Below are 115,343 nucleotides of genomic sequence, written 5' to 3' on the forward strand. Positions count from 1 at the left end.
GTCCGGGTACTTACGAGGGGCGGGCACAGAGAACCTCCTGGTCAGGGCCTATAAGACCACGATCGAAAGTCTCCGAGTAACCGGGGGAACCTCACCTGTGGGCCTCGGCTCTGTTGTGTCGCGGCGGCGCATAGGTGTTGGGGCGGTCATGGTGGCCTTTCTCGGGGAGTCGGACGCGATCGGCCTGCGGTCCGTCTGCGTCTGCGTCCACCGTTCCAGCGGGGGTGGCGCGGGGCTATCGGGACCTACCCTGGCCGGCCCCTGATCGGCCCCTGATCCGGCTCGCTTCGGCCTCCGGGAGGCGGATGCGACGGGCGGGGTCCCGTAGCACGGTCAGGCAGGTGAACACGTCAAACCCGCGCTGGTGGTGGGGGGCCGGCGCTGCGGCCGGTCCAGTTCGACGACCAGCTCACCGGCATCTGCCAGGTGCCGGGCCAGGCCAGCGCCGTCGGCAGTCAGCGACCAGGGATCCTCGCGCTTTGGTGGGATTCGAGGCCCGACCTCGAATCCCACACCCTCAACCCCGCTTGAGATCAAGGCGTCGGCCCTGGGGTCAGAAACTTCGCGAGCAGGCCCGCATCCACGGAAATGCTGATCCCAGTGACGTACCGGGACTCCTCCGACGCCAACCAGAGCACCGCGTTGCTCACGTCCTCGGGCTCCACCCACGCCACCGGCAGCAGGGCCAGGCCGCCGAAGACCCGGGCCACGTCGTCGAGGGTCGGGTTCTCCACGCCGGGGATGTACGCCTTCAGCAGGCGTTCGTTCATCGCCATCTCGGTGTTGACCATCCCCGGGTTGACGGTGTTCACCCGGATGTTGTGCTTCCCCAGCTCGTTCGCGAGGGTGCCCATGAGTCCCTGGAGCCCGTGCTTCGACGCCGTGTAGTGGGCCTGGTTGAGAGCGCCGATGAGGCCGGCCGTGGAGCTGATGATGACGACAGATCCGCCGCGGCCGCGCTCGATCATTCCGGGCACGACGGCCTTGACCGTGTGTCAGGCACCAACGAGGTTGACCCCGAGGATGTCCTGCCACTGCTTGTCGGTCAGCTCCAGGGCGGGGCTCTGGTTCGCGATGCCGGCGTTCGAGACCAGGATGTCGATCCCGCTGAACTTCTCGGTCGCCTCGGCGACCACGGCATCAAGAGCATCCTGGTCCCGGCGCGCCGGACGCGGACCGTTCGTGGCGGCAGCGCGCCGAGCGCGAGACCGGTCACCGCGACAGCGCCGGCCGCGACGAGCAGGACGGCGAAGCGCCGGTGCGCCGCCGCCCACCCAGCCGGATCATCGACGGATGCCAGGAGGGCCAGCCGCTGCGGCAGCAGCGCCAGCGCGGCGGCGGCGACGAGCAGGGCGGGCGCGGCGACGGTCCCGCAGACGCCGCGTGGCGCCCGCGCCCAGCCGAGCACGGCGAACGCCAGGGCCAGCACCACCGCGGCGGCGGCCTCGAGCGTCAGATCGCGCACCGGCAGGGCCTCGCCGGTGCCCTCCTGGGCACCGGCGAGCGTGAGGGCGACCGCCATCGTCCATTCCGCTGCGGCGGCGACCAGCCCGGTGGTGGCACGGACGGCACCAGCGGCCCAGGCCGGTACGGCTGTCGTGGCGGTGCTGGGCTTCGCCGGATCGTCGAGGACGAATGCGACCCCGACGGCGAAGCAGAGCGCCGCGAGCCGAAGCAGGGTGACGAGGTTGTCGGGCCTGAGTACGGTGTCCAGCGCCGCCGGTACCGCCACGATCGCCAGGCCGACGCTCCCCGCGCCGAGCAGCGGCCCGCGCCGCATTGCCCGTAGGACTGGCCGCACGAGCGCGCCGAGCAGGTTCAGCCGCATGTGTGGCGCTCCTCAGCTGGCAGCGGCGGCGGGACCGGCACGCCGAACAGCTCGCCGACCCGTTCCACCGGCGTCTGCGGCGCGACCAGCTCGGACCAGTGCTCGGCCACCGTCCGGGCGACCTCGTCGCGGGGGCGCTCCAGCAGCGCGAGGCCGGGGGCGGCGTCGCGGTCGGGCACGCCGATACCGGCGTTGAACCCGACGAGGTCGAACGGCAACGCGCCCGAGCTGAAACGGTCCAGCTCGCGGAGCCCGTCGCCGGAGCGTGCCGTGGCCTGCCCAGCGAGCCAGACCAGGATCGCGCCCCGCGCGCCGCAGATCGACCACTCGTCGCGGGCCGCATGCCCGGCCAGCAGACGGTAGGCCACCGCCCCTGCGAGCACCGCCTCGTCCCGCGCCGATCCCCAGGTGGTATCCGTTGTCACCGCCTCTGGCGTGCCCGCTGCGGCGTCGGCCTCAGCCCACCGGGTCGCCCGCGCCGTGTCGGCGGCGGAACTGGACAACGCGCCGGCGACCGGGTAGCCGTACGCCCACACTCGCTGCCGCACCGCCAGCGGCGGCCCGGTGCGGGCCGTCGCCGGCACCAGCTCGAGCACGCCCTGCACGACCTCGTCCCAGCCCGCGATCCACGGCGTGAAGTCGTTGAACGCGCAGTACGTGACGCCATTGCGCACCTGGCAGGTCTGCATCGGCGCCGGGTCGGCCGTGGCCGCGATCCGTGCCTGGCGTGCCGCGTCGTCGGGGACGAGCTGCGCCACGCCGCCGGCAACCGCCACCGCGGCGGCGGTCACCAGGGCGACCACGATCCGCCGTCCCCGGGCCCCGGACCGGGTCAGCGCGGCGACCGCGAGCACGGCGACGATTCCGGCCAGGTATGTCAGATGCCGCCAGGACGGCCGGGTGGATAGCTCGGCCGGCACTGCGAAGGGCAGGTCGGGGAACATGACCGGCAGCAAACGCCACCTTGCCTCGGTCAGCACCGCGACCATCGCGGCGGCGAGCGAGGCCACGGCCATGGCGAGGACGGCGAGCGGGGCGGCCACGGCCGAGCGGACCAGCCGTGCGAGCAGGACACCGAATGCGCCGAGCAGGACCGCCAGCACCGGGGTGGTGAGCAGCTCGGCCGGGTCGGGTAGCCCGGCGGCACCTGGCTGCAGGGCGGCCCCGCCGACCACGATGCCGACGAGGACGCCGACCGCCGCCCCGTACGGCAGCAGCGCCAGCAGGAACCCGCCGGTGCGCCACGGGGCGGGCAGCACCAGCACGTCGTACAGCCGGTCGGTGCGGTGACGGTACGCGCGCAGCACGCCGAGGTTGGCCACCACCATCGCCGCGCCGCCGAACAGCAGCAGGCCGAAGATCTGCACTGAGATCGCCGCGTCCGCCGGCACGGGATAGCGGTTGGCGCCGCCGGACAGCTGGCCATAGATCCAGGGACCGAGGAACAGCACAGCGGCGGCGATCGACACCGGGTGGCGCAGCATCCGGATCGACTCGACGCGGGCCAGGGCCAGCATCGCGCGCCACGGCGTGCCGGTCACCGGTGCCGCCACCTGCGGGTCGGCGAGGAGGGCGGTCACCGGTCGCCGCCCTGCGGCCGGGCGTCGTGCCCACCGGCGAGGTCGACCAGCGTCAGGTAACCGTCCTCGATCGTCGGTGCCAGCAGCTCGGCACCGGGTGGCGGATCACCGACGTGCCGGTACAGGCCGGTGCCGGTCCGCCACGACGCGAGCGCGGCCGGCTCCCGACGGGCGCTGGTCCAGACTCGGCCGTCGGCGAGCGCGGTGAGGTCGGCCGGGCTGCCGGTGAAGCGCACCGCGCCGTGATCGACGACGACCACCTCCCGGCACAGCGACATCACGTCCTCGGTCTGGTGCGTCGACAACAACACCGTCCGGCCATCGCCCAGCTCGGCGAACAGTTCCCGGAATCGCATGCGCTGCTCCGGGTCGAGCCCGACGGTCGGCTCGTCGAGGATGAGCAGGGCCGGGTCGCCCACCAGCGCGGCGGCCAGCGCGACCCGTTGCCGCATCCCGCCGGACAGGGCCCGGATCCGGGTATGCCGCTGCCCGTCCAGGCCAACCGCGGCGACGACCCGCCGCACCTCCGTGTGCCGCTCCCGCCGCCGGTCGAGCTCCTTGAGAATCGCGACGTAGTCGACGAACTCGAAGACGGTGAAGCCGGAGTGGAAGCCCGGGTCCTGGGGCAGGTAGCCGAGGCGGCGGCGGACGGCCAGCCGGCCCGGGCCGGTGCGCAGGTCGTGCCCGAACACGGTCAGCTGCCCCGCGTCGGGGCTGAGCGCGGTGGCGAGGATCCGCAGCAGCGTCGTCTTGCCCGCGCCGTTGGGGCCGAGCAGACCGGTGACGCCCGTACCGAACGTGAGCGAGACGCCGTCGAGGGCGGTCGTCCGGCCGTACCGCAGGGTCAGACCAGTCGCGCGGACGGCGACGCCGGTGTCGGGGGTGACCGCGTCGACGGTCATCGGAACCTCCTGATGGTGATGGTGCCGGACAGCGGACGGGTAATGTCGAACGCGGACGTCCGCCGGGCGAGCACGGCCGCGGAAAGGACCACGGCACCGGCGAGCGCGGCCTGGCCCCCGGCGGTGAACAGGGCACCGGCGGCCCCGGCGAACAGCGCCGCCCAGCCAGCCCCGACCGCAGACACCGCCGCGACCGAGCCGAGCCGGGGCGACAGCAACAGCGCAACCACCGTGAGGACCAGCGACGGCAGGAACCAGCCCGCCGCCCGCGCGCCCACATCGGGCAGCGCCAGGCTGGCCCCGGCGCACAGCACCGTGTTGGCCGACAGGACCACCACGCACCGCAGCATGAGCAACCGGAACGCGTGAAACGGCGCCACGACCGTGATCTCGTGGGTCGGGTCGATCCCGGGCCCGAACGACGCGGCCACGCCGGCCAGCGGCAGCAGCGGCGCGACGGCCAGGAACACCAGCGGCCCGGCGAGGTTGGCGGTCACCGCCGTCATGGCGAGCGTCAGCGCCACCGCGCCGAGCCAGGACAGGCGCAGGGCCGGGGTAGCGGCGAGCAACCGGGCAGTGTGGTCCGGCACGCGAGCGCCGAGAAGGAGCCGCTCGAACGGGCCCGGCACCGGCGCGTCGAGCTCGGCATCGACTCGCGCCCAGCCCTCCTCGACGAGGGCCGGTCCGGCCAGCGCGGTGAGGCGGGTGCGGCAGCCGGCACACGCGTTCAGGTGCGCCTCGACCGACCACGAGGCAGGCGCGGCGAGCGTCCGTGCGGCATAACGCGCGAGGTCCTCACCCGGGACATGCCAGGCGCGGGCGGTGGGCTCGGGTGTAGTCATGCCAACTCCTGCCGCAGTTGCCGACGGGCACGCATCGCCCGCGTCTTGACGGTGCCAGGCGGGATGCCGAGCAGGACGGCGGCCTCGGCGGTGGTGAGCCCATCGAGGACGGTCGCCTGCATGACCGCCCGCAGCTCAGGGGAGAGCCGGCCGAGCGCACCGGCGAGGTTGCCGTGCTCGACGCCGTACAGCACCTGGTCCTCGGCCGAGGGCTCGTCGCGGCCGCGAAGCCGGGCGAGCACGCGGCCGAGGCGGTCTCGGGAACTGTGCCGCCGCAGCGCATCCACCAGCCGCCGGGACCCGATCCGCCACAGCCACCCGGCGACGTCGCCGCGCTCGCGGTATCGAGCGGCGCCGCCGCGCCACAGGTCGAGGAACGTCTCCTGTACGACGTCATCGACCAGGGCCTCGTCGGCGCACCGGTAGCGCAGCCGCAGCACCAGCCACGCGGCGTGACGGCGGTAGAACGCCTCGAACGCCGTCCGGTCGCCAGCGGCGGTCAGCGCCAGCAGGTCGGCGTCGCTACGGGTATCGCTCACGCCTCATCATCGGACGGGACCGCCCCGACGGTTCACGGCGCTGCCCAACCCGGGCTGTTACCCGCGCGCTGTCGGCCCACGATCTTTCGACGAACCCGGTCATGATGTCGTAGCCCGCTTCTGGAGACCTACTGCACCTGCTATGGCTGCTGCCAGGGCGAGGCCGACGCAGGCCATAACAATCGCGATCAGTGGGAGCCATGGAGTGGTCATCGGGACATCTACTCCAGTGTCGGCGAGGTCGGCGGTAACTGTTCGGCGGACGAGCCAGCCGAGGAATGCGGTGGTGAGCCCGCCGAGGACCAGACCGGCGCCGGTGATGAGTGCGGCTTGCCAGAGCGCGGTACGACGCAACTGGTCGCGTGTGGCGCCGAGTAGGCCGAGTGCTTGGTGCTGTCTGCGTCGTTGGGTGGCGCCGATGAGGGTGGCGTTGACCACGGCGATGGCGGCGTAGAAGCCGGCGGGGCCGAGCAGGATGGTGAGTCCGAAGTTGTTGCTGCGCCGGACTTGGTCGGTGACGTCGGTGATCCATTCCTCTGCTGTTAGTAGTTGGCTGTCGGTGCCGGCCAGGGCTCGGCTGACAGCTGTCATCGCCGCGCCAGTTTCGGTACCTGGTTCGGGGACGACGAACAGTTCGTCGGCCGGTGCGTTGTCGAGGTCCTCGGCGACGAGGTCGGCGGGTAGGAGGATGTCGCCGTAAAGGTCGGGAGCGGCAGGCACGACGGCGACGACCGTCAGGTCGACCATGTGGCCGTTGACGCGGGCCTTGAGGTGGCCGCCGAGCCCGGTGCCGCTGTCGATCACCTGGGTTTCGGAGACCGCGGCGGCGGTCCCGTGAAGGTCGCCGAGGCTGCCCTTCGTGGCGTGCAGCCCCCGAGCCACAGTCGCGGTGGTGACATCGATGGCGTCGACCTCCAGACGTTCGTGGCCGTCGTCGCCGAACAGCACGGTGAAGCGGCGGCGGGCGTCGACCAGCTTCACGGAGGGGTCTGCTGTCAACTTGGCGGCGGCCTCATGCTCGTGCCCGGCGCCGGGGCGGACGACCAGGGGTGCGTGGAGTTGGGCGCGGTCCTGGGCGGATGTCCAGTCGGCGGTGAAGCTCAGGGCGAGCAACATCGAGCCGGCTATGGCCGAGATCGCGATGACGGGCGCGGCGACCGATGTGGTGGTGCGTACGGCGGCGCGCAGTTCGTCGCGGGCCAACCGGGCGGCGACGTCGTGGCTGGAGAAGGGGAGGGCCAGGAGCGCTGCGAGTCGTGGGACGAGCAGGGTGCCGAAGCACATGAGTGCGATGACGATGACTTCGGGCAGCAGGACGGAAGCCACTAGCGCGAAGAGCGGCTCCGCGTGCTGGGTCAGGACGGTTGCGGTGAGCACGGTGGCGAGGCAGAGGGTGCCGACGAGCAGTTGCGGGATGCTGGGGCGGCTGCGTTCGATGGCTGCCTCGCGCAGCGCCGCGGACGGTGGGATTTTGGCGGCCCGACGGGAGGAGCGCCAGGCTCCCAGTAGCGCTACGACTATTCCGCTGGGGGCGGCGATCGCCCAGGCCAGCCACGCCGCAGGGGCGACCAGATGGAGGTCGGTGAGGCCGATGCGGCGGATCAGGTCGAGAACGGGCGCTGCCAGGGGTGTTGCTATGAGGCATCCGATGATGACGGCCCCGGCGGCAACGACGACCGACTCGCCGAGGACGAGGCGGCGCACCTGAGGCCCGGTGGCGCCGATGAGTCTCAGGAGTCCTAGTTCGCGGCGGCGGGTGGCGACGACGAATCCGAAGGTGCTGCCGACGACGAAGATTGCCATGAACAGTGAGATCGCCGACATGATGCCGAACATCGAGGTCAGATCGTCGAGTTGGTGGTGCTGCTCCTGGGTCGCCCTGCTGCCGAGGTCGGTGAGGGTGGCGTCGACCGAGCCGATCAGATTGACAGTGGTCGCGATCAGGACGACGCCGCTTGCGAGGGCGACGAAGGCGCCGAGATAGGCGGGCCAAGAAGTGCGGACGGTCTGGCGGGAGAGCCGGCTCATCGCAGGGTTCATCGCTGCTCCAGATCGTTCATGTGCCGGGCGATGGCGGCGGCGTCGGCGCGGTGGAGTCTGCCGACGGTCTGTCCGTCGGCGAGGAAGAGCGTTTCGTCGGCGTAGGAGGCGGCGAGGGGGTCGTGGGTCACCATCACGACGGTCTGTCCGCCGTCGGCCAGGGCACGGAGCAGCGCAAGGACTTCGCGGCCGGTGTTGCGGTCGAGTGCACCGGTGGGTTCGTCGGCGAAGATGACGTCGGGAGTGCCGTGGAGAGCGCGAGCAATCGCGACCCGTTGCTGCTGGCCGCCGGAGAGCTCGGGGGGCCGCCGCTTCGCCAGATCCCGCAGCCCGACCCGATCCAGCGCGTCGGTCACCGCCGCCCTGTCGACCGGCAGTCCCGCGAGCCTGGCCGGCAGGGCGACGTTGTCGAAGGCCGTCAGGGCATCGAGCAGGTTGTAGGACTGGAAGATGAACGCCATCGAGGTCCGCCGGAATTTCGTCAAGGCGGTCTCGCTGAGGCTGTCCAGAGCCGTGCCGCCGATGGTCACCCGTCCGTGGTTGGGCCTGTCGAGTCCGGCTGCGAGTTGAAGCAGGGTGGACTTCCCGGAGCCGGAGGGACCCATGATCGCGGTGTAGCTACCGCGAGCGAAGGCGTGGGTGAAGCCGTGCAGTGCGTGAACGCTGCCCGCGCGGGAGCGGTACGTGCGGGTCACGCTTTCGAGCGCGACAGCCGGTGCCGTCAATGTCTGGGTCATGCGTCCAGTCCAGCGAGTCCGCGAGTCTCGCACACTGGCTCACGCGCGACATCCGGGGTAGCGGTGGCGCTACCGTGACACCTTCTACGCTGGTGAAGTGAGCCTCCACGCCGACGCCTGGTCCGCTGTACGCGGTAGGCCATGGCGTTTCCTGATCTCGGCCTGGCCGTGGAGGTCTCTGATCTACCTCGTCTCGACGGTGCCGCTCGGGATCGGCGTGCTCCTGGTGCTCGCGGCGGTCATCGGCCTTGGGGTCCTGACCGCCGTGATCGTGGTCGGACTCCTGTTGCTGGCCAGCGTGCCCCTGGTGACAACCGTCATCGCGGAGATCGAGCGGGCTCGGCTCCGGCTGGTGCTTCCGCAGCCGTCTGGCGGCGAGCATCCGACGCTACGGGAACGGCTGCGCACCTGGCGCACCGTCCCGGTCTCGTGGTCCGAGATCGGCTATGCCGTCCTCCTCGCGACGGTCGGGTGGCTCGTCGACGCCGTCGTGCTGACGCTGGCGATCACGACCCCGATCGTCCTGATCCTCGCGCCTGTCCTATTTCGTTACGAAGCGGTGGAGATATATGGCTGGCGGATCGACACTGCCGCTGAGGCCTGGCCCGCCGTGGCGGTCGGCGTCCTGGCCCTCGCCGTCGCCGCTTATCTGGTGACCCTACTTGCCAGCGGCCAGGCCGCGCTCACCCGGCTCCTTCTCGATCCACCTGAGGCGCGGCTGGTCACCGCGGTCACCGAACTGCGCCGCTCCCGCGCCGGACTCGTCGACGCCTTCGAGGAGGAGCGCCGCCGCATCGAGCGTGACCTGCACGACGGCGCACAGCAACGCCTCGTCGCTCTCACCATGACGCTCGGGCGGGCCGAGCTCGAACTGGACGACGGCCCTGCGCTCGACCTGATCACCAGGGCCCACACCCTCGCCGAGGATGCTTTGGAGGACCTGCGGGCCACCGTGCGTGGCATCCATCCCCAGGTGCTCACCGACCACGGACTCGCCGCCGCGATTCACGAGCTGGCCGACCGCTCCCCGGTCCCGGTCGACACCGACCTCCACCTGGCGGGGCGACTTCCCGCACGAGTAGAGACCGCGGCATATTTCCTCGTCAGCGAGGCATTGACCAACGTCGCCCGCCACTCCGGCGCCCGTAACGCCCAGGTGCACGCCTGGGTGGTCGGCAACACGCTGACCGTGACCGTTGTCGATGACGGCCAGGGTGGTGTCGACCCCGCCCGAGGGTCCGGGCTTGCCGGACTCGCCGCCCGCATCGACGCCATTGACGGCACCCTCGACATCACCAGCCCGCCCGGAGGCCCGACCCACGTGAGAATGACATGCCCGATCAGCCTGACGTGAAAAAGCCTCTGAGAATCGTGATCGCGGAGGATGCGGCACTCCTGCGGGAAGGGCTCGTCGGAATACTGGAGAAGGCCGGCCACCAGGTCATCGCCGCGGTCGCGGACGCCGACGCACTGCTCGTCTACACCGCCAACCAACAGCCCGACGTCGTCATCACCGACATCCGCATGCCGCCGACCCACACCGACGAAGGACTCCGCGCCGCCGTCACCATCCGCGCCCAGTACCCCGACATCGCGGTCGTCCTCCTGTCCGCGTACATCGCCGAGGCTTACGTCACCGATCTGCTCGAGTCCACCACGGGCGGCGGGCTTGGCTACCTCCTCAAGGACCGAGTCAGCCACGTCCGCGACTTCCTCGACAATCTCGATCGCGTGACCGCAGGCGGCACGGTCATCGACCCCGACGTCGTTCGCCACCTCGTCACCCGACGACGCAACGACGGTCCGCTGGCCACGCTCACCCCACGCGAGCGCGAGGTTCTCGCATTGATGGCTGAGGGTTACACCAACCCCACCATCGCCGAGTACCTCGTCGTCAGCGAGGCGGCCGTCCGCAAACACGTCGGCAACATCTTCGCCAAGCTCGATCTCGACCCCGACTCCGACCGCCGCGTCTCGGCCGTGCTCACCTACCTGCGAGGCGCGTCGTGATCGTCCGAAATTACGCGATGGCGGTGGCGGCACGGCGGGAGTTCGGCACGGCGGTGGGCCTCGGCGAGGGCGAGCGGTCAGCCATCCGTGCGGCCACCTTGCTGTTGCAACCGCCGACGACGCCCGAAAAATGTCGGCAACTCCCGCACCATCACTCGAGAGCCGGCACCTGGGCGGGAGACCTGTCGAGCCCGGGCACGGGCCGGCCGGCAAAATCCTGAAGGAAGTGGTCCATGAGCCGGAAGGCTTCGGTACGCGCTACGGCCTCTCTGGTCGAGGTCTCCGCGATCAGGGCATCCGGATCGACGCCGATCTGCCGCGCGTGCGCCGCGCCGCCGACGGCCATCCACTCGGCGAGCAGGTCGGCGGTGGCTTCGGGGTGGAATTGCAGGCCGAGGCTACGTCCGATGCTGAACGCCTGCGGACCGACTTCCGTGCGGGCGATCTCCCGGGCGTCAGGCGGCAGGATGCACCGGTCGGAATGCGACTCCAGCCACGGGCCAGGTGGGATCAATTCCGGCTCGTCACTGTCGATCACCGTCCAGCCGAGTTCGGTTCGCGGTGCCCGCTCGACCCCCCCGCCCAGTGCCGCGGCGAGCGCCTGTGCGCCGAAACAGATTCCCAGTACGGGTACCTCGGACGCGTGCGCCGCGCGTAGGAACGTCAACTCCGACGTGATCCACGGGTCGATCCGGTCGGTGTCGTAGACCGACCAGGGTGCGCCGAAGCAGATCACCGCATCCCATTCCGTCGGGTCGGGAAAGGTCACAGAAACCGACGGTGAGTCGAACCGTTCCTCGGGAACCACCATGAACCGGGTGGCCTCATGGCCGCAGGCGCGGAGGTACTCGCCCACGAAACCGGGCCGCGACGTGTGGTCGTGGCCGACCAGGAGGGTGCGCATAATTCGCAGGATAGGCGTCGGGCGCCAAGGCCGTCGGCCGTGCGCTTCGCAACGGTCACCGTGCGTTGCCCGCTACGGCCGGTCGGGCGCTACCGCGCTCCCGACCACAAACGTTACCCTTGGTCCAAGCCATTGACCGTCCACGGAGGATCACGCATCGATCCTCGGCCGGGGGTGCGACCATGACGAGCAGGCGTACCTCTGAACTCAGTCTCGGTGCACTTGTCATCGGGCTGCTGATCGGCTTCGGAACGAATCTGCTGACGGCCGACCCGGAACACTGGCCCAGGTTTCTCCGGCCCATCAGCGACTACGCCGCCGTCTGGACCATCGCGCTGGTCGCTGGCATTGTGGCCGCGAGATTCTTCGACGTGTGGCGGTCCCGCCGTAATCACCCCTGGACCAGCCAGGCCAATCCATATCCGGGGCTCGAGGCATATGGGCCCGAACGTGCCGCCGTGTTCTTCGGCCGGGACGAGGACGTGGCCGCGTTGGTCGAGCGGGTGTCACACCGGTCCAAGGAGACAGCACACCGCTTCGTACCGGTCGTCGGGCCTTCTGGCAGCGGCAAGTCATCTCTCGTGCAGGCGGGGGTGGTCCCCGCCCTGATCCGCCACCCTGGTTGGGTCACGATCGGACCGGTCCTGCCTGGCTCGGACCCGGTGACCGGTCTGGCCGCTGCCTTCGGCGGCGACGTACGCGGGCTGGCCGACGAGCTTCGCCAAGAGTCCAGGCAGGCGCTGGAAGCGGCCCTACACGCCACGACTCGTTACCGGCCCCAGGCCCTGTGCGCAGCGGCTCGTTCCTTGGCCAGGGGCAACGCTCGACTGCTCCTCGTCGTCGATCAGTTGGAGGAATGCGTCTCGCTGTGCGACGCCGAACAGCGGAATGCCTTCCTCGCGCTGCTCGACGCGTGGCTGGGGGCCGACCCCCGTGGCATCGTGATCGCCACCCTGCGGGTCGAGTTCCTCGGAACGTTTCAGCAGGGGCCGGCGGCCCGGCTGTTCGCCCTGCCGTTCGGCCTCGGCCTGCTGGACGCCAGCGGCCTACGGAAGGTGATCACCGGCCCAGCCGAGGCGAGCGGAGTGCGCTTGGAAAGCGGGCTGGTGGACCGCATGGTCAGCGACGCGTCGGGCAGCGACGCGCTGCCCTTGCTCGGCTACGTGCTGGAGGAACTCTACGACCGGCACCGTGCCAGCGGTCGGATCACCGTCGCGGACTACCTCGACGCCGGTGACGTGGCCGGGGCGATCACCCGGCACGCCGACCGGGTTTTGGACTCACTCAATCCCCGGTACGGACGCGCACCCGTCCTTGAGACCCTCCTCCGGTTCGTGACCTGGCAGGGCGCGGAGCCGACCCGCCGCCGGGTGGCTCGGGATGAGCTTGACGAGGCGGCTCTGGACGTGGTGGAGCAGTTCCGGGACGCCCGGCTGATGGTCGACACCGGGGACAGTTTCGACCTCGCCCACGAGGCTCTGCTTCGGCAGTGGGAACCGCTGGCCCATGTGGTGCGTGCTCGCGAGGCGGAGCTGCGCCGTCGTACCGAACTCCTGCCACTCGCCGTGATCTGGGACCGGAACCACCGGCGGGACGGCTACCTGTTGTTCGGCGACTACCTGCGCCACGCCCGCGAGGTGATGGCGAACGAGAGCATCTCGCCCCTGGTACGCGCCTTCGTCCAGGCGTCGCTGCGTGCCGAGACCTTCCGGCAGCGACGTCTCGCCGACCAGTTGGCCGAGCGGTCCCTGCGGGTACGTGACGAGGACCCGCGACTCGCGCTGGCGCTGGCGTACGCGGCAGTCACCGAGTGTGCGCCGACGCCCTCCGCCGGCCATGCCTTACGTCTTGCGCTGCGTCATCGGATGAAGGTGACGCTGCGGGGGCACCAGGACTGGGTCCGGTCGGTGGCCTGGTCGGCCGACGGCAGGCTCGCCTCAGCCTGTGACGACGCCACCATACGGATCTGGCTCGTCGAGGACGGCGAGACCCAGTTGCTCCTGCGCCCACCGTGGCTGGGTGCGCTCGTTGGCCTGGGCGCCGGACGGTCGACTGGCCAGCGGGGGCGAGGACGGCACGATCCGCATCTGGACCGGCACCGGGACTCCTGTCACGGTGCTGACCCACCACGACGGCCCGGTCCGCACCGTTGCCTGGGCGCCGGATGGTCGTCTCGCCAGCGGGGGCGAGGACGGCACGATCCGCATCTGGACCGGCACCGGGACTCCTGTCACGGTACTGACCCACCACGACGGCCCGGTCCGCACCGTTGCCTGGGCGCCAGACGGTCGACTCGCCAGCGGCGGCCACGACGGCATGGTGTACGAGTGGCCCGGGGATCCGGACCTGCCGGTGCTCACCGGCCGCCACAACGGGCGGGTGCGTTCGGTGGCGTGGTCCGCCGAGGGACGACTCGCATCCGCCGGCGACGACGGCCTGATCCGGCTGTGGCAGGCCGACCGTGACGCCCTTGAGTTGCGGGGCCACGTCGGCGCGGTGCGCAGTGTCGCCTGGTCTTCCACCGGAAGGCTGGCCTCCGGCGGCGAGGACTCCACCGTACGGCGGTGGGATCCGGATGAATGGACTGCGCAGGTGTTCACCGGACACCGCGACTGGGTTCGGTCGGTGGCGTGCTCACCCGGGACGGAGTTGGCCTCCGCGGGCAGTGACGGCACGATCCGGGTGTGGCAGACCGGCGCCGACGACGAGTCGGGTGAGTCGGTGTACCAGGGCCACGGCGGCTGGGTCCGATCGGTGTCGTGGTCACCGACCGGCGAACTCGCCACGACAGGCACGGACGGTGTCATCCGGATCCGCACTGCCGGGCGTCCGGACCTGGTCCGAACGCTCGTCGGACATGACGGACCGGCTCGGTCGTTGGCCTGGTCCGCCACCGGCACGCTGGCATCCTGCGGGGACGACGGCACGGTCAGGGTGTGGGGGACGGATGACACGCCGGAAGCTGTGCTCACCGGTCACCGCGGTACGGTCCGCGCGGTCGCCTGGTCGGTCGACGGGATGCTCGCTTCCGGCGGGGACGACCAGACCGTACGGGTCTGGGACGTCGCGCGTCGAACGGCGCGTGTCCTGCGTATCCCCGGCGCGGGAGTGCGCTCGGTGGCATGGGCGCCGTCCGGGAAACTGGCGTCCGCGAATGCCGACGGCGTGGTGCGAGTCTGGGACCTGAGTCGGCCAGACGAGCCCCTGCTGCTGACCGGCAACGAGGGACTCGTGTGGTGGGTGGCCTGGTCCCCGGACGGGCGATTGGCTTCGGCGGGGGCGGACGGGATGATTCGGATCTGGGCTCCGGCCCTGGATGCGACGCCGACGGTGCTGGTTGGCCATCGGGGTGCGGTGGGTTCGGTGGCCTGGCACGGTGACGATCTGCTCGCTTCCGCAGGCGACGACAGCTGCGTACGCGTGTGGGAGCCCGCGACAGCCAGCGAGCCTCTCATGCTGTCTGGGCACCGTGGGCCGGTCGGCACGGTCGCCTTTTCGCGATGCGGACAGCTCGCGTCTGGTGGCGTCGACGGAACTGCCCGCGTGTGGGATCTCACCCAGCCCGTCGCCGACCTGCTCGCCGAGGCCGAGCGGCGCCACGTGCGACCGTTGACCAGGGAGGAACGCGATCGCTTCCTGGTCGGCTCCTCGCACCGCGATGTCGCGTCGCCTGTCGGTGACCCGGTGATCCCTGCCGTGGTGAGCGAAGAAAGTCAGTCGACGGGCGGCCGGTAGGCGGCTCGTACGGCGGTAAAGAGCTGGAGCGGGCACCACACCCGTCGCATGCGGGGAGGCATCGAGGGCCGCAGCGCCCGTTTCGGCGAGGGCTGCGATGGCGGGGCAGGCGCGCCGATCACCAGGCGCAGGGCGTGTAGTCCTTGAGGAAGCAGCCGTACAGGTCTTCGCCCTGTTCGCCGCGGACGATCGGGTCGTAGACCCGGGCCGCGCCGTCGACCAGGTCCAGTGGGGCGTGAAAGCCGGCGTCCGCGAGCCGCATCTTCGTCGGGTGGGGCCGCTCGTCGGTGATCCAGCCGGTGTCGACGCTGGTCATGAAGATGCCATCAGTCAGCATTTCCTGGGCGCTGGTGCGGGTCAGCATGTTCAGGGCGGCCTTGGCCATGTTGGTGTGCGGGTGCCCTGGCCCCTTGTAGCCGCGGGCGAACTGGCCTTCCATCGCCGACACGTTCACCACGTACTTGCGGCGGGCGGTCGCTGCGGCCATCGCGGGTCGTAGCCGGCTGACCAGCACGAATGGCGCGGTGACGTTGCACAGCTGCACTTCGAGCAGCTCGACCGGGTCCACCTCGTGCACCCGCTGCACCCAGCTGTTGACCGGGTCGAGGTCCGGCACGAGACCGCCGGCGTCGATGGCGGTGGCTGCCGCGATCCGTTCTGGGGAGGCGGAGCCGCTGGTCAGCGCGAGCGCGGTGAGCTCGTGCGGGGGGATCGCGGGCGACGTCGGTGGGGCGATCAGTCTACCCGCCAGGTCGCCCCCGCTGGCTGGTTTGGCGAACGTGATCATCTCCGGCAGGGGGCCGTCCGGCAGGGCCGCCGTCTCCGCGGCGACGAGCTGCGCGTACGCCCCGGGCGTGCGGCGGACGGTCTGCGCCGCGTTGTTGATCAGGATGTCGAGTGGGCCCTGGCCGCTGACCGAGTCAGCGAGGGCGATCACCTGGGCGGGGTCGCGCAGGTCGATCCCGACGATCCGCAGGCGGTGCAGCCAGTCCCCGCTGTCGGGCATCGCGGCGAATCGGCGGACCGCGTCGTGCGGGAACCGCGTGGTCACCGTGGTGTGCGCGCCGTCGCGCAGCAGCCGCAGCGCGATGTACATGCCGATCTTCGCCCGGCCGCCGGTGAGCAGCGCCCGCCGGCCGGTCAGGTCGGTACGGGCGTCCCGGCGCTCCCGGTTGAGCGCGGCGCAGGGCGGGCAGAGCTGATGGTAGAAGGCGTCCACCTCGCGGTAGCGCTGCTTACAGATGTAGCAGCCGCGCGGATTGTGCAGGAAACCGGCCGTCGCGCCCACGGTGGGGGAGGCCAGCGGGATGCCCTGGGTCTCGTCGTCGATCCGGCCCGGGGCGCCGGTCGCGGTGGCCGCCGTCACCGCGCGGTCGGCCGCCAAGATGGCATCCCGCCGTTCCTCGCGCCGCCGCTGCTTGATCATCTTGTAGAGCTTCGCGGTGGCCCGTTGCACCCGCACGACGTCGGGGTGATCGGGAGGGAAATCCTCCAACGCCTCGAAGACGCTGAGACAGGTCTCCAGATGGCTGGGGTCAATGCCGTGTTGACCGGTTTTGGTAGTGTTGTCCGCCGTCATGCCGCCGCTGTCTCGTCCCGTTCCCTGCGCCGGATCCACCCGGCCCGCCCCACGTCCGACCCGGAACTGTACGCACCAGAGGGCCTCCGACGCATCCCGCGCCTGTTCGTCAGCCCGAAGACGATCGAGGTCAGCCCGGCACAACGCGTCGGAGCCGGGCCAGCGCGTCGGCGACTTCCCGGGTCTCCTCGTGCTGTGCCGTTGCTGATTCCATAGTCGGATGTCAGCAATCCCGGCCTAATGAGTTCTGGGAGTGAGCCATCCGGCAAACTCCTGGCGGATAGGTAGCCGCCGGCAGGTGAGCACTTGCTCGGCCTGGACGTCGAGTCCTGACGAAAGATCGTGCCCCGGCTGGTCGGTGTGGAGAGTTGATCGCTGATGGGATGTCGTGCCCGCCCGGTTGCGGCGTGAGCACTGCTTCATTAGGTTGCTGATAGTTCTCCTCCTGGCTACCGAAGGTGATCGACTCGATAGGCGGGAGACGCGTTGCTGTTCGTGGGAGATGACTGGGCCGAGGACCACCACGACGTTGAGGTCATGGACTCCTCCGGTCGCCGGCTGGCCAAGGCCCGGCTGCCCGAGGGCGTCGCCGGCGTCACGCGGCTGCACGCGATGATCGGCCAATGGCTCGGCGACGACGTCGACGGCGCCGAGGACGTCGCCGGACGGGTGAAGATCGGTATCGAGACCGACCGGGGCCCGTGGGTGCAGGCGCTGGTCGCCGCCGGGTACACGGTGTACGCGGTGAACCCGTTGCAGGCATCCCGCTACCGGGAGCGCTTGGCGCTGTCGGGGGCCAAGAGCGACGCCGCGGACGCGCACATGCTGGCCGACATGGTGCGCACCGACTCGCACCAGCTGCGCCCGATCGCCGGCGACTCGGCCGACGCCGAGGCGGTCAAGGTCGTCACCCGGATGCACAAGACGCTGATCTGGGAACGCACCCGCGCCGGGCAGCGGATGTCGACGCCACCGCCGACGCCGGCTTGTAGACCTGGTCGCCGGTGTCGTCACGGACGTCGTAGCACTGTCCGCTGGAGGTCTTCTGGGTCGAGTGCAACGCCCAGTACCATCCGTAGCTCTTGACGGCCTCGGCACCGGCCTCCAGCGAAGCCTTCGGCCAGCTCGTGATCCACTCGTTCGGGAGGACGTTCTTGACGTACGTCTTGAAGTCGATCCGGTCGACTCGCCCGAGACTGACCCGGTAGACGAGGATGGTGCTCGGCAGCTTGCTGTTGGTGCCGTCAGTGCTGCAGCCGGTCGCCCCGCTCAACAGCTCGTGCGAGGCGTTGTAGTTCTTCAACGTGGCGTTGAGGTTGCCCTTCGCCCCGGCCGCGAAGTCCTGGTACGCGCCGGCGAAGTCGCTGTTGTAGTAGACGCGCACGGTTTTGCTGGTGCGGTTCCACACCGACGCGGCGTTGTTCTTCACGCAGATGCCCTTGCCGTTGCCCGCGCCCTTGAATTCGTAGCAGGTCGGCTGGGTCGTGCCGTAGTCGCCGAGCGACGCGGTGAAGTCCGAGACGGAGCCGGCGTTGTCGCTGTTGTAGTAGTAGCAGAACTCGCCGCTGTCGCAGACCCCGTCCCGCGAAGCCGCCGACGCCGGCGAGGCGACGCTCAGCATGAAAGCGGTCATCGCGAGGGCGGCGCCGGCGACGGCAAGGTTCTTACGGACGTTCATGGTGTCCTCTCCTGAACGTTGAGTGATGGTGGGTGACCGGGTCGGGTGCGGGTCACTGCCCGCGCTGGTACTGCTCCCAGGTTTTGACCGGAATCCGGGGACCGTCGTCCGGGCCCCGGTTGGCCAGGCCGTTCAAGCCGAGGTAGTAGTCGCCGACCTGGTGTTGTGCCTGGCTGGACAGGTCCGTGTCGTTGATCGCCACGGCGTGGATGTGCCACGGCCAGTCACCCTGACTCGGGTCACGCACCCAGGCGGCGAAGCCGACCCGACGCAGCGCCCGGACGACATCGGTGCGCTTGGCCGCAGCCATGCCGGTGACCGCGATGTCCACCACACCGCCGCCGTCGTGCGTACCGGCCGAGGTCGGGTCGCCCCCAGGGTTGTAGGAGCCCTGCTCGAGCAACAGGGTGAAACCGAGCAGACGCTGGGCCTCGGCCAACATCGCCTGCGTACGGGTGTTGACGACGCACCCGTCACGCGGGACCTTCGCCCCCGGGCTGATCGGGTTGCCGACCGTGTACCGGTTCTGGCCGAGCATGGTCAGCGACGTCGTGCCGGGCAGCCCACTGGCATCCAGGTGTAGCCGAGCGAACGCTGGTAGGCCGCGTACGCCGAGACGGTGGTGGTGCCGAAGTAGCCGTCGACCCACTGCGCGTTCAGCAAATTCCGGGCTTGGAGCGCCTGCTCCACGGCGAGCACGGAACTCTTCGCGCCCGGGGTCAGGGTGTTGTCGGCACGGCGGGGGTCGATCTGGGCGGCCAGGACGACGGCCTCCATGTCCACGACAGGCAGCGCGGCCGTGGCGATGGTCGGCTGTGCGGTGGCGCCGGGTGTCGCGGCCCCGGCAGGGGCCGGGACGCCGACCGCCACGCAGAGCGCGATCCTCGGCGGGTATCGATGTGGCGGATAGCAACACCGGGCGCGGCAGCGCTGCGGGAACAGCGTCTCAGCGTGGCGTCGGCGGCTGTGATCGGACGATCCGCCTTGGCTGTGGTTTCTGATGTCAGATCATGGTCGTTCCGGTCTGCCGGATCGGTGCCAGCCGTAGAGTGCCGGCCATTGTGGAGTGCTCCGGTTGGTGGGCCGACGTTGGCCGGCGTTGGCGATGTCGGGGTGTGGCTCGCGGGGAATCGCAGGGCCGAGGCAGGAAGGTTTTCGGGTTGGCGAATGGTCCGGGCTCAGGGGCCAACAGCGGGCGGGGCGCGGTGCCGGAGTCTCTGGTTCACGGTAGGTCGGCTGGCACGGTTGCCCAGTGGGTGGAGGTGCACCGGCTGGCGGTGGCAGGCCGGGAGCCGGTGATCGCCCGGCACGTCGGGGATCAGGTGGCGAGGGTGTGGTTGCCCAGGTCTCGGTTCGCGGATGTCGCGGCCCTCGCGAACGCGACCCTGGCCCTCGGTCCGGACGCCGGCGCCTTCTATGACCTGGGTTGGGCCCAGTTCTCCACCGGGCAACCCCGGCATGCCCTGGCCAGCTTCGAGCAGGCCCTGCGTCTGTACCGCGAGGCCGGCGACCACGGCAACGAAGCCGCCACCCTTAGCAACATCGGCGCCGTGTACAACAGGCTCGGGGACCGGCAGCGGGCCCTGACCTACTACCAGGAGGCTTTGCCCATTCGGCGGGAGGTCGGCGACCGCGCCGGCGAAGCTGCCACCCTCAGCAACATCGGCGGCGTGTACGACGGGCTCGGGGACCGGCAGCGGGCCCTGGCCTACTACCAGGAGGCTTTGCCCATCACGCGGGAGGTCGGCGACCGCGCCGGCGAAGCTGCCACCCTCAACAACATCGGCGGCGTGTACAACGGGCTCGGGGACCGGCAGCGGGCCCTGACCTACTACCAGGAGGCTCTGCCCATCACGCGGGAGGTCGGCGACCGCGCCGGCGAAGCCGCCACCCTCAACAACATCGGTGTTTTCCGGTTTCGGCAGGGCGATTTTGCGCGGGCTAAGGACACGTTTGGTGAAGTTCTTGAGGTGTCCCGCGTCATCGGGGATCGCGGATTGGAAACCGTGGCGGGGTTCAATATGGCCGTTCTGCTTCTGCGAATGGCGCGAGTGGACGATGCCATCAAGGTCCAGCGCCGAGCGGTGGCTCTGGCCGAGCAGACAAGCCATCCGGCGCTGGATCGGATGCGAGCATTCCTCATCCAGCTTCAGCAAACGAGAAAGGAATAGACGGTGGGAACTGCCGCACTTGAGGTCTCGGGACCGGACGCCGCGCGTTGGGCCGCGGAACTGCACGCCGCCCTTGCCGCGAACGCCGGGCCTGGCGAGGGTGTGTCACCTGTTGAGGTGCAGCGTTCCGCCGAGGTGGTGATCGCTGTCATCGGGCTCGTGTTCGCTGGGGTCGGCGCGGCCAAGACGATCTGGGACTGGTGGCATTCCCGTCGTACCGAAGGCGTTACCGTCACGATCCTGCTCAGCGACGGTACGCGGCTCGACGTGTCCAACGTCAGCACAGGGGAGCTGGAGATCGCTTTCCAGCAGGTCGAATCGCGGCAACGCTGAGGGCGGAGACCACCGTGAGTGAGATGAGCACGTACGAGTTGGAGATCTTCGAGCAGACCTCCGACTACTCCGAGTTGCGCCTGTCGACCGGTGGGGGACCGCCGAAGACCCGTGGCGTGGACAAGGCCGCGATCGATCAGCTGATCCGGATGGTGGAACGCGATTACAGTCAGCATGCGGTCGCGCAGAAGGTGTTCGCTGCGCCGCAGCTACGTGACCTGGGCATGAAACTGGCCGCTTTCCTCGACGGCGAGGATCGGTGGCTGACCCCGGTTCTGGACCGCCCTGCCGGCGCCACACTGCGCATCACCACCGCGGGACGACTCCGGCACCTGCCCTGGGAACTGCTCGCCGTGGACGGCTCGCATCTGACCGTCTCCACCAATGCGCCGCTGCTGCCGGTGCGGGCCGTCGGCACCAACTCGGCCCTCACGGCCCCGGTCAAACCCGCGAACCGGCCCTTGCGGGTGCTGTTCATGGCGACGTCTCCCGAGGGTGTCGAGCCGGTGCTCAGCTACGAGGCAGAGGAAGCGGCCATCCTGGCTGCCACCTCCCGAACCGGCACCGATCTGGTCGTGGAGGAGAGCGGCACCCTGGACGGGCTTCGCTTTCTCAGCCGCGACTACGGTGCCGGATACTTCGACGTCCTGCATCTGAGTGGCCACGCCACCATCAACGGGAACGGTCAGGCCGTCTTCCTGGTCGAGAACGAGTTCGGTGGGCGCGCCTACGCCACCGCTGACCAGATCGCCCAGGCCATGCCCGGGCACTGGCCCCGCCTGGTCTTCGTCTCCGGCTGCCTCACCGGCAACGCCCCCAACGCCGGCGCGTTCCCCTCGATGAGCGAGAGCCTGGTCCGCGCCGGTGCCCCCGCCGTGCTGGGGTGGGCGCTGCCGGTCGGTGACGTCTCCGCGACCGAGTTCGCCGCCGAACTCTACCGGTCACTGGCTGACGGGCAGCCCCTCGACCGGGCCATCGTCGAGGCCCGTCAGCACCTGTACACGCACAAGCGCGGCAACTGGCACCTGGCGCGCGTCTACGCCGACAGATCCCCTCTCGCCCCCATGGTCACGCCCCTGCACACGAAGGGACGCGCGCGGATCCAGATCCGGCCCGCCGACCGGGAATTCCTGGATCCGCAGACCCAACTGTCCCGGGTCGCCGCCCGCGCCGCCTTCGTCGGACGACGACGCGTCATCCAGCGCTGCCTGCGTACCCTCAAACAACCGTGCGGTAGCGAAGGCGCGGCCGAGGCCCTTGTCCTGCACGGCATGGGCGGCCTCGGCAAGAGCAGCCTCGCCTCCCGGCTGCTGGAACGCATGCCCACCCACCAGCGTGCCGTCTGGTACGGCCGCGTCGACCTGACCAAGTTCCGGGAGCTCACCACCAAGGTCGACTTCCCCACCATGGAGCAGCAGATCGAAGCAGCCAAGCTACTCGACAACGACCAGGCCCCGCTCCTCGTCCGCCTGCGCCATCTGCTGCACGTCGACGGGCCCCTCGGACAGACCCCCTGCCTGTTCGTGTTCGACGACTTCGAAGACGGCAACCTCGACGAACGCGACGGCAGCCACGTGCTCGCCGCCGAGATGGCCGACATCCTGCCCGCCCTCCTCGAGGCCATCCGCGACACCGGCAGCCCCAGCCGGGTCATCATCACCAGCCGCTACCGCTTCCCCGCCCCCACCGCAACCACCATCGTCGTCGAGTCACTCGAAACCCTCACCGACACCGAACAGGCCAAGAAACTCGCGAACCTGCCCAACCTACGCCCCGGCTCCTCCATCGACCCCAAGATCCGCCAACGCGCCATCAACGCCGCAGCCGGCAACCCCCGCCTGCTCGACTGGCTCGACCTGATCGTCGCCGACCCCCGCCTCGACATCGATGGCCTCATCACCGCCATCGAGAACGAAGCCGACCGATTCCGCCGGGAAACCATCCTCGCGAAGAACCTCCTCAGCTCCCAGACCCCCGAGCTGCAGAAGATGCTCGCCAAGGTCAACGTCATCGAACTCCCCGTCCCCGCCGACACCGTCCGCGCCGTCCACGACCACCCCGACGTCACCATCCACATCGAACGCGCCGTCCAGCTCGGCCTGATCGAAGAAGGCACCGACCCCGAAACCCGCCAACCCCGCTACTACGTCTCCAACGTCCTGCGTCCCCTCATCCGCCCCCTGCTCACCGACGACGAATACACCCAAGCCTGCGCCGCCGCCGCACGATCCCTCTACGAACTCTGGATCACCGACCCTGCCACGTCCGGGCCCGCGTCATGACCACCCTCGCCCAGTGGGTGGAGGTGCACCGGCTGGCGGTGGCGGGCCGGGAGCCGGTCATCGCCCGGCACGTCGGGGATCAGGTGGCGAGGGTGTGGCTGCGCAGGTCCCGGTTCGCGGATGCCGCGGCCCTCGCGAACGCGACCCTGACCCTCGGCCCGGACGCCGGCGCCTTCTATGACCTGGGTTCGGCCCAATCCTCCACTGGGCAACCCTGGCAAGCCCTGGCCAGCTACGAGCAGGCCCTGCACCTGTACCGCGAGGCCGGCGACCACGGCAACGAAGCCATCACCCTTAGCAACATCGGCGGCGTGTACAACCGGCTTGGGGACTGGCAGCGGGCCCTGGCCTACTTCCAGCGGGCCCTGCCTATCCAGCAGGAGGTCGGCGACCGTGCCGGCGAAGCAACCACCCTCCACAACGTCGGACTCGTGTACGCCGGGCTCGGGGACTGGCAGCGGGCCCTGGCCTACTACCAGCGGGCCCTGCCCATCCGGCGGGAGGTCGGCGACCGCGCCGGCGAAGCAACCACCCTCAACAACATCGGCGGCGTGTACAGCGGGCTCGGGGATCGGCAGCGGGCCCTGGCCTACTACCTGGAGGCCTTGCCCATCGCGCGGGAGGTTGGCCACCGCGCCGGGGAAGCAATCACCCTCAACAGCATCGGCGGCGTGTACGACGGGCTCGGAGACCGGTGGCAGGCCCTGACCTACTACCAGCAGGCCCTGCCCATCGCGCGGGAGGTCGGCGACCGCGCCAGCGAAGCAACCACCCTCCACAACATCGGCGGCGTGTACAACGGGCTCGGGGATCGGCAGCAGGCCCTGACCTACTACCAGCAGGCCCTGCCCATCGCGCGGGAGGTCGGCCACCGCGTCGGCGAAGCAATCACCCGGTACAACATCGCGATGATCCACCGAGCCGAGGGGAATCTCGACAGGGCGATCAGCGAGCTCGAACTCGTCGTCGACCTCGACCGTCAAGTGGGCCACCCGGACCTCGCATCCGACACGGCCACGCTAGAAAAGGTACGCCAAGAACGAGCAAAGACTCGGAACGCAACCTGATCACCTCATCCACTCGGCTGGCTGAACACCCCGCCAGGTGCGGCTGGCCAAAGTAGTGCACCACCATCGCAGCCGAGACCGCGCACCAGCGCCGGCGGCGACCGTGCGACAGGCGTAGGAGCCGATGGTGGCCTTCTTCCACAGGTGTCCGATGACCTGCCGCACGTCGGTCCGTAGGTTCGGTTCGACCATTGCGGCGACTGGCCTGTGTCTATGCCGACGGGGGACCCCGAGCCGCTGGTCGACGGGTGGTGTGGGGAGGAGGAGCACGCAGATGCGAAGAGGGAAGCTTGCCTGGCGCGGCTCGGTGCTGGCCTTGGCGGTCGTGGCTACCGGCCTGCCGGCGACCGGCGCCCTGGCCAGGCCGGGGGCCGACGAACGCTCGGCCAGCGCGCAGTCGTCGTACCCAAAAGACTGCACGCAGTGGTCGTACCCGGGAGACCCTGGCTTTGTCGCCAGGAGCCCAGAGGAACTAGCTGCCGCTAAAGCCAGTTGGGAGACGCCGGAATACGGTTACTATACCGGCCATAATCCTTCCACCTCTGGTACGGCGGTCAATGCACCGTGGCAGCTCGCCGCGGTAAACGCGTCCACCGCCTACGCCCTGGGGTACTGCGGGCAGGGCGTCACGCTGGGCATGATGGATTCGGGCTACCGGCCTACGCACGAAGCATTTCAGACCGAGCTGATCGAGCCGGTGACAGGGGAGGGTGTCTACGGCACGTCCGGCTACGGGTATCGTGGCGCGACCCCGACGAACCCGTTTACTGCGGGCGAGTGGTTCACCGTTGCTGGCGATCAGGCGAAAGCAAGTGACTACTCGCACGGGACCGGCATGCTTGGGGTTACCTCCGGCAAGCGCGATGGTAAAGACCAGCACGGCATCGCCTTTGGGTCGAAGATGTACGTTGCCAAGACCGGCGGTTCCGATAGCCAGTCCCACGGTCCCTTCCACGATTACGTGTACTGGTACACAGCCAATAAGGCCCTGGTCGACGCGGGCGCCAAGGTCATCAACAGCAGTTGGGGCTCTTATGTCCAGACTCTTGACAGAGCCCGCTATGACGGCTTGGGCAAGGACCTTGGGGTCAACGGCAACCGCGCCAACGCTTACCAGCTGAATGGCAAAGACAGCGCCAGCGCCACGGCAATGGCGACCATTGTCCCCAACGAGTACTTGAAGGATCTGGAATACCAGTATTTCTTCTTCAAGAAAAGCTACTCGGAAGGCGGCATCCAGTACAATCCGAAATACCCCGGTCGTTCCTTCATGGACGCCATCTGGGACGCCATCAAGGACAGCGGTGCCGTCAACGCAAGGTCGGCCGGCAACAACGACTGGAGCAACCCGTATTTTCGCCCGGCGTATCCCCTCTTCAATCCCTTGGCGGAGAAGCAGTGGGTAGCCGTCGGCGGGGTGCAACCGCCCACTGCGACCAACCCCGAATACACAAAGCAGTTCGGGTATAACGAGGCGGGGCTCGCCAAATGGTGGAACGTTTCTACGCCTTCAAACAACGTTCGCACCACGAGCAGCGGTGGTGACACCAGCTATTCAAACTCAAGCGGCACGTCACCGGCAACGCCCGTTGCGACAGCGGTGATGGGGGTTCTTCTCTCCCGCTATCCGAACATGGACGCCAAGCAGGTGCGTGAGCTGATGTTCACCACGGCGAACAACAAGATGTCCGACGGCGTGAGATTCCTCGGCACCGGGCAAACCTCCCCCTCCGGGGAATCCATCGCCTGGACCGCTCCCGACGGTCTTCCGGACGACCGCTGGGGCTGGGGGATTCCCGATCTGGCCAAGGGCATGTACGGCCCCGGCCAACTCCTGAGCCCCATGACCTACAACATGGACAAGGCGCTCCTGGACGTCTGGTCGAACGACATCAGCCAGATCGCGATCAAGGAAAGGGAAAGGGAAGATCTGGAGTGGCTGGCGGGCTACAAGAAGCAAGGCATTGCCTACGCCGGTGAATTCAGCCCCAACGTGCTGCACCCGGACGGCACGCTTGACAAGCAGGCCTTCATGCTCCAGGGCATTTTGGGTGATCCCTACATCCAGGCCATCACTAACGGCCACCCCGAGATGTACGACAAGATCACCTATGAGGACGCCGTCAAGTGGCGCAAGGAATGGATGGACCAGCGCGCGGCCTACATTCAGAACAACATCGACAACAACCTCTACACGGCGTCCCTGACCAAGCAAGGCCCCGGGACGCTGATCATGACGGGCGACGCAACCTACCAGGGCGGCACGACGGTTGAAGGCGGCAAGCTTTCGATCACCGGCTCGCACGCAAGCTCGATCGACGTCAAGGGCGGCACGCTCGGCGGCAGTGGCAGCGTGGGTGACAACGTGACCGTCACCCGCGGCGTGCTGCGGCCAGGGCTCGCGTCCGACGAGGCCGCGCAGCTCACCGGCACCTCCGCGGGCAACGTCCTGAACGTCGGCGGAAGCGTGACCGTCGGCAGGCAGGGTCGCGTCGCCGTCACGATCTCCGGCGACCGGGACTACACGAGCGTCCGGGCGGCGGGCCAGCTGGTGCTGGACGGCGAGCTGGACCTGGACGTGCGGGGCAAGCTGACCAACGGCGCCGTTTTCACGATCATGAGCGGTAGCTCGATCAAGGGTGAATTCCACGCGCTGCCCCAGAACCGGGCCCTGAACGTGGGCGGCTACCTGTTCAAGGTGTCCTACAAGAACAACAGCCTGACGCTGACCGTCATGCACCCAGTGCCGAACAACGGAAAATAGGCCGTGATCTGCGGCTTGACCATGGTCGAGCCGCGGTGAGGGAATCGTGAGGAAAGGTGGGCCGCGACGCCGAGATCGGCGTCGCGGTCCACTCCGGTCGCCGCGCCCTGAGCTGCCTACAGGTACTCGGCGGCGAACTGCTCCGCCTCGTCCACGAACTCGTCAAGCTCGGCCGGCGTCAACTTTGCCTCAAGGAGTAGCTGTCCGAGGACGAAGACCTCGGCCGCGATCACGGTCTCGGCGGGGATTGTCGACCAATTCTTCTTCGCCGAGGGCGGCGCGGATGAGTCCTTCCATCTCAAACGCCGACAAGGGGTCTACGTCCTTGTGCCGGGCGCGAACCGCGGCGACCCAGGTGGCAACGTCGGTCGGGGTGCTTTCCGGGGCGAAGCGGCGGTGGACCGCGAGGGCGAAGGCCGCCCCGATGACTCGTAGCCCGTTGGCCAGACCGTGCTTGCCGATCTCCACCACCAGTGCGTCGACGGCATCCCAGTCTGCCCGTGCCAGAGCCCGGATCAAATCGCTCGGGCCGTTGCTACTGCGGGTCAACGTTGGATGAGTCCGATGGTGGTGGCGAGGCGGGTGACGTCGGCGGTGACCAGGGCCTGGCCGGCGGCGCGGTGGTCGCCGAGGTCGAGGTATGCGCGGCTGATGTCGATGAGGTAGGCGGCCCGGTGTTCGGCGGGCAGTGTGCGCCAGGCGTCGCCGCTGGTGGCGTGTTGGTGGAGGTTGATGGCGTGTTGGCTGTCGCCGAGTTCGGCGGCGGTGAGGGCGCGGGTGAGGTCGACCATGACGGGTGCGAAGTCGAGGTCACCGCCGCTGCCGTGGTGGGGGTGGTCGCCGAGTTCGGTGGCGAGGTGGGCGGCGTGGCGGGTGTGGTGGCGTACGGCGGTGGGGTTGTCGCAGGTGGCGGCGGCGAGGGCGGCTTGGATGTGGAGGATGCCGGCCAGGGTGAAATCGTCGTGCCGGGATGGGGTGGGGGTGAGTGGTTGCAGGGCGGTGGTGGCGGCGGTTATGGCCAGCTGTCCCCGGTGCAGGGCGCGGAGGGCCTGGGTCAGGGGTATGACGGCCATGGCGGCGCGGCGCGGGTCGTCGGCGGCGGCGGTCATGGCCCGGTCGGCGACGAGCCAGGCCAGTTCCGGCTCGTCGAGTTTGATCAGCACTTGGGCGGCGAGTCGGTAGGCGCGTACGAGCAGGTCGGCGGTGTCGGCCGGGCTGTTGGCGGTGAGGTGGCGGGCGTCGGTGAGCAGGTCGGGCAGCATGCGTAGCACCTGGGGGTGGTGGGCGTGCCGGTACGCCTCCCAGGCGTGGTTGACCCGGCGGGTCAGCTCGTCGGCTGATGGCGCGGGTCGGCCGGTGGCGGTGGTGTCGTAGCAGGCCAGTGTGGCGCGTACGCGCTCCAGGGCGTCGGCGGCGGGGCCGGTGGGTTCGGGCCAGCGGGCGGCTTTGGAGAGCAGGATTTCCGGGGTGACGCCGAGGACCTCGGCGACCGCTTCGATGGTGGAGAACCGGTCGAGGTTACGCAGACCCCGCTCGACCTTGTCGACCCAGCTCTTCGACTTGCCGATTCGGTTGGCGAAGATCTGCTGGGTCATCCCGCGTCGCGCCCGCAACTGGGCGACGCGTCGTCCGGGTGGCAGGTCACCGGCGAGGTACCGGCCTGGTCTGTTGTTCATCGGTCCTCCGTCCGGTGCATGGCCTCGGTGGACTCGCCGCAGCGCGGACACCACCGCGACTTGACGCGGAACGCGTACAAACCGGCCAGGAACCCCAGCAGCACACCGCCGAGCACCGTCATCACCACCTCGGCACCCACCAGCGCTGACCTTCCACCGAGGCCAAGGGCTGAGCCAGTGCCAGCAGCTGCGGACACATCGGATGGAGGAAACCTGTCGCATGAGCCGCAGCCGCGTCGGTTCGGCGTCGTGTAGAGGGAGTAGCGCGCATCTCAGATCCCTTCGGGAGTCGGGCTCCCACACCGCAACCTCTTGATCGGATGGCGGTGTGGGGCTATCCCTACAGGACTAAGAGTGGCGGATTGTCGGCAGACAATCAAGCATTCCGGAGACAATCTTCCCTGGCGCTACCCCTCGGCCGAGAAGGCATACACCAACTCGTACGCCTCAGCGTCGAGCACCATCAACGACACCTCGACGCAGCGGTCGGCCGCGTAGGCGTACCTGGTGATCTCGAAGACCAGGCTTCCTTCTCGACGCAGGCCCAACCCGTCTCGGCCACCCACCCCGTCGATCTCCTCTGGGGTGGGTGCGCGGCTGATGACCCGTTCCACGAACCTCGTGGGCCCGAACCCCAGCTCGGCGAGTCGGGCAAATGTCCCGCCCGGTCCGGTGTCCGTGTGCTCGATGCGAGTCCCACGGGTCAAATCTGTTGGAAGGTAGGCGGTGGCGAGCTGGACGGAACGCCGGTCCCGTACGAACCGGCGATACCTCGACAGCACCATCTCACCGGGCTGTACCCCGAGCGCCTCGGCAACATGCGGCGGCGGTACGACATCGCCCACCTCGACATCCACCGCCTTCGGCGGGTTCGCTGCGTCATGCGCCTGGATCGACAGCCCCCGCCCCCACTGCTTCACTGACAGTCGGCCGGGGGAGGTGCGAGGGATTCGGCCTGCCCGGACGTAGCTGCCGGAACCCCGGCGCGACTCGATCAACCCTTCGGCGCGTAGCCGATCGATAGCTTTCTCCGCAACGCCGCGCGCTACACCATCCTCCGTGGCAGCGAGCTCGCGCAGCGTAGGAAGTTTGGCGCCGGCTTCGTAGCCCTTCACGCCCTCTCGAATCCTGCGCCTGAGTTCGGCGGCGAAGGTTTCGGCGCTATGTCTCTTCGTCGGGTCGCTCGCGTTGTCCACCGGATCTCCAACTGTCGTCTGACAGAAGGCTACTTGCGGCCTAGTTGCCACACGGAGCAGGCCCACGGATTCCGCAACCTCTGTAGATTGACAGCAGACGCTCCCACTGTCACCAGACGAGCATTGGGAGTCTAGCGCCGTTCGGCGACCCTCGTGGTCGCCGAAAGTAGCCAATTGACTGCTTCTGGTTAGCGCTCCGTAGGCTGATCAGCGATTAATGGCTCTCCCCACCACTCAAAGATTGACCTGTAGGGGTTGAAATTGCTCAGGTGCCGCAGTGCGCAGTCCTAAGTGCTTCCAGGCTCCGTATCGGCGTGCCCCCACCGGCCCCCTGGACCAGTCCGTCCGAGGAGCAGGTCGAAGTTGTGCGGCCGGTACCAGCCCCGCGCCTGCGGGAGTTCTGCCTTAACACGACGTTCACGTCGCCTTCCTGCAGGCGCACGTCCCATCGACGCTGATTTCTGAGACAGTTGATCTGTCGCTGCCACGCTGTCAGCCGGGGCCCCACCCGGCCGTGGCCGGCGACAGGCAGGAGTCCCCAGTGGCCCGTGTTCGCCAGGCCGCCCTCGCCGCAGTGGCCGCCACCGTCCTGACCGTCGTTGTGGCCCCGGCACCAGCCCACGCCACGCCCCCGAGCATCCCCTCGTACAGCAACGCGGTGAGCCGGCTCAATTCGCTCACCGTCGCGGCCGAGTCCCACCAGTCCAGCTACAGCCGTGATCTGTTCCCGCACTGGATCACGATCTCTGGAAAGTGCAACGCCCGTGAGGAGGTCCTCAAGCGCGACGGCACCAACGTCGTCGTCGACGCCAATTGCTATCCGACCTCCGGGTCCTGGTACAGCCCGTACGACGGGGTGACCCGCACGAGCCCCTCGACCATCGACATCGACCACATGGTTCCGCTCGCCGAGGCCTGGCGGTCCGGGGCGTGGGCCTGGACCACCGCGCAGCGCCAAACCTACGCCAACGACCTGGGCGGCCCGGAGCTGTGGGCGGTCACCGACACCGTCAACCGGTCCAAGGGCGACAAGGATCCGAAGGATTGGAAGCCCCCGCTGAGCGGGTTCCACTGCACCTACGCCAAGGCCTGGATCCAGGTCAAGTGGTACTACAACCTCTCCGTCGACAGCGCCGAGAAGACGGCGCTCAACACGATGCTCAGCACCTGCTGATCCCGTGTCGCACTGACACAACAGGCGGTAGGTCGTGAGGATGTAGGCATGAGTTCATCGCAGCCCCTCGCCGACCCCGGATCCGAGCCGAACACGACCGCAGGCGAGCCGGCGAATAGTGCAGGCGCGGGGTCCGGCCCGCCATCGCCGGACATCCCTGGGTCTGCCCCAGATCACCGCTACCTGCTCGACAACGCCCGGGTGGAGGCGGGCGAGCGGTTCGCCTGGCTGGCCGAGCTGTTCGACGGTGTCACACGGGGGCACTTCGACCGGCTTGGAGTGCAGGCGGGCTGGCGTTGCTGGGAAGTCGGTGCCGGAGGCCGCAGCATTCCCGAGGCCCTCGCCACGGCTGTCGGACCAACTGGTTACGTGCTGGCCACGGACATCAATCCGGCCTGGTTGGACCCGCACGGCGGGTACGAGGTGCGCCGGCACGACATCGTCGGGGACCCGCCGCCGCAGCCAGGCACGTTCGACCTGGTGCATGCCCGGCTCGTGCTCGTCCATGTGCCCGACCGTGCCCGGGCGCTGGCGACGATGGTGGCGGCGCTGCGGCCCGGCGGCTGGCTGTTGGTGGAGGATGCCGATACCGAGCTGCAGCCGCTGGCCTGCCTTGATGAAGTTGGCCCGGCACAGCGGCGCGCCAACCGGCTGCGGCGCGCCGTCCGGGAGTTGATGACCCGCCGCGGCGCCGACCTGCGCTACGGCCGTACGCTGCCGCGGGCGTTGCGTGCGGCCGGCCTGGTCGATGTCGCGGCGGCCGGCTGCTTCCCGGTCGGCGGGGTGGCCTGCGACCGGCTGGAAGCCGCAACGGTGCCCATGGTCCGCGCCGACCTGCTCGCCGCAGGGTTGGCCGACGACGCCGAGATCGACGCGCACCTGGCCGCCATCGATGCCGGCGAGCTCGACCTCACCCTCGCGCCGCTGATCTCGGCATGGGGACGCCGCCCGGGATAGCCCTTGCACTCGCTGCCCGTACGGCCGGACGTATGCATCCGGGCGTTCACCTTTGTCGCCGGTATCGGGCCGACCTTGACCTTCGTTCGCGTGTCATGAGCGACCGCGCGCGGACTGCCGCGCGATGCAGTCCGGCGCAAGGCCACCTCGCCTCTCGTCTCGGCTCAGGCCCGCGGTGGGAGGGGTTGCCGAAGCCGCCCTTCAGAGGGATCGGATCCAAGCGCCGGACCGGGACGCGATCCTGAACGGTGATTTTGCTGGTGCGGTCGCAGGCAATGCAGGCGACGAGGGGCCAGATGTCGAGGAGTTCGCCGTTGGCAATGACGCGGAACTTACCGTCGCCGGCGCTGGCGAGGCCGAAATAGCAGTGGGCGCAGCCGATTGCGAGCAGGGAAAGCCGCGTACGCCCAACGGTCCAGGGCAGCACGACATGAGGACGCGTAGACATGATCTCTCCAAAGACCTGACGGAAGGCATGGGAAACGAACCGACGGCGACGTCGGCGACCAATGCGCGGGCAAGGTGTCAGGTCTAAGAAGCAGGCGGCGTCACGCGGAGTGGAGTCCTCTCATGAGTGCGTCGGAGAAGAAGATCCAGTTGAAGGTAGGGCGAACGGGCTGGCGAGGCCAGCCATTTTGTTCTGATGCTGCGCGGCCCTCGTAGCGATCGGCACCAAGCAGTTGCTGCAGCTCCTACTGGTGACGCCTTGGTGCCGTACAGTGCGCTCGTCCAATCGGTCCGAGCGTTCCTGGCCGCTAACCCTGGTCGGGCAACGCGCGGTCGAGAACGTTGGCTGCGATACGGCCTGCGATCCCGCTCTCCACGGCAGCTGCCGCTGAACTGGCCGGCTTGCGCCGCGCCTGGTCCTCAAAGCAGGGAAGAAATTCTTCGCCCAGCGTCAAACGGGGAATCCGACGGACGACTTCTGAGCGGAAGTCGGCTGGCCACCTGTCTGGATCACGTCCAGAGATATCGAGGCTGGTGGCGATTTCCAGCAGGTGCCCCTCGGGGTCCACGTCGACGTCCACCTTGTCCCACATGTGTCGGACAATGACTTCTGCCGCCCGCACGCGCCGTTCAACCGGCCAGCCTGCCCCCGCACCGAAGACCCAGGCAACATGGCCGCCGGCCTCGTCGAAGGGAACCGTGTGGCTGTCGAATTCCTTCACCAAGCCGATGTCATGCAGCATCGCCGACACGCACAGCAGTTCCGCATCGAAGTCGATGCCGTGCCTCATCCCATACGAGGCTCCCCCGACGTAGGAGCGCCGAAGACCGCGTCCTCAGGCGAACGCGCGGGCGGTGGTAGCCCGCACCGGGATCTTGCCGGGCACCGGAACAACTCCTACTGCTCGGCCAGACCGGTAGACGAGCAGGTGACGGGGAGGTCGGTGGGCGCAGCGCCCGCGCCGAGGAAGCCGAAGGTCGTGCTCGCGCCCGCCGCCAGGCTGCCGTTGTAGGCGGCGTTCGCCGCCGACACCCTGCCGCCCGTACTCGTGGCAGCCGCGCTCCAGATCGCGGTGAGCGCCTGGCCGCTGGGCCATGTCCAGTCGGTTTGCCAGCCGGCGATGGCATTGCCGCTGGTGTTCTGGACGGTCACCCGGGCGACGAAGCCGCCGTCCCAGAAGCCGTCCAACTGGTACGTGGCGGTGCACCCGGCGTCGGGCCGGGTGTGGGTCGGCCCCATGACCAGGGACGAGAAGGGGGAGCCACCGCCCGTGAAGCGGTACCAGTACGCGGTGTCCGGAGTCAGCTGCGCGACCGTGAGCGCCGCCGCCTCGGCCGGCGTGCTGGCGGCGGCCGAGCCGCGCGGGTTACGCCAATTCTGCGCGTCGTCGAAGCTTGCGTACACCGTCACCCTGGCGGCCTCGGTCGGGATGCCGCAGGCGAGCGACACGTTCAGCGCGAACGTGATCGACGTGGCGGTCTGGTCGATGACCGAGCCGGCAACCGGCGGTGGATCGCACGGCCCTCTGGTCGGGGTGGGCGTCGAGGTGCCCGTCGGGGTGGGCGCCACGGCTGGCGCGCCCATCCCGATGGCCGCCACGGCTGGCGCGCCCATCCCGATGGCCACCACGACGCCCGTCACGGCCGCGAATCGGCGGGCCAACCACTGTGCGCGCATATCGACTCCCTTCACCGACGGCAATGAATAGACAGTCTTTCATATTTAGTCTCGCGCTGGCTGGGGCCGAGTAGACGGCACCGGCCGATTCTCAGATCATCCTCAAGAAATCCCACCCCGTTGGCCGCCGGCGGCGCGCTTGGCGTGTGCTGTCGCCACCGTGTCATCCCCTCCTGTTCTGGAGCTTCTATGAGAAACAGACGGACGACCACTTTCTCCGTCCTGCTCGCCGCGACCCTCGCGGCGACCGTTGCGCCCACGCCCAGCGCGTCCGCGGCCAGCTTCGGCGAGGAGCGTTTCCAGCCGAGCGTCACCTACGACCTGTCGGTGACCGACGCCGAGCGCGACGCGATCCACGCGGAAGTCGAGGCGTTGGCGGGACGCGTCAGCAGCGCGCGGGCGGGGGACGGCACCTACGACCCGCTCAGTCTGGTCGGGGCGATGCTGGACGGGGCGCGCTACGACTCCATCTCCCGAGGCGGCACGGCCGCGACGGCGTACCCCTTCCCGGTCAGCAACACCGAAGCCAACCAGTACGAGTACGACCGCAAGGTCGCCAAGCTCGCCTGGGTGGTCAAGCTGGCCACCGACCTGGGTTTCCCGGTGGTCGTACAACGCCAGCCCGACAAGTACGTCTACGCAGAGATCGGTGACCCAGACGCCCCGGAAATGGTCATGGCGTTGAGCCACCTCGACTCGCCGACGGCTTCCGTCTCGGCAGCCCAGCTGGCGCGCTGGCGGGACGCCGATGGCAACCTCGGCACTCCTGGTGCGTACCACTCGCCCTATGTCCAGGACGGCTGGGTCTACGGGGCGGGCATCCAGGACGACAGCGGCCCGACGCTGGCGACGCTACTCGCGGCCAAGGCGCTGCTCGAGGCGGGGTTGCCCCTCGACCGACGCATCCGCATCGTCATGGGGGTCTACGAAGACGGCAGTCCCGGCACGCCCTCGACGACGAACACCGCCACCTTCCAGTCCATTCCGTACAACTCGAACCCGAGCTTCTACGACAACTGGGCCTACAAGAACCTCAACCGGGAGGAGATGCCGATCGCGGCCTACACCTCCGACTCGCGGTTCCCGGTCATCGTCGGCAACTCCGGATCGGTGACCCCGTCGGTGTCGATGAGCTTGTCGGCGGACCGCACCAAGGCCTTCCGGCTGACGGCCGCCACCGCCGGCGTCACGCTGCGCGAAGGCGACCCGACGCTCAAGGACATCGCTTACGGCAGCACCACCCAGATCGCCTCGCGGGCCATTTTCACCCTCGACGTGGCGGGCGCCAGCTCCGCCGAGCGCGACCGATTCGTGTCGGCGATCACCGCTGCCGCGACCACGAAGGGATGGCTCCCGGCTGCTCCCCGCACCACGCCCAAGGTGCAGACCACGATCACCGGCAACTCGCTCACGCTGGAGATCAACACCGATGTGGCGATGGAGATGCCGACCCCGCAATACGGCAAGAATGCCATCGTGTGGGGAATGTTCCTCCTGTCCAAGGGACTCGGCGCACTGGGCACCACGGCCGCCGACATGCAATTGAAGAAGGCCGCCGACGGCATCGCCGACCTGTTCTTCCGTGACGGTGTCGAAGGCGAGGCCTATATCGGCAAGTACATGGGCATCCCGGCGAACCTGTTGCGCAACCCGAGCAACGGCACGCCGAACCTGACCTTCGCCCTCATGGGTGGCATCAATTCGGAGACCCCGACGAGCTTCTACACCGACGCCTCCGGCAGCCTCAGCATGCCGATGTATGTGCGCAGCATGCACGTCACCGCGGCTGACTCCAGCCAGGCGACGGCGGCGGTCACGGCCGCCTTCCAGGCGAAGGGGTTCAGCATCGGCACCCTCGGCTCGCCCGTCGGTGCCGGGTTGTACGTCACCCACGACAACCCGCTGACGGCTCTTCAGTTCGGGAGCTACCAGGCCACGATCAACCACGACCCGGAGGCGTTCGCGGATCCGCACTCGCTCATGGACGTGGTGTATCCGCAGGGCACGACCGGTGGCACCCTGGCCAGCAGCTTCCGCAACAAGATGACCGCCTTCGGCGCCGTCATCCCGGGTAACGAGCGCTGGTGGCACACGGCCAACGAGCGGATGAAGGTCGACTCGGCCGTGCAGATGACCAAGATGATGGCCGATGGCATGCTGGAGATGGCCCGGTACTCCGGGCCCGCCGGTGCCAAGTTCATGTGGGCAGACATGCCGGGGCTGAACGCCGACCGCTCGGACCTCGACCTGCTCGACGTCACGATCGGAACCTTCAAGGACGCGTCGGCCGCTGTCGACACGAGCAAGTTGGACAACCAGGCCCTGCTCGGTGCCACCTCGTTCAACATCCCGATGTGGAACGGGCGCGGCAACTCGACCCCGACGGCGTCGGCCTTCGAACTGGGGCACGCCCCGGGAGGGGTCTACCTGCCCCTGAACGACACTGAATTCCTGAACTCCACATACGTGGCGCCGATGCGTTTGGAGTTCAAGGTGGAGCGCCCCGACCACATGTCGGACGCGGCGTGGGCGAAGTTCGTGGCCGGCGGCTACGGCGACTTCCAGTTCAACATTCGCGTCGGCGACGCGGTCGTGCCGCTGGCCGTTCCTGCGGGGCAAAGTGCGGACAAGTACTTTTCCTCGCGCATCTCGGCCACCAACCCCAACGCCATCTACCTGTCGGTCAACCTCGCGATCACCGATGCACCGTACACCGGGGTGAAGACCCTCCTCGCGGATTCCAAGACGGACCTGTACACGGTCAATCCGAAGTACCTGGCCTCGAACCCGGATCCGTTCCCCGGGCGCGGGGCCGTCGAGCAGCGAGGCTTCTTCCTGTTCGGTGATGGGCAGAAGGATGCGGAGTTCTCTTCGCCCGACGCGGTCTACGTGACAGTCGCCAACGCGGTCATCGATGCCAAGCCGTCGGCGGTGGTGAAGAAGCTGAAGGGCAACACCAACGAGTTGACGATCACGGTGAGGCAGACCCGCATCGACGGCAGTGAGTCCCCGGTGACGGCCACGTTCACCATCAACAACAACGCCGCCGGCACCTACACCGTCGGCGATTACAAGGTGTACGTCGACACCAAGGGCAACACTCAGGTGCGGTCGATCTCCATCGTGTGACCCGTGTGAACCGGAAGCCCAGCGTGCGCACGAGAGAGCACGCGTGGTGGCAGAAGGCCTCGACTCGGGGTCAGCGGCCGCCGGGGCGCGAGGCACATTGACAACGGAGTGGAGCCATTGCCGTCGGCAGTGGTTCCACTCCGTTGTGCGCCACGGGGCGTGGTTGCCTGACCTACTGAACCACAGTGTGCACTGCGGTGCACTGCTTCGCTTGGGGGCGGCGGTCAACCCGCCGGCCCCGCGGAGGGCACGCTACGCTGGTTTTTTCGATCGTGGGTGGATCGGTGCTGGAAGCGCTCATGAGGGACATGGGTACGGCGGCCGACATCGTCTAGATCGTTGGGGCAGGACATGGACCAAGGCACCCGCGACGAGATGCTCGGCCGCCTGGCTGAGGCAGTCGGGTCCGTCACAGTCACACACCCGACGAGGGTTGCCATCGACGGACCGCCCGCCGCAGGCAAGACCACGCTCGCCGACGAACTGGCCGTCGTTCTGCGCGCACAGGGCCGCGACGTCATCCGCGCGACGATCGACGATTTCCTCTTCCCCCGGGCACAGCGCTACCCGCGCGGCGAGTACTCGGCCGAAGGCTGCTACTTCGACACCCACGACTACGCGGCGCTGAACCGGGTTCTGCTCGACCCGCTCGGTCCGGGCGGAGATCGACGCTTCCAACACGTGGTCTACGACCACGCAGCGGATACCGCGCTGTCCCCACCGGTCACGACTGCCCCCGCCGATGCCGTGCTGGTCTTCGACGGCGTCTTCCTCATGCGCCCGGAACTGATTGACCGGTGGGATCTGCGCATGTTCGTGTCGACCACGCTCGAAAAGACCGTGAATCGTGCCGTGATCCGAGAGCGCCGGGTGTCATCTCGGGCCGAAGTCGAACGGCGCTGGCGCGAGCGTTACATCCCCTCCCAACAGTTCTACTTCGCTAGGGTCCGCCCGACCGATCACGTCGACATCATCGTGCACAACGACGAGCCCCAGCAGCCGGTCTGGGAGACCCAAACACACTGACCGCACAGCACTCGTCACCTGGGCACGGGCTGTTATCGGTAGAGCGGCTGGTCCTGGGTGGGGTCGGCGGGAACCACGTCGAGGCGTGGGTCGGTGGTGAGTTGGGTGATCAGCGCTCGGGTCCCGCCGATTCCGGCCCAGTGCGGATCGACGTCCTTGGTCACGCACCAGGCGTGGTCAGCGGGCCAGGCGAACGCCGGCTCGACGTTGCTGAGACGACGCTGGCCCGGCCACTCCGCAGCGGTGTCCCATGTGCCGACGTCGGCTAACGGCCCTCGGAACAACCAGTACGCACGGTTGGGCGGGCCCGATAGCTCGCCGGAGCTTCACACGGGCTGATCGACAGCCTGAGGCGGGAGCTCGGGGACGGCTACGAGGTCCGCTACCCGCGCGATCATCAGCTGGACAACGACCTGAGCGAGATGGCGAAGACGATCAGTCCTGAAGACCTCGGACCCGCCACCCGGGGATAGCCAAGAGCCCGGCTGCGCCACGTCCGGCTGTCGAGCGCACACTCCCCGCACCTGGACTGGGTAGCCGGCTCGGCTGTCGCCGTCAGGCCGGCCCTGCCTCTATCGGTCCGCTGGCGAGCTGCGCGCGGGCGTGCATCAGCGCGAACCCGAGGAGGTTGCCGCCGCGCCATTGGGCGGGATCGTGGGCGCGTGGGTCCGTGGCGGAAAGCCCGATGCCCCAGATCCGGTCCACCGGGCTCGCTTCCACCAGTACCCGGCTGCCCGTACGGGACAGGTATTGCCCCAGGTCGGGGTGCTGGCTGAACTTGGCCACGTTGCCGGCGACGACCAGGTCGAAGCAGTGCGCATCCCAGGTGGCCTGGTCGAAGTCGCGGACCTGTCGGCCCAGGGCCTTGACCGCGTCCGGGTGCGGCGCCATGAGCATCTGCGCGGCGATCGCCTCGTCGCCGAACAGGCGAGCCTTGCCGATCATCATGTAGTGCTCAGCCGTGGCGTACCGGATCCCGTCCACGACGAACGGGGCCGGCCACCATTGGCTCAGGCACCCCGGTCCGATACTGCCGTCCGGTTGGGGCTGGTGTCCCCAGAAGAACAGGTACTTGATCGGCCTGCCGGCAGCGGCGAGCGCGCGCAACTCGGGCAGGCTGCGCGGCGGGAAGACGATGTCGGGCGGCATGCTCGGCAGGGTGCCAGAACTGTGTGGTCACCCGCCAGCGGGTTTGCCTGCCGTGGGTGTTTCGCGGCAACGGCTGGCGGAGTGGGTCGGCTTCGCGCCGAGCCGCCAACCGCGCCCACCGGGACCCACAGCGTGCCAGCCGAGGATTCCGCCCCAACGGGCGAGGGCCCAGAGTGGGGGCGGGCCGGCGACGGAGGCCGCCGGCCCGCCCCCACTGCTCAGCCGATGGTCAGGTCGATCTGCTTGCGGCCGTTCGCGGGTACCCGCGGGGTGTCCTCGTACCAGCCGGTCGACTTGGTCACCGGGTCGGCCAGGTACCACTCCAGGCTGAGCTGGCCGTCGCCGATCACCCGGAATTCGTAGGTGCCGCCCTGGCCCGGGACGTCACCGACGGCGAGCAGGTCGCCGCTGGTCACGCCGCGCGCCTTCAGTCGGCCGCCGCTCCAGGCGGTGTCGCCGGGCCTGATGGTGACCGTGCCGGTGACCTTGACACCCGCCGACAGTGTGGTGTCGTAGGTGCTGGTCGCGCCGCTGGTGACCGACACCGTCTCGGCCTTGAACCGGTTGCCGGTGGTGCCGGACCACTGCCGCGGCAGATCGCCGTTCGGCGTGAAGAGCAGGGGCCACTCGTACGGCCCGAGGTTCCAGACCGTGTACTTGCCCTGCTTGTTTGTGCTCTCGGCGTCGAGGTTCGGCCGGGGGATATCGAAGGCGGTGACACCGACCTCGACGTGCTCCACGGGCTGACCGTCCGGGCCGCGCACCACCCCGGTGATCGAACCGCCCCGGTCCAACTGGGCCGGGTCGAGCCGAGTGATCTTGCCCGCCTTGATCTTGATCTTCATGGCCTGTCTCTGGTCGCCGGTGCCGCCCTCCGGGGTGTACCACTGCGCCCCGTACGCGTAGCTGCTCGGCTTGACGAACAGTTGGTAGGTGCCCGGCGCCAAGGCCTCGCTGGTGCCCTTGCCCTGCTTGTTGGTGCAGAGGGATGGGCGCTCGCTGGTGCCACCCGCGTTTGGCAGCACGGCGTAGAAGCATACGTCTGCACCCGCCGCGGTCCCCGTCGCACGGGCGACCGCTTGCACGTTGAACCGTCCGCCGATTTCGACCGGGATGGTCAGCGTGGCCCGCCCGTCGGCCGGGATGGTGACCGGCACGTCCTGCTTGCCGAGGTAGTCGCTGCTTTCCAGCATGCTCAGCGTGACCAAGGTCGGGCCCGCATCGAGTCCCGCTACGGTCACCGTCGAGCCCTCCGTGCAGAATTTGCCGAACTTCGTGACCACCGCGACGCAGTAGTTGCTGACCGGAGCGCCGGTGTCGGCGTCCACCGCAGTGACGCTGAGCGAGCCGCCGGTGTGCCACGTCGAGTTCACCGACGCCGAACCGCCCGCCGCCACGGTCACCTCGCCGCCGTCCTGGGACAGCTCATCCGACGAGTTGGTGAGCGTGATCCGGTACGACTCCGGGAACATGCCGGTCATCTCCCACTCGCCGTCCGTACCCGTCTGGACGGTGCGGCGCTGGTACGCCATGCTGTCGGTGATCACGTCGGCGTGCACGAAGAGGTTGGGTGCCGGCTCGCCGGTGGGCAGGGTCACCCGGCCCGAGAGCGTGGACTGCGCCGGGTGCGTCACCTCCAGCGTCTTGGTCGTTCCGGGTCGGACCTTGACCGGGACGGCGTTCTCGATCCGGAGCGTGCCGGGGGCGAAGTGCTCGCCGTAGTAGTCGCCGTAGCTGAACAGGTAGTCGCCCGGCAGGACGTTCTCAAAGGTGTGGGAGCCAACGTTGGTGCCGTTCACGAACGCGACCTTCGTGCCGCCATGCCAGAGGGCGAACGAGAATTGTCTGACCTTGCTGCTGCCGTTCCGCAGCTTGACCCGCAGCGCGCCGGTCGGTCGGAGCGACTCGTTCACCTCGACGGACTGCTCGGCAGCGACCCGGAAGATCTTGCCCGCCGCCTCGTCGATCTTTCCGGGCACCCACTGGCGGCCGCTGAGCTCGACCCGCCATTTCCCGGCGGGCACGGTGAGCGAGAACCGGCCGTCCGCCCCGGTGCTGGTGCTGTAGTTGCCGTCCCCGTCGACCTCGCGTGCCACGATGCTGGCCCGGGCCGGGTTGCCCTCCGCATCGGTGATCAGCCCGGTCAGGGTGCCGGTCGGCAACAGGCTCTCATCGACGGTCAGTGTCTGGTTGTTGCGCAGGGTGTACCACCTGGCGGTGGCCTGGCCATGCTTCTGGGGTGCCCACACGCTGAACGGGAACTTCACGAACTGCAGGGCGACCTCGCCGGCCGGCACGCGCGTGATGGAGTAGCGGCCGTCGGCGTCGGTCGTGGCGGTTCGCCCGGAGTAGGAGTAGGGCTTGGCGTGGACATAGACGGACGCCCGCGCGACCGGGTTGCCGGCCTGGTCGATGAGCCGGCCCTGGACCGTGCCGGTCGGGACCTGACGCTCGTTGACCACCGTGGTCAGGCCCGGCACCACGGTGTAGTGCGCGGCCTCCTCCGCGTTCGGCTTGCCGGGGGCGTACTGCGAGATGCTGCGGTCCGAGAAATGGACCGTGACCGGGCCGGCCGGCACGTCAATCGCGTAACGCCCCTGGGCGTCCGTGTAGGCCGAACGCTGCCAGTGGTTGTAGGTCAGGCTGTTGGTGTAGACCAACGCGTTGACGATCGGGTTGCCGGATCGGTCGGTGAAGACGCCCCGGACCGTGCCCGTCTGCGGCTCGTACGGCACGGAGATCTGGGCGGCCGACGCCTGTGTGGCCGGGACGACAAGGATCAGACCGGCGGCGAGAAGGCCGGCGGCCAATAGTCTTTTGAGCATGCGTGTCAAACCCCACTGCGTGTTGGTTCACAGAGGTCACAAGCCTATGTAGAGATCGCTCCCGCCGGGAGGTCTGTGGGTCAACGGAAGACGATCGCGGGTGGGTAGTGACCACGTAGGGCAATCTGTGTCCGAGCAGTGGACGGTGCCGGCGACCCGGCGCGGGCGGACTGCGCCCCGAGGACCTGAACCCGCGCACGCAAACTCATCTCCACAGGCAGTGACTGTCCCGACGGCCAACCTGGTTCCCGTGATCTACTTCACTTAGTACCTCCACTCTGCATGCTGTTGCCGCCCCCGGCACCGCCCCGACCACCGGCCAGCGCCCCTCCGCATCGCCGCGGGCGGCCGCCGGATCCGAGTTCGGTCGGGTCGCGTTCGAGCGGGCGTTCGCCGACCCGGCCCGTCCCCGGCGCGGTCCGCGCGTCCGTCGAGGCCGCGACCGGCGTGTCGCTGGCCGGCGTACGCGTGCACACCGTGCCCGCGGGTGCGGACGGCGGCCCGGGGTGGTCGGCGACGGCGAGGCAGCCGATCAACCGTTGACTGCTCTCGGGCGCGACGTACCGTCCGTTGACCAGCACGCGGAAACGGTGCAGCACCTCGACGCGAACGGCGGTCCGACCGGAAACGCGCGAGGGTGTGTAAGAAAGTCGATGCAAGAGGCGGTCGCCGCTTAGCCGCTTCATTGCTGAGTCGTGGGAGTCCAGGTGCTCGATATTGCGAGGACGCCGCCCGGCGGCAGGTGGCAGGATCGGCGCGGTGACGGTGGATGTGGTTCGGCGGGCGTTCAGTTGGATCGAGTCGGTGGCGGTGCCCGCCGACGGCGGTCTGGGCTGGCTGGAGACGGGCGAACGCTTCGACGACCTGTACGCCGGGACCGCCGGAGTCCTGCTCGGCTGCGCCGAGGCCACGGCCGCCGGTCTACCCACGGCCGCTGAGCCCGCCGAAGCGACGACGGGTGGTGGTGACGCCACCGGGTCGAGGTCGCCTCTCGGCCGGGTCGCGGCCGGTGCCCGAGATCGGCTGGTGCACCTTGCCCGGCACGAGCCGGACGCCGCGACGATGCCGGACGACGGGTTGTTCAGCGGCTGGGCCGGGGTCGCGGTCGCGTTGCGCGCCTGGGCGACCGTCTCCGGCGACCAGGCCGCCCTCGACGCCGCCGCGATGGTGACGGCGCGGATCGCCGCACGGCTTCTGCGTCGACCCTCGGACCCGGAGCGGTACTCCGACGTCATCTCCGGCGACGCGGGCATCCTGCTGGCCATCCTCGACGCGTGCGTCGATGCCGCCGACAGCGTTGTGGTGCAGGCCGCCCACGTCCTCGCAGACGGGTTGGTGGGGCTCGCCGAGGACCGACCGGACGGGCTGCACTGGCGGATGCAGGCCGGGGATGAGCGCCTCATGCCCGGCTTCTCCCACGGCACCGCCGGCGTCGCCTACGCCCTCGCCGCCGCCGGCAACGCCCTGCGCCGCGACGACCTTCTCGACACCGCCGTCCGCGCCGCCGACAGCCTCCTGGCCCTGGGCCACCAACCCGACGGCTGGGCGCTGCCGCTGCTGATTCCACCCCGCCCCGACCGCCCGCCGGTCAACTTCGGCTGGTGCCACGGGCCCACCGGCACCGTGCGGCTCTTCACCCTCCTCGACACCGTCGACCCGCAGCCCCGCTGGCGGCACGCCATCGACGCGTGCCTACAGGCGCTGCACGACAGCCGCCTCCCGCAGCGGCTGTACCCGGGCTACTGGGACAACCTCGCCCGCTGCTGCGGCACCGCCGGCGTCGGGCAGCTGCTACTCGACCGCTACCAGGCCACCACCGACCCCGCCCTGCTCACCTGGGCCAACATGCTCGCCGCGGACGTCCTCGCCCGCACCGTCCCCACCCCACCCGGCGTCACCTGGTCCAACACCGAGCACACCAGGACCCCGCCGGACCTGCCGCCGGAACCCGGCTTCATGCAGGGCGCCGCCGGGATCGCCGGCTGGCTCGCCCGGCTCGCCGCCCCCGCCACTCCGCCCGTCCTGCCCTGGCTGTGACCCGCCCCCGTCGACCGCCCTGCCCGGCGGACGACGGCGATTCGCTCTCATGGCCGCGATACGCGCACGCGTTCGCGTGTGGTGCAGCAGCCGATGAGCGAGCACGTCGCTCCGCCCGCCCGCCGAGAAAGCCGTTGCGAGAGACCGGCGCCGGGTGTCTGGTTGTCGGGCCACCAATCACCGGAGGGAATATGACGCCCACATCGCTGCCCACCCCCACGCTGCACACCGCTCGCCTCCGACTGCGTCCCTTCGACGACGCGGATGCGAACGACCTCTTCGCGCTGCACAGCAACGCCTACGTGCTGCGCTACTGGGACGCGCCACCGTGGAGCGAACGCGCGCGCGCCGAGCGGTTCATCACGGCTTGCCGGCAGATGGCAGACGAAGGCACCGGGGCGCGGCTGGCCGTGGACCGTGACTCCGACGGGACGTTCATCGGCTGGTGCAGCCTGACCCGGTGGAACCCGGATTACCGCAGCGCATCGTTGGGCTACTGCTTTGACGACGCGGCGTGGGGCCACGGCTACGCGACGGAGGCAGCGCGCGCGTTGCTGCGGTGGGCCTTCGACACGCTGGACCTGAATCGCGTCCAGGCCGAGACCGATACCCGCAACGTGACATCTGCCCGCGTACTGGAAAAGCTCGGGTTCGTGCGTGAAGGAACGTTGCGGGAAGACTGCGTCGTGAACGGCGAGGTCTCTGACTCGTGGGTCTACGGGCTGATCAGGCGAGAGTGGCGGCCGTCGCCCGAGCCGGTGCCCGCCCGCTGAGTCCTCGCTCCCGCGCGCAACGTCGCCCGGCACCCGGGTGCTTCGCCTCGCTGCGTCGAGGGCCGGCACCGGGCACTCTCATGCCGAGTTGAATGCGTGTCACCACCATGCCCGATAGGTGCGATCATGCCGCCATGGTGGATCAGTCAGTCGCCGTGTTGTGGTCGCGGCCATTACATCTGAGGTCGGACCCACAGGCGATGGCGGTGGCGCCCGGTTCCCTCGTCGTGGCGGAGCGGCACTCGCGTCTGGTCCGGCTGGATCCGCGCAGCGGGGCACAGTTGTGGGAACAGCGTGTCGAGGATTGCTGGGGCACGACCGTTATCGCGGGCGAGCACTGCCTTTACCTGAGCCAAGCAGGAGTTCTGCACTGCTTCGACCTGGACAACGGGCAACGATTGTGGTCGACGCCCGGCCTGGGCCTGCGGCGATACCTGAGCGTCTGCGGCGCTGTAGTTCTGCTGGGGTGCTCATCGCGGGCACCGGTCTGCCGAAACTACTGGTGGTGGCCACCTCCGGGGCCGTTCTGAGGCAGTGGTCGCTGCCAGAGCCGATGGCCATCCCCGATCCCGGCGACAGCTACGGAGCCAGCAACGATGGTCGTGTCACCTTCGTCAGCGGTCGACGCACGGTCATGACTTTTCATCCCGTGAACGGCGTGCAGGTGCTGTGGCACCACGAGCGTGATCTCCGCCCGCAAACGCCGATCCTCTACGGCGACACGCTGTGGCTCGTCGAGGACGCCGGGATTGCGATCATCGACCTGTGGCGTGGTGCCGTCACCGACGTACGGCATCTACCGCATGGCGTTGTCCTCGCTTCGGCCCTGGTGTCCGGCGGCGTGCTGTTCGCCTTCGCGGACGGTTCGCTGGCTACTATCGACCGCGCCGGCAGCGTCGTCGCCCGCATACGGCTATCGGCGCGGGTTGCCGGGTTGGTTCCCGGTAACAACGGTCTGACGCACGCAATCGGCGGAGGTCACCTCGTCACGCTCGACAGTCCGACCACGGCAACCGCCCCGCTTCTTTAGCGAGCATCCGCTCCCGCCGCCGACAGCGCCTCGGTGTCGTAACGTGCCCGCGTCACCTTCCAGCGGGCCGCGCGGTGGTCGGCTGCCCTGGCAGACGGGCCGCTCCTCGAACGATTTGCAGTGCCCGTCCTCGGCGAACATATGATCCACAGGTCGCTGATGAATGCGGACGCGCAGAGGGCACGAGATAACCCCGGCGACGTCGGTGGGCATTTCCGCAATGATGCCGACATGGACGTAGACGAGGTAGAGATTGTCGTCGCCCATAACGAACGCGCGACCCTGCGCGTCGGCGACGTGTTCGTGAAGATCGACGCTGATCAGACCCGCACCGACGTCGAGGTCGAGGCGATGGCGATGGCACCGATCCCGACCCCGGAGATCCTCTGGCGGAGGCCACCCGTGCTCGCGCTCGCCGCTCTCCCGGGGACGGCACTCGGTCACCTCGGCAAGCCTTCTACCGCTTCGTCGGCCGCGTGGGCCGCGGCGGGTGCCGCGGCTCGGATGCTGCACGACGCGCCGCTGCCGCCATGGCCCGGTCGGAGCGTCGACGAGCTTGCATCGCGTCTCGCCGATGAGTGCGAGTGGCTCGTCGCCAACGACGTTCTTCCCGCCGACGTAGTCACCCGCAACCGCCGGCTCGCCGAGGCTGCGCTCCGGCCGTGGACACCGGTGTTCATCCACGGCGACCTGCAGGTCGACCACGTCTTCGTCGCCGGTGACGAGGTCACCGGCGTACTCGACTGGTCCGAGGCGTCCCAGGGCGACGCGCTCTTTGACCTCGCCATCCTCACGCTCGGACACAAGGAGCACCTTGGCGACGTCGTCGCCGGCTACGGCACCGACGTCGACCGCGACCTCATCCGCGCATGGTGGTCGTGGCGATGCCTGACGAGCGTACGCTGGCTGGCCGAGCACGGTTACGGCTCGCCGGACGAGTTCCCCGAGGTCGCCGTGCTGCGATCCCCGCTCCCGTCGCCGGCTCGCGCAGCCACGTCTGCCGAGTGACACTCAGCACCTGTGGCGTCGCCGATTCCCAGATCCGCGCGGCGCCAGCTGCCGTCGAACGCGAACTCGGCGAAACGTTCGCGGATCTCTGGGAACCGCCCGACCGGCACGCCGATCTCGATGTCGTGGTGCTCGCGGGTCTGCTCACCGCGGAACACGTCCAGCGCCCAGCCGGCCCGCACATACCAAGGAGCAGAGATCCCGACCAGGCGGCGTGCGACATCGCGCGGCTTCCAGCATTCCGCCCAGCGGGCTTCAAGTGCCTCGACGTCGCCGGGCGATACCTCGATACCGCCGCTGGGCAACTGGTCCTCCATCCGCCGAACATCGCCGGGATCGACGTCCGACTCGGCGTCGGCACCACGGTCATCGGCTGCCGACAGGTGGGCCGCCCCGAGGTGGTGATAGCACTTCGGGGCGACCCATTGCCCATCATGGAAAGCCGACGGTGGCTATCTCACAGAGTGGTGCAGAGGGTGCCGTTGAGGTTGAACGCGGTGGGGAGGATGTTCGGCCCGCTGTACTCGCCGACGAAGCCGATGCTGGTGCTACCACCCCCGCCGGGGATCAGCCGGCTGTCGTTGTTGTTGGTGATCCGCACCGTGTTGCCGACCTGTTCCCAGTTGGCGCTCCAGCCGCCGCTCACCTGCTGCCAGGTGGTCGGCCAGGTCCAGGTGAGCGTCCAACCGTTGATGGCACCTGCCCCGTTGTTGATGATGTCGACGGCGCCGATGTAGCCGTTGCCCCAGTCCGTGCTGTTGGTGAAGCGGACGCTGCACGTGCTGGTGGCCGGGCTGCCGGTGGCGAAAGTGAGCGGCGGGGAGGCCCAGGAGACCCGGCCCGCGGTGTCCCGGGTCAGCACGTTGATCGTGTACCTGCTGCCCGGGTTGAGGTTGCCGACAGTGAACGTGGTGCCCGTCGTCTCGCCGAGCTGCTCGCTGGTCGCCCCGTTCTGCCGGTACACCTCGTACTTGGCGATCGGGCTGCTGCCCGTGGTGGCCGCAGGCCAGGAGATGGTCGCCCCTCGGTCGGTCACGCCGCTTGCGGTGGGCTGGCCCGGCGCGCCGGGCTGGCCGGTCACCGTGCCGGCCGGGCGCACCACGAGCGTGGTCAGCGAGTACGGCGGCAGGGTACGGCTGGTCGCGGTGCCGTTCTGGCCGGTGGCGATGGAGGTGGCGCCGTTGGTGTGGGTGTAGACGGTCGGCGCGGCGGTCGACGGGGTGAACCCCGCGTAGTCAATGGCGACCGGGTGGGCGTTGTTCGGGTCCTTGTTCACCAGCAGCACTGCGAGCTCTCCGTTAGCTCGCCGGACGGCGTGCGCGGTGACCAGCGGCTGGTCGGTGCCGGTGCGGATGAACTGGTCACCGGCCCGGGCAAATTTGTTCATCATGGACAAGCCGTGGTACGGCGCGAACGGCGTGTTCAAGGGTGGTTCACAGACCCTCCCGTCCGAGGTGCAGCCGCCGCTGGAGAGCAGGCCGAAGTCGCCGTAGTCGGTCTGTCCCGCCACGGTCGACACCGTGCCGATGCCGTTGTGGACGTTCCACCAGTGCACCGTGAACGCGCCGTTCTCCAGCAGCCCGCTGTACGCGTCGGCCAGGAACAACGCGCCCGGTTGCGTGTTCTGGCCCTCGCCGACGTTCAACTCAGTGAAGCTGATGCCGATGCGTGCGGCGTTCGGACCGGCGTACCGGGTGATCTGCTGCCGGAGCAGCCAGGCCGCGTCGCTGATGTGGCTGGTACGGGCCAGCGACTCGGCGGCGCTGCCACCCGGGTACCAGTGCACGTCGACAAAGTCGATCTTCGGGCCGGCGAGGGAGAGGACGGTCTGGTTCCACGGGCCCGGGTCGTTGCCGGCGGTCAGACCGTCCGGCCAGTTCGCCGGCATGGTCAGCACCGCGCCGACCTTGATGGTGGGGTCGACCGCTTTCATCGCGTTGGCGTAGTCGACGACCAGCTTCGCGTACTGCGTCGCGCTCTTGTCGGGGTGGTCGTCGGCCTCCCAGCCCGAGCCGTAAAGGCCGTTGCCGTAGTTCTCGTTGCCGACCGTCCAGTACTTGGCGCCGTAACGCTTGGTCACGTTGGCGTACCGCACCCACTCCGCGGCCTCGGCCGGGGTGCCGGTGCCGTAGTTCGCGATGATCATTGGCTGGGCGCCGGCCCGGCGCACCGCCGCCATGAAGGTGTCGAAGTCGGTGCCGGGGGCAACGTACCCGCCGGGCGCGGTGTGGTCCCGCCAGTGGTAGATGTCGGCGTACGAACCGCCCGGATACCGCATCATCTGCACGCCGGCGGCCCGCAACAGGTCCGACGTCTCCGTGCTGCCGAGCTGCTGGTCCCAGATGGCGTGGTTGACGCCGAGCGCGGTGCCCGGCATGGTCGCCAGCCCGGCACGCGCGTTCACGGTCACGGTCGCCGTGGTGCTCGCCGCGCCGGCACTCGGCGGGTGGATCCCGGACAGCGCGCCGGTGGCGAGCAGGAGGCTCGCCGCGAGCGACGTCCAGCGCCGTCGGCCGGGCCGGGCGCGACGGGCCGGTCTCGGGCTCCCTCGATATCCGTACATGCTGGGGTTTCTCATGATTGTTCCTTCACGCGAGAGATTCGCCCAGCCGGTGGCGGGTGGTTCGCGCCGAACGGCGCGGCGACGCGGCAGGCGGACCAGGGACGGACTTCTCCTGTGCATGTCGCCGTCCCCCGGGTATTGGTGCCCGGTTGCCCATTGGACGGCGGTCAGCCCCGCGCGCGGCAGCTCATCGACGTACAAGAATCACACGGGACTCCCGCGATCTCAAGGTGCGTGTCCTCCTCCGACACGTTGGTCGCTGAACTGGCCCGGCTCAGCGACATCTTGGAGAAGCCGGTCCTGCCCGGATGGAGTGAGGTCCGGTCGAATACCCCGCTCGACGCCCGGCCGCTGTACGGCACGCTGCTCACCGGCGACGGTCCCGCCGTACCGGATGAGGCCGGGCCCGCGATCGCCGCCAGAAACCTCACCGTCGACGCCGCCGCGCACACCCTCAGCGCATCTGGTGGACGCGTCAGGCCAAACGTCTCGGGGTGCCTCGGGTCCTGCGGCTTTTCCAACAGAAATGTTGACGATCCTGTCGCCGATCGCCTAGCGTCGGCGCAAGAACTGTTGGGGGAGGGCCGTGGAGAGCACCGTTAGCAGCGAGGCCACGGGTCGACCGGCCGTCCAGGTGTGGTTGCGCGAAGCGATCACCAGTGGCGAGTTCGTTCCGGGTCAGCGGCTGATCGAGGCTGACCTGGTGAGCCTGCTCGGCGTCTCCCGCAACGTGGTCCGGCTCGCCCTGGACGCCCTGGTGGCCGACGGGCTGGTCGAGCGGATCCCCAATCGGGGCGCCCGCGTCCGGAGGGTCTCCACCGCGGAGGCGGTGGCGATCACCGAATGCCGGATGGCGCTCGAGGGCCTGATCGCGGCGAAGGCCGCGCAGCACGCCACGGACGCCGAGATAGCCGAACTGCATGCGGGTGTCCGGCGGATGCGGGAGGCCGTGCGGGCTGGCGAACTGGTGCGGTACTCGGCGCTCATCCACGAGTTGCACCAGCTGATCCGTCAGGCCGCGCGCCAGCCCACGGCGGCCGCACTCATCGAGCGCCTCCAGGCGCAGATCGTTCGTCACCAGTTCCGGCTGTCGCTGCGGCCCGGGCGACCGCAGGTCTCGCTGGCCGGCCTCACCGCCGTCGTGTCGGCGATTGCGGCGCGAGACCCGGAGGCTGCGGAGATGGCGGCCCGGACCCACCTGAGCAGCGTGATCACTGCCCTGAGCGAGAAGGGCGCCTGATGTTCCTACCCAAGAAGGAGACCTCCGTATGAGGACTGTCGTCGTCACCGATCCGCCGCGCGCCGACATCGCCGACGCGGGGCGTCTCGGCGGATACGGTGTCGCCACCGTGCACGAGGCGCTCGGCCGCGTCGGCTACCTCGGCCCCGAGTACCGGCCCGCCTGGCCGGGCGCGCGCGTCGGCGGGACCGCCGTCACCGCCCTGTGCTGGCCCGGCGACAACCTGATGATCCACGTTGCGGTGGAGCAGTGCCGGCCCGGCGACGTCCTGGTGGTCGCGACCAACTCGCCGTCGACCGATGGCCTGTTCGGCGAGCTGTTCGCCACCGCTCTGGTCAAGCGCGGCGTCCGTGGAGTGGTGCTCGCCAGCGGTGTGCGCGACGTCGCGGAGCTGCGTGAGATGGGGTTCCCGGCGTGGTCGCGGGCGGTCAGCGCGCAGGGCTCGGTCAAGGCCACGGCCGGTGCGGTCAACGTGCCGATCGTCCTCGGAGGACAGACCGTGCGCCCCGGCGATGTGATCGTCGGCGACGACGACGGCGTCATGGTCGTACCCAGGGCCGACGTGCCCCGGGCGCTGGCCGCCGCGCAGGCCCGGGTGGACAAGGAGGCCGCCAGCCGCGCCGCGTTCGAGCAGGGCCAGCTGGGCCTGGACCGCTACGGGCTACGCGACAAGCTCACGGGCTTCGGCATCGAGTACGTCTCCTACGACGAGTACGTCCAGAGCGAGCCGTGAGCTACGACGACACCGGCCTGCGCTGCACCATGCTGCGCGGCGGCACCTCCCGTGGCCTGTACTTCGAGGCCGCTGACCTGCCGGCCGACCCGGCGCAGCGGGATGAGCTGCTGCTGCGGCTGATGGGCACCCCCGATCCGCGCCAGATCGACGGGCTCGGCGGCGGCACCTCGCTCACCAGCAAGGTCGCCGTCGTGAGCCGGTCGACGCACCCGGACGCGGACATCGATTACCTGTTTCTCCAGCTCGGCGTCGACACCGCGACGGTCAGCGACCGGCAGAACTGCGGCAACATTCTGGCCGGCGTGGGGCCCTTCGCCGTCGAGCGCGGTCTGGTTCCGGCCGGAGTTGATGAGACCAGCGTGCGGATTCGGATGGTCAACTCCGACAGCGTCGCGGTGGCCACCTTCCCGACCCCGGGTGGCCGTCCCGAATACCGTGGCGACGTGGCGATCGCCGGGGTGCCCGCCACCGCGGCGCCGATCGTTCTCGCCTTCACCGACACCGAGGGGTCAGCGACGGGCAGCCTGCTGCCGACGGGCAGCGTCCGAGACTCGATCGACGGCGTCGACGTGACCTGCGTCGACAACGGCATGCCGGTGATCGTGGCGCGGGCCGAGTCGTTCGGCCTGACCGGTCACGAGCCGCACGAGCGGTTGGCCGCGGACGCCGCGCTGCTCGAACGCATCGACGCCCTCCGGATCAAGGCCGGTGCCCTCATGGGTCTCGGGGACGTGAGCCGGTCGTCGGTACCGAAGACCACGCTCGTCGCCGCCGCATGCGACGGCGGCCAGGTCTGCACCCGGTCGTTCATTCCCGTCCAGCCGCACACTGCGATCGGCGTGTTGGCCGCGGTCAGCGTGGTCACCGGCCTGCTGCTGCCGGGCGCGGTCGGCCACGAGCTCACCGCGGACTGGCCGGCCGGCCACTCGCAGGTCGACGTGGAGCACCCGACCGGCCACCTGCTGGTGGACGTGACCGTCGACGCCGAGGCCTCCCCGCCGCGGGTACTCCGCTCGGGCGTCGTACGCACTGCCCGCAAGCTCTTCGACGGCACCGCCTTCCCTCGCGCCTGAGCCCGTGATCTCTGTGTTCATCGACCCTGTGGAGACCGCATGCCCCCGCTGCACGAGACCGCTCGCCCCGAGGCCCGCACGACCGTCCGTATCGCCGTCCTCGGGCTGGGGGAGGCCGGCTCGGAGATCGCCCGCGACCTGGTAGCGGCCGGCGCCGACGTGCGGGGCTACGACCCGAAGGTGGCACCGGCTGGCGGCGTCGACCTGCGGGCCGACGAGGCCGACGCGGTGCGCGACGCCGACCTGGTGCTCAGTGTCAACAGCTCTCACGACGCGATGGAGGCACTGCGCAACGCGTTGCCTTCCGTGCGGCCGGGGACGATCTGGGCCGACCTCAACACCGCTTCGCCGGGTCTCAAGGCGGCGCTCGCGGAGGAGGCCGGGACGTCCGTCCCGGTCGTCGACGTCGCGTTGATGGCGCCGGTTCCTGGCAAGGGTCTGCGGACTCCCATGCTGGTGTCCGGTGACGCCGCCGACCGGTACGCGGCCATCCTGTCCGGCTTCGGCGCGCAGGTGACAATCCAGTCGGGGCCGGCGGGCGCGGCCATCTCGCGCAAGCTGCTGCGCAGCGTCTTTTACAAGGGGCTGGCCGCGGCGGTGGTGGAGGCGCTGGCCGCCGCGGAGGCAGCCGGCTGCGCCGACTGGCTGCGCGACAACATCAGCACCGAGTTGGCCGCCTTCGACCGGCGGACCGTCGACCGGCTGGTCGACGGGACCCACCGGCACGCCCGTCGCCGCGCGGACGAGATGACCGCCGCCACCGCCCAGCTCGAGGAGCTGGGGGTTCCGTCGCGGATCAGTGCGGCCACGCGTGACCTGCTCATCGACCTGCGCGACAACGGTGGGCGGTAGCCCGCCGACGACAGCCGGGCGACTGGTGGCCCGCCGCTACTCGGCGTCGGCCTGCCGCAGCGCCGCGATGACGCTGGTCAGGTGTGCGCGCGCGGCGGCCTCCGCGTCGGCGGGGTCGCGGCGGGCGATCGCGTCGATGATCGCGAGGTGTTCCCGGAGGGACACCTGCGGCCGGCCGGCGCGCAGCGCGAGCCGGAACTGGTGCCGCACCAGTTGGCCGTTGAGCCGGTCGAGCAGCCCCGACGCCACCGGCTGTGCTGCGTGCTCGCGTACGAGGCGGTGGAGCTCCCGGTTGAGCGCTGAGTATGTCATCGGGTCGCCGTCGGCGACCGCACGCTGCATCCGGTCGCCGAGATCGGTCAGTTCGGCGATCTGCTCGTCGGTGACCTGTTCCGCGGCCTTGGCGGCACACAGGCCCTCGAGGACCATGCGGCACTCGGTGATCGCCACCGCCTCGGGCACGGAGATGACCCGCACGCGAGCGCCGCGGTTCGGGATGCGTTCGACCAGTCCCTCGGCGGCCAGGTCGAACAGCGCTGCGCGGAGACTGGCGCGGCTGACGTTGAACGACTCGGCGAGCTCTGCCTCGACCAGTCGCTGTCCGGGTGCGAGATCGCCATTCATCATCGCGGTGCGCAGTGTGTCGGCCGCCAGTCTCGTGGCGGCGGAACCCTCACGGGGGGTCGTGACCAATCCGGGCCTCCTCGGTCGCGGTTGAGTATAAGGCCTATGTGGAGACTGCTCAAAAAATTGTCGACAATATGCTCGACAGCTATTGCGACAATGTTGCGTGGTGGTTACGCTCACACCCACCGAGCGGCATCTACGAGCCGTGATGCGGGCCATGGAGCTCCGCTTCACGGCTTCCTGCCCGTGAACGGCGCTGGTCCTGCCGGCCAGCCCCACCCGAGGAGCCTTGACCACGTGATCATCGACTGCCATGGCCACTACACGACCGCGCCGCAGGCGCACACGTCGTGGCGGGAGGCGCAGCGGGCTGCGTTCGGTGCCGGCGAAGAGGCGCCGGCCTACCCCCGCATCTCCGACGACGAGATCCGCGAGACGCTCGAGGGAAGCCAACTGCGGCTGATGGCCGAGCGCGGCATCGACTTGACCATCTTCTCGCCGCGCGCCTCGGCGATGGGCCACCACGTCGGTGACGAGGCCGTCAGCAGCCGCTGGGCGCAGGTCTCCAACGACCTCGTCGCGCGCGCGGTCGAGCTGTACCCGGACAACTTTATCGGCGTCTGTCAGCTCCCGCAGTCGCCCGGAGTTCCCATCTCACACTCGGTCGCGGAGCTGCGCCGCTGTGTGCTGGAACTCGGGTTCGTGGGATGCAATCTCAACCCCGACCCCAGCGGCGGCCACTGGGCCTCCCCGCCGCTGACCGACCGCAGCTGGTACCCGTTCTACGAGGCGATGGTGGAGCTGCAGGTGCCGGCGATGGTGCATGTGTCGGGGGTGACCAACGAAAACTTCCACGCCACCGGATCGCACTACCTCAACGCTGACACCACCGCGTTCATGCAGTTCCTGCAGTCGGACCTGTTCAGAGACTTCCCGGACCTGCGGTTCGTCATCCCGCACGGCGGGGGAGCGGTGCCCTACCACTGGGGCCGCTTCCGGGGGCTCGCCGACATGCTTGAGCGACCCGCGCTGGACGAGTCAATCATGGACAACGTCTTCTTCGACACCTGCGTGTACCACCAGCCCGGCATCGACCTGCTCTTCAGCGTCATCGGCGCCGACAACATCCTGTTCGGCTCGGAGATGGTCGGCGCGGTCCGGGGAATCGATCCGCAGACCGGCCACTACTTCGACGACACCCGGCGGTACGTGGAGGCGCTGGAGCTGACGCCGGGCGACCGGGAGAAGGTCTACGAGCGCAACGTCCGCCGGGTATACCCGCGACTGGACGCGGCGCTGAAGGCCAGGAGCCGCTGAGGATGGACGACGTGCCACCACGGCAGCCGGCGCGGACACCCCCCGGCCGAGACGGCCGGGGGCGGATGGCCGCCGACGAGGCGTACGCGCGACTGCGCGACGACATCGTCAAGGGACGGCTGATGCCCAACGAGCGGCTGGTCGAGGTCGACCTGGCCGCCGCGCTCGGGGTGGGCCGCACCGCAGTCCGCACCGTGCTCGCCCGACTTGAGCAGGAAGGGCTCGTGGTCCACGAGCCGAACCGCGGGGCCCGAGTGCGGATGGTGACCGAGGCCGAAGCCTTGGAGATCACCCAGGCGCGTGCCGCGCTCGAGGCGCTCGCCGCCCGCCACGCCGCGCTGCACGCCACGCCGGCGGAGGTCGCGTTCATGCGCGAGACGCTCGCCCAGATGTCGGTAAGCCTGAAGGCGGGCGACCTGCTCGCGTACTCGGACGGCAACGCCCGGTTGCACGCGAAAATCATCGAGGCGTCCCGGCACCAGACGGCCGCTCGACTCATCGCCGGGCTGAAAGCGCAGATGGTGCGCTTTCAATACCGCACGGTGCTCGTGCCGGGGCGCTCCGCCCGGTCCTTCGCCGAGCACACCCGGATCGTCGACGCCATCGCGACGGCCGACGCGGACGCGGCCGAGGCCGCGATGCGCTACCACCTGTCCCACGTCGCCGACACCCTGCGCGAGATGACGTCCGCCCGCGCACCGCATCGCACGCCCGTACCCGACCTCGTTCACTTCTGAATCGCGACCCCACCTCACCGCAGTTCGACCAGCCACCGCAACGCGTACGTCGCGGGGCGATGTCCTGACGCCCTTTGGAGACTCCGTGACTGACCATCCCACCCCTACGGCCCGAGCCCGTGAGCTCGTCGCCGGGGCGTACGACACCCACATTCACGTCGCGCCGGATGTCATGCGCCGGCGTATCGACGACGTCTCGTTGGCGCGCCGGTTCGCCGAGGTCGGCCTGGCGGGCTTCGTATTGAAATCCCACTACGTGCCGACGGCCGAGCGGGCCGAAGTGGTGCGTAACGTCGTACCCGGCGTGGACGTGCTCGGCGCGCTGACGCTGAACGGCTCGGTCGGCGGGCTCAACCCGGTGGCAGTGGAGATCGCGGGCCGGCAGGGCGCGCGGGTCGTCTGGCTGCCCACCGTGGACTGCGCCAACCAACGGGAGTGCCAGGCGTGCGAGCCGGAGGGCGCCACCCCGCCGATGTGGGCGCAACTGCAGGCTGACCTGGCCGAGCAGGGCATCATGGCCCCCGCGATCGACGTCGTCGACGCCGACGGCGCGATCGTGCCGGCGCTGCGCGAGGTGCTGAGCGTCATCGCCAGGCACGACATGGTGCTGGCGACCGGGCACCTGTCCGGCGACGAGATCACCACCGTCGTCGACGCGGCCGCCGACCTCGGGGTACGGCGCATCGTCGTCACCCACCCGGAGTTCACCTCCCAGCGGCTGTCGGTGCAGGTGCAGCGCCACCTGGCCGAGCGGGGAGCGCTGATGGAGCGCTGCTTCACCACCCCGTACACCGGAAAGGTCAGCTGGGACACGCTGTTCGACCACATCCGCCAGGTCGGCCCCGAGCACTCGCTGCTCTCCTCCGACCTCGGCCAACCGTTCAACCCGCCCGTGGAGGACGGCCTCGCACTGCTGGCCGACCGCCTGTTGGCGGCCGGGTTCACCGAGGACGAGGTGCACACGATGGCAGTGACGAACACCCGCCGCGTCGCGGTGGCGCCGCCGGCGGCGACGGCATGAGCACCGCCGTCATGGAGGTGCGGGGACTGTCCAAGCACTTCCGCAAGGACGACACGGAACTGATCGCGCTGCGCGACGTCGACCTGACCGTCGAGCAGGGGTCTTTCCTGGTGCTGCTGGGCCGCAGCGGCTGCGGCAAGTCGACCCTGCTCAATCTCCTCGCCGGGCTGACCCCGCCGACCACCGGGCAGATCACCTACCGCGGCACGCCGATGCGCGGACCCAACACGCAGGTGGGCTACCTGACCCAGCACGACACGCTGATGCCGTGGCGGGACGTCACCCGCAACGTGGAGATGCCCCGCGAGCTGCGCGGGGAGAGCAAGAAGGAACGGGCTGCGGTCGCCGCCGAACTGATCAAGCTCGTCGGCCTGTCCGGCTTCGAGCGGCACTACCCACGCGAGTTGTCCGGTGGCATGCGCCGACGCGCCAGCCTGGCTCGGATGCTCTGCGCCGACCCGGAGACGCTGCTGCTGGACGAGCCGTTCGGAGCGCTCGACGCGCAACTGCGTACCGAGCTGCAGGCCGAACTGCTGCGGCTGTGGTCCGGCAGCGGCCGAACGGTCGTCTTCGTCACCCACGACATCGAGGAGGCGTTGATTCTCGCCGACCGGGTCGTGGTGCTCGGGCCGATCGGAACGATCCTGCTCGACCAGCCGGTGGACCTGCCCCGGCCGCGTGACCCCGACGACATCCGGGTCGATCCACACTTCGTCGAACTGCACCGGCGGCTGTCCGGAGCGCTGAAGGAGGGTGCGCGATGAACGCCACCACGACCCCGGAAGCGGGCCCGGCCACCCGGCCCACCGGCCCCCTCCGGGAAACGTCCCGGCGCACCTGGCGTCAGCGGCACGGCCGCAAAGCGCTGATCTGGGGATGGCGCATCGGTCTGCTCGTGGCCCTGCTGGTGGTCTGGCAGGCGCTGTCGGGACCCGTCCTCGACCCACAGTTCGTGAGCAGCCCCAAGGGCATCGCCACCCGGCTCGGCGACTGGGTCACCGACGGCACGCTGTGGTCGAACACCTGGATCACCGTGCAGGAAATCGTGCTCGGCTTCCTGGTCGGCGCACTGTCCGGCGCCGCCCTGGCCTATCTGATCGCCTCCGTCCGGGTGGTCTGGGACATCCTGGACCCGTTCCTGATGGCGCTCTACGCTATCCCGAAGGTCGCCCTGGCGCCGCTGTTCATCGTCTGGTTCGGCATCGGCACCGACATGAAGGTGCTGCTCGCCGCCGTCACCGTGTTCTTCCTGGTCTTCCTGAACACGGCAGCCGGCGTGCACGAAGTGGACCGCGCGCTGGTCGACGCCGTACGGCTGATGGGCGGCACCCGCCGGGACATCGCATTCAAGGTCGTGCTGCCCGCCTCGATGACCGGCCTGCTGACCGGGCTGCGGGTCTCCATTCCCTACGCGCTGATCGGCGCGGTCATCGGTGAGCTCGTCGCGTCCAACCGCGGCCTCGGCTATCTGATCAGTGACTCGTCCGCGAAGTTCGACACCGACGGGGTGTTCGCCACCCTCGTGGTGCTCAGCGTCATCGCCGCTGCCCTGAACGCCGTCGTCAACCTGCTGGGCAAGCGCGCCAACCGCTGGAAGCCCCTCGACACCGAGGCCTGACAGCCGTCCCCCACCCACCCATCCACCCGGTCGAAAGAGTCCACCATGTTGCCGAACAGAACATCCGTACTGCGCCGCCTCGGGGCCATCGTCGCCGTCTCGGCGGCACTGCTCGCCGCCGGCTGCGCCAACAAGGGCGGCAGTAGCGAGCCCGTCACCGGCACCGACGCCATGCGCCTCAACGTCGGCCAGATCAGCGACTCCGTCGCGTTCTTCCCGCTGTTCGTCGCCGAACAAGAGGGCTACTTCAAGGCCGAAGGGCTCACCCTGGGCGAGCGGCCCCGGCTCGGCACCGGCGCCAAGCTCGCCGCCGCGGTCCAGTCCGGCAGCATCGACATCGCCGGGGGCGTGATGACCGATGCGTTCAACCTGTACAAGGTCAACAACAAGGCGCGGGTGGTCGGCTCCCTCGTCGACGCCTACTACGTCGACATCATCGCCGGCCCGGGGATCCCGAGCGCCGGCGACTCCGCGCCGATGACCGAGCGGATCCAGGCCCTGCGCGGCAAGAAGATCGGCATGACCGGGCCGGGGAGCGGCACCGAGGCCCTGGTGAACTACCTGTTCAAGCAGGCGAACCTGGACCCCAAGACCGACGCGACGCTGGTCAACCTCGGCGCCGACGCGTCCGCCGCGATCGGCGCGCTGAAGGCCGGCCGAGTCGACGCCCTGTCGTTCTTCCAGCCGATCGGTCAGCAGGCCGTGGCCACCGGAGTCGGCCGCATCTACATCTCGCCCGCTCGCGGTGACGTCCCCGCTCTGAAGGACGCCATCCACGGTGCCCTCTTCACCACCCGGGACGTCATCGACCGCAAGGGCAAGGCCGTCGCCGCCTTCCTGCGCGCCATCGCCAAGGCCGAGCAGACCATCAACGGCGACCCGGCGAAGACCGGCGAGCTGCTGCAGAAGTACCAGAAGACGATGAACCCGCAGACGGTGGAGGCACTCGTGCCGGTCCTGCAGGCGGAGATCCCGGACGCCCCGACACCGAACGAGGCCGGCTACAACGTCTCGGCGGACTTCCACCGCCAGACCGGCCTGGTGCCCAACCCGCCCGCGTACGCCGACATCGTTCCGTCGGAGTGGATCACCTCCGCGCTCAACGGCTGACAAGAACAGCCGCCGCGCTTCGTGTCGACCGGACCCACTGCGCCGGGTCCGGTCGACATGAACATCCTCGTCGACATCAGCCTCATGCCGCTGCTCGACGCCGCTCCGTCACGGGCTGGGAAGCCGACGCCGCCCTCCTGGCCCGGGCGGCTGCCTCCGTGACCCGGCTCGCCGGGTGCTGCGGCCTGGCCGGCAACTTCGGCAAGGAGGCCGGCCACTACGACACATGGCGCAGCATCGCGGCGAACATGCCTCGGTCGAATCCATCGTCGGCGGCGTGGGCGAGTTCGCAGAGCTGGTCGAGGGTATACCGGCGACTGGTGATGCCGGCGTCGATGTCGAGGAAGTCGCGGGCGGCTGCCCGGTTGTAGAGGGCGTCCATCTTGCCTGCAGGGCGATCTGCGCCAGCCGGCGATGAATCGGCGGGGTCTGGTCGGCCGCTACGCGGCGTGTCGGCGCGCGGTGACCAGCTCGGCAAAGCGTGCTTCCCACAGTTGGCGAACGTGTGGGGGCAGCACGAGGCTCGGCCACAGGCGCAGCAGGGTCGCGCGGTCCACCACTGGGCGAGGTCGTCGAGAGCGGTGGCCTCGCGCCCGCTTTCGACGAGGCCCGAGATCGTGAGCTTGAATGGAAAGCCCGTCCCGGGCAGCGGACCAGGCCGCTGCCGGGACGGGCTGTCGACGCGTCAGGAGTCGCCGTCGCCCGTACGGTAGCGCGCCACCTCGGACCACACCGATGACATGCCGGCGAGACACCGGTCGAACACCTGCGCGTGCGCCACGTACGCGGCGCGGTCCGGCCCCGGATGGACGCACAGGTCGTCCTCGTCGTTGACGGTCCACGGCGGTACGTCGTGGCCCAGCGCGCCGGGCAGCAGCGAGGCGACGCCACGGGCGCCGAGTTCGCTGGTGAGCTGCCGGCGGACGGGACGGCCGAGCACGTCGGCGAAGATCTGCGCCCACACGGCGGACCGGGCGCCGCCGCCGGCCAGGCGCCACGGCCGGTCACCGACGTCCGCGCCGCTGGCCAGCACCCGTTCGAGCTGCACCCGATGGTACTGCGCGACCCCTTCGATGACCGCCCGGGTCAGATGGCCGCGGCGGTGGTTGCTGGCAACGCCGAGGAAGGTGCCGGACGCCGACGGGTGCTCGGGCGAGCCGTTGACGAACGGCAGGAACAGCAGGCCGTCGGCACCCGGTGGCACCATGGCGGCCTCCTGCAGCAGTTCCGCCGCGGCGACGCCGCCGGTCTGCTGGTGGGGCACCCCGGCGCAGGCGAGCCATTCGAGGTTCGCCGCCGAGGTCGGCGCCACCTCCATGGCCAGCATGGTGGCCGGGTCGGGCATGAACGCGCTGAGCGTGACGTCCGGGGCGGGGGTGCCGGCGGGCACGACCACCCCGTTGATCGCCCAGGTGCCGACGATGATCGTCCCGTCTCCGAGTTCCCGCCCGCCGGCGCCGAGGGTGGCCGCCACGCAGTCCATGCAGCCGGCGATGACCGGCAGGCCCTCGGGCAGCCCGGTGCGGGCCGCCGCCGCCGCGCTCAGTCCCGCGATCACCTCGTCGGACCGGCGCAGCGGCGGGAAGCGGTCCAGGTCGGCGGCGGGCAGGCCGACCAGTTCCAGGGCTGTCGGGGTGTAGGCACGGGTGTCGAGCGCGACCATCCCGAACGCGCTGGCGTCGCTGTAGTCGGCGCTGGCCACCCCGGTGAGCTGCGCGGTGACCCAGTCCTTGCAGGAGAGCACCCAGCGGGTGGCCGCGTAGGTGCTCGGCTCGGCGTCGCACAGCCAGCGCAGCAGGACGGCGGGCTGGGCGGCCCAGGGGATAGAGCCGGTCTCCCGGGCCAGCCGGCGGGACCCTTCGGGCGGAATCGCCTGGACGATGTGCTGCGCCCGGCTGTCCGACGAGGCGATGGCCGGCCCGAGCGGGCGCAGGGCCTCGTCGACCGGGTAGATGCCGTTGCCGTGCGCTGCCACGCCGATGCCGGCCGGGGCGTACCCGTCGGCGGCCAGCTTGCCGCCCACCTCGGCGAGCAGCGACAGCACCGTGTCGGCCAGCGCGGTCATGTCGACCTCGTGACGATGGGCGGTGACGCTCGTACGCGGGGTTCGGGCGTGCACGACGGCCAGCTCGTTCCCGACGACGTCGAAGGCGGCCACCTTGGTGGCGGTGAGGCCGACGTCGACCCCCAGATAGCAGGTGTGCGGAGTCGTCACGACGTTCTCCTGTCGCTCGTTCCGGCCGGAGCCGGGTCCAGTCCGCGCGGGCGGAAACGCCGCAGCTCCGTCCGGTAGGCGGCCACCTCGGCGTCGGCCCGCCCACGGTCCCAACCGAGGTGCCGTACGGCGACGTCCGCGCAGGTCAGGGCCGCCGACACGGCCATGTCCGGGCCGAGGCCGACCAGCGTACGGCGCAGCAGCACGTCGGCCAAGGTCACCGCCCGCTCTTCGCGGAAGGCCATGACCACCTCGGCGGCGACCGCCCCGGTCCGCTCGTCGACGACCTCGGCCAGGGTGGGGTCGGCTACCGCGAGTTCGAGCACCCGGCGGGCCCGGACCCCGTAGATGTCCAGCAGCCGGGCCGACTGCGCCGGGGTGAACGGAGCGGCCGAGCGCGCGAAGTCCGCACGGAACGCGTACCAGTCCGGGGTGTCGGCGCCGGGCAGCGGCCGGGTACGGGTGGTGCACCGTTGCCGTGGCCGACCGAGCACCTTCAGCGCCTCGTCGGTGGCGTCCTCGGCGAGAGCGCGGTGGGTGGTCAGCTTGCCGCCGATGATCGTGAGCAGCCCCGGGTACGCGGGCGCGTGGTTGAGCACCGTGTGCCCGCGGCTGATCTTGGCGTTGTCCGACACGCCGGCGGTGTAGGGCAGCGGGCGGATTCCGGCGACGCTGTAGAGCACGTCGTCCGGGGTGAGGCCGGCCTGGGGGAACAGCCGGTTGGCCTCGGTGAGCAGATAGTCGATCTCGGCGTCGCTGGCGACCACCTCGTCCAGATCCCCCTCGTAGGTGAGGTCGGTGCTGCCGAGGACGTACCGGCCTTCCCACGGGAAGATGAAGATCGGGCGTTGGTCCGCGGCGGCCTCGAAGAAGATGCAGGTGTCCGGGGCGCCCGGGAACGGGTCGACGATGATGTGGCTGCCCTTGGTGCCGCCGTTGAGGCGGCCGCTCTCGACCTGGCCGTCGAGGATCCGGTCGATCCACGGCCCGGCCGCGTTGATCGTGAGGCGGCCCCGGATCTCCCGCTCGCGCCCCGACTGGTTGTCGCGGGCGCGGACCCCGTGCACCCGCCGGTCCGCCACCAGCAGACCGGTCACCGTGGTGTAGGTCAGCACCTGCGCGCCCAGCCGCTCCGCGTCGAGCAGCAACTCGACGCAGAGCCGTTCGGCCCACGGCACCTGAGCGTCGTGGAACAGCACCCCGCCGCGTAGCCCCTGCCGGGAGAGGTGGGGCCAGCGCCGGGCGATCGCCCGAGCGGACATGCCCCGACTGCGCCCGCGCCCGCGCCTGGCCGCCAGGACGTCGAACGCGGCCAGGCCGAGCCGGATCAGGGGTCCCGGCCGGCTGTCCCCGGCGTAGAACGGGATGAGCATGGGATAGTCGTGCACCAGGTGCGGCGCGGTGCGGAACAGCAGGTGACGTTCGCGGATGGACTCGTGCACCAGGGTGAAGTCGTAGCGCTCGAGGTACTTCAGGCCGCCGTGGATGAGCCGGCTGGAGGTGGCCGTGGTGCCGGCGCCGACGTCCCCGCGGTCGACCACGACGACGCTCAGGCCCCGGCTGGCGGCGTCTCGGGCGATGGCGAGGCCGTTGATGCCGGCACCGATGATCACGACGTCGACGAGGTCATCGGCGCCGGTCTGGGGGTGTGACATGAGGAGCTCCCGGGGATGCGGGGTGCGGGCCGCTTCGCAGACCCGCACCCCTGGCGATGATCAGGACGCGGAACCGGCCGACCGCTCCCGGAACAGCTCGTAGGCGTCCTCGGGCTTGGCGTCGCCGTGCACCACGGCGCGGATCGCGGCCAGCATGGCCGCCGGGTGCTCACTCTGGAAGATGTTGCGACCCATGTCGACGCCGGCGGCACCCTCCTGCATCGCGCGGTACGCCATGGTCAGCGCGTCGAGCTCCGGCAGCTTCTTGCCGCCGGCCACGATGATCGGCACCGGGCAGCTGGCGGTCACCGTCTCGAAGCCCTCGTTGACGTAGTACGTCTTGACGATGTGGGCGCCCATCTCCGCGCTGATGCGGGTGGCGAGCCGGAAGTAGCGGGCGTCGCGGACCATGTCCTTGCCCACCGCGGTGACGCCGAGCACGGCGATTCCGTGCCGCTGACCGGCGTCCACCAGGGCGGCCAGGTTCGCCACCGACCGGGACTCGTGCTCGCCGCCGATGAACACCTGAATCGCCAGGGCCGCCGCGTTGAGCCGTACCGCGTCCTCGATGTCCAGGGCGATGTGCTCGTCCGAGAGGTCCCGCAGCACACTCGGACCGCCGCTGGCCCGCAGCACGATACCGGCGTTGCTGTGCGACGGGATGCTGGTCCGCAGCGCGCCGCGGGTCATCATGATCGCGTCGGCGTCCGGGACGAGCGGGGCGATGTTGGTGTCGATCCGCTCCAGGCCGGCCATCGGCCCGAGGAAATAGCCGTGGTCGAAGGCCAGCATCACGGTACGGCCGTTGTCGGGGCGGAAGATCCGGGACAGCCGGTTCTGCAGGCCCCAGTCCTGGGCGTGGGCTCCCTTGACGTGGAAGCCGGTGGCCGTGGGGGTGGCCCCGCCGAAGTCGCGGGCGTCGAGCAGACCGTCGGTGTCAGCCATGTGTGTTCTCTCCTGTGCTAGTTCCAGCGGTGGTCGCGGCCGCGGGTCGCGGCCGTCGACGGGATCGGGTGGTCCCGCCGGGGTTGCGGAGCGTTCCGCCCCCGGCGAGGAAGAGGACGAACAGCACCAGGCCGCCCTTGAGCAGGTTCTGTGCGGCGGTGCTCCAGCCCACGAGGTTGACGAGACCGTCGAGCAGGATGAAGAAGAGCGCGCTGCCCCAGATGCCGACCGGCACGGCCCGGCCGCCCGAGATGAGCGTGCCGCCGATGACGACGACGGCCACCGAGTCGAGCAGGTACCGCGTACCCAGGTCGGGTGACGGCGCGATGTAGGCGGCGAGCAGCGCGCCGGCCAATCCGGCGAGGGCACCGCTGGCCAGGTAGGTGACGGCGACGATCCGGGCGACCGGGATGCCGGCGCGTTCCGCGGCCGGCCGGCTCTGGCCGACCGCGAGCAGCGAGCGACCGTACGTGGTGCGGCGCAGCAGGGCCACGACCAGCGCGGTCAACGCGGCCACCGCGACGGCGAGCACGGGTACGCCCGCCGGGCGCAGGTTGAGCAGCCGACGCAGCCCCTCGTCGGGCATCGCGGTGAAGCCGTCGGCCAGCGACAGCGTCAGCGACGAGGCGATCAGCCCGGCGGCCAGGGTGGCGATGATCGGCGGGACGGACAGCCCGAGGATCGCCACCACGCTGACCACCGCGACGGCCAGCCCGGTCCCGATGCCCGCCAGGACGCCGACCGGCACCGATCCGGTGCTCGCGGTCACCTGGACCGCGACGAACCCGGCCAGGGAGATGATCGGCGCCACCGACACGTCGATGTTGCCCGGCCCGGCGGTGATCACCAGCATCTGACCCAGGCCGACGATGACCAGGTAGGGGGCCAGGGACAGCGCGAGCGACACCGTCTGCCCGCCGCCCTGGTTGGAGATCGTCAGGATGAGGACCCAGACCAGCGCGGCGGCGGCGAAGCCCCAGATCCAGGGGCGGGTGAGCGTACGGAGAGTCAACGGAACACCTTTCCGACCACGACGCGGCCGGCGAGCACGGCCAGCACGATCACGCCCTGCACGGCCGACTGCATGTTCGACGGCACGTCGAGCAGGCTGAGGACGACACTGACCAGGCCGAGGGTGATGCCGCCGATGGCGACGCCCCACGGCACGGCGGTGCCGCCGGCGAAGGACCCGCCGCCGAGGATCACCGCGGCGATCGTGATCAGGGTGTAGCTGCTGGCGGACGAGACGTCGCCGCCGCCGGTCTGCGACGCGAGCATCAGCCCGGACAGCACGCCGAGCGCTCCGGCCACGGCGTACGCGACGACCCGCGCGGCCAGCGGTCGCAGGCCGGCCCGCTGCAGCGCGACCGGGTTGCTGCCCAGCGCGCGGACCCGCACCCCGACGGAGCTGCGGGCCGACAGCAGCCAGACCAGCGCCGCGACGACCAGGATCGGCAGCAGCGGGGCGGGGAAGCCGGCCGGCTGCCAGGAGCCGAAGCTCGCCAACCACTGCGGGGTGCTGCCGCCCGGGGTGGGCAGGAGGAACAGTCCCAGTCCCAGCCAGACGAACGAGGCGCCGAGGGTGGCGATCAGCGACGGCACCCGGCGCAGGTGGATCAGCGCGCCGAGCACCGCGTACGCGGCGACCAGGCCGACCAGCAGCAGCGTGCCGGTGCCGGGGGAGGAGACCAGCTTCGTGGCGGTGACGACGGTGACCAGGCCGACGAAGTTGCCGACGCCGAGGTCGATGTCGCCCACGGCCATGAGCACCATCTGGGCCTGCGCCGCGATGACCAGGGGCACCGTGGTCGAGAGGATCAGCGTGAGGCCGGGGACGGTCAGCACGTCGGACTGCAGCGACGCGCAGACCGCGATCATGGCCACCAGGGCGATCGCGCTGACTATGGCGGGTCCGTTGCGGCGCAGCACGGCCCGCGACGGCAGCGCGCTCGCGGCGAGGTTCGTCATGGCTGTGCTCCTGTGGACTCGGATTCGGCGAAGGAGACGGCGATGATCCGTTCCTCGGAGATCTCCGCGCCGGTCAGCTCGGCCACGACCCGCCCGGCGCGCAGCACGTAGACCCGGTCGCAGTGCGCCATCTCGGCGTTCTCGCTCGAGTACCAGACCACGCTGCGGCCGCCGGCCGCCTCCTGCCGGATGAGCGTGTAGAGATCGGTCTTGGTGTGCACGTCGACCCCACGGAACGGGTCGTCGAGCAGGACCAGGTCCGCCGTGGAGGCGAACGCCCGGGCCACGATGACCTTCTGCTGGTTGCCGCCGCTGAGCTCGGTCATGGCCGCGTCGGCGCCGCCGCGGATGGCCAGCCGGCCCACCCAGCCGCGGACCGCGGCGTCCTCCGCGCCGGCGCGGCGTACGCCGTACCGGGCCAGGCCGCGCATGGCGGTGACGGTGAGGTTCTCCGCCACGGACCACAGCGGGAGAATGCCGGAGCGCTGCCGGTCACCGGGCACGTAGGCGCGGGTGCCCTCGACGCGGGTGTCCCGCCGCACGGGCCGCCACAGCCGTTCAAGCACCTGCTGCTGGCCCTGACCGGCGAGCCCGGCCAGCCCGACGACCTCGCCCCGGCCCACCGTGATCGACACGTCGTGCAGGCCGTGCCCGGTGGCGCCGCGCAGTTCGGCGACGACCGGCCGTTCGCCGGCGGTCCGGGCGGGCCCGGGTGCGGCGGACGGCTCCACCACCTCCGCGCCCATCAGGGTGAGCACGTCCCGTTCGCCGAGGCCGGCCGCGGGCCGCTCGGCGACGACCGCGCCGTCGCGCATCACCGCGACCCGGTCGGCCACCGAGAGCACCTCACGGATCCGGTGCGAGATGAGCAGGACGGCCGTGCCCTGGGCGGTGAGCCGGCGGACGTACGCGTAGAGCGACCGCGCGGCGTCCGGGCCGAGGGACTCGGTCGGCTCGTCCAGGATCAGCAGTTCGAGCCGATCGACGAGGCTCGCCCGGACGATCTCCACCATCTGCCGCTGGGCCAGCGACAGGTCCTCGACCCGATCCCGCGCCGTCACCCCGTGGCCCGGGAACATCTCGTCCAGCCGGCGGGCGACCGCGGCGCTGGCCGCCCGCCGCCAGCCCAGGCGGGGCAGGCAGTGCCGGGACGAGACCCAGATGTTCTCCGCGACGGTGAGGTCCGGGCAGAGCGACGTTTCCTGGTAGGCCATCCGGACGCCGCGGAAGGCGGCGGCGCCCGGCCCGACGTCGCGGGTCGCCTCCCGCCCGTCCACGATGACGGTGCCCTCGTCGCAGGCTTCGAGGCCGGCGAGGACGCGCATCAGCGTGCTCTTGCCGGCGCCGTTGTGGCCGACGAGGCCGAGCACCTCACCGGCGCGGACGTCGAGGTCCACGCCGGTGAGGGCCCGGGTGCGCCCGTACGTCCTGGTCACCCGCCGCGCGGTGACGACCGGCGGTGCCCCGGCGGGCTTCCGGTCGCCCAGCGGCGGGGCCGCGTGCGACCCCACCGGCAGGTTGTCGACGTGCATGATGCGCTCCTTGGTCGCGGTTCGGTCAGCCGGCGGCCGTCGGGATGGGCGGCTGCACCGGAGCGCCGCCGCTCTTCACGGCCTCGACCTGCTGGCGGAAGAGCTCCTGGGTCCACGGCCAGGCGGCGTACTCGTCGGGCTTCAACACGCCGGCCCACGCGGCGACGTCCTTCTGCTCCACCAGCACGATCGGGAAGGTCAGCTCCTTCGGGATGTCCTTGCCGTCGAGCAGGTCGATCGCCTCCCAGAGCGCGGCGACGGACTGGCCCGGGTCGGACATGACCGCGACCGAGCCGTTGTCGAGCTTGCTGTCCTGCCAGTACTTCAGCGCGCGGCCGTTGGTCTCGAAGGTGACCGCCGGGATCGGCTTGCCGGCCGTGGTGAAGGCCTGGGCGACGCCGTAGCCGTCACCGCAGCCGATGACCCCGTCGACCTTCGGCACGCTCGACAGCACACCGAGCACCGCCTGCTGGGCCTTGGCGCCGTCGCACATGCCGTTGACGGTCGCGGCGACCTTGACCTCCGGGTTCTTGGCCAGGATCTCCTGCGTGGTCTGGTACATCTCCTCCTCGGGCTGGGAGCCGACGACGCCTCGGCTGACGATGACCGTGCCCTTGCCGCCGATGCCCTGCACCAGCGGCTCGGCCGCGGCCGTCGCCCAGTCCTTGAAGCTGTTGAGCAGCACGTGGGCGCAGGGGGCGTCGATCGCCGAGTCGAAGACCACGACCTTGATGCCGGCGTCGCAGGCCTGCTGGATGACCGGCTTGAGCGCGGTCGGCGAGGCCGGGTCGATCAGCAGGGCGTCCGGCTTCTGCAGCAGCAGGCTCTTGATCTGCGCGACCTGCTCGGTGGCCGAGTTCTCGCCGGGGGCGTTGACGACCTTGAACTTGCCGATCAGCCCGTCGTTCTGCGCCTTGGTGGCGGCGGCCTCGAACTTGGCGATCATCGTCTGCCGCCAGCCGTTGCCGATGAAGCCGTTGCTCAGCGCGATGAACGGCTTGTCGCCGTTCTTGGCGTTGCCGCCGCTCGTGCCGGAGCCGCAGCCGGTCGCGGTCACCGCGACGGCCGCGACGAGCGCGGCCGCAACGGCGGTGCGCCGCCGCCGGGATGAGGAGTGGGTACGCATGGTGGGGGCCTCCAGAGAGAGCGAGAACCCGCCGGGGCGGGAGTGGACGTGCTCAGTCGGCTGACCGCGGCTGGGGGCAGCCGCGATGAGGTCCAGTCATTACAAGCCTGTAGTGACAGGTTCGCTAGAGTTGGCGGTCGAACGTGACGCAAGTCACCGTGATGGTGGTTACGTTTTAGTGTGGTTTCGGGGTTGGGTCGTGGCGGCGCGTCGCAACTCCTGTCACGACAGGACGGCCCGGACATGGCATGCTGTGTCCGGTCGACGGGGAAGGAAAACCATGACGATGTCGTACCGGCGGCTCAACCGGGACGGGAATGAGCCGCTGTGGATGCAGCTGATGCGGGAGCTGCGCGGCCAGATCGAGGCCGGCGGGATCGCCCCGGACCAGCCGTTGCCGTCAGAGGCGGAGCTGACCGACCTCTACGGCGTCTCCCGCACCGTCGTCCGCGAGGCGCTGCGCGAACTCGTCCAGCAACGGATGATCTACAAGGTCAAGGGGCGGGGCGCCTTCGTCGCACCCCGCAAGACCGAGCTGCGCTTCGTCGGCTCGGTGTCCGGCTCCGCCGACGACCTGCGCGAGTCCGGGCGTCGGGTCACCACCCACACCATCAGCCAGACCCTCGGCGAGGCGGACCAACGCGAGGCCGACCTGCTGCAGATCCCGGCGGGCGAGCCGGTCGTGCGGATGCGCCGGCTCCGCAGCGTCGACGGCCAGCCTTGGCTGCTCGCCGACACCGCGCTGCCGGCCCGGCTGGTGCCCGGCCTGGAACGCGCCGTACTCGAGAACCAGTCCCTGTACGACGTGCTGCGCCGCCGGTACGGGCTGGAACCGGTCGGCGCCGACCGCTGGATCGAAGCCGTCTTCCCCGGTCCCGAGGACGCCTCGCTGCTGGAGGTCACCACCTCGACGCCCCTGCTCGGCATCGAATCCGTGGCCTGGCTGCCGGACGGCATCCGGTTCGAGGCCTACTACGCACTGCACCGCAGCGACCAGACCCGCTTCTTCGTGGGCATCCGTTGACGGCCGACGGGTCGGTCAGTCTTCGTAGCCCTTCTCACGCAGGATCGTGTTGATCCGGGCGCGATGACCGCACGGTGAACGCCGGGCCAGCAACTCGCCGGATCGACGGCCAGAGAGGGCGAATGCCGACATCCATGACCTGCTGGCGTCCGAGAGTGTCGGCGAGGGTGGTCGGGGAGATGTTCCTGAAACCGGTGACGTCGTTCATGGTCGTCCTCCATTCGCGCGTGCCCTACACATGTGCTGGGCTGAGCCCAACCGACCTCGTGAGGAACAGGGCGCTGGTCGTGAGGTAGGCGCCGTTGCCGAAGGTGTTCACGAAGTGCGTGAAGATCAGGATCCGGGCGTTGCCAGGGGGCGGAAGCACCCGGCCAGCCTAGCAATACGTACGTACGGTTTGTAAAGGTCGCGCCGGCGCGCAGCACGTGGACGCAGCGGGCGTGAATGCGTCGGTCGTCATGGATTCCTCACGGGAGCCGGAGGCCTTGACCGGCAAACCGGCCCGTACGGCGAGGCTGTCCATACGGCTCCCGCAGCGCCGAAGAACTGCACCGTTGCGCCGGCCGCCTGGTCGGGGATGCAATTCGTTGAGGTGCTCCATTGTTCGCCGGCCTCCGTCATGGTCGGCGATCGGCCATATTTAGCAACGAAATAGGCCAATGTCTAATTATTTCCTCGCGCTGTGGCTGGGCGTTTCTGTGCATCCTTCCATTCGCCTCCAGGCGCCACCCGGGATCATCGATGCCAACGGCTTGACCAGCGCAACTGGTTGATCGGCTAGGCGTCGCCCGGACGCCACGAATCGCATCTGTGGATGGTGGAACAGTCAATCAGGAGACCGATTTCTGTCAGCCAGCGAGGGGCCTGACGGGTGGCCGACAATGGCTGGGTTAACTGCGTCCATCGTTGCTATCATTCCTGGGTTCGATACATCGACCCCGATGGAGGCGTCGTGAGGGCCGGTCGGATGGTGGAGGTCGCCAAGGACAGCGCAGACCCGCGACCGCACCGGACCTGTTGTTGACCCGGCCGGCCGCAGACTCCCCGCGTGACCCCGACGCGTCCGTCCCGCAACCAGAGCCCTGGGCGGGCGGCGGAATCCGACTCACCCTGCTCGCCGGGTTCAAGGTCGAGGTTGGCGGGCAGGAGATTCCGCTGCGGCCGACGGCGCAGCACGTGGTGGCGTACCTCGCGGTTGCCGGAAGGCCGAGCCGGAGCGGGACCGCAGGACGGCTGTGGCCGGATCAACCGGAACCGCAGGCTTTGAACAGCCTCCGCTCCGCGCTGCACCGCCTGAAGCGCAGCTGCTCCGGGCTCGTGCTGCGGACGGGCGGAATGCTCTGTTTGAACCCGCTGGTTCAGGTGGACGTCCACGAGGTGACCCAGTGGGCCCGGAGGATGTTGAGCGGCGCTGACACCGGCGTGGTCGCACCGCCGGCCGGCGTGGCACTCGACGAGGAACTCCTACCGGGCTGGTACGACGACTGGGTATGTCTGGAACGCGAGCGCCTGCAGCAGTTGCGCATGCACGCGCTCGAGTCGTGGGCGGAACACCTCCTACGGGCCGGCCGCTTCGGCGAGGCGCTCTACGCCGCCTACTCGGTGATGCGGATGGAGCCGCTTCGGGAGTCCGCCAACCGGCTGGTGGTCAGGGCCCACCTCGCCGAGGGTAACGCGGTGGAGGCGCTGCGTCGCTATGAGTCCTACCGGGCGATGCTGGCCGGTGAGCTCGGGCTCGAGCCCTCCGCGCAGATGACCGCACTGGTCCGGACGCTGTGCCGGATTGCCGACAGCGGTCTGGCCCGTCGACACCGGAAAGACGGCCGTCTCCCCGCCTGAGCGTCCACCGTCGGCGCCACCGGACACGGGTCCGGTCCGCTCGGCGTCGCTGAATGTTTCCCGTCGAAGCAGAGCGACGCCGTGCGCTGCCCGCCAATCCATGACGCCCGCGCTGCCGGCCCGGGGTGCCGCAGCGGTGCCGCCACAGTGCCGCGCCCGCACCGCCGGCGTCGTAGACCTGGTGCCGGCGGGGCCACCTGGGGCGGTGCCGTCTGGGGCGCGGGTGGGGTGATGTTCGCGTACCCCATCCGGCCCGAATTTGCGCTGGCGGCGGCACCGGACCGGTGCCGCTGGGGTGCCGCTCCCCGGCTTGACTGTGGGGCACCGGCCATCGACCTGGGTGTGCACCGCCGGCTCACTCCCGACATGGTCGGGCCGGCACGTCGAATCCGGAGGGAGGTGTCGGTATGAAGATCAAGATCCGTCGTCTCGAGAAGATCGAGACCACCGCGGTCTGCGCATGCAGCCCCTGCACCGACTGCTGACCGAAACCGCCCTGGCCGCCGCCGTCCCGGCGGCGGCCAGGGCTGTCGAACGACTGCTGGGTCGATGGTCGGCACCGGCATCCGGACCTGAGGAGCACACATGAGGCGACCGCGCATCAAGAGCGTCTTCCCACCGATCCCGCTCGGCGACGGCCGTATCCGCATAGGCGGCGGCGACTACGGCATCGCCTCGGAAATGGTCGACGACGAACACGGCAACACCTGGCACCTGTTGAACCTGATGGACGGGACGCGCACCCGCGCCGAACTGGGCGCCGACATGGCGGAACACTGCCCCGAGATCGCCGCCGGAGAGGTCAACGACGCGATCGACGCGCTGATCGACATGGGATTCGTGGAGGACGCCGCGGCACCGCCACCGGCCGAGCTACCCGCCGCCGAACTCGAGCGATACCGACGCAACCTGGAATTCTTCTCGTACTTCCACAAGCCTCCGCTGACCTCGGCGGACTTTCAACTGCGGCTGCGGAACGCGCGGGTCACGGTCCTCGGCATCGGCGGCCTCGGCTCATACGTGGCGATGAGCCTCGCCGCCATCGGGGTCGGCGACATCCTCCTCGTCGACCACGACGACGTCGAACTCATGAACCTCAACCGCCAGGTGCTCTACACCGACGGAGACGTCGGCAGCCCCAAGGTGCAGGCGGCGGTACGCCGGCTCACGGAGATCAACCCGCACATCCGGGTGACCGCACGCAACGCGATGGTCGACGGGGTCGCCTCGGCACGGTCCTGCATGGCCGGTCGTGACCTGGTGATCTGCGCGGCCGACCGGCCACGCCTGACGCTGTACCAGTGGCTCAACGAGGCGGCGCTACTGGAGCGGACCGCCTGGATGCGCGGCTCCAACGACGGACTCACCGTCAGCCTGTTCCTGCACGTCCCCTACCAGACCGCATGCTTCCAGTGCGTCGAGCAGGACGCGGCGGCGACGCACCCGGAGTACACGCCGATGGCCGATTATGTCGTCGGCGTGATCGGCGACCGCACGATCAACCCGTGCAACGCGCCGATGGCCGGCATGATCGGTAACCTGGCGGCCTTGGAGGCCGTCAAATACCTCACCGGCATAGCCGAACCGGTCATCACCGGGCGCAAGCTCGTCGTCGACGTGCATCGGATGGAGACACAGTTCGCCGAGGGAACGCTGCTCGACGACTGCACCGCCTGCGGCCCCGGTGGGCGGGTACCACGGCCGCAAGCAGCCACCGGCCACCAGCGCGGCCACGACGAGAGCGCCGCCGTGTCGTCCGGAGTGAGCGCGTGACCTCCACCATCGTCGACACCGCCGTCGTACGGCTGCATCCCCTGCACATCGGCGACGTCGAGGACGGGGTCTGCGAAGTCGGACGGGCGGACACCGGCGTCTTCGTCGAGTTGCCGGTCGAAGGCGTCGACCTGATCCGCTGGATCGGCGACGCGCTGCCGTTGGGTGAGGTCCGTCGGCGGTTCGTCGAACGGTACGGCGGCGAACCTGATCTGGCGGACTTTCTCGACGGGATCGCGTCCTGCGGCTTCGTCCGGGAGGCAGCGGGCGTCGAGTCGTCGGCCGGCGAAGCCGCCGCCCCGGGCCAGGCCGCCGGGGGCGAGCCGCCTCGGCGCGGGTTGGCGCTGCTGGCGAACCTGCCGCAGCGGCGGGTCGCCTGGCTGCTCACGCCCCCGATGATGGTGGCCTACCTCGCGGCGTGGCTCGCCGTACCGGCCATGCTGCTGTGGCAGCCGACGCTGCGACCGGCGCCGGCCGATGCCTTTCTGCTGGACCGGGTGCTGGCCAACGCGCTGGCCGTCGCGGCGATCGCCTGGACGCTGGTGCTGCTGCACGAGATGGCACACGCCGTCGCGGTCCGGGCGTTGGGCGTCACCGGGCGGCTGTCGCTCAGCCGCCGGCTGTGGTTCATGGTGGCCCAGACGGAGATGTCGGGCGTGCGATCGGTACCCCGGCGGCGCCGGTACGCCCCGTACCTGGCCGGATTGACGTGGGATCTCCTGCTCATGGCGGGCTGCCTCGGCCTGCAACTCGCCGGGTTCGGCGGCCGGCCGATCCGTACCGTCGCCTACACGCTGACGCTGTCGGTGGTTTACCAGTTCCTGGTGTTCATGCGCACCGACATGTACTACGTGCTCGGCAACTGGCTGCGGCTGGGCGACCTGATGGGCGACACGCGCCGGTGGTTGGCGAACCTCGCCAACCGGCTGGTCGGCCGGCCGCCTCGACACGACCTCAGCGGCGTGCCCGACCGGGAGATCCGGATCATCCGCTGGTACGCGCCGGTCTATCTGCTCGGTTCGCTCGCCGTCACCGCCGCGCTGCTGGCGCTCACCCTCCCGGCCATGATCAAGATGGTTGGCCTGGCCCTGACGGGCCTGGGCGCACCGGTCGACGGGGTCGCGTTCTGGGATGGTCTCGGCTTCGTCACGCTCGTCGCCCTTCAGCTCACCACCTTCGGCTGGATCGTCGTGACCGAGCGGCGCGCGGCCGCCTGAGCCCACCGCTGCACAACCCGCGCCGTTCTCGTCCACATTCCGCCGCCGGATCGACCGCTCGTCCTGAAAGCGAGGACCATCCCGTGCGCCTCACCACGCCGCGCAGACTTCTTGCCGCCGTTATGGTGCCGCTGCTGGCCGCCACACCGGCCGCGGCGAAGGCCCAGCCGGTGATGGTCGCCGGCCCGGAGCAGTCCGTCATCGTGATCCTCACCGACCAGGGTTCGGCGACGGCCGCGACCGGCCCCAGGCAGGCCGAGCGCTCCGCCCGGTTCGCGGGCGAACAGGCAGCCGTGCTCGCCGACCTACGACAGGCCGGAGCCACCCGGACCACACCGTTCCACCTGCTGAACGCCGTCGCCGCCACCCTGCCGGCCAGCGCGGTCCGGAGCCTCGCGGCCCGGCCCGGAATCCGGGCGGTGCTGCCCGACCGGCCGGTCCGGCTGCGCCAACCGGTGGCCGCAGCGGCAGCTGAGCTGGCGCCTCGATCCAGCACGTCCGGTTCCAGCCCGACCGAATCCCATGCCGCGACGTCGGGCAGGCCGGGCTGCGCCGGCCCCGGGCAGACGCCGGTCGTCGAGCCGGAAGGGCTGACGTTGACCCGTACCATCGGCGCGGGCCACGGGCCCGGCGCCCACGACCTCGCGGACGGATCCGGGGTTCGGGTCGGTGTCCTCGGCGGGGCGATCAGCCGTGCGGCGACCGAGTTCATGCGGGACGGCCGGTCGATCATCGCCGGCTACGCTGACTTCACCGGCGAAGGCCTCGACACCCCTTCGTACATCCTCGAGTCCTTCGGCGACGCGAGCGTCATCGCGGCACAGGGCGTCGGAACCTACGACATCGACCGGTACGCACATCCGGCGCACCGCAGCGGCACGCCCTGCCCGGCGCGGATCCTCGGCGTGGCACCGGGGGCGACCGTGCACGTCGCCAAGGTGTTCAGCGGCGTCGCGGCACCCACCTCCGTCATCATGCAAGGCATCGAGTGGGCGGTGTTCCATGAGAACGTCGACGTGCTCAACGAATCGCTGGTGACGTACGGCTACCCGGACACGGCGGACAACGCGCTGCGCCTGGCCAACGACGCGGCGACCGCCGCCGGGGTGACCGTCGTGGTGGCCGCCGGCGACGCGGGACCGGACGACACCCTCGGCTCGCCGGCCAGCGCCCCGGACGTCATCGCGGTCGGCGCGAGCACCCAGTTCCGGGCGTACCACCAGCTCGGATACGGCGGCGCACCGCTGGGCGACGGCTTCCGGTCCGACTCGGTGTCCGCGCTCAGCTCCGGTGGGACGGCGCAGGCGGAACCGCGCACCGTCGACCTCGTGGCACCCGGCGACAGCGGTTGGGCCGCGTGCTCGACCGACACCGCCCGGTACCAGAGCTGCATGTCCTTCTTCGACGGCGGCAGCCCGAGCCCGTTCTTCCTGTTCGGCGGCACCAGCGCGGCGGCACCGTTCGTGGCCGGCGCCGCCGCGCTGGTCATCCAGACCATGCGCCGGCACCACGGCGTCACCCCGACGCCCCGACAGGTCAAGCAGATCCTCATGAGCACCGCCACCGACCTGCGGCAGCCAGCGAGCCAACAGGGCGCGGGACGGGTCGACACCCTCGCCGCCGTACGCCTCGCTGCCGACCTCGCCGATGCGCCGGCGCGCGGCGGACGGCCGAACGGCGGCGCTGGAGAAAGTCTGCTGGTCGACCCGTCCACGCCGGCCGTCACCGGTACCGCCGGCCAGACCGTACCGGTCGACGTGACGGTCACCAACCCGGCCGCCACGTCCCGCCGGATCAGCCTCGGCCTGCGAACCGGCGGTCCGACACGTCGCCTCGCCGCCGGCCGCACGACCCTGACCCCGCAGCACAGCACGCCCTTCACCGACGTCGACGGATCTCCGGCCTACGGCCGACGGATGCCGCTGGCCGTGCCGCGTGGCACCGACCAACTCACGGTGGCGGTGGCCTGGGACCCGCGGACGCACAGCTCATCGGTCGGCGTGAGCGTGTTTGATCCCGCCGGCCGGCTCGCCGGGTACTCACTGCCGCTCGGTAACGGCGGCTACGGGCGGGCCACCGTGGCGCGCCCCGAAGCCGGCCGATGGACCGTGGCGATCTGGACCGGGAACGACGGGTCACCACCGGTCGGCGCGGTCCGGTACGACATCTCCGCCATCCAGCTGGAGCAGCACGCCGGACCAGCCGTCGTCGTACCGGCCGGGGCCAGCCGGACCGTCCGACTGCCGGTCCGACTGGCCACCGAGGCGGGCGACTCCACGGCGGCCATCACCGTGAGCGAGGGCGCCATCCAGCACGCCGCCCTGCCACTGGGCAGACGGACGCTGGTGCGCCTGGGCGGCACCGGAGGTCGGTTCACCGGCGCCTTCCACGGCGGCAACGGCGTTCTCGCCGGCTGGGCGCTGCTCGGTCAGCGGCGTAGCTTCCAGCTCGACGTGCCGGCCGGGAAACCCGTGCTCAACGTGTCGGTGACTGCCGGCGAAGATCCGGGGCTCGAGGTTTGGGGGCTACTCGTCGCCCCCGACGGGATGGTCCTCGCGGCGACGAGTTCCCGGTCCGCCGGGGCTGCGGCGCAACCTCGACTCGACCTGGTCCGCCGGCACCCCCGGCCGGGCCGCTGGACGGTGGTGCTGGTGCTCAACGCGCCGTCGACCACGGGGCAGACTACGCGGCGGTTCTCCGGAACGGTCGGGTTCGCCCCGGTACGGGTGTCCGCGGCGGGACTGCCCGCCGCCGGCGCCGTACTTGCCGCCGGCACCTCGGTCGGCGCCACGCTGACCGTCACCAACACCGGCACCGCGCCGCGGTCGTACTTCATCGACGCCCGGCTCGACACGCTGGGCGAGGTGACGTTACGCCCGACGGCCTCCGCGATCTACCAGACCCCGGTCTCCGGAACCGATGTGTATCCGCGCTTCTTCGTCCCCACCGGCACGTCCCGGCTCCGGATGACGGCGACGTCGCAGGTGCCGCACGCCCTGGACACCCAACCGTTCGGGGAGAACGGCTACTACGTCGGCGACCCGGACATCGCCGGTACGGCGGGACGTCGAGCCGAAGTCACCGTCGAGGCTGCCGAGATCGCCGCGACAACCTGGGTCTGCAACGCCAATCAGCTCGGCCCGTTCGGCGTACCACCGCAGGAGCCGGCCGAGGTCAGTTGCGCGGCGACGGCCGTCACCCGGCGATTCGACGACGCCGTCGACTCGTCCACCGGCAACCCGTGGTGGCGGCTGGTCGAAGGATCCGCCGCGCCGGTCACGCCGCTGACGCTGGCACCCGGGCAGGCGGGCCGGATCACGCTGACGTTCGTGCCGGCCGGGCCGGCCGGACGACGGGTCACCGGCACCCTCGCCCTGGCGACGATCGACCCGTTGCCCGGCTTCGGCACCGAACTGGCGCAGCTGCCGTATGCGTACACCGTCGGCGCGCCCGCAACCTCGCGGCAGCTCGGCTAGTTCCGGTCGGAGATGTGCCCGGCCCCCCTGCCCGGCCCACCCGCGCCTGGCATGCGGCGACCATGCGCCTTCTATACGCGCGCTGGTGAGACTCGCCGTAGCGATCCACGCGGATCACCCCGAAGGGGCAGGGGGAAACGGATGGGCAAGGTCAGCATCTTTGATACGAGTCCGGTCTTCGCTCATGGGCTGACCGGGTTGCTGGCGGTGGAGGGGTTCGAGGTGCTCGAGGTCCGAGCCAGCACCGAAGGGGGGTACTGCCGGCAGGCGGACATCATTCTGGTCGATCCGGCGGCGGTCCATGGCAGCACACTGTGGGCCTTCCTGGCGGAGGTGTCGGCGGTGCCCGTGCTGCTGCTCGCTCCCTTCGGCGGCGACCGGATGCCCGGCGACCACGACCCGCGCTCGGGGGTGCCGAGCTACGTGGACCGCTACGCGCCCGCCGACGTCGTGGTGCGGGCGGTCCGGACCGTGTTCGACGGCGGACGGTTCTTCGGCCGGGCAGCGACGGCCGGCAAGTCGAATCCGCGGGGCACCGAATCCGTTCCGCTTTCGCTGCGCGAAGGGCAGGTGCTCCGACAGGTTTCGCGCGGGTTGACACACGGCCAGATCGCCCGTGCGCTCGGTATCAGCCAGCACACGGTGGACACCTACGTCAAGCGCGTCAGGCTCAAGCTCGGCCTCGGCAACAAGGCCGAGCTGACGCGGGCGGCGCTGGCCGGTGCGTTCCACGAAACCACCGCCGACGCCTCCTGACCGACCGTTGCGGAGCGTCTCCTCCAAAACCACTGCGGCCCATGCCTCCGTCAGCGACCCGCCAACTTGAGTTCGCCTCAACGACATTGCCGTGCCGAATCGGGTGGGGCAGGATCCACCATTGTGACCGTGTTGGACGGGAACGGTGAGTGGGAGTTCCGCCTTCTCGGCCCGGTCGAGGCCTACAGAGACGGCATTCAACTCCCGCTCAACGGAAAGCAGCGTTCGCTGCTGACGGTACTGCTGCTCAACGCCAACCGGGTGGTCGCCACCAGCCAACTCGCCGAAGCGGTCTGGGGCCAGCACCTGCCGGCGTCCCCCGAGGCGCGGGTGCGGTTGCTGATCTCCGAGCTGCGCAGGGCGTTCGGCAGTGACGGTAAGCGGCTCATCCTGACCCGGCAGCCCGGATATCTGCTGCGCGTGGGCCCCGACCAGATCGATGTGGACGCGTTCCGGCGCACGGTCGCCCAGGCCCAGGACGCAGCGGCCCACGGCCGGCCAGAGGTCGCGCTCGAGCGGTACGACACGGCGCTCGCGGTGTGGCGTGGCGCGGCGCTGGGTGGCGTACGCGGCGCGTTCGCCGACGCCGAGGTATCGCGCCTCACTGAGCTGCGGGAGCGGGTCGCAGAAGACCGCGCCGAGGTCATGATGACGTTGGGGCGGCACGCCGAACTCGTACCCGAGCTGAGGCGTCTGGTCGTCGAGCATCCGCTGCGCGAGCGGCCCCATGCCCAGCTGATGATGGCCCTATACCGGTCAGGGCGGTGCGGCGAGGCACTCGAACTCTATGCCCAGCTGCGGAAACGACTGGTCGAAGAGCTGGGGCTCGAACCGACGCCGCAACTGCAGCGTCTGCAGCAACAGATCCTCGCCGGCGATCCGGCGCTGCACCCGCCGGTCGCCGCAGTGCGGTCGCCCGCGTCGTCAGCCCGCCCGTCGTCGCCGGCGCCCAGACTGCCGGCGCGCCAACTGCCACCGGCCCCGGGACGGATCGTCGGCAGGGTGTCGGAGCTGGCGCAGCTCGACGCGCTCGCCGCGCGGTGCGATGGCCCGTTACTGGTGGTGGGCGCCGCCGGCGCCGGCAAGACCACCCTGGCCGTGCACTGGGCCCACCGCGTGATGGACCGATTCCCGGACGGCCAGCTGTTCCTGGACATGCACGGCTTCGACCCCGGTGCCCGCCTGTCGCCTGCGGACGCGCTGCCGCAACTGCTGCAGGCGCTGGGGGTGACGGCTGAGGAAATTCCGGTCGGGGTCGACGCGCTGACCGCCCTGTACCGCTCGGCCCTCGCGGGACGGCGGCTGCTGATCATCCTCGACAATGTGGCTGAGCCGGACCAGGTGCGACCACTGCTGCCCGGCGGCCCTGACTGTCTCGTCCTGGTCACCAGTCGGGATCGGCTCGGTGGCCTGGTGGCGCTGAACGGCGCGGGTCGCATGACGATCGACGTGCTGCCGCCGCTGGACGCGATCGAGGTGCTGGCCCACACGGCCGGCGCCGAGCTGATCGACGCGGATCCGGACGCCGCGGCCGCGCTGGCGAGGCTGTGCGGCCACCTTCCGCTGGCGTTGCGCATCGCCGCCGGCCGGCTCGTCGACCAGCCGTACCATTCGCTCCGCGGGCAGGTGGACGAGCTGACCCGACGCGGGCGGATGGCCGGCCTGCGGATCTCTGGTGACGGACGGGCGTCGGTCAGAGGTGCCTTCGACCTCTCCTACCGGGCGCTCCCGCGAGCGGCGCAGCGGCTCTTCCGGCTGCTGGGCCTCGTGCCGGCGCCGGCCGGGTGGTCGGCCGAAGCGGGTGCCGCGCTCGCCGGGCTGGCGGTGGACGACGCCGGCCAACTGTTCGACACCCTGGCCCGACTGCACCTGATCACGGCCTCCGCGGCCGGTCGGTACGGCTGTCACGACCTGCTGCTGGAGTACGCCGCGGAACTCGCCGCCGGCGATCCGCCCGCGCAACGGGACGCTGCTGTGGGCCGCCTGCTCGCCTTCTACCTGCACACCACCGATCAGGCCGCCGCCGCCATCGTCCCGGCCGTTTCCCGATTGCCCCGTCCACCGCTGCCGGCCGGCGTGGTGCCGGTGGTCTTCCCCGACGTGGCCGATGCCCGGCGGTGGATGATCGCAGAGTGGGAAAACGTGGTCGGCGGGCTGCGCCACGCGGCGGTACGGGGACTGCATCGCCTGGCCTGGCAACTCGCTGATGCGCTGCGCAGCCACCTGTATCTGACAGCGTCCCGGCCTCAGTGGCTGGCCATCGCCGAGACGGGCCTGGCCGCGGCGACCGCGGAGGGTGATGCGGTCGGCGAGGCGGCCATGCGCTTCTGCCTCGGCTTCCTGCGTTACCAGCTGGCGGAATTCGCGGAGTCGATCCGCGAGTATGAGCGCGCCGTGGAGCTCTACCGGCAGGCGGGATGGAAGCCGGGCGAATCCACGACACTGCGCAGCATGGGCGTGTCGCTGGCGAACCTGGGGCAGTTACGGCCCGCACTGGGCCGGTTCACGCAGGCGCTGGCGCTCGACCGCGAGATCGGCAACGAACCCGGGGAAGCGGCCGGCCTGCAAAACATCGCCGGAACCTACAAGGACCTCGGTGACCTGGAGCGTGCCGCGCGCTACCTCAGCGTGGCGATCCCGCTGCTGCGTCGGGTCGGTCGCCGGCCCGGCGAAGCGATAGCCCTCATCAATCTGGGGGAACTCCGGCGCGAGCAGGGCCGCCTCGACGAGGCCCTGGCCGCCGTCCACGGGTCGCTGGCGATCTGCCGGGAGATCGGGCTGCGCCAGGAGGAGGCGGAGGCGTTGATCACCGCGGCCGAGGTCCACCGCGACGCCGGACGGCGCCGAGAGGCGCACCGAACGCTGGAGCAGGCTTTGGACATCGCCCAGCTGACCGGTAACCCGCGACTGCAGATGCGCGCCCTCAACGGGCTGGCCAGCGTCGAGATTCGGGACGGCCGGGCGTCGAACGCGGTGGCCCGGCTCGACGCCGCGCTGGAGGTGGCGGCCCGCTCCGGTTGCAGCGGCGGACACGTCAAGGTCCTCCTCACCCTCTCCGAGGCCTACTGCGCGCTCGCCGACTACCAGTCCGCGCGCCACTACGCCTCCTGGGCCCTGAGCCTGGCCCGGGAATCAGGGGCGATGATCGAAATTGCCACCGCACACGACGCCCTGGCCGTGGTCTACCTCGGCCTGGGTAACCCCGACCAGGGCATCATCCATTGTCAGCAGGCCCTGCAGGCGCAGCGCCGGTCGGGCCAGCGCCGGGCGAAGCCCCGGACCCTGATGATGTTCCGGCGGGCCCGCCGGTTGCGCCGAGCGGCGAACTCGTCGAGCGGCGCGCCGGTCGCCAACGAATAGGGCCCTGCGGATCGCCGTCAATGCGTCGTCGGCTTGTTCCGCGTCCCGTAAATCGGGGACACGACGTTCTGCCGGCACCTGCCCTATGGTCCGCCTGGGCGGGGATCCCATTGATGGCATTGATGCGCCATCGGCTGCGCCCGAGGGGGAGGCCGTGATGAGATTTCGCGCACGCGGACGGAGACCAGGAGTCCGACTCGGTCAGTTGCCGACGGGCCGGATCGGCTACGGGCTGGCGGTCGGCCTGTCCGCGACGATGGTGAGCTCGCTGCTGGCCGGCGTGGTCTCACGCCCGGCAGAGGCGAAGCCGCCGGTGACCCAGGCGCAGCAACTGGCGGGGCCGTTGGAGCGCCCCGACGAGGCGGCGGCCGTGGTGACGGCACGGATGACCGGCAAGCGGGTCTTGATCAGCGGCCTGACAACGGAGACGACCGAGTTCTGGGCGTTGCCGTCCGGGTCGGTGGAGGCGACGCTCAGCACCGGGCCGGTGCGGATGCGCGACGACGAAGGTGACTGGGTGGACGTCGATCTGACCCTGCAGCGCAGGGCGGACGGCTCGGTGGCGCCCAGGGCGCACCCGGCCGGGTTGACGCTGGCCGGGTCGGCGGGACCGGGCGAGCACGTCCTGGTGTCGCTGGGCGCGGCGGGGCAGCGGTCGACGTTGGGCTGGTCGGGCGCGCTGCCGGCGCCGGTGTTGGAGGGGGCGAAGGCGACGTATCCGGAGGTGCGGCCGGGTGTCGACCTGGTCGTGTCGGCGACGCGTACCGGGTTTGAGCAGCTGTTGGTGGTGAAGGACCGCAAGGCCGCGGCGCAGGTGCGGCAGCTGCGGATGCCGTGGCACCCGTCGGGCGGGAAGGCGACCGCGGCGCGGGTCGGTGAGCTGCCGGCAGTGATGTGGGACGCGCAGGTGGACCCGGCCTCGGGTGAACACGTGCGGCGGGCGCGGGTGGACACCCGGCTGGACGGCGAGGGCGACCGGGCCGGGCTGATGCTGACGCCGGACGCGAAGTTCCTGACCGACGGGTCGACGGTGTACCCGGTGACGATCGACCCGTCGCAGTCGATCGGGCCGAATTTCGACACGTTCGTGCAGAACACGTTCACGACGGATCAGTCGACGACGACCGAGTTGAAGCTGGGCACCTACAACAGCGGGACGGACAAGGCGCGGTCGTTCCTCCGGTTCGACAACATGAGCTGGTTGTGGGGCAAGCAGGTGCAGTCGGCGACGCTGAGCCTGTGGGAACACCACTCGTACTCGTGCACCGCCCGGGAGTGGCAGGCGTGGCGGGTCGGTGACGTCACCAGCTCGGTGCGGTGGACGTCGCAGCCGACCTGGGTGCAGCAGATCGGCACCTCGACGCAGACGAAGGGCTACAGCAGCGCCTGCGCAGCCGGCTGGGTGACGATCCCGGTCACCGGCGCGTTCCAGACCACCTCGACCGGGCGCCTGGACAAGACGACCATCGGTATCCGGGCCACGAGTGAGACCGACAGCTACACCTGGAAGCGGTTCAACTCCAAGGAGGGCGCCCACCCGCCGTCGGTGACTATCACCTACCAGTCGGGGCCGCAGGTGACCGCGATGACGACCGCGCCGACGACGGTGTGCGCCACCGGGGCGCAGCGCCCGTACATTTCGACCCTCGCCCCGCAGCTGCGGGCGCAGATCACCGATTCTGCGGCGGCGTCGGTGTACGCCACCTTCGAGTGGCACGCGGTGGGCGGATCGTTGATCGGCTCGGCCACGGAGGGGCCGGGCGCGTCCGGGTCGTGGTTGTCGACCACGGTGCCCTACGGCGTGTTGGTCGAGGGCAACTCGTACGCGTGGCGGGTCCGCGGCAGCGACGGGTCGACGACCGGCTCGTGGTCGGCCTGGTGTGAGTTCACGGTCGACACGGAGGCGCCCGCGGTCGCGCCGACGGTGTCGTCGACGGTGTACCCGGCCGGGGACTGGGCCGGCGGAGCCGGCACCGCCGGTGGTTTCACGTTCGGCGCAGCCGGCGTCGGTGACGTCGCCGCCTACGAGTACGGGTTGGACGTCAACCCGCCGAATCAAGCGGTGAACGGGGCGAGCCTGGGCGGCTCCGCCAGCGTATCGATCATCCCGGCGTCAGACGGTCCGCACACCCTGTACGTGCGTTCCCGGGACCGGGCCGGCAACAGGTCGCCGATCCGCGCCTACGCGTTCTCGGTCGGTGGCGGCGCGGTGACCGGCCCGAGGACCGGTGACATCACCGCGGCGAAGACGGCGATCAGCGGGGTGGGCAGGTCCACCGCGACCGGGGTGACCTACCAGTGGCGGCGCGGCGACAGCGACGCGTGGGTGAACATTCCGGCCGGGCACGTCACGCTCGCGGCCGGGGGAGGGGCGGTGACCTGGCCGCTGTCGACCAGCGGCGGTGGGCAGTTCCCGAAGTTGAACTGGAACGTGGAGGCCACCCTCGCCGCAGTGGACGCCCAGTCGATCGCCCGTGACGGGCCGCTGCAGGTGCGCGGCGCCTTCGTCGGCGGTGCCGCGGCCAACTCGGCGCCGGTGAAGATGACCTTTGACCGGAATCAGGCGTCGGCGGCGAGCGAGAGGCTCGGTGCGGGCGAGGTGAACCTGATCACCGGCAACTTCACCCTGTCCAACACCGACGTGTCGGTGAACTCCTACGGCAGCGACCTGACCGTGAGTCGCAGCTACAACACCCGCCGGTCAACCGAGACGGACGGGGCGAACATGTTCGGCCCTGGTTGGGTATCCGGGCTGGCCGTCGAGGAGGCCGACGCCCCCTACACCTCGCTGACGGTGTTCGGGTCGCTCGCGCAGGTCGGCACGCCGGACGGCGACACCATCGGCTTCACCAAGCGGACCGCCACCGTCTTTGACCCGGAGATCGGGGCGGAGGAGCTGGGCCTGGCCTACAGCAGCGCCACCGACACCTACACCCTGTCGGACCAGAACGGCACGACGGTGAACTTCACCCGGATCACCGGGGCCGCGGCCGGCAGGTACGCACCCACCTCCGTGACGACGCCGGGCAGCAACCAGACCACCACCTACCAGTGGGAGCGGACGACCGTCAACGGGGCCGAGGTCGTCCGGCCGACCCGGATGCTGGCGCCGGTGCCGGACGGGGTCAACTGCGCCACCCTGACCCGGGGCTGCCGGGCGCTGACCTTCAGCTACGCCACCACCACCACGGCCACCGGCACCACCGAGACCAGTTGGGGCGACTACCTTGGCCGGGTCAGGGAGATCTCCTTCGTCGCCTGGGACCCGGACCTGTCCAAACCAGCCCTGCGTACGGTGGCGGTGGCCCGGTACGCGTACGACAACGCGGGCCGCCTGCGGGCGTCGTGGAATCCCCGCGCGGACTGGGTCGACGCAGGTGCGACCCGGCACCGGTGGGACACCTACAGCTACCACTCCGACGGGGTGCTGGCCACGGTCAAGCCCTCCGGCGAGGAGCAGTGGCAGTTCAGCTACACCACGATCCCGGGTGACCCGGGCGCGGGCCGGTTGCACAAGGTGACCCGGTCGGCGTTGTCCGCCGGTACCGCCACCAGCACTGTCGTCTACAAGGTGCCGCTGTCGGGTTCGGGCGCGCCGAACGACCTGTCGCCGGCGCAGACCGCCCGCTGGGGTCAGCCGGAGGCACCGACCGACGCGACGGCGATCTTCCCGGCCAACCAGATACCGAACGGTAACCCGGTGACCGGTGCCCTGCCGTCGTCGTGGGAATGCGCCACGGTGACCTACCTGGACGCCAACGCGCGCCAGGTCAACGCCGCCGCGCCGGGCGGACACCTCACCGCCAGCTGGTACGACGAGTTCGGCAACACGGTCGGGTCGCTGACCGCCGCCAACCGGGCCGCCGCGCTCGCCGACCAGCCCAACGACGACGCGGCACGGGAGGCGGCACTCGCCGCGGCCTATTCCACCCGCAATGTCTACAGCGCTGACGGGAAGCGGTTGCTGTACACGCTCAACCCCGAACGGGACGTGACGCTCGGCAACGGCAGCACGGTACGCGGCCGACCGGTGACGCTCAACACCTATGACGAGGGCGCGCCGGTCGGCACCGCCTACGACCTGGTCACCACGGAGAAGGCCGTGGTGCGTTACTGGGACGCCAAGGGCGCCGAGGTCGACGCCGAGCTGCGGACGACGACCACCAAGTACGACTGGTCGCTGCGTCAGCCCACCATGTCCACCGTGGATCCGGGTGGGCTGGGCCAGGCGACCCGTACCTACTACGACGTCGGCACCGGATTGGAGGTCATGAACACCAATCCGGCCGGCGGCACCAGCATGAACACGCCGGCCACCACCCGCATCATCAACTACCGGGCCACCGCCGGTTCCGGCTACCCGGAGTGTGACCTGCGGCCGGAGTGGGCGAACCTGCCGTGCCGGAGGCAGCCGGGCGGGCAGGCCGCCAGCGGGCCGGAGGTACCGGCCACCGTGACCACCTACGACATGTTCAACCAGCGGCGGGTGGTCACCGACAAGACCAGCGCCGGCACGCTGCGGACCACCACCACGACCTACGACAGCGCGGGCCAGCAGTATGAGGTCACGGTCGCCGGCCCGGGCACGACAATCCCGGTGCAGCGCAGCGTCTACGACCCGGCCACCGGCAAGCTGGTGCGCAGCCAGTCGATCATCGGCGGCCTGGTCACCGCGCAGGTCATCCGCCAGTACGACACCCTCGGCCGCCTGACGTCGTACACCGACGCCGACGGCAACCGGTCGACCACCACGTACGACCTGCTCGGCCAGGTGGCGACCAGCAACGACGGCAAGGCCACCCGCACCTACACCTACGACGGAGGCACCGAGCGGCGCGGCCTGCTCACCTCGGTGAACGACAGCCAGGCCGGGGTGTTCACCGGCACCTACAACGCGGACGGCAAACTGGTCTCGGAAACCTGGCCCAACCGTGTCGTGGTCAACCGGGAGTACGACAACAGCGGCACGGAGGTCGGACGGTCGTACACCAAGACCGGCTGTGGCACCGCGGACTGCACCCTCTACCGCGAGTCGACCAAGAGCTCGGCCCACAACCAGGTACGGGTGCACAACTCCACCCTGTCCTCCCAGGAATACACCTACGACCAGGCCGGCCGGCTGGCCCAGGTCCGCAACTACCTCGGAGAACGTTGCACCACCCGGACGTACACCTACGACCCGACCAGCAACCGCACCGGGTTGGCCGAGTACGCCCCGGCGTCCAACGGCGGCTGCCAGAGCGGCACCGCGGCTTACTCACAAACCTGGAGTTACGACACCGCGGAGCGGGTCAACACCGCCGGCTACGCCTACGACACGCTCGGCCGGACGATCACCGTGCCGGCCGTCGACACCGGCAACCCGGCCGGCGGTAAGGCGACCATCACCTACCATGCCAACGACCGGGTTGACACCGTCACGCAGGACGGACGCACCACCGACTACCTGTTCGACGTCGACGGCGAACGGGTCCGCTCCTGGACCGACAACCTCTCCGACGACGTCGTCACCCTGACCAACCATTACGACGGCGACGAGGACAGCCCCGCTTGGACCGACGAAGCGCCGGGCCTCTACACCCGGATCGTCCACGGGCTCAGCGATGTGGCCGGTATCCGCGACAGCGGCACCGGCCTGGTCGAATGGCAGATCACCAACCTGCACGGCGACGTGGTCGCCACCATCGACGGCAACGACGCCGGCCTGAGCAGCACGGGTGAGGCTACGGAGTACGGCATCCCGCTGGACCCGACCAAGCTCGGCGAGCAACGCTACGGCTGGCTCGGCGCCTACCAGCGCGCTGCCGACGCGACCAGCGGCATCATGCTGATGGGGGTGCGCCTCTACAACCCCGTCACCGGACGCTTCCTCCAGGTCGACCCGGTGGCGGGCGGCAGCTGCGGCCGCTACGAGTACACCTGTGCCGATCCCGGCAACAAGCTGGATCTCGACGGCAAGTGGTCCTTCTGCTCGTCGTTGTGCCAGCTCGGCAGGGGGTTGAAGGCCTGGGGCAAGAGGATCAAAAAGAGGGCCCCGCGGTACATCAGGGCTTGCGTCGGTCTCGGCGGAATCGCGATGGGCGGCGAGCGGATCAAGAAGGGGCCGTTGAAGCTCTGGGGCGGCGGCGGCTGGGTCCGTACGGGTTGGGCCGGCTGCGCCGTCGGTGTGGCTGGTCTGTACGGCCGGCGTCACGGCTGGTGGTAGACGCATGACACGGCCGGCCGGGCCGCCCGATGAGCGGCCCGGCCGGTCGCACCACCACCGTCCCCGTACCACCCCGCGGACCTTCGGCACCTGTCGTGGCACCTGGTACACCGGGAACGATTCAGGCGAGCCGCGGCGTGGATCGGCGCCGGCACCAACCTGTCGTCCTGATCGTCAGTGCCTCAGGAACGCGAGGAAGACGAGGAACGCCGCCGCTGCCAGCGCCGCGCACAGCATCAGGAGATACCAGGTTCGGCGTTGACGGGTCATCGCGGCGGGGGTCGCGCCGGGCACGCCGCCACCGAGCTGGGGGCGGGCGGGTATCGGGTGGTCTTCCCGCGTGGGCTGCGGTTCAGGCCTTGTGGTGCCGAGCGCCCCGGTCAGCGTTGGGTCAGCACCTGGTGCGGTCGGCGGCGCGCCCGGCGTTGCGATGGTCGGCCGGGCGTGGCGCAGCCGGGCGGTGCTCGCCGCGGCGGCCCACCCGATGGTCGCGGTCATCAGGGGCAGCGCCATCAGGTAGAACGTGGCCTGGTCGCCGAGGTTGTCGTCGATGACCTGGGCGGGCGTCCAGCCGTCGCTCGGATCATGTCCGGCTGCGCCGAGGACCGCGACGGCGAGGACCCCGTACAGGTAGATGCTCAGGGCGGCGGTCACGGCAGCCAGCCGTGCGGCGCGTCGGCCGACGGCGGCGCTGCCGCCCCACAATGTGCCGCCCACCCCGACCACGATGGGCGCCAGGATCAGCAACCACCCATGCGACCAGAGTGAGTTGAGCCATCGACTGAAGGTGAACCCGCCGACCGCCAGCCAGGTCGCCGCGACGAGCAGGCCGCCGACCAGTCCGGGAGCGGCCACCCCTGGGCGGCGCAGCAGCGCGCTGCCGCCAAGGATGTAGCCGATCAGGACCAGCAGCAGGACCGACGCCCCCGCCCAGGTCCAGCCGTCGGCATGAAGCCGGTAGTGGACGTGCGTGTAGAGGGTGAGCCCGGCGGCGCCGGCCGCGACCGCCATCAGCGCCCCGAGGGCGGCGGCGGCTCGCCCCCAGGGCGGCATGATTACGGCGGCAGCGACACAGCCGAGGGCGAAACGCCACCGTTGCGCCCGGCCGTCGAGACGGTCCAACTCGCCGATCATCGCCTGGCCCCACGGCTCCCGCTCCGCCGCGAGCAGGCCGACGGCCCAGCCCAGCAGCCGGGCCGGAGCGTCCTGGCTCAAGACCGGGTCGCCCGCGGCGGCCAGGAGGCGGCGGCGGATCAGGGCCACCGCGATGCCTATCACGAAAATGCAGAACAGTGGCATGACGCCTCGCTCAGACGCAGGTTGGGGCGCGGCGCGCTGCGGTCGGCCCGGGCGGCGGCGGGAAGTCCCGCCAGATATTCCCGGCCGGCCCCGGTGAGCCGGTAGAGGTGACGGGGTGGCCGGCCCTCCGGGCCGGGTTCCCAGGTCGCCTCCAGCAGGCTGCGGTCGGCCAGGCGGACCAGGATCGGATACAGGGAGCCGGACTTCAGGTGGACCTCGGTGGCCAGGTCGTAGCCGTAGCGCCACCGCGACGGGTCGGCCGCCAACGCTCGCAGGACGCTGATCGCCTGCGTGGACAAGGGTCGGTTACGCCGCATGACCGTTAACTCTACTCATGTAGCGGAAAGGGGCAAGGGCTCTTCCTCGGCGGCTTGTCCCACTGCTCCGATGCCTCATGGGTCATGGTGTTGCCCAGGCTGCAGTGGGACGACGAGCGGGTACCGCAGCCCAGGGCCTGGCGCTGTTCGATGCTCTGGCCTCGGCCGAGAAGACGCTGCACGCCAACCCCGGCAAGCACGGGGAGATTCCGGCCTTCGAGATGGACAGCACGCTGCGGTTTTTCGCCCGGCACCTCGGCTGATACCGCCACCCGCAGGCCGCGGCGCGCCGATCGGGATCAGCTCCCGATCGGCGCGTTCAGCGAACACCGGTCGGCGTGGCCTCAGGGCTTGCGGGCTACGGCACCGTACGCGTCGATTCCCTCCGCGTCGGCGTCGTCCGGGCGCCACAGCGGAATGGGAACCAGGCCGGGCTCCACCATCGTGAGCCCCGCGAAACAGGTGGCGAGCTCCTCCGGGCTGCGCAGGAGGTACGGGACACCGCCGCTCTCGGCCAGCCGCCGGGCGCCGGCGACCACCGCCGGGCTGGTGTTGGTGCCGTCCCACAGCACCAGGTGGCTGCCGGACGTGGTGGCGTCCATCGTTCGCTGGACGATCGAGCGCACCACGTCCAGGTCGGGCTCGTAGCCCAGCACACCCATGAACATCACGGCGATCGGCTGGTCGAAGTCCAGCGTGCGCGCCGCCTCGGCGAGAATCCTCTCCGGGTCGTGGTAGTCGGCGGGCACGTACGTGGTGACGCCTTCGGAGGTCCTGCTGGTGAGCAGAGCCCGGGCGTGCACGAGGACCATCGGGTCGTTGTCCACGTAGACGATCCGTGACTCGGGCGCGACCTCCTGGGCGACCGCGTGGGTGTTCTGCATCGTGGGCAGCCCGGTGCCGATGTCCAGGAACTGCCGGATGCCCGCCTCGGCGGCCAGAAACCGCACGGCCCGCACCAGGAACCGGCGCGACTGCTGCGCCATGACGACGATCTCCGGGTAGACCTCGGCCACGGCGTCACCGGCCGCCCGGTCGGCCTTGAAGTTGTCCTTGCCGCCCATCCAGTAGTTCCAGATCCGCGCCGCGTGCGGCACGTCGGACTGGATCTCCGCGGCGAGTTCGACACTCGGGCCAGCCATGCCAGGCTCCTATCGAAGGGTTTGTCGGACCGTGGGCCACCTCTGCGGTACGACCGGCATCGTACCCATTTCTCATCCACTGTCGACGGTGCCGTTGATCTGTGGCCAAGGACACGAGCGGCCGACTTGGCCCGCCACTCAGCTGATCATGTACCGTGACCTGCGTGAACACTGTGCCGTCGTTGGACCGGACCCCGCTCGCGGTCCGTGTCGTCGCCGCGCACCGTATCTGCGGTTGTTGACGCTCTGACACCCCGGCTTGCGCCCGTGGCTTTCGCGCCAGGATGCCCGCCCGCCGTCGACAACGTCTGATTCCTCCCTATTTTGGCACTTCACCTCACCGCGTCTCCGCGCCCGCGCGACGCGGGTTCCGTCTGCCTGGAGTAAGCACATGACTACGCACCGGCCCCCGACCGGCCTACCCCTCGCCCGCCGGTTGCGCCCGCTCGGCGCGCTCGCCGTCACCGTCACCGCCGCGGTGCTGCTCGCCTCCTGCGGCTCGTCGACGAGCCCCGGGGCGACGGGCGCCGTCGACCCCGACGCGACGATCACGGTCGGTTCGCTGAGCGAGCCGACGACGCTCAACACGGTCAAGGGCGGCAACACCGGCCACGCCCAGGTGCTGCTGCGCAACGTCGTCGAGGGGCTCACCGTGCTGACCGACGAGGGCAAGGTCGAGCCCCTGCTGGCCAAGTCGTGGGACGTGTCGCCGGACGGCACGGCGTACACCTTCCACCTGCAGCCCGGCGTGACGTTCTCCGACGGCACCCCGCTGACGGCCGGCGACGTGGTGGCCGCGCTCAAGCGGGTGACGTCCGACGAGTCGACCAGCGCCCGCAAGAAGAACCTCTCGATCATGAAGACGATCGAGGCGCCGGACGACGGCACGGTCACGGTCACCCTGTCGACGCCGTCGCAGTCGTTCCTGTTCTACCTCACCAGCACCGGCGCGGCCGTCACCAAGCCCGACGCCGGCAACCCGGACACGACGGTGATCGGCACCGGCCCGTACACCGTGACCTCCTGGAAGCAGGGTGACTCCATCACCCTCACCCGCAACGACACGTACTGGGGCACGAAGGCCAGCAACAAGCAGGTGGTGTACCGCTTCTTCACGGACGCCACCGCCGAGAACAACGCGCTGCTCGCCGGCCAGCTCGACCTGGTGACCCAGGTCACCTCGCCGGACATGCTCACCCAGTTCGACAATCGGCCCGAGTTCACCGTCGTCGAAGGCACGTCGACGACGAAGGAGCTGTTCAACTTCAACGACGCCATCGCCCCGTTCAACAACCCCGACGTGCGGCACGCCATCCGGCAGGCCATCGACCGCAAGGCGCTACTGACCGCGGTGTGGGCCGACCGGGGCCAGATCATCGGCTCGATGGTGCCGCCCACCGACCCCTGGTACGAGGACCTGACCAGCATCGACGACCACAACGTGACCGGCGCCAAGCAGCTGCTGGCCCAGGCCGGGTACGCGAACGGGCTGTCCTTCACCGTCGACTACGTGCCGTCGGACGCGATGAACATCATCGCGCAGGGGCTGAAGAGCCAGCTCGCCCAGGCCGGCATCACCATCACGCTGAACCCGGTCGACGACGCGACCTGGACCGACAAGGTCTACAAGAACCACAACTTCCAGGCCACCCTCATGGACCACGTCAACCAGCGCGACCTGGTCTGGTACGGCGACCCGAACTTCTACTGGCAGTACGACAACCCGCAGGTGCAGCAGTGGGTCAAGGACTCCGAGACCGCCGCGACGCCCGACGAGCAGACCGCCCTGCTGAAGAAGGTGGCCCGGCAGATCTCCGAGGACGCGGCGAGCGCCTGGCTGTTCCTCGACCCCGCCATCAAGGTCGCCAGCACCTCGGTCAGCGGGTACCAGAAGAACAACACCACGGACAGCTTCTATGTCGCGCCGATCACCAAACGCTAGCCGACAAGCAGTGCTCGGCTACCTCGCCCGCCGGGTCGCCTGGCTGCTCGGCTCGCTGTTCGTCGCGGGCTCGGCGGTGTTCTTCCTGCTCCGGGTCCTGCCGGGTGACCCGGCCGTCACACTGCTGGCGGTCGGGTCCTCCCCGGACCAGATCAGTACGATCCGGCACCAACTCGGCACCGACCGGCCGGTGCTGACGCAGTACGGCCACTGGCTGGGCGACCTGGTGACCGGAAACCTGGGGAACAGCCTGTTCACCCAGACGCCGGTGCTCGACCAGATCGTCGGCCGGCTCCCGGTCACCGTACCGCTGGCGCTGAGCGCGTTCGTGCTGTCGATCGTCGTGGCCGTACCCATCGGGGTGTTCGCGGCGGTACGGCGACGCGGTCTGCTCGGGGTGGCGGTCTCGACGCTGACGCAGCTGGGGATCGCGCTGCCCATCTTCTGGATCGGGATCGTGGTGGTCTGGCTCGTCGCGGTCCAGTGGCGGGCGCTGCCGCCGGGCGGGTTCCCCCGCACCGGCTGGCAGGAGCCGGGGGCCGCGATCCAGTCGCTGGTCCTGCCGGTGGCGACGCTGACGATCGCGCAGGGATCGGTGCTGGTGCGCTACGTACGCTCGGCGACGCTCGACGTGCTCAGCCAAGAGTACGTGCGCACCGCCCGCTCCCTCGGATACAGCCTGCCGCGGGCGCTGTGGCGACACGGACCACGCAACGGCGCGGCGGCCGTGATCCAGATCCTGGGCATCCTGCTGGCCAGCTCCCTGCTGGGCACCGTGGTCATCGAGAGCGTCTTCGCCCTGCCCGGCCTGGGCTCGCTGCTGCTGACCAGCGTGAAGGCCCGCGACCTGCCGATCGTGCAGGGCGCGGTCTTCCTCATGACGGCGACCGTGCTGGTCGTGGGGCTCGTCGTGGACCTCGTGCAGCGGCTGGTCGACCCCAGACTGCGAGCACGGGCATGAGCACCCCGGTGGTCGAGGCGGTCGACACGGTCACGGCACCCGCCACCCGGCGACGCCCCGGCTGGCGCTCGCCCTCGCTCGTGGTCGGCGCGGCGCTGCTGCTGACGGTCCTCGCCCTGGCGCTGGGGTCGCTGCTCTGGTCCCCGTACGCGCTGGACCACACCGACCCGGCAGCCCGGCTGACGGGCCCGTCCGCACAGCACTGGGCGGGCACCGACCGGCTGGGCCGTGACCAGTTCACCCAGCTGATGCTCGGTGCGCGCACCGCCGTGTGGATCGGGCTGGCCTCGGTCGCGGTGGCGTTCGCCATCGGCGTCCCGCTCGGTCTGCTCGCGGCGTCCACCGGCCGGTTCGTCGAGAACGCCGTCATCGCAGTGATCGACATCGTGATCGCCTTCCCGACCCTGCTGCTGGCGATGCTGCTGGTCACCGTGTACGGCGCGTCGACAGCGGTGGCGATCAGCGCGATCGGGATCGGCGTCTCCGCCGAGGTGGCCCGACTGACCCGGATCTCGGCGAGTCGGGTGTTCACCCAGGACTACGTCCTCGCCGCGCGCACCTGTGGCACCAGGCCACTGATGATCCTGGTCCGGCACGTCCTGCCCAACATCTGGCCCACCCTGCTCGTGCAGGCCACCCTCGCCTTCGGCGTCGCCGTCATCGCCGAGGCGTCGCTGTCGTACCTGGGGCTCGGCACACCGCCGCCCGCGCCGTCCTGGGGCCGCATGCTCCAGGAGGCGCAGTCGACGGTAAGCGTGGCCCCGTGGAACGTCCTGCTGCCCGGCCTCGCCGTCGCCGTCACGGTCGTCGGGATCAACCTGCTCGGCGACGGCCTGCGGGAAGTCCTCGACCCGCAGCTACGCCAGGAGAGACGGGCCGCTCAACGATGACCATCCTGGAGACCAGCGGGCTGACCGTCACCCTCGACGGGCAACCGCTCGTGCACGACGTCTCGTTCGGCCTCGCCGCACACGACCGAATCGGCCTCATCGGCGAATCCGGCTCCGGCAAATCCCTCACCGCACTGGCGCTGCTGGGACTGCTGCCGCCCGGCATGCGCACGAGCGGCCGCATCCTCATCGACGGCCAGGACCACCTCGGCGCACCGGACCGGCAGTGGCAGCGAGTACGCGGCCGTACCGCCAGCATCGTGTTCCAGGAGCCCCAGACCGCCCTGGACCCGCTGATGCCGGTCGGCCGCCAGATCGCCGGCCCGCTGCGACTGCATCAGGGCCTCAACCGCAGCGACGCCGAACGCCGCGCGATCGAGTGGTGCGACCGGGTGCACCTGCCCGACCCGGCACGACTCGTCCGGGCGCTGCCGCACGAGCTATCCGGCGGCCAACGACAGCGGGTGGCCCTGGCGATGGCCCTCGCGTGCCGGCCTCGGATCCTCATCGCCGACGAGCCGACCACCGCGCTGGACGTGACCGTGCAGGCGCAGATCCTCGCCCTGCTCGACGAGCTGATCGCTGAGACCGGCGTGGGGCTGCTGTTCATCAGCCACGACCTGCCGGTCGTCGCCGGACTTGCCCGCCACCTCCTGGTCATGCGCAACGGCCGGCTGGTCGAATCCGGCCCGGTCGACGACGTGCTGCGCCGGCCCCGCTCCGGCTACGCCCGGCAGCTCGTCGCGAGCGCCGCAACGGTGACCCGGCTGGCCCGCCCCGCCGCGCGCGAGGAGAAGAAGCAGTGAACGATCCGATTCTCAGCGGACACCAGCTCACCCGACGATTCCCCGGCCGCACCCACCTGGCGCTCGACCAGGTGGACGTCACCGTACGGGCGGGGACCAGCCTCGGCATCGTCGGCGAGTCGGGCGCCGGGAAGTCGACCCTGCTGCGGCAGCTGCTCGGCGTGGACCGCCCCACCTCCGGCGAGGTCCGCTTCGCCGGCCAGCCCCTCGACCGGGTCCGACAGCGCGAGTTCCGCCGGCAGGTCCAGGTCGTCTTCCAGGACCCCCGCTCGTCGCTGAACCCCCGCATGTCCGTCGCGTCGATCGTCGCCGAGCCACTGCGTTCCCTGCACATCGGCGCGAACCGCGCGGCCCGCGCCGAGCGCGTCGCCGAGGTGCTCACCTCGGTGGGGCTGCGCCCGGAAGACGGGCGGCGCTACCCGCACGAGTTCTCCGGCGGCCAGCGCCAGCGCATCGCCATCGCGCGGGCGCTCGCGCCGGCCCCGCGGGTCCTGCTCGCCGACGAGCCCGTCAGCGCCCTCGACGTCTCGGTCCGCCTGCAGATCATCGACCTGCTGAAGGATCTCGTCGACCGGCTCGGCCTCACGCTGGTGCTGGTCTCGCACGACCTGGCGATCGTCAGCCAGCTCTGCCCGGAGGTGCTCGTCATGCGCCACGGCCGCGTCGTCGAACGCGGCCCGACCGTGGACGTGCTGACCAACCCCGCCCACGACTACACCCGCGCCCTGCTGGCGGCCATCCCGCAACTGCCGCCCGACCTGATGGAGGAACCGTGACCTTTGCCGATCAATGGCAGCTCTGGCACGCCGAGCGCGAGGCGGTCGTCTCGGCGCCGGGCGGTGACCTCACGCTGACCGGCACCCACTGGCTGACGGGGCCGACGCGAATCGACGGAATCCCCGGCACCTGGCATACCGACGGAACCGACGTGCGGGTGTCCGACGCCGACGGCCTGCTCGTCGACGGCGTACCGGCCGCCGAGGGTCGGCTGCGCCCCGACCAGCGGCTCATGGTGGGCGACATCGAGCTGAAGATCATCGAGCGCGGCGGCGACCTGGCGGTACGGACGTACGACCCGCACGCGCCGGCGGTGCGCCGGTTCGCCGGCATCGACGCGTACGCCCCCGACCCGGCCTGGGTGGTGACCGCCGACTTCACCCCGGCCGACGCCGACCAGACGCTGCGCACCGAGCACAGCCACGCCGACCGGCTGGCGGACTACCCGGTCGTCGGCACGTTCACCTTCACCGTCGACGGCCAGCACGCCGAGTTGGTCGCGCTGTACACCGGCCACGAGGGTAAAGCGCACATCTCCTTCCGCGACGCCACCAGCGGACGGGAGAGCTACGGCGCGGCCCGCTTCCTGTTCCTGCCCCTGCCGGCAGCGGCGGGCCCGGTGACGCTGGACTTCAACCGGGTCACCCTGCCGCCGTGTGCGTTCTCCGACGCCTTCGTCTGCCCGCTGCCGCCCCCGGGCAACGTACTGCCGTTCGCCGTGCGGGCCGGCGAGAAGGCGGTGCTCGAACAGTCAGCAGGGTAGGCCTACAAATCAGTTGCGGATGGCATCGCGCACATCGGACTGTCGGGGCGAGGCCCAGGCGGTGGTGCGCAGCTTGTAAGAGCAGGGGTTGTGATGGCCTGCTCTACTGGTGGGGTGCGGGCCTTCTCCTTCCACCTTGCCTTGCTAACAGCGGGCGTGATGACGGCAGGGACCGGACTCATGGTCGCCTTGGGATACGTCGAGCTGCCAGGGCCCTTCAACGAAGGGATGTTGGGTGCGGTGGCCGGGGTAATGATCGGGGCGGGCTTCCGCCGTTGGAGGAAGTACCGCTCCTCGGGCTTGGAGCACACACGGGGCACACGACAGCGTGAAACGTCGGCAACCAGCAACCAATGAGGTGAGCCGAAGACGTGACGTGACCAGCCTCTCGGCCAGGCCGCCGCAGGTCACGGAAGGGCGGATCTAAGTTCCGCTTCAACGTCTGACGGCTCCCGAATCGCTGTGAACGTCAGGATCGGGCAGGCGCTCGTTCGCACGGCCCGCCAAAGGCGGATGGTCGTCGGTCGCGGACGGCTTGTGGGGGAGGAGAGCCAGCCCGGCGGCGACTACACCGAGGGCGATGGTCGCTGCGGCGCACAGCAGGAGCGTTTGGCGGGCACCGATGCCGGCCGTCAGCGGGCCGCCAAGCATGGTGCCCAGTGGCACCGCCAGGACGGTGACAGCGCTGTTGGCGGCCAGGGCTTGGGGGCGTTTCGTGGTGGTGGTGCGTTGGAACAGTGCCATCGACGTGGACATGTATGGAGCCCAGATGAGGCCGGCGAGGGCGAAGGCCGGCAGAGACAGGCCGACGGGCGTATCCAGACCGAGAGGCAGCATGGCGACGCCGAACCCGATGACGATGCCGATGGTAGTGGGCCAGAGCTGCCAGCGGTGCAGGTAGCCGGTGGCGAGGCCGCCGAGGAGGGAGCCGGCACCGAATGCCGTGTAGTACAGCCCGAGGGTCGTTGCGGAGGCGTGTAGATCCTCGGTGATGAGGATGGGCATGGCTACGTAGAACGGGCCGAAGAGTAGGAAGAACCCAAAGGCCAGCGCTAGTAGGCCGAGCAGAGATCGGTTGTGGCGGATGATCCCGAAGCCTGCTGTACGAGACGTGGCAGTGTTCGTTGGGCCTGTATTCCTTTCGGCGGGAACGGCGAGGCGGTAGGTGAGCGCCAGGACAGCGAAGGTCGCTGCGTCGATCGCGATAACCCACACCGGACCGACCCAGCTGATGAGGATGCCCGCCAGCGGGGGACCGATGATGGTGGCGGCGTCGCCGATGATGCCGAGCACCGCGTTGGCCGGCAGGTGGTGTCGTTCGGGCAGGAGTTCGGCGACCAGGGTGAAGCGCCCGGCGGAACCCCAGGAGCGCAGCAGCGAGGCCGCGGCGAGGAAGGCCACGTAGAGGCCGATGCTGAGCGCTCCGACAAGGTGGGCAGCGGGGATCGCCGCGAGAGCGGCGGCCCGCAGGATGGCGTCCCACCTGGCGAGCTGGGCACCGCCTCGGCCGCTCAGATACCGGCCGAAGACCATGGTTCCGGCGGCACTGGGCAGGGTGTATGCCGCCACCGCGATCGCGGTCCAGGTGCCGCGCTGGCCCGAGGGTGCCAGCTGTAGTGCCAGCCAGGTCACCGCGATCAGCGCCATGCCGTCGCCGAGAGCGGACACCGCCAGTCCGGGCAGGACCCGTCGCAGCAGGGGGTGGCTGACCACTGGCCAGTAGGGCGAGGAACGCGGGAAACGGGACGTCACTGTCTCGGGCGGCATGGTGCCACCCGACGCGACGCAGTTCGCTCGAAGCAACGAAATCGGCCGAGGGCAGAAGGTTAAGCTCCGCCCCGGCCGGCGGGGCAGGCCTTGTTCCTCTTCTCTTCGGGCAGGCGATGGGCCAGGCCGTCAGACGGGCATGACGAACGACGACCAGCGGCGACCACGTTTGCGCACTTAACCGAGCGTGGCTAGCTCTTCGGCCCGCGCCACGCCCCTCGGGCTTACCTGTAGTCGGTGAACTGCTGACCCCTGCTCTGGGGCTATCGGTACTGCCGACTGCAACGCCGACAGCTACGGGGGACACATCGCCGGACGACACGAGTCGGATGGACGGATGACCGAGGTGGCAGACGGGTGCGGATCGCGCGATCCGCGCTGGGGTCGGTCACGAGCGTGGCGCTACGTGTTTATCCGACAGTCAAATGTCAAGGGTTACGGTCGCCCTCGGGCGTTACGAACGTTCCGCGTCCGGTGAAGGTCACCACCCGGCCTTCCTCACGTAGCGCGTCGAGCGCGGCCCGCACGGTGCCGCGCGCTACGTCGTAGGTCTGTGCCAGCGTCACCTCGCCAGGGAGCTTGTGCCCGGGCGGCCACTCCCTGCTGTCGATCTTCGCTCGGAGCGCGTCGGCCACTTGTTCAGCGAATGAGCGCGGTGACCAAGGGTCGATCATTCCCACAGGCTTCCACCTGTCCAGCCGCACCAGGCTGTCTATGCTGTTCGCTCTATCGACAGGGTGGACAGGTTGGACAGGTTCGGGTTAGTGTCGGGACACGCATGAAGCGCGGCCCGAGCACCGGGCCCACCCGTGGCAGGTGCGGGGGTCGGATGACCAGTGCAGGCCCGGCCGCCGTGCCGTCGACGAGGTCCGAGGGGAGATCCGGTGCGACGTGTCTCGTACGAGGAATACCTGCTCGCCGCGGCGATGACTCTCGCGCGGCGGCATCGGCCGGTGTGGTGTTGGCGGCGGTGGCGGCGGGTCTGCCGGTGTGGAACGGAGCTGCCGTGTCGTGCCCGACACCGGATTCCGATCAATCGTGGTCACTGGCCGGGGGAGGGGGAGTGGTGAACGCCGGGCAGGTCGGTGGCGACGTGACCGGGGATGAGCTGCCGATCGGCCGGCGGGTGGCGCGCTGGCGGGTGCGACAGCGGATGACGCAGCAGATGCTCGCGGACCGGCTCGGCAAGTCGAAGAGCTGGGTGGACAAGGTTGAGCGCGGTGCCCGCGTGTTGGACAAGTACTCGGTGATCCAGGAGATCGCCACGGTTCTGCGGGTCGATCCGGCGATGCTGCTCGGCCAGCATCGTCCGTCGCCGCCGGTGCTCCTGGTCGCGGTGGACGGGGTGCGTGCCGCGCTCGCTCGCTACGACGCGGCACGGACCGGTGAGCCCGGCGACCCGGTGTCGGTGACCGAGTTGGGGCGGCAGGTCGGGCATCTCTGGTTGACCTATCAGCACGCGGACTATCCTCAGGTTCTTCGGACGCTACCGGGGCTGCTGGACGCCGCTCAGCGCCTGCACTCGGTCGACCCGGTGCACGGGATGCAGCTGCTGGTGTCGGTCTACCGGATCATGTCGTCAGTGCTGGTCAAGCTCGGTGAGGCCGACCTCGGGTGGTTGGCCGCCGACCGGGCGGTTGCCACGGCGGGTGACGATCCGGTGCTGGCGGGTGCGGCGGCCGTGTCGATCGGGCACGCACTCCGGGCGTTGGGCAGGGGGCGGTTGGCGATGGCGGCGACGGTTGCCGCCGCCCACCGCATCGCACCCGTGCGGCTGCCCGAGGGCTCGGGCAAGCTGGCGGTGCAGGGTGCGTTGTTGCTCCAGGCCGCGTTGGCCGCCGCCGGCTGCGTCGAGGGGCGCCGCGTCGAGGAACTGACCGACCAGGCTATCGAGATCGCGGCGTGGGTCGATGCCCGCGAGGACCCTCATCAAACCAGTTTCGGGCTCGTCGCCGTCGAGCTGGCCAGGATCGTGGCGGCGGTCGAGTTGGGCAATGCCGAGGAAGCGGTGTATCGCCACGAGCAGGCGATCCGGCGGGAGGCGTGGCGGCTGCTCCCGGCCGAATACCGGGCCGCGTATCTGGTGGACGCCGCGCGGGCGTACCTCCAGGTCGGTGACCTGCGTGGCGCGGGGCGCGTGCTGGTCGACGCGGATGGGATCGCGCCGGCCGAGGTCCGGTGTCGTCCGGCGGCGCGTACGGTGATCGCCGAACTCGCCCGGAGCCACCTGGCACCGGCCGGCGTGGCGCGCTTGGCGACTCTGGTCGGCCTGACCCGGTGACCGCCTGGCCTCAACTCCTGCCAGGGCGGGCGATCGGCCGGCCAGGGCGGTGGCTCGGGGGCCAGGAGACCTGGGTAGTTTCCCTGTTATGACTGATGACACCCTCCGCTCGGTGGAGATCGAGCGCGCCAGCGTCGGGCAGTACGTCGTGCGGAACGTCCGCGGCGGATCGTTGCCGATGGGCGCGGGTCAGGATGCCAGCTTCACGCCGGTGGAGCTGCTGCTGGCTGCCATCGGCGGCTGCAGTGCGATAGATGTGGACCACATCACCAGCCGCCGTGCCGAGCCGACCCGGTTCTCCGTCGAAGTCACTGGCGACAAGATCCGGGACGAGGCCGGGGGAAATCGGATGGAGAACCTCAGGGTCGAGTTCACCGTGACGTTCCCGGTGGGCGCGGACGGTGACAGCGCGCGTGAGGCGCTGCCCCGGTCGCTGCAGCAGTCGCACGACCGGCTCTGCACCGTCTCTCGTACCGTCGAACTTGGCACTCCCGTCTCGATCGTCGACGCCGCTGGTTCCACCGGAGACTGAGTGCTCCGGGTTCGCCGGCGGCGGGGCGGAGATGGGTCAGTTCGGATCTTCCCGTACGGGCTCGTCGGCGGTGCGGCGGGCACTGCGCTGCCGTGGGACCTCCTTGCGTGCCGGCACTCGCTCGGCTGGCGGGGCCGGCCGGCGGGATGCCGACCGGGTCTCCGTGGCCAGGTCCTCCGTCTCCTGCACGAGGTAGTGCGGCCGGCGTTTGGTTTCGTAGTAGATCCGGCCGATGTACTCCCCGATCACGCCGAGGATCATCATCTGGATTCCGCCGATCCCGATCACGCTGACGATGGTGGTGGTGTAGCCGGGAACGTCGATGCCCTTCTCGACCGCGTCGGCGACCACCCAGGCCATGTAGCCCACCGCGATCAGGGTGAGGAACAGGCCCCCGTAGATGGCCAGCCGCAGCGGCCGGTTGTTGAACGACAGGAGCCCGTCGAACGCGTAGTTGAAGAGCTTGCCGAAGCTCCACCTGCTTCGCCCGGCCTGGCGGAGCTCGTTGCGGTACGAGATCACCACGGTCCGGAACCCGATCCAGGAGAACAGCCCCTTGGAGAAGCGGTTGTACTCCGGCATCGCCAGCACCGCGTCCACCGCCAGCCGGGACAGCAGCCGGAAGTCGCCCGCCCCGTCCTGCAGCCGTACGTCGATCCACCGATTGACGATGCGGTAGAAGGACCGAGAGGCCAGCATCCGCAGGAAACGGTCACCGTGCCGGTCCCGGTGGGCGATCACCTGGTCGAACCCCTGCCGGTACAGCGTCACCATGTCGGGCAGCAACCGGGGCGGGTGCTGCAGGTCGGCGTCCATGATGACGACCGCGTCGCCGGTGGCGCGGTCGAGACCGGCCAGCATCGCCGCCTCCTTGCCGAAGTTCCGGCTCAGCGACGTGTACCGCACGGACGGGTCCCGGTTGGCGAGCCGGCGCAGCGCATCGAGAGTGCCATCGTCGCTGCCGTCGTCGACATACACCACCTCGAGGTCGACGTCGGGCACGTCCGCGAGCGCCTCGGTCACCGCCGTGTGCAACCGCTCCACCGAGGCTTCCTCGTTGAAGCAGGGCACCACAACTGACAGCCGCACCGTCGTCACCCCGCCCGGCCCGTGTTCGTGGCCCATTCGTGGTGCAGCCGCCGCCAGCGATGCCACCTGCCGTGAGGTGCGGCGGCAGGGAGCGGATCGTGGTGGGAAGCGGCGGTCGGTCGCGCGCCGGTGCAGCCGGTGATCATTGAATGGATACTTCCCGAGGGGGGGTGGCCTTGTCGATCAGTGGTCCGAACGGTGGGCTCGCCAGGTCGGCTCAGGCACGCGGCCTTCGCGCGACCGGAATCGGCCTAGGCTAATTTGAAAAGTTGGGCATGTAAACGTAGCGGCGCGGGTCGTCCGGCGGCCGGTGCGCGCACCGGCCGCCCCGACGGCCACCCGGGCGACCTCAGCCGACGGAGGAGCCGAACCACCGTGGCAGGTGGTGGAGCAGATCCTGCTGATCGTCACCGGCCCACGCCACGTGGCCGTCCGGCCGCAGCAGCACGGCGGCCAGGCTCAGTTCATCACTGCTGTCGACGACGTGGTCGACCCGATCTGCCCAGCCCGCGACCGAGAGCCGGCCGGTCTGGTCGAGCAGCAGTCCGCGGCCGCCGTGCATCAGCTCGTAGAGCCGTCCCCGCTTCAGCCGCACGTCCCGCATCCGCCGGCCCAGCAGTTCGTGGCCTTCGCCGAAGTCGTAGCGGACCCCGATCGCGGTGATCTTCTCGATCAGGTGCCGGTTGACGTCCTCGAAGTCCATCAGTTCCGCGAGCAGGCGGCGCACCGACTGGGGGCCCGGCTCGGTGGACATCAGCTGCATCTGGGCGCGGGTGTTGTCGAGCACGTCGGCGGCCACCGGGTGCCGTTCGGTGTGGTAGCTGTCCAGCAGCCCCGGCGGCGCCCAGCCGTCGACCTCGGCGGCCAGCTTCCAGCCGAGGTTGAACGCGTCCTGGATGCCGAGGTTGAGGCCCTGGCCGCCGGTCGGCGGGTGGATGTGCGCCGCATCGCCGGCCAGCAGCACCCGGCCGACCCGGTAGCGCTCGGCCTGCCGGGTGGCGTCGCCGAAGCGGGACAGCCAGCGTGGTGAGTGCACGCCGAAGTCGGTGCCGGCGAACGCCCGCAGTTGTTGCTTGAACTCCTCGAGGGTCGGCGGAACCGTGCGGTTCTCGGTCACCCCCTCGGCCGGCACGACGACGCGGTATTCCCCGTCCCCGAAGGGCGCGACGCCGAACCGCTTGTGGGTCTTGCGGACGTCGGCCACGACGGCGGCCACCGTCTCCGGTGGCGCGGCCACCTCCATGTGACCCAGCAGTGTCTCGACCGTGGCGGGTTCACCCGGGAAGGCGACGCCGAGCAGTTTGCGCACCGTGCTGCGGCCGCCGTCGCAGCCGACGAGGTAGCGCGAGCGCAGCCGCGTGCCGTCGGCCAGCTCGGCGGTCACCCCACGTTCGTCCTGGCTCAGCCCGACCAGTTCGCAGCCGCGCCGGATCTCGGCACCGAGCTCGGCGGCGCGCTCGGCGAGCAGCCGATCGATGATTGTCTGCGGGATGCCGAGAATGTACCCGTGTGCGGTGTCCAGGTCGGGGGAGGGCGTGGGGATGCCGGCGAAGAAACCGCCGACCGGATACTGCTGGCCGTGCGCGAGGAACCGCTCCAGCACACCGCGCTGGTCCATCACCTCGATGCTGCGCACGTGCAGACCGAGCGCCCGAACCTGCCGGGTCGGCTCCGCCTCCTTCTCCAGCACGAGCACGTGCACGCCGTGCAGCCGCAACTCACTGGCCAGCATCAAGCCGGTCGGTCCAGCGCCGGCAACGATCACGTCAAACATGAGCCCCCCATTGAACGTTTCACCTCTGGGCCAGCTGCTCCGCGTGATCCGGCGGCGTGCCGCCACGAGCAACGGCCATGCCGTGAATCCCTGATTTCCGCAGGTGCTGGCTTCGGCGGGAGATTCTGCGGCACGACCCGGGTCTTGCCGCAAGGCCCCCAATGCGCTATATGTTGGGAGTGGCGGGAGTCGGTCCTCTTTTTGCCTGACTGGCCTTCCCGAGTCGCGGCGCGGATCGCGGCAGCAGAGGGCACTCGGCGGGGTCCGTGATGATCTATCGTGCTCCTCGTCCCACGAGGCCCGGAGGGTGACCCACGATGGCTCGTACCCGGCTGTATCTCGTCCGCCACGGCGAACAGGATCCGGCGTCCGATCACGCCTCGGACGGAGGCCTTTCGCCACTCGGCCGCGAGCAGGCGGACCGGCTCGGCCGGCGGCTGCGTGCGGTGCCTTTCTCGGCGATCCACCACAGCCCGTTGGCCCGGGCGGCCCAGACCGCCGACATCGTCGCCGGTCATCTACCGCAGGTGCCCAGACACGACTGCGGTTTCGTGGCGGACCGAACGCCGGTGCCCTCCACCGGGCAGCGCGGCCGATATCCGGACCGGTGGCACGCCTGGCTCGACGGCGTGCCCGACGACGAACGCGACGAAGACGCCGTAGCCCTGCAAGCTGCTGTCGCGCACTTCGGTGTCGCCGGCGACGCCGATCGGCACGAACTGCTGATCACGCACAACTTCGTCATCGGTTGGTTCGTCCGGCACGTGCTGGATGCCCCGGAGTGGCGGTGGATCGGCCTCAACCAGGCCAACTGCGCGATCACCGTCGTGCAGTGGGATTCCGCCCGACCGCCGACCTTGGTCAGCTTCAACGACACCGGCCACCTGTAGCTGTACGGCGCGGCTGCGAGTCAGGCGATGGACGGTTTGCGGGCCGCGACGCGTTCCACGGTGCCGGCCTTGAGCCGCTGGGCTTCGACGATCTCGAACCCGGCGGCTTTGACGAGGGGTAGCGGGCGGCGGGTGAAGTGTTCCCCGGCGGCGCGGATCGTGAGCCGTTCCAAGAGCCACTGGCCAGCGTAGAGGGGTGGCCAGGTGCTGCGGATGTGGTCGAGCAGCAGCAGGCGGCCGCCGGGGCGCAGCACGCGTTTCATCTCGGCGATCGCGGCGGCCGGGTCGGGGATGCTGCACAGCGACAGGGTGCACACCACGGTGTCGAAGCTGCCGTCGCCCAACGGCAGCGCCTGGGCGTCTGCTTGGCACAGGTCGACGTCCAATCCGAGGTCGACCGCGTGCTGCTTGGCGATGGTGAGCATGGCGGGGCTCAGCTCAACCCCGGTGACGCTCACGGTGGGCGGGTAGCAGTCGAAGTTGCGGCCGGTGCCGACGGCCACCTCCAGCACGTGGCCTTCGACGCGCGCGCCGATCCATTCGCGGCCGCCGGCGAACTGAACCCGCTCCAGGAAGCGAATGTCGCGGTCGTAGCGCGGTGCCATCTTTTCCGACGCCCGCAGCACCCTCGCGGTCTGATCGTCCGGTCTGACCATGTCGTCCTCCAGCATGCGCGTGAGTGGTTGCTGCTCGGTCCGATGATGCCGGCAGTCCCGCGAGATCACGACGGATGACGGAGCCGTACGCCGGCCTTCTCGACATATGCACCATGACGGTCCGCTCGTGCCGTCCCTAGTGTTGGACGGCGGCCCCCTTCGGTCGTGCGGTTGTCAACCTGCACTGAGGGTCGCCAAGGGAGAAATGCCAAGGGAGCATGTGTTGAAAACGAGATCCCTCGTGGCGGGTGCGGTCGCTCTGGCGACAGCTGTGGCAGTGCAGCTGTATGGAGCTGGCACCGCAGCCGCCTACGGGCCGTCAGGCCCGGGCCCGTCGGACAACTCCGCCCACGGCGGTCCGATCCTCGACGATGTCCACAACGTGCCGACGACCGCCGTCGCGGGCAACGTCACGTTCATCGACAATGTCAAGGGAGTCAGCGGGTACGCGGCGCTGAACTTCATCAACTACGACAAGTACGGCCATGACTTCATGTTCGCCAACGGCACCGGTGGCCTCGCCATCTGGTCGCTGAAGGACCCCCAGCACCCGGCGCTGGTCTCGACGATCACGGCGGCCGAGCTGCGTCTGCCGGGGGACACCCAGGACCGGTTCTGGGAAGGCGAGAACATGACCGTCGACCCGAAGCGGAAGCTGGTCTTCCTCATTCGGGACCCGCGCGGCTTCGGTGGCACCGTCAAGACCGGTCAGTCCGGGGTCTACATCGTCGATGTCAAGAATCCGTGGAAGCCGGAGATCATCGTCTTCCACCCGATTCCGGCCGGGCACACGTCGACTTGCATCAACGACTGCAAGTACCTGTGGTCGGTCGGTCCGGCCAACACGGGGACGCCGGGCCACGACCCGTCCTGGAACGGCGTGCCGGTGCGGGTGACCGACATCCACGACGTCAAGCACCCGTACACCTTCGACCGGGCGGTCGACCTCGATCGGATGGACGGGACCACCGACTACGTGCACAGCGTCGACGTCGACAAGAACGGCGTCGCCTGGGTCTCCGGTGAGGGTGGCGTACGCGGCTACTGGACCGAGGGCAACCACTACGACCCGGTGCAGAAGCGCAAGCGCGTCGCCACGGCGTACGACCCGGTGCCGTACGCGGGCGGGACCGTCGATCCCATCAACCCGGCCGGCACCGCCTTCTACGACTTCTTCGACCACAACGCCTACCACCCCACGGAGAAGGTCGGCTCCTTCGACAAGGGCGAGCTGCTCTACATCACCAACGAGAACGTCACGACCTGCTCGCAGGCGGGCGAGTTCAAGATCGCCTCGTTGAAGGGCAGCTACGACGGTGAGGGCTGGCGTTCCACGCCGGAGAAGCCGTTCCGGCTGGAACTGATCAGCCACTGGTCGCCGTGGGGCAAGGAAGGGTCGGCCACCACCGGTAGCTGCTCCGCGCACTGGTTCACCGTGAACGGCAACATCGTGGCGCAGGGGTGGTACGGGCAGGGCACCCGCTTCCTCGACGTGTCAGACCCGAGGAACCCGACCCAGGTCGGCTACTTCCGCGTGCCGGCGGGGCAGGGCGTGACCGGTGGCTCGGCGTCGGCCGTCTACTGGCACAACGGGCTGGTCTACGTCGCGGACTACAACCGGGGTGTCGACGTCCTGCGGTTCGACGGCAAGCTGGCCGGCAAGGCGGACAAGAAAATCTGCTGGAACTCGTGCGACAAGTAACCAGCTGAGTAAGATCACCGGCCCGAGCGCGGCGACAGCCGCGCCCGGGCCGGCTTTCAGTGTGACGGACAGGGAGGTGGACGGTGCGACGCAGAGGTGCCGTACGCGCGGTCGCGCTGGGCGGGACCGCGCTGGTGGTGAGCGGTCTGCTCGCCGCGTGCTCTGCCTCTGACGAGGGCGGGAGCGTCCCGAAGCCGCGGGGTGAGATCACGTTCGGGGTGCTGGCGCCGCTCTCGGGTGACCTGGCCGAGCGCGGGCAGGATCTCGTCGACGGGGCGCAGCTGGCTGCCGCTGAGATCAACGACCAGGGCGGGGTGCTGGGACGGCAGGTGAGGCTGGCCGTCGAGGACGGCGGCTGCGCGCCGGCGACCGGAGCGCAGGGGGCGACGCGGCTGGCCGCCAAGAGCGTCGTGGGGGTGATCGGCGGGCTGTGCGAGGATGCGGCGGTGGCGGCGGCGAAGACCGCGGACGCCACGCCGTTCCTGGTCTCCTCCACCCGCGCCGACGGGCTGATCGAGGCCGGCCTGCCGTTGGCGTTCCCGATGGAGGGCACGATAAACCAGGAGGCGATGGCCGCCGTGCACTGGATGGGCTACCGGAGCCCGCAGCGGGTGGCGGTGCTCGGAGACGGGTCACCGGCCTCGCGGCAGCTGTCCGAACTCGTGACCGATCGGATCAAGGCCGACGGCCTGACGGTGAGCATGCGCAGCGCCGGGACAACGGGCCCCGATCTCGCGGGGCTCACCAGCACCGTCACCGGTTTCGAGGCGGACTTCGTCTACTGGACGGGGACGGCGGAACCGGGCGGACGGCTGGTGAGCGCACTTCGTGAGGCCGGCTACACCGGCTATTTCATGACCTCCTCGGAGTCGGACAGCTCGGATTTTCTGCAGACCGCGGGCAGAGCGGCCGAGGACGCGTACCTCAGCATGGCCGCAGGCCCACGGCTGCTTCCGGGAGCGGCCGGATGGGCGGCGCGCTTCAAGGACCGCTACCGACGGGACCCGGGCCGTGACGCGATGCAGGCCTACGACGCGCTCCGCGCGCTGGCGCAGGCGGTGCGCCAGGCGGAGGACACCGATCCCTCGAAAGTCGTCGACAACCTCCCGCGGCTCGAAGACTTCACCACCTTCACGGGGGCGCTCCGCTTCGCCGCCGATCACTCGCTGACGTACGACAACTACGTCATCGCCCAGGTCCGGGGCGGCAAGCTCATCCTGGCCAGCAAGCTGCGTACGGACTAGGTCGCATGATGCGTGAAGTGCGTGCCGCGGGTCGCGGTCGGGCGTGGCTGTTCGTACGGCTGGTGGTGGTCGCGCTCCTGGTGGCTGGTGGTCTGGGTACGGATCTGGTCGTGGCCGCGCGTCCGGCGTACGCGCACGCCTATCTGTTGGAGACCTCGCCGGTCGATGGGGAGGTGCTCGCCTCGGCGCCGGGGGAGATGCGGCTGCGTTTCGACGAAGCGGTGAGTTTCAACCAGCGGTCGATCCAGTTGCTCGACGTGACCGCGAAGAAGCTGCCGATCGGCACCCCTGGTCACGTGGAGGGCAAGGCCAACACGGCGCGGGTGAGTCTGCCCGCCGACCTGGCCGAGGGCACCTATGTGGTGGCGTGGCGGGTGACGTCTGCCGATTCGCACGTGGTGGCGGGCGCGTTCAGTTTCAGCGTGGGCCATCCGAGCGCGGTGGCGGCTCCGGTGGAGCCGGACGCCAGCCGTGTTATCCCGGTGGTGGACGGGATCGGCCGCGCGGTGGCCTTCCTGGGAATGGCGCTGGCTGTCGGTGGCGCGCTGTTCGTGGTGGTGCTCTGGCCCGCCGGGCGAGGTACCCGGCGGGGCCGGCGCGTCGTCTGGTCGGGATTCGGCGCGCTGATCGTTGGCACCCTGGCGGTGCTGCTCGTGCAGGGGCCGTACGCCGCCGGCACGTCGCTCGCTGGGGTGTTCGACCCTGACCTGCTCGGCACCACGTTGTCGACGCGGTTGGGTCATGCGTTGGTGGCACGGTTGGTGATCGTGCTGGCCCTGGGTGTGCTCTTCGGCCTCGCCGTACGCCCCGCCGCGCCGTCCGCTGGGGCCGAGGTGGCCGGCGGTGCGGGTCGGGCCGCTTTGCCCGTGGCCGCCGCCGTCGGCGCTGTCGCGTTGACGTTGACGTGGACGTTGGCGGATCACGCGCAGACCGGTGTGCAGACGTGGGTGGCGGTGCCGGCGGCCAGTTTGCATCTGCTGGCGATGGCCCTCTGGTTGGGTGGTCTGGTGCTGCTCGTGGCCGGTGTGCTGGTCCCGGGCGGGGGGCGGGCGCCTGGCGGCGTGCTGTCCTTGGCGCCGGTGTTGCCGAGGTTTTCCCGGCTGGCGGAGATCTGTTTCGCGGTGATCGCGGTGACGGGTGGGTATCTGGCCTGGCGGCAGGTGGGGACGTGGGCGGCGCTCGTGGCGACCGACTTTGGGCGGCTGCTGCTGGGTAAGGTCGCCGCTGTCCTGGTCGTGGTGGGTCTCGCGGCCGGGGCGCGGCGGTTCGTGCGGCGGCGTAGGGGTGGACCCCTTGACGCCGTGCCGGTGGTGGCGGTGCGCCGGTTGCGCCGTTCGGTCGCGGGTGAGGTCGTGCTCGGGGTGGTCGTCGTGTCGATCACGGCGGTGCTGGTCAACACCGTCCCGGCCCGGATTAGTTACGCGCCGCCGGTGCAGGTCACCGTCCCGGTGCCGGCCGGGGACGAGGCCGGCGAGGCGGTCGGGCTGCGGGGTGGCTCGGTCGAGGTGACGATCGAGCCGGCGAGGTCGGGTAGCAACGTGGCCGACATCTACCTCACCGGGCAGGACGGTTCACTGGTCGCGGTGCCCGAGATCTCCGCCGAACTCCAATCGCCCGACCGCAGCGTCACGGCCCTACCCGTCACGGTTTCCGCAGCCGAACCCGGCCACTACGTGGCCTACGCGATGTCCGTCCCGTTCCCCGGGTCGTGGGTGCTACGGCTGAACATCCGGATCTCCGACTTCGACGAGACACCCGTGCGTGTCCCCTTCACGGCACGCTGAAAGGTTGGTTGACACACATGCGAGGCGTTGACCGCAAGGCGTCCCGAAGCCGATCGACCGCAGTCGCCGCCGGGCTGCTCGCCCTTGGCATGCTGACGGGCTGCTCCGGCGAGGCTCCGGAACCCCTGACCACGCCGCCGTACACCGTGGACTCCATCCGGCTCGGCCTCGTCAGCCCCGGCGACCTGGGCGACGGCGCGACCGAGATCAAGGACAACGGTCACTCCTCGCACGTCGTCTACACGCCACCGAACAGCATCCCGACCTGCCCCTACAGCCAGCGCTCCGAGAACATCGAGGTCGAGGTGCAGCCCGCGATCGAGCCGGTGGGCGGGAACCCGACCGGACGCAGCATCGTCGCACCACAACTCGTGGGGCCGTCATCACTTCCGGTCGTCACGCAGGGCGCGGTGGTCTTCCAGAGCGCCTCGCTCGCCGACGACACGATGAACACCGTCGTGGCCGAGTCCGCCAAGTGTCCGGCAACGTTCAGCGTGCTCGGCGGACCGCCGTCCGTCCTGGGCGACTACCAGGTCGGTAGCCGGTCGATCGAGATAGGCGGATGGAAAGGGTTCGCCCAGCATCTCGTGCACACCTCGCCCCCGGACGTGAACCCGGACACCTACGACGATCTGGTCACCGTCGTGGTGCACAAGGCGAACGCCGTCCTCTACGTCGGCTACGCGCAGATCAAGACCGTGGGCCAGCGCGCCGACTCCGACGAGAAGGTCAAGACATTGCTGAAGACGACCCTCGCCCGCCTCGGTTAGCGTCGAACAACATCCCCGCGTCTCAGCCGGCCCGATCGGGCCGGCTGAGACGCCGTACGTCCCGTCCTCAGCTCACCGCCTGCCGCACCAGCGCGCCGATCCTCGCCTCGGCTTCGGCGGTCAGCTCAGCCAGGGCGTACGTGGTCGGCCACATGATGCCCTCGTCGAGGTGCGCCTGGTCGCTGAAGCCGAGCGTCGCGTACCGCGTTTTGAACTTCGCCGCACTCTGGAAGAAGCAGACCACCTTGCCGTCGCGGGCGTACGCGGGCATGCCGTACCACAGCTTGGGGGTGAGGACCGGCGCGTTGGCCTTGATCACGGCGTGCAGCCGCTCGGCGATCACCCGGTCCGACTCCGACATCTCGGCGATCTTCGCGAGCACGTCGCTTTCCGGGTCGGTCTTGGCGCCCCGCCGAGCGCGCGTCTTCAACTCCTTGGCGCGCTCCTTCATCGCGTCGCGCTCCTCGTCGGTGAAACCGTCGTACTTCTCGCCGTTCGCGGCGGTGGTGTTGGTCGTGGTCGACATGAGGACTTCCTCTTTCTGAGACGTGGGGCTAATGGCCGGTGGAGCTGAGGTCACCACGTGCCGGCCTGCTGCCGGGTCGGCGCGTTGAGCCGGTTGAAGGCGTTGACGATCGCGATGTTGAGCAGCAGCGCGGCCAGCTCCTTCTGGTCGAAGTGCGTGGCGGCCACGTCCCACACCTGATCCGGCACCGGGTCCGGCTGGTCGGCGAGCCGAGTCACGGCCTCGGTCAGGGCCAGCGCGGCGCGCTCCTCGTCGCTGAACCAGGGCGTCTCCCGCCACGCGGCGACGGCGTGCACCTGGTCCGTGGTCGCGCCGTGCTGGCGGGCCTGGTGCGCGCCCCCGGCCACACACGGGCCGCAGCCGTTGATCTGGCTGGCCCGCAGGTGGCTCAACGCCAGCAGCTTGCCGTCCACCCCGGCACCCGCGATGGCCCGGTTGACGGCCATCAGCGCCTCCATCGCCTCGGGGATCAGAACCGCCGGGTTCGGCATGCGCTCGGTTGACATCGCTTCTCCTTCGTCGCGGGGTGTTTCCGACAGGAGTCATCCGACCATCGGCGTACCGGGGCCCGCGCGGCCCGTGGGACACCGTGGGACACGAAGAGCCCGGCTGAGCAGCGCAAACGAGTCACCGTTCCGGCTCCACGGGCCGGGACGGGTACGGTGTTTCACGTGTCCAGCCCGCACGAGCGACTGGTGGCCCAGCTCGCCCGGATCAAAGAGCTGAGCGGGCTGAGCCTGCGCGCCCTCGCCCGCCAGGCGGGTCTGAGCAGCTCGTCGCTGTCGCGGTACCTGATCGGTCAGCTCGTGCCGCCCTGGGAGGCCGTCGTTGCGCTGTGCCGGGCCGTGGGCCGCGACCCCCGACCACTGCGAGCGGCGTGGGCCGAGGCGGCCAGAGCCGGCGCGGCACCCCTCCCGCGCCGCAACGATCTGCCGGCCGACCTGTTCGACTTCACCGGCCGGGAAGCGGAGTCCGCGCTGGTCGAGGAGCTGCTGCACACCACTGGCGCGGCCGCGATCGACGGCATGGCCGGCGTGGGCAAGACCAGCCTCGCCGTACGCGTCGCCCACCGGCTCACCCCGACATACCCGGATGGTGGGCTCTACCTTGACCTGCGCGGCTTCACCCCGGGCGAGGAGCCGCTGGAGCCGCACGCCGCGTTGGGCCGGCTGCTGGGCGCGTTGGACGTCCCGCGTATGCCGGTCGGCACCGCCGAACGCGCGGCGCTCTGGCGGTCGGAGCTGTCCCGCCGGCGGGCCCTCGTCGTGCTCGACAACGCCGCCGACGCGGACCAGGTGCGCCCGCTGCTTCCCGGCGCGGGGAAGTCCGCGGTCCTGGTCACCAGCCGCCACCGGCTGATCAGTCTGGACGGGGTGCCGCCGGTGTCCCTGGAGCCACTGGCCGACGCCGACGCGGCGCAGTTGTTCGGCCGGGCGGCCGGGCTCGCGCTCAGCGACGACGACGCGGTCAGCCAGGTGCTACGGCAGTGCGGCGGCCTCCCGCTGGCGCTGCGGATGGCGGGCGCGCGGCTTCGCCACCGACCAGGTTGGACGGTGGCGGTGCTGGCCGAGCGGCTGGGTACCACCCCTGGCCGCTTCGACTCTGCGTTCGGCATGTCGCTGCGGCAGCTCGACGCGGTCCAGCGCCGCATGTTCCGGCTGCTGGGCGTCCTGCCGGGCACCGACTTCGACGCGGCCGCGGCGGGCGCGCTCACCGACATGCCACCCGACCGGGTCGGCGCGGCGCTGGAGGAACTGGTCGACGCCCACCTGCTTCGGGAGCCCTCGCCCGGGCGGTACCGGATGCACGATCTGATCCGGCAGTACGCGGCGGACCTCGCCGCCGACGAGGAGCCACAGGCCGAAGCCGCCCTGCGTCGGGTTCTGGGGCACTATCTGGCGCAGGCCGTCGCTCACGATCAGCAACTGCCCGCACCGCACCGCAAGGAACCCGCGCCGGGAGACCCGGCGAAGGCCATGGCCTGGTTCGACCACGAGTACGTCAACCTGGTCGCCGGGTTCGACGCCGCCGTGCGGCTCGGCATGGACGAGGTGGTGGCCGAACTGCCGCAGGCCATGCGGGTCTGGTTTTTCCGGCACCGCGGCACCGACGACCAGGCACGCCTGCTCGAAGCCGCCGCGGCCGCCGCGGCACGTCTCGGCCGCCACCAGCACCGGGCTTCGCTGCTCGCCGACCTCGGCTACGCCCGTGCCGCCGCCGGACGCCTCACCGAGGCGCTCTCCGCCTACCAACTGGCCGAGCAGTCCGGGCCGGACGACGACGACCTGGCAGCTGCGCTGGCCCTGCGCATCGGTCTCGTACGCCGGGACCTCGGCGACCTGAACGCGGC

94 protein-coding genes and 4 pseudogenes (1 of these 98 running past the window's edge) are annotated in these 115,343 nt (G+C 70.0%); 52 read left to right on the plus strand and 46 right to left on the minus strand.

The genetic code is table 11. The features are described from left to right. Positions 1 to 533: 533 nt before the first annotated feature. The 8 genes and pseudogenes from ABZ671_RS15130 to ABZ671_RS15165 all read right to left on the minus strand — a co-directional run bounded on the left by ABZ671_RS15130 (position 534) and on the right by ABZ671_RS15165 (position 8,468). Positions 534 to 1,136, minus strand: a pseudogene (locus tag ABZ671_RS15130) (SDR family oxidoreductase). Continuing rightward, the gene (locus tag ABZ671_RS15135; RefSeq protein ID WP_357857170.1) at positions 1,046 to 1,828 is read right to left on the minus strand and encodes a hypothetical protein; all 783 of its coding nucleotides are present in this window, start codon (positions 1,826 to 1,828) and stop codon (positions 1,046 to 1,048) included. The pseudogene ABZ671_RS15130 and the gene ABZ671_RS15135 overlap by 91 nt, the downstream one beginning before the upstream one ends. Beyond that, on the minus strand, positions 1,819 to 3,408 hold the full coding sequence (locus ABZ671_RS15140; RefSeq protein WP_357857173.1) for a hypothetical protein: 1,590 nt from the start codon (positions 3,406 to 3,408) through the stop codon (positions 1,819 to 1,821). Before ABZ671_RS15140 ends, ABZ671_RS15135 begins: the two co-directional genes overlap by 10 nt. After that, positions 3,405 to 4,310, minus strand: a complete 906-nt coding sequence (locus ABZ671_RS15145; protein WP_357857176.1) for an ABC transporter ATP-binding protein — start codon at positions 4,308 to 4,310, stop codon at positions 3,405 to 3,407. The genes ABZ671_RS15140 and ABZ671_RS15145 overlap by 4 nt, the downstream gene beginning before the upstream one ends. Then, a complete protein-coding gene (locus tag ABZ671_RS15150) occupies positions 4,307 to 5,152 on the minus strand; it encodes a hypothetical protein (protein WP_357857179.1) in 846 nt (281 codons plus the stop codon). Before ABZ671_RS15150 ends, ABZ671_RS15145 begins: the two co-directional genes overlap by 4 nt. Next, entirely contained in the window at positions 5,149 to 5,691 is a 543-nt protein-coding gene (locus tag ABZ671_RS15155) for an RNA polymerase sigma factor (RefSeq protein WP_357857182.1), read from the minus strand. Before ABZ671_RS15155 ends, ABZ671_RS15150 begins: the two co-directional genes overlap by 4 nt. Before the next feature lie 99 nt (positions 5,692 to 5,790). Continuing rightward, positions 5,791 to 7,731 (minus strand): FtsX-like permease family protein, encoded by a 1,941-nt coding sequence (locus tag ABZ671_RS15160; RefSeq protein WP_357857185.1) that lies wholly within the window; start codon positions 7,729 to 7,731, stop codon positions 5,791 to 5,793. Beyond that, positions 7,728 to 8,468, minus strand: a complete 741-nt coding sequence (locus ABZ671_RS15165) for an ABC transporter ATP-binding protein (protein WP_357857188.1) — start codon at positions 8,466 to 8,468, stop codon at positions 7,728 to 7,730. The genes ABZ671_RS15160 and ABZ671_RS15165 overlap by 4 nt, the downstream gene beginning before the upstream one ends. Before the next feature lie 97 nt (positions 8,469 to 8,565). On the opposite strand from ABZ671_RS15165, the gene ABZ671_RS15170 reads away from it, so the two are divergent. Continuing rightward, positions 8,566 to 9,822, plus strand: coding sequence for a sensor domain-containing protein (locus ABZ671_RS15170; RefSeq protein ID WP_357857191.1), 1,257 nt, complete (start codon positions 8,566 to 8,568; stop codon positions 9,820 to 9,822). A gap of 8 nt (positions 9,823 to 9,830) precedes the next feature. Then, positions 9,831 to 10,478 carry a response regulator transcription factor gene (locus ABZ671_RS15175; RefSeq protein WP_357857454.1) on the plus strand — a complete coding sequence of 216 codons (648 nt, stop codon included), beginning with the start codon at positions 9,831 to 9,833 and terminating at the stop codon, positions 10,476 to 10,478. Positions 10,479 to 10,629: 151 nt separating this feature from the next. On the opposite strand, the gene ABZ671_RS15180 is transcribed toward ABZ671_RS15175, so the two are convergent. Next, positions 10,630 to 11,382, minus strand: coding sequence for a gamma-glutamyl-gamma-aminobutyrate hydrolase family protein (locus ABZ671_RS15180; protein WP_357857193.1), 753 nt, complete (start codon positions 11,380 to 11,382; stop codon positions 10,630 to 10,632). Between the two features lie 182 nt (positions 11,383 to 11,564). On the opposite strand from ABZ671_RS15180, the pseudogene ABZ671_RS15185 reads away from it, so the two are divergent. Further along, positions 11,565 to 13,340, plus strand: a pseudogene (locus ABZ671_RS15185) (AAA family ATPase); the annotation flags it as partial. Positions 13,341 to 13,401: 61 nt separating this feature from the next. Beyond that, positions 13,402 to 15,117 carry a hypothetical protein gene (locus ABZ671_RS15190; protein ID WP_357857197.1) on the plus strand — a complete coding sequence of 572 codons (1,716 nt, stop codon included), beginning with the start codon at positions 13,402 to 13,404 and terminating at the stop codon, positions 15,115 to 15,117. Positions 15,118 to 15,235: 118 nt separating this feature from the next. Here the strand turns inward: ABZ671_RS15190 and ABZ671_RS15195 are convergent, their stop codons facing one another. Next, a complete protein-coding gene (locus ABZ671_RS15195; RefSeq protein WP_357857200.1) occupies positions 15,236 to 16,696 on the minus strand; it encodes an SDR family NAD(P)-dependent oxidoreductase in 1,461 nt (486 codons plus the stop codon). A 486-nt stretch (positions 16,697 to 17,182) separates the two neighbouring features. Between ABZ671_RS15195 and ABZ671_RS15200 the strand changes: the two are divergent. Next, a pseudogene (locus tag ABZ671_RS15200) lies at positions 17,183 to 17,644 on the plus strand (IS110 family transposase); the annotation flags it as partial. On the opposite strand, the gene ABZ671_RS15205 reads toward ABZ671_RS15200, so the two are convergent. The 3 genes from ABZ671_RS15205 to ABZ671_RS15215 are packed head-to-tail and all read right to left on the minus strand — an operon-like array spanning position 17,604 to position 19,244. Further along, entirely contained in the window at positions 17,604 to 18,374 is a 771-nt protein-coding gene (locus tag ABZ671_RS15205; RefSeq protein ID WP_357857203.1) for a peptidase inhibitor family I36 protein, read from the minus strand. The pseudogene ABZ671_RS15200 and the gene ABZ671_RS15205 overlap by 41 nt on opposite strands. A gap of 52 nt (positions 18,375 to 18,426) precedes the next feature. After that, positions 18,427 to 18,912: a hypothetical protein gene (locus tag ABZ671_RS15210; RefSeq protein WP_357857206.1), complete on the minus strand. Its 486-nt coding sequence runs from the start codon at positions 18,910 to 18,912 to the stop codon at positions 18,427 to 18,429. A 2-nt stretch (positions 18,913 to 18,914) separates the two neighbouring features. Beyond that, a complete protein-coding gene (locus tag ABZ671_RS15215; RefSeq protein WP_357857209.1) occupies positions 18,915 to 19,244 on the minus strand; it encodes a hypothetical protein in 330 nt (109 codons plus the stop codon). 386 nt (positions 19,245 to 19,630) lie between these two features. Between ABZ671_RS15215 and ABZ671_RS15220 the strand changes: the two genes are divergently transcribed. The 5 genes from ABZ671_RS15220 (at position 19,631) to ABZ671_RS15240 (ending at position 26,991) form a co-directional block, all read left to right on the plus strand. Beyond that, complete coding sequence (locus ABZ671_RS15220; RefSeq protein WP_357857212.1) at positions 19,631 to 20,545, plus strand: tetratricopeptide repeat protein; 915 nt, start codon at positions 19,631 to 19,633, stop codon at positions 20,543 to 20,545. A gap of 3 nt (positions 20,546 to 20,548) precedes the next feature. Further along, the gene (locus ABZ671_RS15225) at positions 20,549 to 20,878 is read left to right on the plus strand and encodes a hypothetical protein (protein WP_357857215.1); all 330 of its coding nucleotides are present in this window, start codon (positions 20,549 to 20,551) and stop codon (positions 20,876 to 20,878) included. Positions 20,879 to 20,901: 23 nt separating this feature from the next. Continuing rightward, positions 20,902 to 23,160, plus strand: coding sequence for a CHAT domain-containing protein (locus ABZ671_RS15230; RefSeq protein WP_357857456.1), 2,259 nt, complete (start codon positions 20,902 to 20,904; stop codon positions 23,158 to 23,160). Further along, on the plus strand, positions 23,157 to 24,227 hold the full coding sequence (locus ABZ671_RS15235) for a tetratricopeptide repeat protein (protein WP_357857218.1): 1,071 nt from the start codon (positions 23,157 to 23,159) through the stop codon (positions 24,225 to 24,227). Before ABZ671_RS15230 ends, ABZ671_RS15235 begins: the two co-directional genes overlap by 4 nt. A 274-nt stretch (positions 24,228 to 24,501) precedes the next feature. Continuing rightward, complete coding sequence (locus ABZ671_RS15240) at positions 24,502 to 26,991, plus strand: S8 family serine peptidase (RefSeq protein WP_357857221.1); 2,490 nt, start codon at positions 24,502 to 24,504, stop codon at positions 26,989 to 26,991. Between the two features lie 545 nt (positions 26,992 to 27,536). On the opposite strand, the gene ABZ671_RS15245 is transcribed toward ABZ671_RS15240, so the two are convergent. The 3 genes from ABZ671_RS15245 to ABZ671_RS15255 all read right to left on the minus strand — a co-directional run bounded on the left by ABZ671_RS15245 (position 27,537) and on the right by ABZ671_RS15255 (position 29,863). After that, positions 27,537 to 28,667 (minus strand): helix-turn-helix transcriptional regulator, encoded by a 1,131-nt coding sequence (locus ABZ671_RS15245; protein ID WP_357857225.1) that lies wholly within the window; start codon positions 28,665 to 28,667, stop codon positions 27,537 to 27,539. After that, the gene (locus ABZ671_RS15250) at positions 28,664 to 28,807 is read right to left on the minus strand and encodes a hypothetical protein (protein WP_357857228.1); all 144 of its coding nucleotides are present in this window, start codon (positions 28,805 to 28,807) and stop codon (positions 28,664 to 28,666) included. Before ABZ671_RS15250 ends, ABZ671_RS15245 begins: the two co-directional genes overlap by 4 nt. Positions 28,808 to 29,074: 267 nt before the next feature. Next, positions 29,075 to 29,863: a GntR family transcriptional regulator gene (locus ABZ671_RS15255; RefSeq protein ID WP_357857231.1), complete on the minus strand. Its 789-nt coding sequence runs from the start codon at positions 29,861 to 29,863 to the stop codon at positions 29,075 to 29,077. Positions 29,864 to 30,404: 541 nt separating this feature from the next. On the opposite strand from ABZ671_RS15255, the gene ABZ671_RS15260 reads away from it, so the two are divergent. Then, on the plus strand, positions 30,405 to 31,037 hold the full coding sequence (locus ABZ671_RS15260) for an HNH endonuclease family protein (RefSeq protein WP_357857234.1): 633 nt from the start codon (positions 30,405 to 30,407) through the stop codon (positions 31,035 to 31,037). A 48-nt stretch (positions 31,038 to 31,085) separates the two neighbouring features. Beyond that, positions 31,086 to 31,994, plus strand: coding sequence for a methyltransferase domain-containing protein (locus ABZ671_RS15265; RefSeq protein ID WP_357857237.1), 909 nt, complete (start codon positions 31,086 to 31,088; stop codon positions 31,992 to 31,994). Between the two features lie 46 nt (positions 31,995 to 32,040). On the opposite strand, the gene ABZ671_RS15270 is transcribed toward ABZ671_RS15265, so the two are convergent. The 3 genes from ABZ671_RS15270 to ABZ671_RS15280 all read right to left on the minus strand — a co-directional run bounded on the left by ABZ671_RS15270 (position 32,041) and on the right by ABZ671_RS15280 (position 34,119). Then, the gene (locus ABZ671_RS15270) at positions 32,041 to 32,442 is read right to left on the minus strand and encodes a DUF1062 domain-containing protein (RefSeq protein ID WP_357857240.1); all 402 of its coding nucleotides are present in this window, start codon (positions 32,440 to 32,442) and stop codon (positions 32,041 to 32,043) included. 307 nt (positions 32,443 to 32,749) lie between these two features. Beyond that, positions 32,750 to 33,232 (minus strand): hypothetical protein, encoded by a 483-nt coding sequence (locus tag ABZ671_RS15275; RefSeq protein ID WP_357857243.1) that lies wholly within the window; start codon positions 33,230 to 33,232, stop codon positions 32,750 to 32,752. A 107-nt stretch (positions 33,233 to 33,339) separates the two neighbouring features. Further along, complete coding sequence (locus tag ABZ671_RS15280) at positions 33,340 to 34,119, minus strand: cellulose binding domain-containing protein (protein WP_357857245.1); 780 nt, start codon at positions 34,117 to 34,119, stop codon at positions 33,340 to 33,342. Positions 34,120 to 34,239: 120 nt separating this feature from the next. On the opposite strand from ABZ671_RS15280, the gene ABZ671_RS15285 reads away from it, so the two are divergent. Together ABZ671_RS15285 and ABZ671_RS15290 are read left to right on the plus strand one after the other, a co-directional pair. Further along, the gene (locus ABZ671_RS15285; RefSeq protein WP_357857248.1) at positions 34,240 to 37,248 is read left to right on the plus strand and encodes a M20/M25/M40 family metallo-hydrolase; all 3,009 of its coding nucleotides are present in this window, start codon (positions 34,240 to 34,242) and stop codon (positions 37,246 to 37,248) included. Between the two features lie 351 nt (positions 37,249 to 37,599). Beyond that, positions 37,600 to 38,274 (plus strand): uridylate kinase, encoded by a 675-nt coding sequence (locus ABZ671_RS15290; RefSeq protein ID WP_357857459.1) that lies wholly within the window; start codon positions 37,600 to 37,602, stop codon positions 38,272 to 38,274. Positions 38,275 to 38,306: 32 nt separating this feature from the next. Here the strand turns inward: ABZ671_RS15290 and ABZ671_RS15295 are convergent, their stop codons facing one another. The 4 genes from ABZ671_RS15295 to ABZ671_RS15310 form a co-directional block, all read right to left on the minus strand. Further along, positions 38,307 to 38,438 (minus strand): hypothetical protein, encoded by a 132-nt coding sequence (locus ABZ671_RS15295; protein ID WP_357857251.1) that lies wholly within the window; start codon positions 38,436 to 38,438, stop codon positions 38,307 to 38,309. Positions 38,439 to 38,829: 391 nt separating this feature from the next. Next, entirely contained in the window at positions 38,830 to 39,423 is a 594-nt protein-coding gene (locus tag ABZ671_RS15300) for an NADAR family protein (RefSeq protein ID WP_357857254.1), read from the minus strand. Positions 39,424 to 39,641: 218 nt separating this feature from the next. Next, complete coding sequence (locus ABZ671_RS15305; protein WP_357857257.1) at positions 39,642 to 42,248, minus strand: carboxypeptidase regulatory-like domain-containing protein; 2,607 nt, start codon at positions 42,246 to 42,248, stop codon at positions 39,642 to 39,644. A 260-nt stretch (positions 42,249 to 42,508) separates the two neighbouring features. Beyond that, on the minus strand, positions 42,509 to 42,829 hold the full coding sequence (locus ABZ671_RS15310; RefSeq protein ID WP_357857260.1) for a hypothetical protein: 321 nt from the start codon (positions 42,827 to 42,829) through the stop codon (positions 42,509 to 42,511). A 178-nt stretch (positions 42,830 to 43,007) separates the two neighbouring features. Between ABZ671_RS15310 and ABZ671_RS15315 the strand changes: the two genes are divergently transcribed. The 5 genes from ABZ671_RS15315 to ABZ671_RS15335 all read left to right on the plus strand — a co-directional run bounded on the left by ABZ671_RS15315 (position 43,008) and on the right by ABZ671_RS15335 (position 47,096). After that, complete coding sequence (locus ABZ671_RS15315; RefSeq protein ID WP_357857263.1) at positions 43,008 to 44,285, plus strand: lanthionine synthetase LanC family protein; 1,278 nt, start codon at positions 43,008 to 43,010, stop codon at positions 44,283 to 44,285. Between the two features lie 191 nt (positions 44,286 to 44,476). Beyond that, on the plus strand, positions 44,477 to 45,058 hold the full coding sequence (locus ABZ671_RS15320) for a GNAT family N-acetyltransferase (RefSeq protein WP_357857266.1): 582 nt from the start codon (positions 44,477 to 44,479) through the stop codon (positions 45,056 to 45,058). A gap of 134 nt (positions 45,059 to 45,192) precedes the next feature. After that, positions 45,193 to 45,588, plus strand: coding sequence for a PQQ-binding-like beta-propeller repeat protein (locus ABZ671_RS15325; RefSeq protein ID WP_357857462.1), 396 nt, complete (start codon positions 45,193 to 45,195; stop codon positions 45,586 to 45,588). Then, positions 45,525 to 46,088: a hypothetical protein gene (locus tag ABZ671_RS15330; protein ID WP_357857472.1), complete on the plus strand. Its 564-nt coding sequence runs from the start codon at positions 45,525 to 45,527 to the stop codon at positions 46,086 to 46,088. Before ABZ671_RS15325 ends, ABZ671_RS15330 begins: the two co-directional genes overlap by 64 nt. 120 nt (positions 46,089 to 46,208) lie before the next feature. Beyond that, positions 46,209 to 47,096: a phosphotransferase gene (locus tag ABZ671_RS15335; protein ID WP_357857269.1), complete on the plus strand. Its 888-nt coding sequence runs from the start codon at positions 46,209 to 46,211 to the stop codon at positions 47,094 to 47,096. Here ABZ671_RS15335 and ABZ671_RS15340 read toward each other — a convergent pair. Both ABZ671_RS15340 and ABZ671_RS15345 read right to left on the minus strand, forming a co-directional pair. Beyond that, complete coding sequence (locus tag ABZ671_RS15340) at positions 47,009 to 47,413, minus strand: hypothetical protein (protein WP_357857272.1); 405 nt, start codon at positions 47,411 to 47,413, stop codon at positions 47,009 to 47,011. The two genes, ABZ671_RS15335 and ABZ671_RS15340, sit on opposite strands and share 88 nt — an antisense overlap. A 140-nt stretch (positions 47,414 to 47,553) precedes the next feature. Then, complete coding sequence (locus ABZ671_RS15345) at positions 47,554 to 49,659, minus strand: cellulose binding domain-containing protein (protein WP_357857465.1); 2,106 nt, start codon at positions 49,657 to 49,659, stop codon at positions 47,554 to 47,556. Positions 49,660 to 50,245: 586 nt separating this feature from the next. Here ABZ671_RS15345 and ABZ671_RS15350 point away from each other — a divergent pair. From ABZ671_RS15350 to ABZ671_RS15365, 4 genes are read left to right on the plus strand one after another with little or no spacing between them, the layout of a single operon-like run. After that, positions 50,246 to 50,899, plus strand: a complete 654-nt coding sequence (locus tag ABZ671_RS15350; protein ID WP_357857275.1) for a GntR family transcriptional regulator — start codon at positions 50,246 to 50,248, stop codon at positions 50,897 to 50,899. Between the two features lie 28 nt (positions 50,900 to 50,927). Further along, entirely contained in the window at positions 50,928 to 51,632 is a 705-nt protein-coding gene (locus tag ABZ671_RS15355; RefSeq protein ID WP_357857278.1) for a 4-carboxy-4-hydroxy-2-oxoadipate aldolase/oxaloacetate decarboxylase, read from the plus strand. Beyond that, positions 51,629 to 52,708: a 4-oxalomesaconate tautomerase gene (locus ABZ671_RS15360; RefSeq protein WP_357857281.1), complete on the plus strand. Its 1,080-nt coding sequence runs from the start codon at positions 51,629 to 51,631 to the stop codon at positions 52,706 to 52,708. The genes ABZ671_RS15355 and ABZ671_RS15360 overlap by 4 nt, the downstream gene beginning before the upstream one ends. 39 nt (positions 52,709 to 52,747) lie before the next feature. Continuing rightward, positions 52,748 to 53,560, plus strand: coding sequence for a DUF1932 domain-containing protein (locus ABZ671_RS15365; RefSeq protein ID WP_357857284.1), 813 nt, complete (start codon positions 52,748 to 52,750; stop codon positions 53,558 to 53,560). Positions 53,561 to 53,596: 36 nt separating this feature from the next. Here the strand turns inward: ABZ671_RS15365 and ABZ671_RS15370 are convergent, their stop codons facing one another. Beyond that, positions 53,597 to 54,253: a GntR family transcriptional regulator gene (locus tag ABZ671_RS15370; protein WP_357857287.1), complete on the minus strand. Its 657-nt coding sequence runs from the start codon at positions 54,251 to 54,253 to the stop codon at positions 53,597 to 53,599. Positions 54,254 to 54,484: 231 nt separating this feature from the next. On the opposite strand from ABZ671_RS15370, the gene ABZ671_RS15375 reads away from it, so the two are divergent. The 6 genes from ABZ671_RS15375 to ABZ671_RS15400 all read left to right on the plus strand — a co-directional run bounded on the left by ABZ671_RS15375 (position 54,485) and on the right by ABZ671_RS15400 (position 59,990). Continuing rightward, positions 54,485 to 55,504, plus strand: a complete 1,020-nt coding sequence (locus ABZ671_RS15375; RefSeq protein WP_357857290.1) for an amidohydrolase family protein — start codon at positions 54,485 to 54,487, stop codon at positions 55,502 to 55,504. Positions 55,505 to 55,506: 2 nt separating this feature from the next. Further along, on the plus strand, positions 55,507 to 56,241 hold the full coding sequence (locus tag ABZ671_RS15380) for a GntR family transcriptional regulator (RefSeq protein WP_357857293.1): 735 nt from the start codon (positions 55,507 to 55,509) through the stop codon (positions 56,239 to 56,241). A gap of 85 nt (positions 56,242 to 56,326) precedes the next feature. Beyond that, positions 56,327 to 57,262 carry a DUF6282 family protein gene (locus tag ABZ671_RS15385; RefSeq protein ID WP_357857296.1) on the plus strand — a complete coding sequence of 312 codons (936 nt, stop codon included), beginning with the start codon at positions 56,327 to 56,329 and terminating at the stop codon, positions 57,260 to 57,262. Next, positions 57,259 to 58,026: an ABC transporter ATP-binding protein gene (locus ABZ671_RS15390; protein WP_357857299.1), complete on the plus strand. Its 768-nt coding sequence runs from the start codon at positions 57,259 to 57,261 to the stop codon at positions 58,024 to 58,026. Before ABZ671_RS15385 ends, ABZ671_RS15390 begins: the two co-directional genes overlap by 4 nt. Then, complete coding sequence (locus ABZ671_RS15395) at positions 58,023 to 58,880, plus strand: ABC transporter permease (RefSeq protein ID WP_357857302.1); 858 nt, start codon at positions 58,023 to 58,025, stop codon at positions 58,878 to 58,880. Before ABZ671_RS15390 ends, ABZ671_RS15395 begins: the two co-directional genes overlap by 4 nt. A gap of 45 nt (positions 58,881 to 58,925) precedes the next feature. Then, on the plus strand, positions 58,926 to 59,990 hold the full coding sequence (locus ABZ671_RS15400; RefSeq protein WP_357857305.1) for an ABC transporter substrate-binding protein: 1,065 nt from the start codon (positions 58,926 to 58,928) through the stop codon (positions 59,988 to 59,990). Positions 59,991 to 60,207: 217 nt separating this feature from the next. Here ABZ671_RS15400 and ABZ671_RS15405 read toward each other — a convergent pair whose 3' ends face one another. The 8 genes from ABZ671_RS15405 to ABZ671_RS15440 form a co-directional block, all read right to left on the minus strand. Then, positions 60,208 to 60,372: a hypothetical protein gene (locus ABZ671_RS15405; protein WP_357857474.1), complete on the minus strand. Its 165-nt coding sequence runs from the start codon at positions 60,370 to 60,372 to the stop codon at positions 60,208 to 60,210. Positions 60,373 to 60,675: 303 nt separating this feature from the next. Then, positions 60,676 to 62,205: an FGGY family carbohydrate kinase gene (locus ABZ671_RS15410; protein WP_357857308.1), complete on the minus strand. Its 1,530-nt coding sequence runs from the start codon at positions 62,203 to 62,205 to the stop codon at positions 60,676 to 60,678. Then, entirely contained in the window at positions 62,202 to 63,860 is a 1,659-nt protein-coding gene (locus ABZ671_RS15415; RefSeq protein ID WP_357857311.1) for a glycerol-3-phosphate dehydrogenase/oxidase, read from the minus strand. The genes ABZ671_RS15410 and ABZ671_RS15415 overlap by 4 nt, the downstream gene beginning before the upstream one ends. Positions 63,861 to 63,920: 60 nt before the next feature. Next, on the minus strand, positions 63,921 to 64,805 hold the full coding sequence (gene lsrF, locus ABZ671_RS15420; RefSeq protein WP_357857314.1) for a 3-hydroxy-5-phosphonooxypentane-2,4-dione thiolase: 885 nt from the start codon (positions 64,803 to 64,805) through the stop codon (positions 63,921 to 63,923). Continuing rightward, entirely contained in the window at positions 64,798 to 65,817 is a 1,020-nt protein-coding gene (locus ABZ671_RS15425; protein ID WP_357857317.1) for an ABC transporter permease, read from the minus strand. The genes lsrF and ABZ671_RS15425 overlap by 8 nt, the downstream gene beginning before the upstream one ends. Continuing rightward, a complete protein-coding gene (locus ABZ671_RS15430) occupies positions 65,814 to 66,773 on the minus strand; it encodes an ABC transporter permease (RefSeq protein WP_357857320.1) in 960 nt (319 codons plus the stop codon). The genes ABZ671_RS15425 and ABZ671_RS15430 overlap by 4 nt, the downstream gene beginning before the upstream one ends. Then, positions 66,770 to 68,305, minus strand: coding sequence for a sugar ABC transporter ATP-binding protein (locus ABZ671_RS15435; protein ID WP_357857323.1), 1,536 nt, complete (start codon positions 68,303 to 68,305; stop codon positions 66,770 to 66,772). Before ABZ671_RS15435 ends, ABZ671_RS15430 begins: the two co-directional genes overlap by 4 nt. A 25-nt stretch (positions 68,306 to 68,330) precedes the next feature. Continuing rightward, entirely contained in the window at positions 68,331 to 69,431 is a 1,101-nt protein-coding gene (locus ABZ671_RS15440) for an ABC transporter substrate-binding protein (RefSeq protein ID WP_357857326.1), read from the minus strand. 280 nt (positions 69,432 to 69,711) lie between these two features. Here ABZ671_RS15440 and ABZ671_RS15445 point away from each other — a divergent pair, with 280 nt between their 5' ends. Next, on the plus strand, positions 69,712 to 70,455 hold the full coding sequence (locus ABZ671_RS15445) for a GntR family transcriptional regulator (RefSeq protein WP_357857329.1): 744 nt from the start codon (positions 69,712 to 69,714) through the stop codon (positions 70,453 to 70,455). 34 nt (positions 70,456 to 70,489) lie between these two features. Here ABZ671_RS15445 and ABZ671_RS15450 read toward each other — a convergent pair whose 3' ends face one another. Together ABZ671_RS15450 and ABZ671_RS15455 are read right to left on the minus strand one after the other, a co-directional pair. Next, positions 70,490 to 70,663 (minus strand): hypothetical protein, encoded by a 174-nt coding sequence (locus ABZ671_RS15450; protein ID WP_357857332.1) that lies wholly within the window; start codon positions 70,661 to 70,663, stop codon positions 70,490 to 70,492. 24 nt (positions 70,664 to 70,687) lie between these two features. After that, positions 70,688 to 70,822, minus strand: a complete 135-nt coding sequence (locus ABZ671_RS15455) for a hypothetical protein (RefSeq protein WP_357857335.1) — start codon at positions 70,820 to 70,822, stop codon at positions 70,688 to 70,690. Positions 70,823 to 71,475: 653 nt separating this feature from the next. Between ABZ671_RS15455 and ABZ671_RS15460 the strand changes: the two genes are divergently transcribed. From ABZ671_RS15460 to ABZ671_RS15490, 7 genes are all read left to right on the plus strand, one after another. After that, the gene (locus ABZ671_RS15460; RefSeq protein ID WP_357857337.1) at positions 71,476 to 72,294 is read left to right on the plus strand and encodes a BTAD domain-containing putative transcriptional regulator; all 819 of its coding nucleotides are present in this window, start codon (positions 71,476 to 71,478) and stop codon (positions 72,292 to 72,294) included. A gap of 585 nt (positions 72,295 to 72,879) precedes the next feature. Next, entirely contained in the window at positions 72,880 to 74,067 is a 1,188-nt protein-coding gene (locus tag ABZ671_RS15465) for a ThiF family adenylyltransferase (RefSeq protein ID WP_357857340.1), read from the plus strand. Further along, positions 74,064 to 75,284 carry a hypothetical protein gene (locus tag ABZ671_RS15470; RefSeq protein ID WP_357857343.1) on the plus strand — a complete coding sequence of 407 codons (1,221 nt, stop codon included), beginning with the start codon at positions 74,064 to 74,066 and terminating at the stop codon, positions 75,282 to 75,284. Before ABZ671_RS15465 ends, ABZ671_RS15470 begins: the two co-directional genes overlap by 4 nt. Before the next feature lie 83 nt (positions 75,285 to 75,367). Beyond that, positions 75,368 to 78,760: a S8 family serine peptidase gene (locus ABZ671_RS15475; RefSeq protein ID WP_357857345.1), complete on the plus strand. Its 3,393-nt coding sequence runs from the start codon at positions 75,368 to 75,370 to the stop codon at positions 78,758 to 78,760. 141 nt (positions 78,761 to 78,901) lie between these two features. Beyond that, positions 78,902 to 79,516, plus strand: a complete 615-nt coding sequence (locus ABZ671_RS15480) for a response regulator transcription factor (RefSeq protein WP_357857349.1) — start codon at positions 78,902 to 78,904, stop codon at positions 79,514 to 79,516. Between the two features lie 129 nt (positions 79,517 to 79,645). Beyond that, positions 79,646 to 82,876 carry a BTAD domain-containing putative transcriptional regulator gene (locus ABZ671_RS15485; RefSeq protein WP_357857352.1) on the plus strand — a complete coding sequence of 1,077 codons (3,231 nt, stop codon included), beginning with the start codon at positions 79,646 to 79,648 and terminating at the stop codon, positions 82,874 to 82,876. 205 nt (positions 82,877 to 83,081) lie between these two features. After that, the gene (locus ABZ671_RS15490; protein ID WP_357857355.1) at positions 83,082 to 89,081 is read left to right on the plus strand and encodes a DNRLRE domain-containing protein; all 6,000 of its coding nucleotides are present in this window, start codon (positions 83,082 to 83,084) and stop codon (positions 89,079 to 89,081) included. 174 nt (positions 89,082 to 89,255) lie between these two features. Here ABZ671_RS15490 and ABZ671_RS15495 read toward each other — a convergent pair whose 3' ends face one another. Together ABZ671_RS15495 and ABZ671_RS15500 are read right to left on the minus strand one after the other, a co-directional pair. After that, the gene (locus ABZ671_RS15495) at positions 89,256 to 90,380 is read right to left on the minus strand and encodes a hypothetical protein (protein ID WP_357857358.1); all 1,125 of its coding nucleotides are present in this window, start codon (positions 90,378 to 90,380) and stop codon (positions 89,256 to 89,258) included. Next, positions 90,356 to 90,697: a PadR family transcriptional regulator gene (locus ABZ671_RS15500; protein WP_357857361.1), complete on the minus strand. Its 342-nt coding sequence runs from the start codon at positions 90,695 to 90,697 to the stop codon at positions 90,356 to 90,358. The genes ABZ671_RS15495 and ABZ671_RS15500 overlap by 25 nt, the downstream gene beginning before the upstream one ends. Positions 90,698 to 90,796: 99 nt before the next feature. On the opposite strand from ABZ671_RS15500, the pseudogene ABZ671_RS15505 reads away from it, so the two are divergent. Continuing rightward, positions 90,797 to 90,960 (plus strand): annotated as a pseudogene (locus ABZ671_RS15505) (alpha/beta hydrolase); the annotation flags it as partial. An 81-nt stretch (positions 90,961 to 91,041) separates the two neighbouring features. On the opposite strand, the gene ABZ671_RS15510 reads toward ABZ671_RS15505, so the two are convergent. Beyond that, positions 91,042 to 91,839: an SAM-dependent methyltransferase gene (locus ABZ671_RS15510; RefSeq protein WP_357857364.1), complete on the minus strand. Its 798-nt coding sequence runs from the start codon at positions 91,837 to 91,839 to the stop codon at positions 91,042 to 91,044. Positions 91,840 to 92,230: 391 nt separating this feature from the next. Here ABZ671_RS15510 and ABZ671_RS15515 point away from each other — a divergent pair, with 391 nt between their 5' ends. From ABZ671_RS15515 to ABZ671_RS15540, 6 genes are read left to right on the plus strand one after another with little or no spacing between them, the layout of a single operon-like run. Continuing rightward, positions 92,231 to 93,781: an ABC transporter substrate-binding protein gene (locus tag ABZ671_RS15515; protein WP_357857367.1), complete on the plus strand. Its 1,551-nt coding sequence runs from the start codon at positions 92,231 to 92,233 to the stop codon at positions 93,779 to 93,781. Between the two features lie 10 nt (positions 93,782 to 93,791). Continuing rightward, positions 93,792 to 94,742 carry an ABC transporter permease gene (locus tag ABZ671_RS15520; RefSeq protein WP_357857370.1) on the plus strand — a complete coding sequence of 317 codons (951 nt, stop codon included), beginning with the start codon at positions 93,792 to 93,794 and terminating at the stop codon, positions 94,740 to 94,742. Continuing rightward, positions 94,739 to 95,632, plus strand: coding sequence for an ABC transporter permease (locus ABZ671_RS15525; protein WP_357857373.1), 894 nt, complete (start codon positions 94,739 to 94,741; stop codon positions 95,630 to 95,632). The genes ABZ671_RS15520 and ABZ671_RS15525 overlap by 4 nt, the downstream gene beginning before the upstream one ends. After that, positions 95,629 to 96,438 (plus strand): ABC transporter ATP-binding protein, encoded by an 810-nt coding sequence (locus ABZ671_RS15530; protein WP_357857377.1) that lies wholly within the window; start codon positions 95,629 to 95,631, stop codon positions 96,436 to 96,438. The genes ABZ671_RS15525 and ABZ671_RS15530 overlap by 4 nt, the downstream gene beginning before the upstream one ends. Next, positions 96,435 to 97,214: an ATP-binding cassette domain-containing protein gene (locus tag ABZ671_RS15535; RefSeq protein WP_357857380.1), complete on the plus strand. Its 780-nt coding sequence runs from the start codon at positions 96,435 to 96,437 to the stop codon at positions 97,212 to 97,214. The genes ABZ671_RS15530 and ABZ671_RS15535 overlap by 4 nt, the downstream gene beginning before the upstream one ends. Beyond that, a complete protein-coding gene (locus ABZ671_RS15540; protein WP_357857383.1) occupies positions 97,211 to 97,978 on the plus strand; it encodes a DUF1684 domain-containing protein in 768 nt (255 codons plus the stop codon). Before ABZ671_RS15535 ends, ABZ671_RS15540 begins: the two co-directional genes overlap by 4 nt. A gap of 435 nt (positions 97,979 to 98,413) precedes the next feature. Here the strand turns inward: ABZ671_RS15540 and ABZ671_RS15545 are convergent, their stop codons facing one another. Together ABZ671_RS15545 and ABZ671_RS15550 are read right to left on the minus strand one after the other, a co-directional pair. Continuing rightward, positions 98,414 to 99,745 (minus strand): MFS transporter, encoded by a 1,332-nt coding sequence (locus ABZ671_RS15545; protein ID WP_357857386.1) that lies wholly within the window; start codon positions 99,743 to 99,745, stop codon positions 98,414 to 98,416. 428 nt (positions 99,746 to 100,173) lie between these two features. Continuing rightward, the gene (locus tag ABZ671_RS15550; protein ID WP_357857389.1) at positions 100,174 to 100,380 is read right to left on the minus strand and encodes a GntR family transcriptional regulator; all 207 of its coding nucleotides are present in this window, start codon (positions 100,378 to 100,380) and stop codon (positions 100,174 to 100,176) included. Positions 100,381 to 100,811: 431 nt separating this feature from the next. Between ABZ671_RS15550 and ABZ671_RS15555 the strand changes: the two genes are divergently transcribed. Beyond that, positions 100,812 to 102,026 (plus strand): helix-turn-helix domain-containing protein, encoded by a 1,215-nt coding sequence (locus tag ABZ671_RS15555; RefSeq protein WP_357857392.1) that lies wholly within the window; start codon positions 100,812 to 100,814, stop codon positions 102,024 to 102,026. A gap of 88 nt (positions 102,027 to 102,114) precedes the next feature. Continuing rightward, positions 102,115 to 102,558 (plus strand): OsmC family protein, encoded by a 444-nt coding sequence (locus ABZ671_RS15560; protein WP_357857395.1) that lies wholly within the window; start codon positions 102,115 to 102,117, stop codon positions 102,556 to 102,558. 36 nt (positions 102,559 to 102,594) lie between these two features. On the opposite strand, the gene ABZ671_RS15565 is transcribed toward ABZ671_RS15560, so the two are convergent. Both ABZ671_RS15565 and rox read right to left on the minus strand, forming a co-directional pair. Then, positions 102,595 to 103,656 carry a glycosyltransferase family 2 protein gene (locus ABZ671_RS15565; RefSeq protein ID WP_357857469.1) on the minus strand — a complete coding sequence of 354 codons (1,062 nt, stop codon included), beginning with the start codon at positions 103,654 to 103,656 and terminating at the stop codon, positions 102,595 to 102,597. A 340-nt stretch (positions 103,657 to 103,996) separates the two neighbouring features. After that, entirely contained in the window at positions 103,997 to 105,421 is a 1,425-nt protein-coding gene (rox, locus tag ABZ671_RS15570; RefSeq protein ID WP_357857399.1) for a rifampin monooxygenase, read from the minus strand. A 317-nt stretch (positions 105,422 to 105,738) separates the two neighbouring features. On the opposite strand from rox, the gene ABZ671_RS15575 reads away from it, so the two are divergent. After that, on the plus strand, positions 105,739 to 106,311 hold the full coding sequence (locus tag ABZ671_RS15575; RefSeq protein WP_357857403.1) for a histidine phosphatase family protein: 573 nt from the start codon (positions 105,739 to 105,741) through the stop codon (positions 106,309 to 106,311). A 20-nt stretch (positions 106,312 to 106,331) separates the two neighbouring features. Here the strand turns inward: ABZ671_RS15575 and ABZ671_RS15580 are convergent, their stop codons facing one another. Beyond that, positions 106,332 to 106,967 carry a methyltransferase domain-containing protein gene (locus ABZ671_RS15580; protein ID WP_357857406.1) on the minus strand — a complete coding sequence of 212 codons (636 nt, stop codon included), beginning with the start codon at positions 106,965 to 106,967 and terminating at the stop codon, positions 106,332 to 106,334. A gap of 277 nt (positions 106,968 to 107,244) precedes the next feature. On the opposite strand from ABZ671_RS15580, the gene ABZ671_RS15585 reads away from it, so the two are divergent. The 4 genes from ABZ671_RS15585 to ABZ671_RS15600 all read left to right on the plus strand — a co-directional run bounded on the left by ABZ671_RS15585 (position 107,245) and on the right by ABZ671_RS15600 (position 112,467). Next, complete coding sequence (locus ABZ671_RS15585) at positions 107,245 to 108,669, plus strand: hypothetical protein (protein ID WP_357857409.1); 1,425 nt, start codon at positions 107,245 to 107,247, stop codon at positions 108,667 to 108,669. An 83-nt stretch (positions 108,670 to 108,752) separates the two neighbouring features. Continuing rightward, positions 108,753 to 109,913 carry a branched-chain amino acid ABC transporter substrate-binding protein gene (locus ABZ671_RS15590; protein ID WP_357857412.1) on the plus strand — a complete coding sequence of 387 codons (1,161 nt, stop codon included), beginning with the start codon at positions 108,753 to 108,755 and terminating at the stop codon, positions 109,911 to 109,913. A gap of 17 nt (positions 109,914 to 109,930) precedes the next feature. Further along, positions 109,931 to 111,697 carry a copper resistance protein CopC gene (locus ABZ671_RS15595; protein WP_357857415.1) on the plus strand — a complete coding sequence of 589 codons (1,767 nt, stop codon included), beginning with the start codon at positions 109,931 to 109,933 and terminating at the stop codon, positions 111,695 to 111,697. Between the two features lie 17 nt (positions 111,698 to 111,714). After that, a complete protein-coding gene (locus ABZ671_RS15600) occupies positions 111,715 to 112,467 on the plus strand; it encodes a hypothetical protein (protein WP_357857418.1) in 753 nt (250 codons plus the stop codon). Between the two features lie 67 nt (positions 112,468 to 112,534). Here the strand turns inward: ABZ671_RS15600 and ABZ671_RS15605 are convergent, their stop codons facing one another. Together ABZ671_RS15605 and ABZ671_RS15610 are read right to left on the minus strand one after the other, a co-directional pair. Then, a complete protein-coding gene (locus ABZ671_RS15605; protein ID WP_357857422.1) occupies positions 112,535 to 112,993 on the minus strand; it encodes a DUF1801 domain-containing protein in 459 nt (152 codons plus the stop codon). Positions 112,994 to 113,043: 50 nt separating this feature from the next. Further along, entirely contained in the window at positions 113,044 to 113,499 is a 456-nt protein-coding gene (locus ABZ671_RS15610) for a carboxymuconolactone decarboxylase family protein (protein WP_357857425.1), read from the minus strand. A gap of 165 nt (positions 113,500 to 113,664) precedes the next feature. Between ABZ671_RS15610 and ABZ671_RS15615 the strand changes: the two genes are divergently transcribed. Then, positions 113,665 to 115,343: the 5' portion of a tetratricopeptide repeat protein gene (locus ABZ671_RS15615; RefSeq protein WP_357857428.1), read on the plus strand. The gene runs 577 nt beyond the window's last position; 1,679 of the gene's 2,256 nt are visible here — the first part of the coding sequence; it begins with the start codon at positions 113,665 to 113,667; its stop codon lies beyond the right edge, outside the window.

It is taken from the genome of Micromonospora sp. NPDC006766 (genome assembly GCF_040636055.1).
GTDB lineage: Bacteria > Actinomycetota > Actinomycetes > Mycobacteriales > Micromonosporaceae > Micromonospora.

Coding starts and splice junctions, on each gene's coding strand:
- ABZ671_RS15560 (WP_357857395.1), top strand. CDS start 102,115: ATGACTGATGACACCCTCCGCTCGGTGGAGATCGAGCGCGCCAGCGTC.
- ABZ671_RS15400 (WP_357857305.1), top strand. CDS start 58,926: ATGTTGCCGAACAGAACATCCGTACTGCGCCGCCTCGGGGCCATCGTC.
- ABZ671_RS15265 (WP_357857237.1), top strand. CDS start 31,086: ATGAGTTCATCGCAGCCCCTCGCCGACCCCGGATCCGAGCCGAACACG.
- ABZ671_RS15390 (WP_357857299.1), top strand. CDS start 57,259: ATGAGCACCGCCGTCATGGAGGTGCGGGGACTGTCCAAGCACTTCCGC.
- ABZ671_RS15160 (WP_357857185.1), bottom strand. CDS start 7,731: ATGAACCCTGCGATGAGCCGGCTCTCCCGCCAGACCGTCCGCACTTCT.
- ABZ671_RS15430 (WP_357857320.1), bottom strand. CDS start 66,773: ATGACGAACCTCGCCGCGAGCGCGCTGCCGTCGCGGGCCGTGCTGCGC.
- ABZ671_RS15325 (WP_357857462.1), top strand. CDS start 45,193: ATGGTGGATCAGTCAGTCGCCGTGTTGTGGTCGCGGCCATTACATCTG.
- ABZ671_RS15205 (WP_357857203.1), bottom strand. CDS start 18,374: ATGAACGTCCGTAAGAACCTTGCCGTCGCCGGCGCCGCCCTCGCGATG.
- ABZ671_RS15605 (WP_357857422.1), bottom strand. CDS start 112,993: ATGTCGACCACGACCAACACCACCGCCGCGAACGGCGAGAAGTACGAC.
- ABZ671_RS15450 (WP_357857332.1), bottom strand. CDS start 70,663: ATGAACGACGTCACCGGTTTCAGGAACATCTCCCCGACCACCCTCGCC.
- lsrF (WP_357857314.1), bottom strand. CDS start 64,805: ATGGCTGACACCGACGGTCTGCTCGACGCCCGCGACTTCGGCGGGGCC.
- ABZ671_RS15480 (WP_357857349.1), top strand. CDS start 78,902: ATGGGCAAGGTCAGCATCTTTGATACGAGTCCGGTCTTCGCTCATGGG.
- ABZ671_RS15320 (WP_357857266.1), top strand. CDS start 44,477: ATGACGCCCACATCGCTGCCCACCCCCACGCTGCACACCGCTCGCCTC.
- ABZ671_RS15395 (WP_357857302.1), top strand. CDS start 58,023: ATGAACGCCACCACGACCCCGGAAGCGGGCCCGGCCACCCGGCCCACC.
- ABZ671_RS15500 (WP_357857361.1), bottom strand. CDS start 90,697: ATGCGGCGTAACCGACCCTTGTCCACGCAGGCGATCAGCGTCCTGCGA.
- ABZ671_RS15230 (WP_357857456.1), top strand. CDS start 20,902: ATGAGCACGTACGAGTTGGAGATCTTCGAGCAGACCTCCGACTACTCC.
- ABZ671_RS15345 (WP_357857465.1), bottom strand. CDS start 49,659: ATGTACGGATATCGAGGGAGCCCGAGACCGGCCCGTCGCGCCCGGCCC.
- ABZ671_RS15180 (WP_357857193.1), bottom strand. CDS start 11,382: ATGCGCACCCTCCTGGTCGGCCACGACCACACGTCGCGGCCCGGTTTC.
- ABZ671_RS15235 (WP_357857218.1), top strand. CDS start 23,157: ATGACCACCCTCGCCCAGTGGGTGGAGGTGCACCGGCTGGCGGTGGCG.
- ABZ671_RS15290 (WP_357857459.1), top strand. CDS start 37,600: ATGGACCAAGGCACCCGCGACGAGATGCTCGGCCGCCTGGCTGAGGCA.
- ABZ671_RS15510 (WP_357857364.1), bottom strand. CDS start 91,839: ATGGCTGGCCCGAGTGTCGAACTCGCCGCGGAGATCCAGTCCGACGTG.
- ABZ671_RS15440 (WP_357857326.1), bottom strand. CDS start 69,431: ATGCGTACCCACTCCTCATCCCGGCGGCGGCGCACCGCCGTTGCGGCC.
- ABZ671_RS15405 (WP_357857474.1), bottom strand. CDS start 60,372: ATGGACGCCCTCTACAACCGGGCAGCCGCCCGCGACTTCCTCGACATC.
- ABZ671_RS15515 (WP_357857367.1), top strand. CDS start 92,231: ATGACTACGCACCGGCCCCCGACCGGCCTACCCCTCGCCCGCCGGTTG.
- ABZ671_RS15305 (WP_357857257.1), bottom strand. CDS start 42,248: ATGCTCAAAAGACTATTGGCCGCCGGCCTTCTCGCCGCCGGTCTGATC.
- ABZ671_RS15275 (WP_357857243.1), bottom strand. CDS start 33,232: ATGAGGCACGGCATCGACTTCGATGCGGAACTGCTGTGCGTGTCGGCG.
- ABZ671_RS15150 (WP_357857179.1), bottom strand. CDS start 5,152: ATGACTACACCCGAGCCCACCGCCCGCGCCTGGCATGTCCCGGGTGAG.
- ABZ671_RS15165 (WP_357857188.1), bottom strand. CDS start 8,468: ATGACCCAGACATTGACGGCACCGGCTGTCGCGCTCGAAAGCGTGACC.
- ABZ671_RS15580 (WP_357857406.1), bottom strand. CDS start 106,967: ATGGTCAGACCGGACGATCAGACCGCGAGGGTGCTGCGGGCGTCGGAA.
- ABZ671_RS15355 (WP_357857278.1), top strand. CDS start 50,928: ATGAGGACTGTCGTCGTCACCGATCCGCCGCGCGCCGACATCGCCGAC.
- ABZ671_RS15545 (WP_357857386.1), bottom strand. CDS start 99,745: ATGCCGCCCGAGACAGTGACGTCCCGTTTCCCGCGTTCCTCGCCCTAC.
- ABZ671_RS15600 (WP_357857418.1), top strand. CDS start 111,715: ATGCGAGGCGTTGACCGCAAGGCGTCCCGAAGCCGATCGACCGCAGTC.
- ABZ671_RS15210 (WP_357857206.1), bottom strand. CDS start 18,912: ATGCTCGGCCAGAACCGGTACACGGTCGGCAACCCGATCAGCCCGGGG.
- ABZ671_RS15365 (WP_357857284.1), top strand. CDS start 52,748: ATGCCCCCGCTGCACGAGACCGCTCGCCCCGAGGCCCGCACGACCGTC.
- ABZ671_RS15435 (WP_357857323.1), bottom strand. CDS start 68,305: ATGCACGTCGACAACCTGCCGGTGGGGTCGCACGCGGCCCCGCCGCTG.
- ABZ671_RS15465 (WP_357857340.1), top strand. CDS start 72,880: ATGAGGCGACCGCGCATCAAGAGCGTCTTCCCACCGATCCCGCTCGGC.
- rox (WP_357857399.1), bottom strand. CDS start 105,421: ATGTTTGACGTGATCGTTGCCGGCGCTGGACCGACCGGCTTGATGCTG.
- ABZ671_RS15610 (WP_357857425.1), bottom strand. CDS start 113,499: ATGTCAACCGAGCGCATGCCGAACCCGGCGGTTCTGATCCCCGAGGCG.
- ABZ671_RS15340 (WP_357857272.1), bottom strand. CDS start 47,413: ATGGAGGACCAGTTGCCCAGCGGCGGTATCGAGGTATCGCCCGGCGAC.
- ABZ671_RS15575 (WP_357857403.1), top strand. CDS start 105,739: ATGGCTCGTACCCGGCTGTATCTCGTCCGCCACGGCGAACAGGATCCG.
- ABZ671_RS15195 (WP_357857200.1), bottom strand. CDS start 16,696: ATGACGGCGGACAACACTACCAAAACCGGTCAACACGGCATTGACCCC.
- ABZ671_RS15300 (WP_357857254.1), bottom strand. CDS start 39,423: ATGCCGCCCGACATCGTCTTCCCGCCGCGCAGCCTGCCCGAGTTGCGC.
- ABZ671_RS15270 (WP_357857240.1), bottom strand. CDS start 32,442: ATGTCTACGCGTCCTCATGTCGTGCTGCCCTGGACCGTTGGGCGTACG.
- ABZ671_RS15530 (WP_357857377.1), top strand. CDS start 95,629: ATGACCATCCTGGAGACCAGCGGGCTGACCGTCACCCTCGACGGGCAA.
- ABZ671_RS15495 (WP_357857358.1), bottom strand. CDS start 90,380: ATGCCACTGTTCTGCATTTTCGTGATAGGCATCGCGGTGGCCCTGATC.
- ABZ671_RS15280 (WP_357857245.1), bottom strand. CDS start 34,119: ATGCGCGCACAGTGGTTGGCCCGCCGATTCGCGGCCGTGACGGGCGTC.
- ABZ671_RS15135 (WP_357857170.1), bottom strand. CDS start 1,828: ATGCGGCTGAACCTGCTCGGCGCGCTCGTGCGGCCAGTCCTACGGGCA.
- ABZ671_RS15145 (WP_357857176.1), bottom strand. CDS start 4,310: ATGACCGTCGACGCGGTCACCCCCGACACCGGCGTCGCCGTCCGCGCG.
- ABZ671_RS15415 (WP_357857311.1), bottom strand. CDS start 63,860: ATGTCACACCCCCAGACCGGCGCCGATGACCTCGTCGACGTCGTGATC.
- ABZ671_RS15380 (WP_357857293.1), top strand. CDS start 55,507: ATGGACGACGTGCCACCACGGCAGCCGGCGCGGACACCCCCCGGCCGA.
- ABZ671_RS15245 (WP_357857225.1), bottom strand. CDS start 28,667: ATGAACAACAGACCAGGCCGGTACCTCGCCGGTGACCTGCCACCCGGA.
- ABZ671_RS15240 (WP_357857221.1), top strand. CDS start 24,502: ATGCGAAGAGGGAAGCTTGCCTGGCGCGGCTCGGTGCTGGCCTTGGCG.
- ABZ671_RS15445 (WP_357857329.1), top strand. CDS start 69,712: ATGACGATGTCGTACCGGCGGCTCAACCGGGACGGGAATGAGCCGCTG.
- ABZ671_RS15525 (WP_357857373.1), top strand. CDS start 94,739: ATGAGCACCCCGGTGGTCGAGGCGGTCGACACGGTCACGGCACCCGCC.